The organism is Pseudomonas sp. NPDC090233, from assembly GCF_044772285.1.
Classification (GTDB): Bacteria; Pseudomonadota; Gammaproteobacteria; order Pseudomonadales; family Pseudomonadaceae; genus Aquipseudomonas.
Map to the genome: position 1 here is coordinate 56,261 of NZ_JBIVYQ010000002.1, position 114,572 is coordinate 170,832.

The 114,572-nt window shown below is 57.1% G+C and carries 103 protein-coding genes, 2 pseudogenes and 2 riboswitches (2 of these 107 running past the window's edge); of the genes and pseudogenes, 62 read left to right on the forward strand and 43 right to left on the reverse strand.

What is annotated here, in order from left to right:
* The 4 genes from ACIQUF_RS04735 to benA form a co-directional block, all read right to left on the reverse strand.
* On the reverse strand, positions 1-304 hold the beginning of the coding sequence (locus ACIQUF_RS04735; RefSeq protein WP_403129001.1) for a 1,6-dihydroxycyclohexa-2,4-diene-1-carboxylate dehydrogenase. 458 nt of this gene lie to the left of the window's left edge; the window shows 304 of its 762 coding nt (coding positions 1-304); the start codon lies at positions 302-304; its stop codon lies beyond the left edge, outside the window.
* Positions 305-331: 27 nt separating this feature from the next.
* The gene (benC, locus tag ACIQUF_RS04740) at positions 332-1,345 is read right to left on the reverse strand and encodes a benzoate 1,2-dioxygenase electron transfer component BenC (RefSeq protein WP_403129003.1); all 1,014 of its coding nucleotides are present in this window, start codon (positions 1,343-1,345) and stop codon (positions 332-334) included.
* A gap of 71 nt (positions 1,346-1,416) precedes the next feature.
* A complete protein-coding gene (benB, locus tag ACIQUF_RS04745; protein ID WP_403129005.1) occupies positions 1,417-1,902 on the reverse strand; it encodes a benzoate 1,2-dioxygenase small subunit in 486 nt (161 codons plus the stop codon).
* On the reverse strand, positions 1,899-3,257 hold the full coding sequence (benA, locus tag ACIQUF_RS04750) for a benzoate 1,2-dioxygenase large subunit (RefSeq protein WP_403129006.1): 1,359 nt from the start codon (positions 3,255-3,257) through the stop codon (positions 1,899-1,901). Before benA ends, benB begins: the two co-directional genes overlap by 4 nt.
* Positions 3,258-3,892: 635 nt before the next feature.
* On the opposite strand from benA, the gene ACIQUF_RS04755 reads away from it, so the two are divergent.
* The 9 genes and pseudogenes from ACIQUF_RS04755 (at position 3,893) to ACIQUF_RS04795 (ending at position 13,611) form a co-directional block, all read left to right on the forward strand.
* Positions 3,893-4,954: a 3-deoxy-7-phosphoheptulonate synthase gene (locus tag ACIQUF_RS04755; protein WP_403129008.1), complete on the forward strand. Its 1,062-nt coding sequence runs from the start codon at positions 3,893-3,895 to the stop codon at positions 4,952-4,954.
* Between the two features lie 78 nt (positions 4,955-5,032).
* Positions 5,033-5,314, forward strand: a complete 282-nt coding sequence (locus ACIQUF_RS04760; RefSeq protein ID WP_400804070.1) for a peptidylprolyl isomerase — start codon at positions 5,033-5,035, stop codon at positions 5,312-5,314.
* Between the two features lie 13 nt (positions 5,315-5,327).
* Positions 5,328-7,253: an extracellular solute-binding protein gene (locus tag ACIQUF_RS04765; protein WP_403129010.1), complete on the forward strand. Its 1,926-nt coding sequence runs from the start codon at positions 5,328-5,330 to the stop codon at positions 7,251-7,253.
* Positions 7,250-8,308, forward strand: a complete 1,059-nt coding sequence (locus tag ACIQUF_RS04770; protein ID WP_403129012.1) for a microcin C ABC transporter permease YejB — start codon at positions 7,250-7,252, stop codon at positions 8,306-8,308. Before ACIQUF_RS04765 ends, ACIQUF_RS04770 begins: the two co-directional genes overlap by 4 nt.
* Positions 8,308-9,324: an ABC transporter permease gene (locus ACIQUF_RS04775; protein WP_403129014.1), complete on the forward strand. Its 1,017-nt coding sequence runs from the start codon at positions 8,308-8,310 to the stop codon at positions 9,322-9,324. The genes ACIQUF_RS04770 and ACIQUF_RS04775 overlap by 1 nt, the downstream gene beginning before the upstream one ends.
* Positions 9,325-9,507: 183 nt before the next feature.
* Positions 9,508-10,278, forward strand: a complete 771-nt coding sequence (gene hbdH / locus ACIQUF_RS04780; protein ID WP_403129016.1) for a 3-hydroxybutyrate dehydrogenase — start codon at positions 9,508-9,510, stop codon at positions 10,276-10,278.
* A gap of 55 nt (positions 10,279-10,333) precedes the next feature.
* Positions 10,334-10,813 (forward strand): serine protease inhibitor ecotin, encoded by a 480-nt coding sequence (gene eco, locus ACIQUF_RS04785; protein ID WP_403129017.1) that lies wholly within the window; start codon positions 10,334-10,336, stop codon positions 10,811-10,813.
* 73 nt (positions 10,814-10,886) lie between these two features.
* Positions 10,887-11,162 (forward strand): peptidylprolyl isomerase, encoded by a 276-nt coding sequence (locus ACIQUF_RS04790; RefSeq protein WP_008095636.1) that lies wholly within the window; start codon positions 10,887-10,889, stop codon positions 11,160-11,162.
* A 135-nt stretch (positions 11,163-11,297) separates the two neighbouring features.
* A pseudogene (locus ACIQUF_RS04795) lies at positions 11,298-13,611 on the forward strand (autotransporter outer membrane beta-barrel domain-containing protein).
* Here ACIQUF_RS04795 and ACIQUF_RS04800 read toward each other — a convergent pair.
* Positions 13,608-14,231 carry a LysE family translocator gene (locus ACIQUF_RS04800; protein WP_403129021.1) on the reverse strand — a complete coding sequence of 208 codons (624 nt, stop codon included), beginning with the start codon at positions 14,229-14,231 and terminating at the stop codon, positions 13,608-13,610. The pseudogene ACIQUF_RS04795 and the gene ACIQUF_RS04800 overlap by 4 nt on opposite strands.
* Before the next feature lie 131 nt (positions 14,232-14,362).
* On the opposite strand from ACIQUF_RS04800, the gene ACIQUF_RS04805 reads away from it, so the two are divergent.
* Positions 14,363-15,172 (forward strand): helix-turn-helix domain-containing protein, encoded by an 810-nt coding sequence (locus tag ACIQUF_RS04805; protein WP_403129023.1) that lies wholly within the window; start codon positions 14,363-14,365, stop codon positions 15,170-15,172.
* Between the two features lie 84 nt (positions 15,173-15,256).
* The gene (locus tag ACIQUF_RS04810; protein ID WP_403129026.1) at positions 15,257-15,871 is read left to right on the forward strand and encodes a LysE family translocator; all 615 of its coding nucleotides are present in this window, start codon (positions 15,257-15,259) and stop codon (positions 15,869-15,871) included.
* On the opposite strand, the gene ACIQUF_RS04815 is transcribed toward ACIQUF_RS04810, so the two are convergent.
* Positions 15,819-16,544, reverse strand: coding sequence for a metallophosphoesterase (locus ACIQUF_RS04815; RefSeq protein WP_403129028.1), 726 nt, complete (start codon positions 16,542-16,544; stop codon positions 15,819-15,821). The genes ACIQUF_RS04810 and ACIQUF_RS04815 overlap by 53 nt on opposite strands.
* Before the next feature lie 74 nt (positions 16,545-16,618).
* Here ACIQUF_RS04815 and ACIQUF_RS04820 point away from each other — a divergent pair, with 74 nt between their 5' ends.
* The 3 genes from ACIQUF_RS04820 to ACIQUF_RS04830 all read left to right on the forward strand — a co-directional run bounded on the left by ACIQUF_RS04820 (position 16,619) and on the right by ACIQUF_RS04830 (position 18,197).
* The gene (locus tag ACIQUF_RS04820) at positions 16,619-17,134 is read left to right on the forward strand and encodes a DUF3016 domain-containing protein (protein ID WP_403129030.1); all 516 of its coding nucleotides are present in this window, start codon (positions 16,619-16,621) and stop codon (positions 17,132-17,134) included.
* Between the two features lie 80 nt (positions 17,135-17,214).
* Positions 17,215-17,958 (forward strand): carbon-nitrogen hydrolase family protein, encoded by a 744-nt coding sequence (locus tag ACIQUF_RS04825; RefSeq protein ID WP_403129031.1) that lies wholly within the window; start codon positions 17,215-17,217, stop codon positions 17,956-17,958.
* Complete coding sequence (locus ACIQUF_RS04830) at positions 17,955-18,197, forward strand: hypothetical protein (RefSeq protein ID WP_403129033.1); 243 nt, start codon at positions 17,955-17,957, stop codon at positions 18,195-18,197. Before ACIQUF_RS04825 ends, ACIQUF_RS04830 begins: the two co-directional genes overlap by 4 nt.
* Before the next feature lie 2 nt (positions 18,198-18,199).
* On the opposite strand, the gene ACIQUF_RS04835 is transcribed toward ACIQUF_RS04830, so the two are convergent.
* Positions 18,200-18,700, reverse strand: a complete 501-nt coding sequence (locus ACIQUF_RS04835) for a methylated-DNA--[protein]-cysteine S-methyltransferase (RefSeq protein WP_403129034.1) — start codon at positions 18,698-18,700, stop codon at positions 18,200-18,202.
* An 84-nt stretch (positions 18,701-18,784) separates the two neighbouring features.
* Entirely contained in the window at positions 18,785-19,573 is a 789-nt protein-coding gene (locus ACIQUF_RS04840) for a lipopolysaccharide biosynthesis protein (protein WP_403129036.1), read from the reverse strand.
* Positions 19,574-19,772: 199 nt separating this feature from the next.
* Here ACIQUF_RS04840 and ACIQUF_RS04845 point away from each other — a divergent pair, with 199 nt between their 5' ends.
* On the forward strand, positions 19,773-19,979 hold the full coding sequence (locus ACIQUF_RS04845) for a hypothetical protein (RefSeq protein WP_403129038.1): 207 nt from the start codon (positions 19,773-19,775) through the stop codon (positions 19,977-19,979).
* On the opposite strand, the gene ACIQUF_RS04850 is transcribed toward ACIQUF_RS04845, so the two are convergent.
* Positions 19,980-20,402 carry a MerR family transcriptional regulator gene (locus ACIQUF_RS04850; protein ID WP_403129040.1) on the reverse strand — a complete coding sequence of 141 codons (423 nt, stop codon included), beginning with the start codon at positions 20,400-20,402 and terminating at the stop codon, positions 19,980-19,982.
* Between the two features lie 110 nt (positions 20,403-20,512).
* Between ACIQUF_RS04850 and ACIQUF_RS04855 the strand changes: the two genes are divergently transcribed.
* A complete protein-coding gene (locus tag ACIQUF_RS04855; RefSeq protein ID WP_403129041.1) occupies positions 20,513-21,748 on the forward strand; it encodes an NADH:flavin oxidoreductase/NADH oxidase family protein in 1,236 nt (411 codons plus the stop codon).
* 15 nt (positions 21,749-21,763) lie between these two features.
* Here ACIQUF_RS04855 and ACIQUF_RS04860 read toward each other — a convergent pair whose 3' ends face one another.
* Together ACIQUF_RS04860 and ACIQUF_RS04865 are read right to left on the reverse strand one after the other, a co-directional pair.
* Entirely contained in the window at positions 21,764-22,123 is a 360-nt protein-coding gene (locus tag ACIQUF_RS04860) for a hypothetical protein (protein ID WP_403129043.1), read from the reverse strand.
* Between the two features lie 165 nt (positions 22,124-22,288).
* Positions 22,289-22,657 carry a hypothetical protein gene (locus ACIQUF_RS04865; RefSeq protein WP_403129045.1) on the reverse strand — a complete coding sequence of 123 codons (369 nt, stop codon included), beginning with the start codon at positions 22,655-22,657 and terminating at the stop codon, positions 22,289-22,291.
* Positions 22,658-23,119: 462 nt separating this feature from the next.
* Here ACIQUF_RS04865 and ACIQUF_RS04870 point away from each other — a divergent pair, with 462 nt between their 5' ends.
* Positions 23,120-23,404, forward strand: coding sequence for a hypothetical protein (locus ACIQUF_RS04870; RefSeq protein ID WP_403129047.1), 285 nt, complete (start codon positions 23,120-23,122; stop codon positions 23,402-23,404).
* 15 nt (positions 23,405-23,419) lie between these two features.
* Here ACIQUF_RS04870 and ACIQUF_RS04875 read toward each other — a convergent pair whose 3' ends face one another.
* Entirely contained in the window at positions 23,420-23,716 is a 297-nt protein-coding gene (locus ACIQUF_RS04875) for a hypothetical protein (protein WP_403129049.1), read from the reverse strand.
* A gap of 127 nt (positions 23,717-23,843) precedes the next feature.
* On the opposite strand from ACIQUF_RS04875, the gene ACIQUF_RS04880 reads away from it, so the two are divergent.
* The 5 genes and pseudogenes from ACIQUF_RS04880 (at position 23,844) to ACIQUF_RS04900 (ending at position 27,811) form a co-directional block, all read left to right on the forward strand.
* On the forward strand, positions 23,844-24,164 hold the full coding sequence (locus tag ACIQUF_RS04880) for a hypothetical protein (protein WP_403129051.1): 321 nt from the start codon (positions 23,844-23,846) through the stop codon (positions 24,162-24,164).
* A gap of 177 nt (positions 24,165-24,341) precedes the next feature.
* A complete protein-coding gene (locus ACIQUF_RS04885; protein WP_403129053.1) occupies positions 24,342-24,581 on the forward strand; it encodes a hypothetical protein in 240 nt (79 codons plus the stop codon).
* Between the two features lie 77 nt (positions 24,582-24,658).
* Positions 24,659-24,883 (forward strand): annotated as a pseudogene (locus ACIQUF_RS04890) (site-specific integrase); the annotation flags it as partial.
* 20 nt (positions 24,884-24,903) lie between these two features.
* A complete protein-coding gene (locus ACIQUF_RS04895; protein WP_400803278.1) occupies positions 24,904-26,490 on the forward strand; it encodes an ABC-F family ATPase in 1,587 nt (528 codons plus the stop codon).
* Positions 26,491-26,620: 130 nt separating this feature from the next.
* Positions 26,621-27,811, forward strand: coding sequence for an MFS transporter (locus ACIQUF_RS04900; RefSeq protein ID WP_403129055.1), 1,191 nt, complete (start codon positions 26,621-26,623; stop codon positions 27,809-27,811).
* Here the strand turns inward: ACIQUF_RS04900 and ACIQUF_RS04905 are convergent.
* From ACIQUF_RS04905 to ACIQUF_RS04950, 10 genes are all read right to left on the reverse strand, one after another.
* Positions 27,773-28,819: an alpha/beta hydrolase family protein gene (locus ACIQUF_RS04905; protein ID WP_403129057.1), complete on the reverse strand. Its 1,047-nt coding sequence runs from the start codon at positions 28,817-28,819 to the stop codon at positions 27,773-27,775. The two genes, ACIQUF_RS04900 and ACIQUF_RS04905, sit on opposite strands and share 39 nt — an antisense overlap.
* Positions 28,820-28,949: 130 nt before the next feature.
* Entirely contained in the window at positions 28,950-29,561 is a 612-nt protein-coding gene (locus ACIQUF_RS04910; RefSeq protein ID WP_403129059.1) for an FMN-dependent NADH-azoreductase, read from the reverse strand.
* A gap of 184 nt (positions 29,562-29,745) precedes the next feature.
* On the reverse strand, positions 29,746-30,123 hold the full coding sequence (locus tag ACIQUF_RS04915) for a DDE-type integrase/transposase/recombinase (RefSeq protein WP_403129061.1): 378 nt from the start codon (positions 30,121-30,123) through the stop codon (positions 29,746-29,748).
* Positions 30,124-30,132: 9 nt separating this feature from the next.
* Positions 30,133-30,423: an IS3 family transposase gene (locus ACIQUF_RS04920; RefSeq protein ID WP_403130278.1), complete on the reverse strand. Its 291-nt coding sequence runs from the start codon at positions 30,421-30,423 to the stop codon at positions 30,133-30,135.
* 98 nt (positions 30,424-30,521) lie between these two features.
* The gene (locus ACIQUF_RS04925; protein ID WP_403129062.1) at positions 30,522-30,776 is read right to left on the reverse strand and encodes a transposase; all 255 of its coding nucleotides are present in this window, start codon (positions 30,774-30,776) and stop codon (positions 30,522-30,524) included.
* 1,038 nt (positions 30,777-31,814) lie between these two features.
* Positions 31,815-33,188: a tyrosine-type recombinase/integrase gene (locus tag ACIQUF_RS04930; RefSeq protein ID WP_403129064.1), complete on the reverse strand. Its 1,374-nt coding sequence runs from the start codon at positions 33,186-33,188 to the stop codon at positions 31,815-31,817.
* Between the two features lie 34 nt (positions 33,189-33,222).
* On the reverse strand, positions 33,223-33,726 hold the full coding sequence (locus tag ACIQUF_RS04935; RefSeq protein WP_403129066.1) for a hypothetical protein: 504 nt from the start codon (positions 33,724-33,726) through the stop codon (positions 33,223-33,225).
* A complete protein-coding gene (locus ACIQUF_RS04940; RefSeq protein WP_403129067.1) occupies positions 33,723-36,011 on the reverse strand; it encodes a hypothetical protein in 2,289 nt (762 codons plus the stop codon). The genes ACIQUF_RS04935 and ACIQUF_RS04940 overlap by 4 nt, the downstream gene beginning before the upstream one ends.
* Positions 36,004-37,530, reverse strand: a complete 1,527-nt coding sequence (locus tag ACIQUF_RS04945) for a hypothetical protein (RefSeq protein WP_403129069.1) — start codon at positions 37,528-37,530, stop codon at positions 36,004-36,006. The genes ACIQUF_RS04940 and ACIQUF_RS04945 overlap by 8 nt, the downstream gene beginning before the upstream one ends.
* 48 nt (positions 37,531-37,578) lie before the next feature.
* The gene (locus tag ACIQUF_RS04950; protein ID WP_403129071.1) at positions 37,579-38,274 is read right to left on the reverse strand and encodes a hypothetical protein; all 696 of its coding nucleotides are present in this window, start codon (positions 38,272-38,274) and stop codon (positions 37,579-37,581) included.
* Positions 38,275-39,110: 836 nt separating this feature from the next.
* Here ACIQUF_RS04950 and ACIQUF_RS04955 point away from each other — a divergent pair.
* The gene (locus ACIQUF_RS04955) at positions 39,111-39,794 is read left to right on the forward strand and encodes a hypothetical protein (RefSeq protein WP_403129073.1); all 684 of its coding nucleotides are present in this window, start codon (positions 39,111-39,113) and stop codon (positions 39,792-39,794) included.
* 177 nt (positions 39,795-39,971) lie between these two features.
* Here the strand turns inward: ACIQUF_RS04955 and ACIQUF_RS04960 are convergent, their stop codons facing one another.
* Both ACIQUF_RS04960 and ACIQUF_RS04965 read right to left on the reverse strand, forming a co-directional pair.
* A complete protein-coding gene (locus ACIQUF_RS04960) occupies positions 39,972-40,334 on the reverse strand; it encodes a histone-like nucleoid-structuring protein, MvaT/MvaU family (protein ID WP_403129074.1) in 363 nt (120 codons plus the stop codon).
* Between the two features lie 209 nt (positions 40,335-40,543).
* Positions 40,544-40,717, reverse strand: a complete 174-nt coding sequence (locus tag ACIQUF_RS04965) for a hypothetical protein (RefSeq protein WP_403129076.1) — start codon at positions 40,715-40,717, stop codon at positions 40,544-40,546.
* A gap of 585 nt (positions 40,718-41,302) precedes the next feature.
* On the opposite strand from ACIQUF_RS04965, the gene ACIQUF_RS04970 reads away from it, so the two are divergent.
* The 6 genes from ACIQUF_RS04970 to ACIQUF_RS04995 all read left to right on the forward strand — a co-directional run bounded on the left by ACIQUF_RS04970 (position 41,303) and on the right by ACIQUF_RS04995 (position 49,436).
* Entirely contained in the window at positions 41,303-43,609 is a 2,307-nt protein-coding gene (locus tag ACIQUF_RS04970) for an AAA family ATPase (protein WP_403129077.1), read from the forward strand.
* A complete protein-coding gene (locus ACIQUF_RS04975) occupies positions 43,606-45,477 on the forward strand; it encodes a UvrD-helicase domain-containing protein (RefSeq protein ID WP_403129079.1) in 1,872 nt (623 codons plus the stop codon). Before ACIQUF_RS04970 ends, ACIQUF_RS04975 begins: the two co-directional genes overlap by 4 nt.
* Before the next feature lie 84 nt (positions 45,478-45,561).
* Positions 45,562-46,431, forward strand: a complete 870-nt coding sequence (locus ACIQUF_RS04980; RefSeq protein WP_403129081.1) for a hypothetical protein — start codon at positions 45,562-45,564, stop codon at positions 46,429-46,431.
* Positions 46,432-46,648: 217 nt separating this feature from the next.
* Positions 46,649-47,020, forward strand: coding sequence for a hypothetical protein (locus ACIQUF_RS04985; RefSeq protein WP_403129083.1), 372 nt, complete (start codon positions 46,649-46,651; stop codon positions 47,018-47,020).
* A 242-nt stretch (positions 47,021-47,262) separates the two neighbouring features.
* Positions 47,263-48,189, forward strand: coding sequence for a hypothetical protein (locus ACIQUF_RS04990; RefSeq protein ID WP_403129085.1), 927 nt, complete (start codon positions 47,263-47,265; stop codon positions 48,187-48,189).
* Between the two features lie 434 nt (positions 48,190-48,623).
* Positions 48,624-49,436 (forward strand): DUF6216 family protein, encoded by an 813-nt coding sequence (locus tag ACIQUF_RS04995; protein WP_403129087.1) that lies wholly within the window; start codon positions 48,624-48,626, stop codon positions 49,434-49,436.
* Between the two features lie 190 nt (positions 49,437-49,626).
* Here the strand turns inward: ACIQUF_RS04995 and ACIQUF_RS05000 are convergent, their stop codons facing one another.
* On the reverse strand, positions 49,627-50,385 hold the full coding sequence (locus tag ACIQUF_RS05000) for a hypothetical protein (protein ID WP_403129088.1): 759 nt from the start codon (positions 50,383-50,385) through the stop codon (positions 49,627-49,629).
* Between the two features lie 141 nt (positions 50,386-50,526).
* On the opposite strand from ACIQUF_RS05000, the gene ACIQUF_RS05005 reads away from it, so the two are divergent.
* The 3 genes from ACIQUF_RS05005 to ACIQUF_RS05015 all read left to right on the forward strand — a co-directional run bounded on the left by ACIQUF_RS05005 (position 50,527) and on the right by ACIQUF_RS05015 (position 55,211).
* The gene (locus ACIQUF_RS05005) at positions 50,527-51,495 is read left to right on the forward strand and encodes a toll/interleukin-1 receptor domain-containing protein (RefSeq protein ID WP_403130281.1); all 969 of its coding nucleotides are present in this window, start codon (positions 50,527-50,529) and stop codon (positions 51,493-51,495) included.
* Between the two features lie 483 nt (positions 51,496-51,978).
* Positions 51,979-53,061 (forward strand): hypothetical protein, encoded by a 1,083-nt coding sequence (locus tag ACIQUF_RS05010; protein ID WP_403129089.1) that lies wholly within the window; start codon positions 51,979-51,981, stop codon positions 53,059-53,061.
* Between the two features lie 68 nt (positions 53,062-53,129).
* Positions 53,130-55,211: a hypothetical protein gene (locus ACIQUF_RS05015; RefSeq protein WP_403129091.1), complete on the forward strand. Its 2,082-nt coding sequence runs from the start codon at positions 53,130-53,132 to the stop codon at positions 55,209-55,211.
* 103 nt (positions 55,212-55,314) lie between these two features.
* Here the strand turns inward: ACIQUF_RS05015 and ACIQUF_RS05020 are convergent, their stop codons facing one another.
* Positions 55,315-55,674 carry a hypothetical protein gene (locus ACIQUF_RS05020; RefSeq protein WP_403129094.1) on the reverse strand — a complete coding sequence of 120 codons (360 nt, stop codon included), beginning with the start codon at positions 55,672-55,674 and terminating at the stop codon, positions 55,315-55,317.
* Positions 55,675-56,193: 519 nt separating this feature from the next.
* On the opposite strand from ACIQUF_RS05020, the gene ACIQUF_RS05025 reads away from it, so the two are divergent.
* The 3 genes from ACIQUF_RS05025 to ACIQUF_RS05035 are packed head-to-tail and all read left to right on the forward strand — an operon-like array spanning position 56,194 to position 62,142.
* The gene (locus tag ACIQUF_RS05025; RefSeq protein WP_403129096.1) at positions 56,194-58,614 is read left to right on the forward strand and encodes a TerB N-terminal domain-containing protein; all 2,421 of its coding nucleotides are present in this window, start codon (positions 56,194-56,196) and stop codon (positions 58,612-58,614) included.
* The gene (locus tag ACIQUF_RS05030) at positions 58,611-59,906 is read left to right on the forward strand and encodes an ATP-binding protein (RefSeq protein ID WP_403129098.1); all 1,296 of its coding nucleotides are present in this window, start codon (positions 58,611-58,613) and stop codon (positions 59,904-59,906) included. The genes ACIQUF_RS05025 and ACIQUF_RS05030 overlap by 4 nt, the downstream gene beginning before the upstream one ends.
* A gap of 43 nt (positions 59,907-59,949) precedes the next feature.
* Positions 59,950-62,142, forward strand: a complete 2,193-nt coding sequence (locus ACIQUF_RS05035) for a DEAD/DEAH box helicase (RefSeq protein WP_403130284.1) — start codon at positions 59,950-59,952, stop codon at positions 62,140-62,142.
* A 99-nt stretch (positions 62,143-62,241) separates the two neighbouring features.
* Here ACIQUF_RS05035 and ACIQUF_RS05040 read toward each other — a convergent pair whose 3' ends face one another.
* Together ACIQUF_RS05040 and ACIQUF_RS05045 are read right to left on the reverse strand one after the other, a co-directional pair.
* The gene (locus ACIQUF_RS05040; protein WP_403129099.1) at positions 62,242-66,315 is read right to left on the reverse strand and encodes a P-loop NTPase fold protein; all 4,074 of its coding nucleotides are present in this window, start codon (positions 66,313-66,315) and stop codon (positions 62,242-62,244) included.
* Positions 66,316-66,671: 356 nt separating this feature from the next.
* Entirely contained in the window at positions 66,672-67,838 is a 1,167-nt protein-coding gene (locus ACIQUF_RS05045) for an aminotransferase class III-fold pyridoxal phosphate-dependent enzyme (RefSeq protein WP_403130287.1), read from the reverse strand.
* 274 nt (positions 67,839-68,112) lie between these two features.
* Between ACIQUF_RS05045 and ACIQUF_RS05050 the strand changes: the two genes are divergently transcribed.
* Positions 68,113-68,589, forward strand: a complete 477-nt coding sequence (locus tag ACIQUF_RS05050) for a helix-turn-helix domain-containing protein (RefSeq protein WP_403129101.1) — start codon at positions 68,113-68,115, stop codon at positions 68,587-68,589.
* A gap of 31 nt (positions 68,590-68,620) precedes the next feature.
* Here the strand turns inward: ACIQUF_RS05050 and ACIQUF_RS05055 are convergent, their stop codons facing one another.
* A complete protein-coding gene (locus ACIQUF_RS05055) occupies positions 68,621-69,349 on the reverse strand; it encodes a metallophosphoesterase (RefSeq protein ID WP_403129102.1) in 729 nt (242 codons plus the stop codon).
* 606 nt (positions 69,350-69,955) lie between these two features.
* Here ACIQUF_RS05055 and ACIQUF_RS05060 point away from each other — a divergent pair.
* Complete coding sequence (locus tag ACIQUF_RS05060; protein ID WP_403129104.1) at positions 69,956-70,408, forward strand: helix-turn-helix domain-containing protein; 453 nt, start codon at positions 69,956-69,958, stop codon at positions 70,406-70,408.
* A gap of 360 nt (positions 70,409-70,768) precedes the next feature.
* On the opposite strand, the gene ACIQUF_RS05065 is transcribed toward ACIQUF_RS05060, so the two are convergent.
* On the reverse strand, positions 70,769-72,028 hold the full coding sequence (locus ACIQUF_RS05065; protein ID WP_403129106.1) for a hypothetical protein: 1,260 nt from the start codon (positions 72,026-72,028) through the stop codon (positions 70,769-70,771).
* A gap of 108 nt (positions 72,029-72,136) precedes the next feature.
* Between ACIQUF_RS05065 and ACIQUF_RS05070 the strand changes: the two genes are divergently transcribed.
* Together ACIQUF_RS05070 and ACIQUF_RS05075 are read left to right on the forward strand one after the other, a co-directional pair.
* Positions 72,137-73,549, forward strand: coding sequence for an ImmA/IrrE family metallo-endopeptidase (locus tag ACIQUF_RS05070; RefSeq protein ID WP_403129108.1), 1,413 nt, complete (start codon positions 72,137-72,139; stop codon positions 73,547-73,549).
* A gap of 145 nt (positions 73,550-73,694) precedes the next feature.
* Positions 73,695-74,321 (forward strand): hypothetical protein, encoded by a 627-nt coding sequence (locus ACIQUF_RS05075; RefSeq protein ID WP_403129110.1) that lies wholly within the window; start codon positions 73,695-73,697, stop codon positions 74,319-74,321.
* A 138-nt stretch (positions 74,322-74,459) separates the two neighbouring features.
* Here the strand turns inward: ACIQUF_RS05075 and ACIQUF_RS05080 are convergent, their stop codons facing one another.
* Positions 74,460-75,035: a DUF6037 family protein gene (locus tag ACIQUF_RS05080; RefSeq protein ID WP_346640041.1), complete on the reverse strand. Its 576-nt coding sequence runs from the start codon at positions 75,033-75,035 to the stop codon at positions 74,460-74,462.
* Positions 75,036-75,396: 361 nt separating this feature from the next.
* On the opposite strand from ACIQUF_RS05080, the gene ACIQUF_RS05085 reads away from it, so the two are divergent.
* From ACIQUF_RS05085 to ACIQUF_RS05095, 3 genes are all read left to right on the forward strand, one after another.
* Positions 75,397-77,154, forward strand: coding sequence for an SIR2 family protein (locus ACIQUF_RS05085; RefSeq protein WP_403129112.1), 1,758 nt, complete (start codon positions 75,397-75,399; stop codon positions 77,152-77,154).
* Between the two features lie 628 nt (positions 77,155-77,782).
* Positions 77,783-79,489: a pentapeptide repeat-containing protein gene (locus ACIQUF_RS05090; RefSeq protein WP_403129114.1), complete on the forward strand. Its 1,707-nt coding sequence runs from the start codon at positions 77,783-77,785 to the stop codon at positions 79,487-79,489.
* 68 nt (positions 79,490-79,557) lie between these two features.
* Positions 79,558-80,424, forward strand: a complete 867-nt coding sequence (locus ACIQUF_RS05095) for a hypothetical protein (RefSeq protein ID WP_403129116.1) — start codon at positions 79,558-79,560, stop codon at positions 80,422-80,424.
* A gap of 178 nt (positions 80,425-80,602) precedes the next feature.
* Here ACIQUF_RS05095 and ACIQUF_RS05100 read toward each other — a convergent pair whose 3' ends face one another.
* The 5 genes from ACIQUF_RS05100 to ACIQUF_RS05120 all read right to left on the reverse strand — a co-directional run bounded on the left by ACIQUF_RS05100 (position 80,603) and on the right by ACIQUF_RS05120 (position 85,200).
* Positions 80,603-81,316, reverse strand: coding sequence for a hypothetical protein (locus ACIQUF_RS05100; RefSeq protein ID WP_403129118.1), 714 nt, complete (start codon positions 81,314-81,316; stop codon positions 80,603-80,605).
* A 122-nt stretch (positions 81,317-81,438) separates the two neighbouring features.
* Positions 81,439-81,642, reverse strand: a complete 204-nt coding sequence (locus ACIQUF_RS05105) for an MbcA/ParS/Xre antitoxin family protein (RefSeq protein WP_403129120.1) — start codon at positions 81,640-81,642, stop codon at positions 81,439-81,441.
* A 62-nt stretch (positions 81,643-81,704) separates the two neighbouring features.
* Positions 81,705-82,103 (reverse strand): DUF6957 family protein, encoded by a 399-nt coding sequence (locus ACIQUF_RS05110; RefSeq protein WP_403129121.1) that lies wholly within the window; start codon positions 82,101-82,103, stop codon positions 81,705-81,707.
* A gap of 1,384 nt (positions 82,104-83,487) precedes the next feature.
* Positions 83,488-84,642 carry a DUF4238 domain-containing protein gene (locus ACIQUF_RS05115; RefSeq protein WP_403129123.1) on the reverse strand — a complete coding sequence of 385 codons (1,155 nt, stop codon included), beginning with the start codon at positions 84,640-84,642 and terminating at the stop codon, positions 83,488-83,490.
* 180 nt (positions 84,643-84,822) lie between these two features.
* A complete protein-coding gene (locus ACIQUF_RS05120) occupies positions 84,823-85,200 on the reverse strand; it encodes a hypothetical protein (protein ID WP_403129125.1) in 378 nt (125 codons plus the stop codon).
* A 580-nt stretch (positions 85,201-85,780) separates the two neighbouring features.
* Between ACIQUF_RS05120 and ACIQUF_RS05125 the strand changes: the two genes are divergently transcribed.
* From ACIQUF_RS05125 to ACIQUF_RS05150, 6 genes are all read left to right on the forward strand, one after another.
* Positions 85,781-86,347, forward strand: coding sequence for an SLATT domain-containing protein (locus tag ACIQUF_RS05125; RefSeq protein ID WP_403129127.1), 567 nt, complete (start codon positions 85,781-85,783; stop codon positions 86,345-86,347).
* Positions 86,344-87,708, forward strand: a complete 1,365-nt coding sequence (locus ACIQUF_RS05130; protein ID WP_403129129.1) for a reverse transcriptase domain-containing protein — start codon at positions 86,344-86,346, stop codon at positions 87,706-87,708. The genes ACIQUF_RS05125 and ACIQUF_RS05130 overlap by 4 nt, the downstream gene beginning before the upstream one ends.
* Before the next feature lie 172 nt (positions 87,709-87,880).
* On the forward strand, positions 87,881-89,377 hold the full coding sequence (locus ACIQUF_RS05135; protein WP_403129131.1) for an FRG domain-containing protein: 1,497 nt from the start codon (positions 87,881-87,883) through the stop codon (positions 89,375-89,377).
* 135 nt (positions 89,378-89,512) lie between these two features.
* Entirely contained in the window at positions 89,513-90,436 is a 924-nt protein-coding gene (locus ACIQUF_RS05140; protein ID WP_403129133.1) for a LysR substrate-binding domain-containing protein, read from the forward strand.
* A 136-nt stretch (positions 90,437-90,572) separates the two neighbouring features.
* Complete coding sequence (locus ACIQUF_RS05145; protein WP_403129137.1) at positions 90,573-91,490, forward strand: LysR substrate-binding domain-containing protein; 918 nt, start codon at positions 90,573-90,575, stop codon at positions 91,488-91,490.
* Positions 91,491-91,497: 7 nt separating this feature from the next.
* Entirely contained in the window at positions 91,498-91,842 is a 345-nt protein-coding gene (locus ACIQUF_RS05150) for an MmcQ/YjbR family DNA-binding protein (protein WP_403130290.1), read from the forward strand.
* A 4-nt stretch (positions 91,843-91,846) separates the two neighbouring features.
* Here the strand turns inward: ACIQUF_RS05150 and ACIQUF_RS05155 are convergent, their stop codons facing one another.
* Positions 91,847-92,257, reverse strand: coding sequence for a DUF1294 domain-containing protein (locus tag ACIQUF_RS05155; protein ID WP_403129139.1), 411 nt, complete (start codon positions 92,255-92,257; stop codon positions 91,847-91,849).
* A gap of 1 nt (position 92,258) precedes the next feature.
* Positions 92,259-93,089, reverse strand: coding sequence for an undecaprenyl-diphosphate phosphatase (locus ACIQUF_RS05160; RefSeq protein ID WP_403129141.1), 831 nt, complete (start codon positions 93,087-93,089; stop codon positions 92,259-92,261).
* 299 nt (positions 93,090-93,388) lie between these two features.
* Here ACIQUF_RS05160 and ACIQUF_RS05165 point away from each other — a divergent pair, with 299 nt between their 5' ends.
* The 10 genes from ACIQUF_RS05165 to ACIQUF_RS05210 all read left to right on the forward strand — a co-directional run bounded on the left by ACIQUF_RS05165 (position 93,389) and on the right by ACIQUF_RS05210 (position 104,293).
* Positions 93,389-95,023: a methyl-accepting chemotaxis protein gene (locus ACIQUF_RS05165; protein ID WP_403129143.1), complete on the forward strand. Its 1,635-nt coding sequence runs from the start codon at positions 93,389-93,391 to the stop codon at positions 95,021-95,023.
* An 88-nt stretch (positions 95,024-95,111) separates the two neighbouring features.
* Complete coding sequence (pnuC, locus tag ACIQUF_RS05170) at positions 95,112-95,690, forward strand: nicotinamide riboside transporter PnuC (protein ID WP_403129145.1); 579 nt, start codon at positions 95,112-95,114, stop codon at positions 95,688-95,690.
* Positions 95,687-96,238 (forward strand): AAA family ATPase, encoded by a 552-nt coding sequence (locus tag ACIQUF_RS05175; RefSeq protein ID WP_403129147.1) that lies wholly within the window; start codon positions 95,687-95,689, stop codon positions 96,236-96,238. The genes pnuC and ACIQUF_RS05175 overlap by 4 nt, the downstream gene beginning before the upstream one ends.
* Positions 96,239-96,535: 297 nt before the next feature.
* Positions 96,536-96,973 (forward strand): hypothetical protein, encoded by a 438-nt coding sequence (locus ACIQUF_RS05180; protein ID WP_403129148.1) that lies wholly within the window; start codon positions 96,536-96,538, stop codon positions 96,971-96,973.
* Position 96,974: 1 nt separating this feature from the next.
* Positions 96,975-97,553: an adhesin gene (locus tag ACIQUF_RS05185; protein WP_403129150.1), complete on the forward strand. Its 579-nt coding sequence runs from the start codon at positions 96,975-96,977 to the stop codon at positions 97,551-97,553.
* A gap of 50 nt (positions 97,554-97,603) precedes the next feature.
* Positions 97,604-99,100: a heme utilization protein gene (locus ACIQUF_RS05190; protein ID WP_403129151.1), complete on the forward strand. Its 1,497-nt coding sequence runs from the start codon at positions 97,604-97,606 to the stop codon at positions 99,098-99,100.
* A 68-nt stretch (positions 99,101-99,168) separates the two neighbouring features.
* Positions 99,169-99,849, forward strand: coding sequence for a C39 family peptidase (locus ACIQUF_RS05195; protein ID WP_403129153.1), 681 nt, complete (start codon positions 99,169-99,171; stop codon positions 99,847-99,849).
* 36 nt (positions 99,850-99,885) lie between these two features.
* Positions 99,886-100,629, forward strand: coding sequence for a hypothetical protein (locus tag ACIQUF_RS05200; protein ID WP_403129155.1), 744 nt, complete (start codon positions 99,886-99,888; stop codon positions 100,627-100,629).
* A gap of 48 nt (positions 100,630-100,677) precedes the next feature.
* The gene (locus ACIQUF_RS05205) at positions 100,678-101,958 is read left to right on the forward strand and encodes a hypothetical protein (protein ID WP_403129157.1); all 1,281 of its coding nucleotides are present in this window, start codon (positions 100,678-100,680) and stop codon (positions 101,956-101,958) included.
* Between the two features lie 133 nt (positions 101,959-102,091).
* The gene (locus ACIQUF_RS05210) at positions 102,092-104,293 is read left to right on the forward strand and encodes an LTA synthase family protein (RefSeq protein ID WP_403129159.1); all 2,202 of its coding nucleotides are present in this window, start codon (positions 102,092-102,094) and stop codon (positions 104,291-104,293) included.
* A 35-nt stretch (positions 104,294-104,328) separates the two neighbouring features.
* Here the strand turns inward: ACIQUF_RS05210 and ACIQUF_RS05215 are convergent, their stop codons facing one another.
* The gene (locus ACIQUF_RS05215; protein ID WP_403129161.1) at positions 104,329-105,654 is read right to left on the reverse strand and encodes a sigma 54-interacting transcriptional regulator; all 1,326 of its coding nucleotides are present in this window, start codon (positions 105,652-105,654) and stop codon (positions 104,329-104,331) included.
* A gap of 343 nt (positions 105,655-105,997) precedes the next feature.
* Here ACIQUF_RS05215 and ACIQUF_RS05220 point away from each other — a divergent pair, with 343 nt between their 5' ends.
* Positions 105,998-106,264: a hypothetical protein gene (locus tag ACIQUF_RS05220; protein WP_400803234.1), complete on the forward strand. Its 267-nt coding sequence runs from the start codon at positions 105,998-106,000 to the stop codon at positions 106,262-106,264.
* Positions 106,265-106,377: 113 nt separating this feature from the next.
* On the opposite strand, the gene ACIQUF_RS05225 is transcribed toward ACIQUF_RS05220, so the two are convergent.
* The 4 genes from ACIQUF_RS05225 to cobW are packed head-to-tail and all read right to left on the reverse strand — an operon-like array spanning position 106,378 to position 112,878.
* Positions 106,378-107,010, reverse strand: coding sequence for a VWA domain-containing protein (locus ACIQUF_RS05225; RefSeq protein WP_403129164.1), 633 nt, complete (start codon positions 107,008-107,010; stop codon positions 106,378-106,380).
* Between the two features lie 32 nt (positions 107,011-107,042).
* Positions 107,043-108,044, reverse strand: coding sequence for an ATP-binding protein (locus ACIQUF_RS05230; RefSeq protein WP_403129166.1), 1,002 nt, complete (start codon positions 108,042-108,044; stop codon positions 107,043-107,045).
* A 1-nt stretch (position 108,045) separates the two neighbouring features.
* The gene (gene cobN / locus ACIQUF_RS05235) at positions 108,046-111,807 is read right to left on the reverse strand and encodes a cobaltochelatase subunit CobN (RefSeq protein WP_403129168.1); all 3,762 of its coding nucleotides are present in this window, start codon (positions 111,805-111,807) and stop codon (positions 108,046-108,048) included.
* 3 nt (positions 111,808-111,810) lie between these two features.
* The gene (gene cobW / locus ACIQUF_RS05240) at positions 111,811-112,878 is read right to left on the reverse strand and encodes a cobalamin biosynthesis protein CobW (RefSeq protein ID WP_403129170.1); all 1,068 of its coding nucleotides are present in this window, start codon (positions 112,876-112,878) and stop codon (positions 111,811-111,813) included.
* A 98-nt stretch (positions 112,879-112,976) separates the two neighbouring features.
* A riboswitch (cobalamin riboswitch) is annotated at positions 112,977-113,186 on the reverse strand.
* A 142-nt stretch (positions 113,187-113,328) separates the two neighbouring features.
* Positions 113,329-113,552, forward strand: a riboswitch (cobalamin riboswitch).
* A gap of 105 nt (positions 113,553-113,657) precedes the next feature.
* Here cobW and ACIQUF_RS05245 point away from each other — a divergent pair.
* The 3 genes in view from ACIQUF_RS05245 to ACIQUF_RS05255 are tightly spaced (at most 9 nt apart) and all read left to right on the forward strand, a layout consistent with a single transcriptional unit that may run on beyond the window.
* A complete protein-coding gene (locus ACIQUF_RS05245) occupies positions 113,658-113,843 on the forward strand; it encodes a CbtB-domain containing protein (RefSeq protein ID WP_403129172.1) in 186 nt (61 codons plus the stop codon).
* A gap of 9 nt (positions 113,844-113,852) precedes the next feature.
* Positions 113,853-114,563 (forward strand): CbtA family protein, encoded by a 711-nt coding sequence (locus ACIQUF_RS05250; RefSeq protein ID WP_403129174.1) that lies wholly within the window; start codon positions 113,853-113,855, stop codon positions 114,561-114,563.
* On the forward strand, positions 114,563-114,572 hold the 5' end (the start) of the coding sequence (locus ACIQUF_RS05255; RefSeq protein ID WP_403129176.1) for a cobalamin biosynthesis protein. 401 nt of this gene lie beyond the right edge of the window; only the first 10 of its 411 coding nucleotides appear in the window; it begins with the start codon at positions 114,563-114,565; its stop codon lies beyond the right edge, outside the window. Before ACIQUF_RS05250 ends, ACIQUF_RS05255 begins: the two co-directional genes overlap by 1 nt.

A 114,572-nucleotide genomic window follows, 5' to 3' on the forward strand; every position in this document is an offset into this window, starting at 1 on the left:
TCTGCTCGACTTCGTAGTGCTCGAACGGCTTGGCCCAGATGGTGCCGCCGACGTTGTTGACCAAGATGTCGATGCGGCCGAACGTTTCCACCGCCGTGGCCATGACCCGGGCGCAGTCGCTGTGTTGTTCGAGGTCGGCGATAAGGGTCAGCATGCCCTCCCCGGCCAGTTCGTGGACCAGCTCGGAGCGGTCCACCGCCACCACCTGCGCGCCTTCGGCCTTGAGCCGCCAGCACACGCCCCGGCCGATGCCTTGGGCGGCACCGGTGACCAGGGCAACTTTGCCTTGAAATCTTGTATTCATCGTTATTTCTCCATGCTTGGGCAGCACTTAGGCGGCGGCTGCCGCAAACTTCTCGAAATAGAAATTCGCCGGGGTGATGCCCTGCTCGCGGATGTACTGGCTGACTGCCTCGACCATCGGTGGCGGCCCGCACAGGTACACGTCGACATCGCCGTCATTGAGGTGGCGCGGCTCGATGTGCTGGGTCACGTAGCCCTTCTGCGGATGCTGGCTGTCGGGGTTGGCCACGCAGGCGCTGAAGGTGAAGTTGGCGATGCGCGCAGCCAGGGCCTGCAGGCGGTCCAGCTCGACCAGGTCGAAGTCGTTGGTCACCCCGTAGATCAGATGCAGCGGGTGCTCGCTGCCCTGTTCGGCGATCTTTTCCAGCATGGCGGTGAACGGTGCCAGCCCGGTGCCGCCCGCCAGCAGCAGCAAGGGGCGCTGGATCGGCCGCAGGTAGAAGCTGCCCAGCGGGCCGGCCAGGCTCATGCTGTCGCCGGCCTTGGCGAGGCTTGTGAGGAAGCTGCTCATCAGCCCGCCCGGCACGTTGCGGATCAGGAAGCTGACCTCGCCATCCTTTTGCAGCGAGCTGAAGGAGTAGGCGCGGCTCTGGTCGCTGCCCGGCACGCTGAGGTTGACGTACTGCCCCGGCAGGAAAGCCAGGCGGCTCAGCGCTTCGCCCTTGATCGACAAGGCAATCGTGCTGGCCGACAGCTGACGCACGTCGCTGATTTCGGCCTGGAAACTGGCCTGCTCGGTCTTGCACACCTGGGATGACGCCGGGATGCGTACCACGCAATCACTTTCGGCGCGCATCTGGCAGGTCAGCACGTAGCCTTCGGCGATCTCATCGATGCTCAGGGCGTCTTCGATGAAGTTGTCGCCCAGGTCGTAACGCCCGGACTCGGCCTTGCACTTACAGGCGCCGCAGGCGCCGTCGCGGCAGTCCAACGGGATGTTGATGCCTTGGCGGTAGGCGGCGTCGGCCACGGTTTCATGGCCGCTGGCCTCGATGAAGCGGGTAACCCCGTCTTCGAAATTAAGCGCGATCTGGAAGCTCATGTTGCACCTCGCGGGCGAAGCTGGCCGCGGCGCGCTCTTGGGGCACACCGGGCAGTTCGCTTTGCCTCGAATCAGATGTGGTAGACGTCGATGACCTGACGCACGTAGTCGTTCTTCAGCACCACCTTCTTGACCTTGATCAACGGCTGTTCGCCGCGCAGGTCGAGGGTGTAGAAGCTCGTGCCGAAGTAACTGTCGGTGGTCTTGTAGCGAAAGCTCAGGGTGTGCCAGTTGAAGCGCACATCGCAGCTGCCCTCGCCGTGGTCGACGATCTCGATATTGCTGATGTTGTGCGAGGTGCGGGTGTCCGGCACGGTCGCGCTGGAACGCTCGGTCTTGATGCGGAACACCCGATCCTCTAGGCCGCCACGGTTGCCGTACCAGATCAGCGAGATCTCGCTTTGCGGATCTTCGGTCAGGGTGTCGTCATCGTCCCAGCTCGGCATCCAGAAGGTGGCATCGCTGGCATAGAGTTCAAGCCATTGGTCCCACTGGGCATCGTCCAGGTAGCGCGCCTCGCGGTAGAGGAAATCGCGTACGGTTTCGTAAAGGCTCATTGCACGGCCTCCACGGAGATCAGGCGCTGTTCACCTTCGAGCGCCTTGAGCATGGTGTCCTGCCAGTACTTGTGCTGCAGCACGAACAGGCCTTCGTCCTCAGTACGCACGCCCGACAGCAGCGGCTTGAGCTCGATTTCGCGGGCAGCCTCGTCGGCGCCTTCGACCCAGTGCGCCGCACCGCGTGACATGTCGTTCCAGCCGGTGCCGCCGCCGTAGCCGGTCTGGCACGAGCGGAACTCTTCCAGATCATCCGGGGTGGCCATGCCGCTGACGTTGAAGAAGTCTTCGTACTGGCGGATACGGCTGGCACGGGCCTCGGCGCTCTCACCTTTGGGCGCGATGCAATAGATGGTGATTTCGGTCTTGTTCACCGAAATCGGCCGGGCGATGCGGATCTGCGAGCTGAACTGGTCCATCAGGTACACGTTGGGGTACAGGCACAGGTTGCGCGAGTTCTCGATCATCCAGTCGGCGCGGGCCTGGCCATGGTCGGCGATAAGTTCAGCTCTTCGCTCAAATGCCGGGCGATCCTCGGGGTTGGCCCAGCGCGTCCACAGCAGCAAATGGCCGTGGTCGAAGGAGTAGAAGCCGCCGCCCTGCTTGGCCCAGGCACCGGCGCTCATGGTCTTGATCTCGTCACCCGCTTCGCGCTGCTTGCGCTGGTTCTGGGTGGCGGCGTAGTTCCAGTGCACAGAGCTTACGTGGTAGCCGTCAGCGCCGTTTTCGGCAGTGAGCTTCCAGTTGCCTTCGTAGATGTACGAGCTGGCGCCGCGCAACACTTCCAGGCCCTCGGGGGACTGGTCGACGATCATGTCGATGATCTTCGCCGACTCGCCCAGGTGCTCGACCAGCGGCTTGACGTCGGCATTGAGGCTGCCGAACAGGAAGCCGCGGTATGACTCGAAACGGGCGACCTTGGTCAGGTCGTGGGAGCCGTCGCAGTTGAAGCTGTCGGGGTAGCCGGCATTGCTCGGGTCTTTGACCTTGAGCAGCTTGCCGCTGTTGTTGAAAGTCCAGCCGTGGAACGGGCAGGTGTAGCTGGAGCGATTGCCGCGTTTGTGGCGGCAGAGCATGGCGCCGCGGTGGCTGCAGGCATTGAGGAAGGCATTGAGCTCACCGTCCTTGTTGCGCGCGATGAAGATCGGCTGGCGCCCCATGGTCAGGGTGAGGAAGTCGTTTTTCTCGGGGATCTGGCTTTCGTGGGCCAGGTAGATCCAGTTGCCCTCGAAGATGTGCTTCATCTCCAGGTCGAACAGCCGTGGGTCGGTGAACATCTCGCGCTTGCAGCGGTAGATGCCCTGTTCACGGTCGTCCTCGAGCATGGCATTGAGGTAATCGAATCCCAGGGACATGGCCGGGGTCTCCATTGTTATTGTTCAGACCGGCTCAGGTTAAGGGGCGCATCTGGGGGGCAATATCCTTCTGCTGCACAGCGCTATCCAGTTCGTGCAATTATCGATGCGATAGCATTTATCCATTGAACGCGGTGTATCACCTGAAGTAAGCTCGGGCTCATTCACTGGAGAGCAACATGCCGAAAGTCACCCGCAACCACGCCAACCACACCGGTCGCACCCTGCGCCCTGTGCTGGCCGTTGCCGGCTGCAAGGCACTTACCTGCTCGTATTTTGGGTATTGGTTTAGCCACTAGGCGCCGATACCCACACGGCGCCCACCTTCGAGGGGCCGCCGAACATGAGAATACTCAAACCCCCGGTCGGCTCCCCGACCGGGGGTTTTGCTTTTCAGGCTTCTGAACATTACCGAATCACACTGAGGACGCTTTCATGAACTACGCCACTTACTACTACGCAAGCACCTACGCCTGGCGATTTAGCCATTCCCGCTCGGGCCAGCCTGCCGCCTCCGATCGGACCGTCCACGGTGGCAACGCTGCAGCCAATTTGAATTCAACGATCAGTCGAACACCTCGATAGCGGCCGACCGCGCGGGCCAGAACCCGCCGTCCGCCCAGGGAACCTACGCCATGCAAGCCTCCAACCTCGCTCTGCCCCTGACCCAGCCGCACGCGGCCAACACCACCGTCAGCCGCCGCCTGCCCAGCCCGCACCTGCTCAAGCAGCAGATGCCGCTCTTCATTGAACATGCTCAGCAAGTCCAAGCCCAGCGCCAGGCCATCCGCGCCGTCCTCGAAGGCCGCGACCCGCGCCTGCTGGTCGTCGTCGGGCCATGCTCGATCCACGACCCCCGCTCAGCCCTGGAATACGCCGACCGCCTGGCGGCGCTCAGCCGCGAAGTGGATGACAAGCTGCTGTTGGTGATGCGCGCCTACGTGGAAAAACCCCGCACCACGGTGGGCTGGAAAGGCCTGGCCTACGACCCGCACCTCGATGGCAGCGACGACATGCATGCCGGCATCGCCCTGTCCCGTGGCTTGATGCTGAACATGATCGAGCGTGGCCTGCCGATCGCCACCGAGCTGCTGCAGCCGATGGCCGCTGGCTACTTCGACGACTTGCTGGGCTGGGCGGCGATTGGCGCGCGCACCACTGAGTCGCAGGTGCACCGTGAGATGGTCAGCGGCCTGGAGCTGCCGGTCGGCTTCAAGAACGGCACCGACGGCGGTGTCGCCATCGCCTGCGACGCCATGCGCAGCGCCGCCGCCCCGCACCGCCACTTCGGCATGGATGCGCAAGGCTACCCGGCGATCATCGAAACCCTGGGCAACCCGGACACCCATCTGGTATTGCGCGGCGGCCACAAAGGCCCGAACTACGACGCCACCAGCATTGCCCAGGCCCGCCAAGGGCTGGCCAAGGCCGGGCTGCAGGCGCGGATCATGGTCGATTGCAGCCATGCCAACAGCGGCAAGGACCCGGCGCGCCAGCCGGTGGTGTTCGAGGAAGTGTTGGCCCAGCGCCTGGCCGGCGATACCTCGATTGTCGGGGTGATGCTCGAAGGTCACCTGTTCGATGGCTGCCAGGCATTGGGCAAGGGCGCGCTGAAGTACGGTGTGTCGATCACCGACGGCTGCCTGGGCTGGGAGGCGACTGAAACCCTGCTGCGCGATGCCGCAGCACGTCTGTAGTGAAGGTGCGGCAAGCCTTGCGAGACATTTGCCATGCAACGCGCTAGGCTTGCCCTTTTCACCCAAGGAGTAGTACCCATGGCACGCGCCACCGCCCGTCATATCCTCGTCAGCAGCGAAGACAAATGCAACGAGCTGAAAGCTCAGATCGAAGCCGGTGCCGACTTCGCTGAAATCGCCAAAGCCAACTCCACCTGCCCGTCCAGCCGCCAGGGCGGTGACCTGGGTTCGTTCGGCCCAGGCCAGATGGTCAAGGAATTCGACACCGTGGTGTTCAGCGCCCCACTCAACACCGTGCAAGGCCCGGTCAAGACCCAGTTCGGCTACCACCTGCTGGAAGTGACCAGCCGTCAGGACTAACTCCTCACTGGCGATGAGTATCCTTGTAGGAGCGGATTTATCCGCGATGAGGCCCGGCCAGGCGAAGACGTTGCCTGCACGGGCCTCATCGCGGATAAATCCGCTCCTACAGGTTCTCCTGGGGCTTGTACTGGCGGGCTTGAGCTTTGCGATCCAAGCCGCGCCCAGCCACGCCCTCACCGTCTACGGCGAAGCGCCCCGCTACGCTGAAAGCTTCCGCCACTTCGACTACGTCAACCCAGACGCCCCCAAAGGCGGCACATTGCGCCGCTCGGCCATCGAGATTGGCCAGTTCGACCATATTCTGCCGTACATCGACAAAGGCACTGGCGTGAGCGAAGTCGATGGCTGGCTGTACGCGCCTCTGGCTGTACGCTCATTCGATGAACCCTACACCGTCTACGGCCTGATCGCCCAGCGTATGGAACGCGGCCCGCAAGACGCCTGGCTGCGCTTCGAGATTGACCCCAGGGCCACTTTTGCCGATGGCAAACCCGTGCGCGCTGAAGATGTGCGCTTCAGCTTCGAAAAACTGATGAGCCAAGGCAGCCTCAAGTATCGAACGCTTTTTGCCGACGTCGGCGGCGTCACAGTGGAAGGCCCGCACCGCGTGCGTTTCGACTTCAAGCAACCCCACGGCCGCACCCTTGCCTTGGACCTCGCCAGCCTGCCGGTCTTGCCCGAGCACGATTGGCAGAACCGCGACTTCGCCAACGGCGCCGGTTTCGAAACCCCTGTCGGCAGCGGCCCGTACCGCATCGGGCGGATCGACAACGGGCGCAGCATCACCTTCGAGCGAAACCCCAACTGGTGGGCCAAAGACCTGCCAGTCAGCCGCGGTCGCTTCAACTTCGAACGTATCCGCATCGAGTATTTCGGCGATACCGAAGTGGCGCGCCAGGTGCTCAAGGGCGGTGGTTACGATTACAACCGCGAGTTCTCCGCCACGGCCTTCACCCTCGGCTACAACGGCGCACAGCTGGACGATGGCCGCTTGCAGCGCGCCCACCTGGGCCCGTCCAAGCCACAGACCGCCCAGGGCTTCGTATTCAACCTCGACCGGCCGCAATTCAAGGACCGCCGTGTGCGCCAGGCGCTGGCGATGCTCTGGGACTTCGAATGGAGCAACCGGCAGATGATGCGCAACATGTACATCCGCCAGCAGAGTGCGTTCTCCAACACCCCGCTGGCCGCGCGTGAACTGCCGGATGCCAGCGAGCTGCAACTGCTCGAACCCCTGCGCGGCAAGGTGCCGGACGAAGTCTTCAGCCGGGTGTTCACGGCGCCGGTAACCGACGGCTCGGGAATTATCCGCCAGCAACAGCTGCAGGCCCTGGCCTTGCTCGAACAAGCCGGCTGGCATCCCGAGAATGATCAGCTGGTGAACGCTGCGGGCGAACCGTTGACCTTCACCTTCCTCAACGGCCAGTCGGGTGTCGAGCGCCTGCTGCTGCCGTGGAAGCGCAACCTGGCGCAGATCGGCATCACCCTGAATATCCGCAACGTCGATTCGGCCCAGTACATCAACCGGGTGATGGCCCGCGATTACGACATGATCGTCACCGGCTACACCACCACCCTTTCGCCCGGCGCCGAGCTGTATAACTACTTCGGCTCCGCAGCGGCCAATGATCCGGGTTCGAACAACCTGATGGTGCTCAAGGACCCGGCAGTGGACAGCCTTATCGACGGGCTGGTGCGAGCCGACACCCAGGCCGACATGCTGCGCCACGCCCATGCGCTGGACCGGGTGCTGCAGTGGAACTACTACTGGATCCCCAACTATTACCCCCCGGGCAGCTCGACTGTGTGGTGGAACCGCTTCGGCCTGCCCAAGGTGCAGCCTGCCTATGACGAAGGCCTGGACGGCTGGTGGGAAATCAGCCCCGAAGCGCTGACCAACTCACAAATGGCCGAGCGCCAGAAGGCCGAGCCATGACAGCCTATATCCTGCGGCGCCTGCTGCTGATCATCCCCACCCTGCTGGCCATCCTGCTGGTCAACTTCGCCATCGTCCAGGCCGCCCCCGGTGGCCCGGTGGAACAGGCGGTGGCCAGGCTGCAGGGCATCGGCGGCGGCGCACCGGGCGCACGGGCCGAGGTTGTGCACGGCGAGTCCCGCGCCACCCGTGGCCTGGACCCGAAGTTGATCGAAGAGATCAAGCGCCAGTACGGCTTCGACAAATCGGCCCCTGAACGCCTGTGGCTGATGCTCGGCCAATACGCGCGGCTTGACTTCGGCCAGAGCTTCTTCCGGGGCGCCAAGGTCACCGACCTGATCCTCGACAAGCTGCCGGTGACCTTGTCGCTGGGGTTCTGGGCCACATTGATCACCTACCTGGTGTCGATCCCATTGGGCATCCGCAAGGCGGTGCGTCATGGCAGCCGCTTCGACGCCTGGAGCAGCGCGCTGATCGTGATCGGCTATGCCCTGCCCTCGTTCCTGTTCGCCCTGCTGCTGATCGTGCTGTTCGCCGGCGGCACCTCGCTGAACTGGTTCCCGGTGCGCGGCCTGGTGTCGGAAAACTTCGACCAGCTCAGCCTGCTGGGCAAGGTAGCCGACTACTTCTGGCACTTGGTATTGCCGGTCGGTGCGCTGGTGATCGGCGGCTTTGCCACGCTGACGCTGCTGACCAAGAATGCCTTCCTCGATGAAATCTCCCGCCAGTACGTGATCACGGCCAGGGCCAAGGGGCTGAGCGAACGGCGTGTGCTATACGGGCATGTGCTGCGCAACGCCATGCTGTTGGTACTGGCGGGGTTGCCCCAGGCGTTGATCACAGTGTTTTTCGCAGGCTCGCTGCTGATCGAGGTGATTTTCTCCCTCGATGGGCTTGGGCGCTTGAGTTACGAGGCGGCGGTGTCGCGTGACTACCCGGTGGTGTTCGGCACGTTATTCATCTTCACCCTGGCGGGTTTACTGATCCGCCTGATCGGCGACCTGTCGTACACCCTGCTCGACCCGCGCATCGACTTCGACGCGAGGGCGCACTGATGCTCTCGCCCGTCTCACGTCGCCGCCTGCAACGTTTTCGCCGCAACCGCCGCGGCTGGGTGTCGCTGTGGCTGTTCGCCGGCTTGTTGCTGCTCAGCCTCGGCGCGGAACTGGTGGCCAATGACAAGCCCCTGCTGCTGGGCTACAAGGGCGAGTTGTACGTGCCCGCGCTCAAGCGCTACAGCGAACAGCAGTTCGGCGGCCAGCTGCCGTTTCAGCCGGACTATCGCAGCGCCTATGTGCGCCAGCTGATCGAGGGCCAGGGTGGCTGGATGCTCTTCGCGCCGATCCCCTTCAGCGCCGACACACCCAACTATGACCTGCAGGTGCCCACACCCAGCCCGCCGAGCAGCAGCAACTGGCTCGGCACCGACGACCAGGGGCGCGATGTGCTCGCGCGGGTACTGTACGGCACGCGGATATCGCTGCTGTTCGCCTTCGCCCTGACCGTGGTCAGCGTGCTGGTCGGCGTGGTTGCCGGGGCCTTGCAGGGCTACCACGGCGGTTGGGTCGACCTGCTCGGGCAACGCGTTCTGGAGGTGTGGTCGGGGTTACCGGTGCTGTACCTGCTGATCATCCTCAGCGGCTTCGTCGAGCCGGACTTCTGGTGGCTGCTGGGGATCATGGCGCTGTTTTCGTGGTTGACCCTGGTCGATGTGGTGCGCGCCGAATTCCTCCGTGGGCGCAACCTGGAATACGTGAAAGCCGCCCGCGCCCTGGGCCTGCCGGACAGCCAGGTGATGTTCCGGCACATCCTGCCCAATGCGATGAACGCCACGCTGACCTATGTGCCATTCATGCTGACCGGGGCGATCACTACGCTGACTGCATTGGACTTCCTGGGCTTTGGCATGCCGGCCGGAACTGCTTCGCTGGGTGAACTGGTGACCCAGGGCAAGCAGCACCTGGAAGCTCCTTGGCTGGGCTTTACTGCATTCTTTGCGCTGGCAGTGATTTTGTCGCTGCTGGTGTTTATCGGCGATGCCCTGCGCGAGGCGTTTGATCCGAGGCGGTAGAAAACTACTAACTGATTGATTTGGCAGTACCCTGTGGGAGCGGCTTCAGCCGCGAACACCGGCGAAGCCGGTGCCACACACCGCGTCGCTTGCTTCGCGGCTAAAGCCGCTCCCACTGGGTATGCGGCGCACTCGCAGGCTTTGATCTCTGCGCGGCAGCGCAGCCCAATAAGGAGCATTTGCATGACCCTCAAAGGCAAGACTGCACTCGTCACCGGATCCACCAGCGGCATCGGCCTGGGCATTGCCCAGGTGCTGGCCCGCGCCGGCGCCAACATCCTGCTCAACGGCTTCGGCGACCCTGCACCGGCGCTGGCCGAGATCGCGCAGCTTGGCGTCAAGGCGGCGCACCATCCGGCCGACCTCTGCGAGGTGACGCAGATCGAAGCGCTATTCGCCTGCGCCGAGCGCGAGTTCGGTGGCGTCGACATCCTGGTCAACAACGCTGGCATTCAGCACGTGGCGCCGGTCGAACAGTTCCCCGTGGAAAGCTGGGACAAGATCATCGCCCTGAACCTGTCGGCGGTGTTCCATGGCACACGCCTGGCCCTGCCCGGCATGCGTGCGCGCAACTGGGGGCGGATCGTCAACATCGCCTCGGTGCACGGGCTGGTCGGCTCGACCGGCAAGGCGGCTTACGTTGCGGCCAAGCATGGCGTGATCGGCCTGACCAAGGTGGTGGGGCTGGAAACCGCCACCAGCAACGTCACCTGCAACGCCATCTGTCCGGGCTGGGTGTTGACTGCGTTGGTGCAGAAACAGATCGACGAACGTGCCGCCAAGGGTGTCGACCCGCAGCAAGCGCAGGCAGACTTGCTGGCCGAGAAGCAACCTTCATTGGCCTTCGTCACGCCAGAGCATTTGGGCGAGCTGGTACTATTCCTCTGCAGCGAGGCCGCAAGCCAGGTCCGCGGCGCCGCCTGGAACGTCGACGGTGGCTGGCTGGCCCAGTGATGGGAAGCCTGGGCCTGGCGCTGGTCTTGCATCCGTTTTCTTGCAAGGAGGCCTTATGCGCCCAACCCTACTGCCCTCGATCCTGGCCCTGACCCTGGCGGCCGCCGCCCCGGTGATGGCCGCCAGCCTCAAGGATGTCGCCCCCTACCCCGACGCTGAAAAAGGTTTCACCCGGCAGGTGATCCACCTGCCGGCGCAAGCCGACGAACATGCCTTCAAGCTGGAAATCCTGGCCGGCAAGACCCTGCAGGTCGACTGCAACCGTCAGCGCCTGGCCGGCAGCCTGGAAGAACGCACCCTCGAAGGCTGGGGCTACAGCTACTACCGCCTGGACAAGGTCGGTGGCCCAGCCAGTACCCTGATGGCCTGCCCGGATGGCAAGACGACCGAAGCCTTTGTGCCAGTGGTGGGTGAAGGCTTCATGCTGCGTTACAACAGCAAGCTGCCGGTCGTGGTGTATGTGCCGGAAGGCGTCGAGGTGCGCTATCGCGTGTGGTCGGCGTCGAACGAAGTGAAGAAAGCTAACGTCGAGTAATCCGTACCAACGCCGGGGCGCTGTGTGTTCAGGCATAATGGCGCCCTTTTTACCCCGAAGCACAGGTGTCCCCATGAAAGCTCAAGCCCGCCATATTCTGGTCAAGACCGCTGACGAAGCCGAAAAGCTCAAGCAGCGCATCGCCAACGGCGAGGCCTTTGACGTGCTGGCCAAGAAGTTTTCCACCTGCCCTTCGGGCAAGCGCGGTGGGGATCTGGGCGAAGTACGCCCGGGGCAATTGGTGGGTGCGATCGACCAGGTGATCTTCAAGAAGCCGCTGCGCGTAGTGCATGGCCCGATCAAGAGCAAGTTCGGTTATCACCTGGTGCAGACGTTCTATCGCGACTGATAGCGCGTGGCCACCTAGCATTTTTGCCAGTTGTCCCCCGACTGGCATTTATTTACAACGCAGGCAGAGCCGGAGTAGCGCCAACAAAGCGCGATCCCGCCAGTGATTCATTCCGATGGACACGGAGACCTGCCGATGCGTTTACCCCGCCTGCTTGCGCCCGCTGTTTTTCCCCTGCTCACCTTGCCGCTGCATGGCCACACCGCGAACCTGTTGGTTTCACCAGGTGACAACCTGGGTGATATCTTGCAGACCCAGCAGGTCGACAGCTTCATCATGACCGGAGGTACGGCCCGCTCGCTCAGCCAGGACGAAGGCTATGACCGCTTCAACACGTCTGACGGGCACATCATCGGCGCTTTCGAAGACGGTGATTACGCGATCTTCAGCGGTGGGCGCATTGGCCGGGTTGACCTCAAGCTCGCCGACAACTATTTCGAGATGTCCCAGGATACGGCGGTAGAAACGCGTATCGACGGCAGCCTGGTGAGCGGCTTCGGCAATGACACGATCATTGTTCGCGGCGGCACCATCGGCGGCAGCATCAGTACCAGCGGCGGCGTGGACAAAATCACCATTAGCGGTGGCAGACTGGCGGGCAACTTGCTGACGAGCGTTGGCAATGACGCGTTCAACTGGTCTGGCGGAAACATCGGTGGACGGGTTGACATGGGCCTGGGAAACGATGAGGCGACCATCAGCAACCTGACTGCGCAAACCTTGACCATCACCATCAACGGTGGTGAAGGCATTGATCGTCTGCTGTTCGTCAACAGCGAGATCGTTGGCGGGGGCCGGTATATCAACTGGGAAACGATTGGTTTGAGCGAGAGCAGTCGCCTTGTGCTGGACGACACACTGACCTTGGGTGACGTCGGCAGCGGCAGCGGTTCATTGGCAATCGACACGAGCAGTACGCTGTTCTCGCGCCAGGGAACGGTGTCAGCATTTACCCAAGGTCAGCCTGCAACGCTGCGTAATGCTGGTACGCTCGACCTTGCCGGTGGCAACGACGCACAGGGCCGCTTGACCATCAATGGCAATTATCTGGGCGAAAACGGTACTTTGCGGCTCAACAGCGTGCTGGCCGGCGATGACGCCGCCTCGGACCGCCTGGTGGTGAGCCAGGGCGCTATCAGTGGCACCACGTTGCTGCAAGTGAATAACTTGGGTGGCACAGGTGCTGCCACCCGGCAGAACGGCATTCAGGTGGTCGAAGCCCGTGACGGCGCCACCAGTACCACCACGGCCTTCGTGCAGACCCAGGTGCTGTCCGTGGGTGCCTACGACTACCGCCTGTTCAAGGGTGGCGTGACGGCGGGTTCTGAAAACAGCTGGTATCTGCGCTCGACCCTGGTGGCTGCCCCTGCTGCAGCCGTGGTTGAAGAACCCGGCATTGCGCCCGTGCAGCCTGCTGTTACGCCCCCCATCGCCGCCCCTGCGCCTGGGCAACCCAACCTGCCCGCCCCGGTCGCGGGCCAGAGCGTGCCACTGTATCGCCCGGAAGTTCCGGTCTACGCTGCCGCGCCCAGGGGTGCAGCCCTGCTTGCGCGCCAGGCCTTGGGCACATTCCATCAACGCCAGGGCGACCAGCAATTGCTGGCCGGTGAGGGGACGCTTCCGGCCAGTTGGGGCCAGGCCTATGGCGGCGCGCTGCGCCAGCAATGGAGCGGCACGGTCAGCCCGAGCCTGGACGGCGACCTGTATGGTTTCAAGGTTGGCCAGGACCTGTATGCCCACGTCGCTGAAAACGGCTATCGCCAGCAGGTCGGCGTGTACGTGAGCCACAGCCGCCTGGAGGCGGACGTAAAAGGTTTCGCCCTGGCCATGGAGGATCGTAGTGTCGGTGATATCAGGCTTGACGGTGACAGCGTGGGTATCTATTGGACGCTGGTCGGTCCGCATCGCGGGTACCTCGATGCCGTGCTGCAGTACACCGACCTGGATGGCCGCGGCCCGTTCCGAGCGTGGTGACAAGCTGGATATCGATGGCCACGCCTGGACGGCATCGCTTGAATCAGGCTACCCCATCCCACTGTCCGAGCGCTGGAGCCTGGAACCCCAGGCCCAGCTGATTGCCCAGAAAGTCTCGCTGGACAGCGCCAACGACAGCGTTTCGCACGTCAGCCACGACGCACAGGTTGAACTCACCGCCCGCCTCGGCGTGCGCCTGGAGGGCACGTTCACCGGCAGCAGCGGACGCCTCCTGCAACCCTACGCGCAGGTCAACCTGTGGCATGGCGACGGCGGCCGCGACACCCTGACCTTCGACGACGTGGACAAGATCAAGACCGACTACCGCTTCACCTCGCTGCAACTCGAAGCCGGGCTGGTCGCCCTGCTCAACGAGACACTGAGCCTGCACGGTGGCGTGCAGTACACCAGCAACCTGGACAGCCGCCAGCAGGAAAGCAGCGGCGTCAACCTGGGCGTGCGCTGGCAGTTCTAGCGACGCGCCGCCAGCAGACCCAGACCAGCGCAACCCAGCAAGGATGCGCTGATCCGGTTGAACATCCGACGCGGCCTCGGCTGGCTGAACCAGCGCTGCAGGTAGGCGCCCAGGCCCGCATAGATGGCGATCGCCGCCCATTCCAGCAGCAGGAACAGCACGCCCAACCAGAGGAACTGCTCGCTCACCGGTGTGGCGCTGCCCACCGACACGAATTGTGGCAGGAAGGCGGTAAAGATCAGAATTGCCTTCGGATTGCCCGCTGCCACCCAGAACTCCTGGCGTGCCAGGCGCCAGCTGCCGCTTGGCTGATCGCTCGCCATCTGGGCCTCGCCCACCGGCGCGCGCCACAGCTGCCAAGCGATGTAGAACAGGTAGGCGGCGCCCACCACCTTGATCACCAGAAACAGATATTCGCTGGTGTGCAGTACCACCGCCAGGCCCATGGCTGCCAGCGCGATCATGCCGCTAAATGCGACGATACGCCCGCCCCCCGCCACGCAGGCAGTCCGCAGGCCATAGCGGCTGGCATTGTGCAACGACAGCAGGTTGTTAGGCCCAGGTGCCATGTTCAGGGCGAAGCAGGCGGGGATGAATAGCAGCAGGCTCGACAGATCCATTGTGTTCTCCATGAAATCTGTCGCTACTGTCCATGCCTGAGCGCCGCCGGGTCAAGGTACAGCCAACGGCAAAAACTGTATGGCTGTATGCAGCGCACTGCTAAGCTGCCGGGCTGAACGAGGACTCTCGCATGCTCCGTAGCCGCTCCCAGCTCTGGCGTGACCCGGCACTGCCCTGGGTGGAAAGCCGCAGAGCCTGCCACAGCCGCGCCTGCTACAAGGCCCACAGTCACCCCACCTTTTCCATCGGTGCCGTGGACGCAGGTTGCAGCTACTTCACTGGTGCAGGCGAAGGGCAGCAGCGCCTGACACCGGGCACGCTGGTGATGGTGCCAGCGCAGCGAGTGCATGCCTGCAACCCAGAGCTTGGCCGCGTGTGGAGCTATCAGATGCTGCACGTCCAGGCCCAATGGCTGGAACAACTGCGTCTGGAATCGGGGCTGGCAGCGGCCGAGCCAGGGGCGCCAGCACGTATCAGCCGGCTGCCCGCGCTATACCACCAGTTCTGCACGTTGAATGAATTGTTGTTCTCTGCCGCGAATACGGTCGAGAAAGAAGCCGCATTGATCGCGTTCATGGGCGACCATGATTTTTCCGATCACCCGCCGCTGACGGCGGCGCCTGCGCCCACATTGGCGATGCCAGCGCTGCGCGGCCTGATCGAGCGCATCGAGGCCGATGACCCAACCCCGTTGAGCCTGGAGACATTGGCCCGGCAAGCCGGCCTTGGCCGGTACCAGCTGATTCGCGCCTTCCGTGCAGCCACCGGCTTGACCCCGCATGCCTACCTGCTCAATGCGCGGGTTAATCGTGGGCGGCAACTGTTACGTGACGGCCTGGCGCTGGCGGAAGTGGCCTATCGCTTGGGCTTTGCCGACCAGAGCCATTTCCAGCGCGTGTTCAAGGCGCATGTCGGGGTAACGCCTGGGCAGTACCGGTAAGCCTCAGCCAGCCTGCAATATTCTTCAATACCACTCGCCCAGCTGCCGCCACACTGCGGCTTTCCTTCTGAGAAAGCCCGCCCCATGGAGCAGTTCCTGATCGTCGCCCTCGCTCATTTCCTTGCCTTGCTCTCGCCTGGGCCTGACTTTTTCCTGGTCGCCAGAACATCGATCAGTGCCGGTTGGCGAGTCGCCAGCGGTGCCTGCCTGGGCATTGCCTTGGCCAATGGTGTATTCATCGGGGTGGCCTTCACCGGCCTGGCGGTACTGCGTGAAGGCAGCGCGCTGTTCATCGCCCTGCAACTGGCCGGGGCGGGTTATCTGATGTATGTCGGCGTGCTGTTTCTGCGTCATGCCGGGCAGTCAGCACTGACAGCAATCGGCGTGCGTGGGGCGATTCACGGATGGTGGCGTGTGCTGGGCATGGGCTTTGCGTCCGGCATCCTCAACCCAAAGAACGCGCTGTTCTATGCCAGTCTTGCCAGCATGGTCGCCAGCAGTAGCGCAGGCTGGAAGTACGCCTATGGTGCATGGATGTTCAGCGTTGTGTTGCTCTGGGACCTGCTGGTGGCCGTGGCCATTGGCAATCGACGCCTCCTGCGGCGCTTCTCGCACGCCCTGCCCTGGCTGGAACGGGCCTCGGGCGTCATGCTGATGGTGCTGGCCGCAGCGTTGCTGGTTCACCTGGTTCAGGGGTAAGCAACTGCAGGGTGGCAACGTCCATCAAGCTGAAATAGCCCGCGGCCCAACCGCCAGTATCCAGGTGCCAGACGTTACCCAACTTTTTGGCCTGCAGTACTGGCGTGTGCCCGACCAGCAAGGCGCGTAGCCCCTCGACGACTTGAGTATCACCCTCTTTCAAGCGCTGGCGGGACCATTGACAGATTTCCCGGACTTTCGCGTCATCATCGAACAACAAGCTGTCGCGCAAGGCGGCCCAATCCATGAAGGGACTATCGGCGTGCAGCAAGCCAATCAAGCCCTCATCCGTCTGCAACTCCAACGCAATCGGCAACCGCAGGAACTGCTCGACGAAGTGGGCCTGCTCGTCCCTCGGCAGGTCGATGAACCAACCGCCACCGGCAGCGCGGTACATGTCCAGATCGAGCTGCCCGCCATTGAAGTGGGTAATGGCCAGCGACTCATGGTTACCCTGCACGGCGTGAAACCACGGCTTTTGCAGCCACGCCAGCACCTCGACGCTGTGCGGGCCGCGGTCCACCAGGTCGCCAACGCTGAACAGCCGATCGACCTCGGGGTCGAAACCCACCGCGTCTAGACACTGCTCCAGGCGCCGAAAATGCCCGTGAATATCGCCAACGGCCAAGTCACGCCCGTGGCTGTTGGCGGCTACCCGCCGAAACCGGCTCATTACAATGTTCCTCTGCTGCCAAACCCTGGCAAGCGTAAAATGGACGAACACGCTACACACCCCGGAGGTGTATCATGCGTACCGCTCTCGTCTGTGCCGTGCTCATGGCACTTTCTACCAACAGCATGGCACAAGGCACCGCACCTGCGCAGGTCGAGGTGCGTTACGACCATCCCGAAAAATTCCGCGACGCCAGCCTGGACAGCGCAGGCTATGAACGCGGTGCCGACGACTACGTCATGAAAACCCTGACCCAGTACCTGCAGAAGCTTGGCCAGCGCTATTTGCAGCCGGGCCAGCAATTGGTCATCGACATCCGTGACATCGACCTGGCCGGGCGGTTCGAACCTTGGCATAGCCGTGCCTACGATGTGCGCTTCATGCGCGAGATCACCTGGCCAACCATCGACCTCAGTTACACCTTGAGCCAGCCTGGACAACCCAGCCAACAAGCCGAGGAGCGGGTCAGTGACAAGATGTACCTCAGCCGACCAGGCCGCGCGGCCAGTAGCAGTGACAGACTCTATGCGGAAAAGGCCATGCTCGATGACTGGTTCCGTCAACGGTTCGCCGCGCACCCAGCATCGTGAAAAACCTCTTCACTGGAACAGGCAGTCGTGCCGGTAGTATGCTCGGCCCTTCGACCTGGACCAGGGAAGGGGCTCAATCCATGAAACTCTGTGCCGTACAGCTGACTTCACGCAAAGGCGATCTGCAGGGCAACCTCGCACGGCACGTGCGCTGCATCGAGCAAGCGGCGGCACTGGGCGCCGAACTGGTGGTGTTTCCCGAATTGTCGCTGAGCGGCTATGAGCCGGCCTTGGCCCGGCAGTTGGCATTACCTCTGAACGCTGACCGACTTGAGCCACTGCAAGCGCTCTGCGACCGGCTGAACATCTGCGCCGCCGTAGGTTTGCCGCTGCTCACAGCAGATGGAATTCAGATCGGCATGCCGATCCTGCGCCCTGGTAAGGCCCCTCTGGCGTACGCCAAACAACGCCTGCATGATGACGAGTTGGCGTTTTTCGTCGCAGGTGAGCAGCCTGTTGTTTTCACGGCCGGGCAACTGCAGGTGGGACCTGCCATCTGTTATGAGTCGATGTTCATCGAGCACGCCGCGCAGGCACACGTACTGGGCGCGCAACTGTATCTAGTGAGCGTTGCCAAGACTGCTCAGGGCATTCGCGAAGGCAACGAGCATTACCCTGAAGTCGCGCGAACGCTGGGTATCCCACTACTGATAGCCAACTGCGTAGGCCCCGCCGATAACTTCATCGGTGCAGGAGGCTCAGCGGCTTGGGACAGCCAGGGCACGTTGCTGGCGGCATTGGACGACCGTCATGAAGGCATGATCGTGCTGGATACCGATAACTCCAGCGCCATGGGCGTGGCGTTGGATTCAGCTGTCGGATGAAGTATCTGTTGCTGACATTGGCCAGTTTTGCCAGCACCTATTACCTGGTGGGGCTGTTGATTCAGGGCCAGCTAGCCGATATCGCCGATGGCCTGCGCCACCGCCCGGATGCACCTACACCTGGGCAGTATCTGCGGGAGGTGCGGCCGCATGCACGGCGGGCACACCGGCAGTACACACTGATGGCGGGGACTGCGCTGGCGGTGGTGGCCTGTCTGATAGCGTTCTGGTTCAGCTGAGTCTATAAATCCAGCGTCAGGCTCTGGCGCCCTTCCAGTGCCAAGAGGTACTGCTTGGCCGGCAACCCGCCAGCAAAACCGGTCAGGCTACCGGACGCACCAATCACTCGATGACACGGGGCGATGATCGAGATCGGATTGCGCCCATTGGCCGCGCCCACCGCGCGGACAGCACTAGGGTTACCGATCTGCCGGGCAATGTCGCTGTAGCTACGGGTCTCGCCAAAGGGAATGGTCAGCAGCGCCGCCCACACTTGCCGCTGAAACTCTGTACCGGCAAAGTCCAGTGCCAGCTCGAAACGCTGACGCTGGCCAGCGAAATACTCACCTAACTGGCGCGCAGCCTCGCGCAGGATGGGGTGCTGGTCATCCCGATGCAGATCACCCAGACGCACACGGTTTTCTCTCTCCTCTTCCCAGAGCACGGCCGCCAGGCACTCGCCACGTGCCACCAAGGTCAAAATGCCGACCGGGGATTGCATGAGGGTGAATGTACTGGACATGAAGAGTGCTCACTGCGAAACAAGGTTCGCGCACTGTAACGCCGCCCCCAAGCCCGTGCATCCGCTTTCTTGCGCAAGTAAATCTCAAACAGCCATGCGCCGTGCCTCGGGCAAACCGATTTTGGGGATTATCTCCGGGGGAATACGTGAAACGGCAGACAGGTTGTAAACCCGGAAATGCTCGTTGACCACCTGCTCGGCCATTAAAGTTAGGGATGGCAGTATCCGGGTGTCCCAGTGTTGGTCGAGCCCACAGGGTGAATGTTCGCCCTCATCATCCTCGTAAAATCGGCCAAGCGACTGATCGAGGTCCACGCCGACCATCAACACCTGCTCGAAACCCAGGTGGTAGGCCAGTTGCAGCGCGACGTAAGCCACCGTACGAGCATCGTAATAGCCGCTCGCAAGGTCTTTGCTGAAGGCGATCGAACGGGCCCGTTTGCTCCACAACGCACGGCTGCAGACATGGTTGGAGCCATGCCCACGCAAGCCATCGATCAGGCCTGGAGTGTCGGCCTTGTGCAACGGATAGCACTCAGTGTCGGCTGGAATGTCGGCGCCGACGAACTGCTCGGGCCATAACGCCAGGCGCTGGCTGTCACGCAACGCGGTGGCAAACAGCTCGGGCTGCTGATCGCGAAAGCTCTTGTCGGTGCACACGTAGAAAAACGGCTTAACAGCGCAGGCTGCGGTGAGCGCGACCGAGCCATTCATGGCGATAACGGGAAGATGCGCGAAGTCACGCAAGGGGAACTGCCTGGCTGAGGCACCTGAGGCAAGAATCACCACGGGGCCCTTTTGGCTGTTGCGACACGCCTCAAAACTGGAGAACGCCCCGCGTTCAGCATTTCGCTGCGACGGAAGTGTGTTCATCTTGACTTTCTTCGGTTCGGACTATGTACAAAGCATACCCACAGTCGTCCAGCCTGCAGTCACTTTTACATAACACTTACACAATCCGACCAACGGGTCTCGTTCGTCCACGCCGTGTAAGCCATTAAGTCATGTGTCTCCTTGCTGGTTATCCCCGGTGGTACTAATACTTAAGTCTCTGCCTGGGGAGGCATGCACCATGCAACCACGATTCGTGATCGTTCCTGCAGTTCCCATCGAAAAGGAGTCCTTTCGCCTGGGTGGCAGGTGTTATGCCGCTACCGAGTGCGGCGGCTTTGACATCTATGACAACCAGGCGAAGGAACGGCTCAAGCCCAGCTATCCGAGCAGGGTCGACGCAGAGGTACAGTGCCGTCAGATGAACCTGAAAGTGGGGCTGCGCTAGTCAAGCCTTGGAAGCACCCTCGCCGTGCTGCCAGTCAGCGATCAAACGCTGTGCATTCTCTTCACAGCCCACCCCCTGGGGCTTGGCTTCTATGCCCGCAATCACCGCCAACAGCTGCGCGCGGTTGTGTGCCAGGCGCTGCTGCAGTGCTTCGATCTCGGCGACTTTGCCCTTGAGGCTGGTCAGCAAGCGCTCATGACGGCCTTCTCCATCCACCGATGCGCGGGTGAGCTTGCGCATTTCCTCCAGGCTGAATCCCGTTTGTTGGCCGCAGGTAATGATTTCCAGCGCCCTGACCGCCTGCTCGGGGTAGTCGCGATAACCATTGCCCAAGCGTCGCGCTTCGATCAGGCCACTGGCTTCATAGAAACGGATGCGTGATGCGCTGAGGCCTGTACGTCGTGCCAGTTCGCCAATTTTCATAATGGGTAATTTCCTGTTGACCTTAAGGTTTACTTTAACCTTAGCCTTTGCGGAAACCCACTACCGCCTGGCACATGAAAATGCATGGGCGCGGATTTTCGGAGATCAGCATGACACCCTTTCAGCCCCTGCTCTTGCCCAATGGCAGCATCATTCCCAACCGCATCGCCAAAGCGGCCATGGAAGAAAATCTCGCCAATCCTGACCAAACGCCGTCAGACCAGTTGCTGCGCCTTTACCAGGCCTGGGCTAAAGGCGGTGCCGGGCTGTTGCTGACCGGAAACGTGATGATCGACCCCAGCGCCATGACCGGTCCTGGTGGCGTAATGCTGGATGAAAGCCAGCAGCTAGAGCGTTTTCGCCGATGGGCCCATATCGGCCGCTCCCACGGCGCCCAGTTCTGGATGCAAATCAACCACCCAGGCCGGCAGATGCAGGCCAATCTCGGTCAAACCACCGTGGCACCTTCGGCGATTGCGCTGGAGATGGGTGGTTTGTCCAAGCTGTTCCCACTGCCCAAGGCGCTGGATGAGGCGCAAATAGCTGCGCTGATTCAACGCTTCGCCCGCACCGCTGCGCTTGCCGAAGAGGCTGGTTTCAGCGGCGTGCAGGTCCATGCTGCGCATGGCTACCTGCTGAGCCAGTTCCTGTCGCCGCTGAGCAACCAGCGCCAGGACCGCTGGGGTGGCAGCCTGGAAAACCGTGCGCGGCTGTTGCTGGAGGTGGTCAAGGCCGTGCGGGCCGCCGTCTCGCCGGGTTTCAGCGTGGCGGTGAAACTCAACTCGGCGGACTTCCAGCGCGGAGGCTTCGAGCCGGCAGATGCCCGCCAGGTCGTGTTGTGGCTCAACGAACTGCAGGTAGACCTGGTGGAGTTGTCAGGCGGCAGCTACGAGGCGCCGGCCATGCAAGGCGACGCCCGTGACGGGCGCACCTTGGCGCGCGAGGCCTATTTCCTGGAATTTGCCGAAGAAATCGCCTCCATTGCCAACATGCCGGTGATGGTCACTGGCGGGATTCGCCGCCTGCAAGTGGTCGAGCAGGTACTGGACAAAGGCGTGGCCATGGCCGGGATCGCCACCGCCCTGGCAGTTGAACCCGCCCTGCCCGCGCGCTGGAAAAACGGCGAGGCCACAGCGACCGCGGCGCTGCAACCCATTCGCTGGAAGCGCAAGGCGTTTGCGGCCCTGGCCTATATGGCGTTGGTAAAACTGCAGATGCGCCGGCTGGCAGCGGGCAATAAGCCTGACGCCCATGCCTCGCCTTTAAGAGCCCTGTTATTGGAACAGTGGTGCACGCTGCGCCGGGTTAAACAGTACAAGCGCATGATGAACAGTCGGCTGCAATGAGCGGTTAATCAGCGCTCAATCCAGGCACTCCCTGGCCGCCTGACGTAGTTTGTCACCGGCGAGGAAACTGCCTTTGTAGAAGGTCGCCCGGCTACCGTCACGGTTTTCCACGACTTCCAGTACTTCATCAGAAGTGACGGCGCTGGGTGCGGTCAGCCGATAGCCGTGGCTGATGGACTTTTGCGTGGTAAGCGGCGCCACTGCTTGCCACTTCGGTAATACACAAGCGGCATAGGCCTCGGGAGACTTCTTGGTCAGCTTACTGGCCGTGGGCTTGCCAGGGTTGGCGCAACCGACCAGGCTGACGGCCACTACGGCACAGGAAAGAATACGAAAGGTAGGCATTTGCAATTGACCCAAGTGAACAGGGTGCATTCTAACGATGGTTTTGCTAAAGCACTAATCCACCATGGTAGGACGCAAGACTTCCGTCGCATTTCAAATGAGAATGATTACTTTACAATGCATCGCGCTGAAGGATCAGCACCCATCACAAAAAGCCCGCGCTCTTGGGTGCGGGCTTTTTGTTCCTGAGGATTTTCAAGCTTTTGAGCACATGAGCGCTGCATCGAGCAGCCGGCCATGGTCATACCAGGCATCGCGTTGGTAGGCCGTGAACTGGTGATGGCTGCCGGTGTCGCGCATCTCCACCAGGCCATTGGCTTTGTTGGGGTCGGTGCTGTCGACGTAGAGCTTGACGGAGTCTCCCGTGCCCTCCTCATAAGTCGTTGCACGGCCGTGCAACTCCTCTTTAACACAGCTCAGATAATCCGGCGGGCTTTTCTCGGTAATGCCGGATGTATAGTCGTGGCCCTCGCGAACATCAGGGTTTTGTGCACATCCCGAGAGCAAAACTGTAGCCAAAGTTGTTACCAATACTGTACTTGGGAAGAAGATAGAACCTTTCACGCGACACGCTCCTGCTGCCCCGACAAGAACATTGCAAGACCGAGAAGAGCCCATGTTTTAGTTTTATGACGTGCTCATAGTACGCTGCATTAATTACGGGCCAATATTCTTGTTTGCTATAAAGAAAATTCGTTGAAGGATACCACCCTACAAGGGATTCAGATGATTCCCACAATTTTGCGCTGGTGAGTTCAAGTCTGAAGAAATACCCTACGCGGTCTGTCGACGCTCATCTGATTGTCCCGGGAACCCCTGCCCTCTAGGCTCTCCAGGTCGCTGACGGTTCAGCGATCGGGTGTGGAAACCTGGCAGTCCCTGAGAATGAAGCTGTCTTCATGGCAGTTGTGCGCGGGAGGTCGCAAGGCCTACCGGGATTCTCATGGGCTCGGTTTTCCACCCCGTGCACAACTGCCACCCTTACGTGTGGAAACGGACGGGTGCGGTCAATCCCATGAGATAGCCATGAAAAAAATAGTCCCTGATCCACCCCACACTTTCGAGCTGCCAGCCGGGAAAACGCTCTCCCGCGCCATTGGCGAGCGTGTCGTCCCCATCGAACACGTGCTGTTGAATGTCTCCCACTACCTGATGTTCGCCTACAGCGACAGCCGACGCGCGCTTGAACGCATCGAGGATGAAGAAACCCGACAGTTGCTGTTGCACGGCCTTCGGGCGATGCAGATCGCCTGGGGTCAATCGGATGCATTGGCACTGGCGATGGAGCGCACGCCCGAACTGCACGGGTGAAAACTCACAAATAAATCAGTCTTGCTCCGTGAGCTCGCACACGCCATTCGCACCACCCTTGCCGGTGTAAGACACACCCAGCGTCTCATCAGGGTTGATCGTAATCGATACGGTTACACCACTGCCCTTGGCTTCAAAGTACGTTTCACTGAATTTCTTCAGTTTTGCTTCCTTGCCATTGATGTACACCGGCCCGCCCTCGTCTGCGTGCACCTCGACCCCACCTGGGCAGGCCGCGTTAACCAATGGCATCTCGGCGTAAGCCGTGGCGGCTAGTGACCACACCAGCGCACTCAACAGAAAGCGTTTCATTCGACACCTCGTGTTTCATTGGCTGCAGCTTCAGCAATAGCCCAAGGCAAACCATCTCGCCACTCCAGCGAGAACCACCAAGCTCAGCTAGAGTTTGAATGAGTTAAAACACCGCGAGATAACGATCATGCTAAAACAAGAAGCCGATGACGTAATTGAGCGTATCAGGGACGATCTGAAACGGCATGGGGTGCTGATCGGCTACGATCCAGAGCTTACCCCTGCGGATTTCGGATGTGACCTCGACTATCACGTTGCGCAAGTCAGGGAGGACCCGAACAACCGTGTGTTGCGTATCTCGATACATGACGAAGGCTTGTGGACGCAACTTCGGCAGGGCGCCGTGCATCGCTGTAGCGTCAGTGAGTGTCGAGGCAAACTATTCGGCATTCCTATTTCGATAGAACCAAGAACAGACGCTTCCTATACCATTGAGTACAAGCTCTAGCGTGTCAGCAGGTGGCCTCCTTCGAGACTACCTGCCTGCAGATCGATGGCCGAACGATCGCAGCTAATGGACCCGCGCCTTCTCAGATAGCAATGCCGGGAAAACGGAACGCCTGCGAGCACGCACCAGTCGTATCTCCATCAGAGGCGCAATTGAGACGCCCAATCGGAGAGAGTGATGAGCCTTCAGTCCACCAGTCATGACCTTTACGTGCATTCTTACCTGGGTTACCAGGCATCGATTTACGTTTTCTGGGAGTCGAGCGTTGAATTTCCCAGTGGGATGTTGGTTGAGATTGGGAAACCAGGCGCAACGGCGCGGACGCTGCGGGTAAGTCGACCATTTTCTTCTTCGACTGAAGCCATTCTCGAAGGGAAGGTTATGGCTGAACAGTACGTGCAGAGCCAGAATAGCTGAGATTGTCTTGCTCCGTAGCTCCCACACAGTCAGCATTTCGCTTGTTGGTCCCAGGTAGGGTGCCGGTGCCCAATGAATTGGCCATCAGGCGTCGGCCCCCATACAACTGCCGTCACACCTATGCGACAATGCGCTCAATGTCCGGCCTCAACCCCCGCATTTATCGCCCAACAGCTGGGTCACAGCGCGCAAATGCTGCTGTCGATGTCTGCCCGTTGGCTCTACCCAAGCTCCGATTGGAGCGAGCTGGAAAACTCAAGATTGGTATCAAATCGGTATCAGCTGAAAATCCAGCGTCGTAAGTTACTGATAGGTAAGCCCTTTGATCTCCACCGCTAACATCACCATGCAGTTCGGCTCCAAGCCGCTGTTCGAAAACGTCTCGGTCAAATTCAACAACGGCAACCGCTACGGCCTGATCGGCGCCAACGGTTGCGGCAAGTCGACCTTCATGAAGATCCTCGGTGGCGACCTGGAGCCGTCCGGTGGCCAGGTCATGCTGGAGCCGAACACCCGCCTCGGCAAGCTGCGCCAGGACCAGTTCGCCTACGAAGAATTCACCGTTATCGACACGGTGATCATGGGCCACGGCCAGCTGTGGAAGGTCAAAGCCGAGCGTGACCGTATCTACTCACTGCCGGAAATGACCGAGGAAGACGGCATGGCCGTCGCCGAGCTGGAAACCGAATTCGCCGAAATGGACGGCTACACCGCCGAATCGCGCGCCGGTGAACTGCTGCTGGGCCTGGGCATTCCGCTGGAACAGCACTTCGGCCCGATGAGCGAAGTGGCACCTGGCTGGAAGCTGCGTGTGCTGCTGGCCCAGGCGCTGTTCTCGGACCCGGACGTGCTGCTGCTCGACGAACCGACCAACCACCTGGACATCAACACCATTCGTTGGCTGGAAACGATTCTGACGGCGCGTAACAGCACCATGATCATCATTTCCCACGACCGTCACTTCCTCAACAGCGTGTGCACGCACATGGCTGACCTGGACTACGGCGAGCTGCGTCTGTTCCCGGGCAACTACGACGAGTACATGACCGCAGCCACCCAGTCGCGTGAACAGCTGCTGTCGGACAACGCCAAGAAGAAAGCCCAGATCGCCGAGCTGCAGACCTTCGTCAGCCGCTTCTCGGCCAACGCCTCCAAGGCCAAGCAGGCCACCTCGCGCGCCAAGCAGATCGACAAGATTCAGCTGGCCGAGGTCAAGCCTTCGAGCCGGGTCAGCCCGTTCATTCGCTTCGAGCAGACCAAGAAGCTGCACCGCCAGGCCGTCGTCGTCGAGAAAATGGCCAAGGCCTTCGACGACAAGGTGCTGTTCAAGAACTTCGACATCACCGTCGAAGCCGGCGAACGTGTGGCGATCATCGGCCCCAACGGTATCGGCAAGACCACCTTGCTGCGCACCCTGGTGGGCGAGATGAAGCCGGATGCGGGTTCGGTCAAATGGACCGACAGCGCCGAGGTGGGTTACTACGCCCAGGACCACGCGCACGACTTCGAGGACGACCTGACCCTGTTCGACTGGATGGGCCAATGGACCTCCGGCGAGCAGATCATCCGTGGCACCCTGGGGCGCATGCTGTTCTCCAACGACGAAATTCTGAAGTCGGTGAAGGTGATTTCCGGTGGTGAACAGGGCCGCATGCTGTTCGGCAAGCTGATCCTGCAAAAGCCAAACGTGCTTGTGATGGACGAACCGACCAACCACCTGGACATGGAATCGATCGAAGCGCTGAACCTGGCGCTGGAGAACTACCCGGGCACACTGCTGTTCGTCAGCCATGACCGTGAGTTCGTGTCGTCGCTGGCGACACGCATCATCGAACTGTCGCCGGACGGTGTGGTGGACTTCAGCGGCACTTATGACGACTACCTGCGCAGCCAGGGTGTGTTGGTCTGAGTTAGCTGACCTCGCCTGGCCATCTTCGGATGGCCGGGCCCACGGCGAATAATTCGTTAGCCTGCTTTCATTTCCCTCACACAACGCCCATGATGAGCCCACGCCCAACCGCCCGCCCGCGAACGAGCCCATGACCGCGCAACAGCCCGCCCCCAGCAGCACCTTCAGCATCACCCTGCAGATCCTGTCGATCGTCTTCTACACCTTCATCGCCTTCCTCTGCATCGGCCTGCCGATCGCGGTGCTGCCCGGCTATGTCCACGATCAGCTAGGCTTCGGCGCGGTGATTGCCGGGGTGACCATCGGCCTGCAGTATCTTGCCACCCTGCTCAGCCGGCCATTCGCTGGGCGCGTGGCCGATACGTTGGGCGGCAAGCAGGCGATCCGTTACGGCTTGCTGGGTATCGCTGCCTGCGGGGTGCTGACATTCGCGTCGACCTGGACTGTGAGCGCGCCGTTGCTGAGCCTGGCGCTGTTGCTGGGTGGCCGCTTGCTGCTGGGGCTTGCCCAGGGCCTGATCGGCGTTGCCACCCTGAGTTGGGGCATCAGCCAGGTAGGGCCTGAACATACCGCCAGGGTGATTTCCTGGAACGGCATCGCTTCGTACGGCGCCATCGCCATCGGTGCCCCCGTTGGCGTACTGGCAGTCGATTTCCTGAATTTCGGGGTGCTCGGCCCCGCGCTGCTGGTGCTGGCTCTGCTGGCCTTGCTGGTGCTGCGCAAACGCCCGGATGTAGTGGTGGTGCGCGGCGAGCGGCTGCCGTTCTGGTCGGCGTTCGGCCGGGTGGCGCCTTGCGGGCTGGGCCTGACACTGGCGTCTATCGGCTACGGCACCCTGACCACCTTTGTCACCCTGTATTACCTGGAGCGCGGATGGGTTGGCGCGGCCTGGTGCTTGAGCGCATTCGGGCTGTGTTTCATCATTTCGCGACTGTTGTTCGTCAATGCAGTGAACCGTTTTGGTGGCTACAACGTGGCGGTCGCCTGCATGGCCACGGAAGTGCTCGGTTTGAGCCTGCTGTGGTTGGCGCCCTCGCCCGTGTGGGCGTTGGTCGGTGCCGGCCTCACCGGTTTCGGCCTGTCGCTGGTGTATCCGGCGCTGGGCGTCGAGGCGATCAAGCAAGTTCCCAGCAGCAGCCGCGGTGCAGGGCTGGGTGCCTACGCGGTGTTCTTCGACATGGCATTGGCAGTCGCCGGCCCACTGATGGGGGCCGTGGCGGTGCATTTGGGGTATGCCTCGATCTTCTGCGTCGCGGCCCTGCTGGCCTTGGCCGGGGTTGGCCTAACGCTGCTGCTGGCGCGGCGCAGCCGTCGCGGCTGAACGTTCCGCGTGCTCCGGCGCGCCAAGGGCCTGGCTGAAGAAAGCGGCGGTGTCGCGTTGCAACGAGTGATGGATATGCCGACGATCGACGCCTGCTGCGTCCTGGCACAGCACGGCCATGCGCGCCCATTGTTCGTCGTCGCAACGGGCCATGAACACAAAATGCCCTGCGCCTGCCAGCAGGCGGTAGTCCGGCGTTACCGGCAGCTTGCGTGCCAGCGCCTCGGCATTGTGGTCCACGGCCAGCAACTGGTCGTTGTCGCCACTGTAGATCAGCGCTGGCACCTTTACGCTGGCCAAGGCGTGCCGGCCGAACATCAAGCTAAGCGGGGCCATCAGCATCACAGCGCCTACCCTGGAATCTGCCTTGGGCGCCAGCTCGCTGCGGTCGGCGATCAGCACGCCGTGGGTTTTGCAGGCATCGGCGTCGTTCGGGCGCTCCAGGCAGTACTGACGCAAGCGGTCAAGGTCGGGCTGGGCGCCGGAGAGGATCAACGCCGTTTCGCCACCGGCCGAATAACCGATCACGCCGACCTTGCCGTCATTCAGATAAGGCCCGAGCAACGTGTCGTCGCGAGCGGCCGTGATGGCGGCACTGACCTGTAACGGCCGCCCATACAGGTTGCTCAGAGTGCCCAACCGGCTGTGATCACGCGCGTTATCACCTGGGTGCACCACCGCCACGACCACGAACCCTTCCCGGGCCAGGGAGGTAGCCAGGTAGTGCAGCGCCAGGGGACTGCCGGTGTTGCCGTGCGACAGCACCAGCAAGGGAAACTGCCCGAGCGCGACCGGAGCCTCATCGGCGACGTCGACGGGGTACCCATCGATACGAATGCTGTGGGGCGTGCCTTGGGCCGGATAGAACGCCAACGCCTGCATCGGGCGGGCGTCGACTGGGTCGGCCAAGGTCATATGGTGCAGACCGGCGACCCAGGGTGCAGCCTCGGCATGTGCCACCAGGCCACCGAGCAACAGCATTGCCAGCAGGCAACGGGGGATGTTCATCGACCGGCCTTTCCACGCGAAACGAGGGGATAACGTCAGGATAGAACCGGCACGGGTGATGGCAGATGAAAAGTGGATGAAAAAAACCGGCTGGCGCATAAGCGACAGCCGGTTTTTTTACGCCTGCCGATCAGGCCGCGGCGAACAGCTCGTTGGCAATCTGCGCCTGGGCGGCATCGATGGCCTTGCTGCGGTGGTCCGGGCCGTAGGCCAGGCCGTGGGCACGGACGATTTCCAGGTCGGTGATGCCGATGAAGCCGAGGAACACCTTGAGGAAGTCTTCGTGACCGGCGCCGCTCGGCTGGCCAGCGTGCAGGCCCCCAGCCGTCGAAACCAGCACCACTTTTTTGTTACCGCACAGGCCTTCCGGGCCAGCTTCGGTGTAGCGGAAAGTCTTGCCGGCCACAGCAACACGGTCGATCCAGGCTTTGAGCTGGGTCGGTACGGTGAAGTTGTACATCGGCGCGCCAATCACCACCGCATCAGCGGCAAGGAATTCTTCCAGGGTTTCAGCACTCAGCTTGGCTTCGAACGCCTGGGCTGCATCGCGTACGTCTTCCGGGGTGCCGGCGGCGACCAGGGTGGCGGCCGAGAAATGGGCGATGGCATCAGCGGCCAGGTCACGGTAAACCACTTCGAGGCCTGGCTCGGCGGCTCTCCAGGCTTCGACCACTTCGCGGCTCAGCTGGCGGGAGGCGGAATTGTCGCCCAGGATGCTCGAATCGATGTGCAACAGTTTCATGGGACTCTCCTGTGAATGAAGACCGCGGCGTTGGGCGATCACGATGGAGAGAATCCTACCGGGGCGGCGAATAGCTGATAAGTCGGCAAAAATGCGTTAGTTTGTCCCACAGATAGAACAGTGAGACAGCGCCATGCAAGACCTCAACGTTTTCCTAGGATGACCAGTTAACTCATCAAAATGATCAGCAACCATCCCTAGTGCCCACAAAAAAGAGACCAGGTGCTGTGTAACGGGGAGTGCTCCTGAGCCATTCCCTATGTGAATTTCCCTTCCGGCACATGCTCTGCGTGAAGCCTTTCTTGGCCAGAGCGAAGCGAAATTTGCTGCTTGCATACTGACGCCCCTGATCGGAGTGGAAAACAACACCGTAGAGGCCAAGGCACGCGTTCCAAGCGTTGATGAAGGCTCGCTCAACCAAGTCGTCCGGCATCCGATCCGCCAAGCTGTAACCCAGCACTTGGCGCGTCTGAATGCTCAATACCACTGCCAGATACAACCATCCCTCTTTGGTGGCGATGTAGGTGATATCGCTGACCCAGGTGGGCGTGGCGCTGCCCACGGAAAACTGTCAGGCCAGCACATTATCCGCTACGGGCAGGTAGTGGTGGCTATCAGTCGTACAGGGTTTGAAACCGCCTTTGCATTTGCCTTGAATATGTTCCTCGTGCATCAGCCGACTTATCCGCTTATGACCCACTGCATGTGCCTGCCGGCGCAAAGCTTCGACCAGCCGTGGTCGGCCATATGTATTCCGGCTGGCCGCGTAGGCCTTGTGCAAATCAACGCGAATCTGAGCGTCTCGATCGAGACGGCCCTGGCGATGCTGATAGTCGTAAAATCCCGAAGCTGAGACACCCATCACCCGGCACGACAATCGCACCGGGAATTGAGCCCGTTCACTAGCGACGAAGGCGTATCTCACATGGACTCTTTGGCAAAGAATACCGCCGCCTTTTTTTAGATTTCGCGCTCCAGCTTGAGTTCAGCATTCTCGGCCCTGAGCTGCGCCAGTTCGCTATCGTCTTTACTGACAGGGCGTCGGTCGGGGGAGCTTAACGAGTGTCCTTTGCGAGACGCATCAACCCAGTTATCCAGCGTCTCTACGGGAATCTCGAGTTGCCGGGCGGCTTCGGTTCTTCCTACCGTTTGCGCCAAGGCAACGGCTTGGATTTTGAACTCATCGGTGTAGTTACGGTAGGTTCGATTGGACATGACAACCTCCAAGAGAACGATTCAAGTATCGCCTCTTGGCGTCCGTTGTCACGGGACAGGCCCACATAGCGCAAGAGAGTTCCTGGTTGAGCTTTGCCAGATGGCAGGTACCCCTATGGTTGAATCAGCGGTAACCCTCACAGGTTGGCGGAACTGCCAATCTGATCAGATCTCAAGGAGCTCGAATCTCTCCTCAAGCATATCCAGCAACGCTCGGACAACCGGCAACAACGCCTTCCGGGACGTAACACTGCGTTAACGAGACCGCTTTGCGGACGATATTGAGGTGACAGTTCAACCAAGCGCCCAGCAGCTAAGTCATCTCTCACTATAACCTCTGGAAGCTGCACAACGCCTACACCGATGAGCGCTGCATGATGCAGAGCACTCAGGTCAGACGTAACCAACTAAGGGATATGCTGCACTCTGTGAGGGCTCTGTAGATCATCAAACAATAAATACCGACTAGTGCAATGGTTTGTGCCAGAGTGACATAGTAGTAAGCCTGGCTAGGGCGTGCACATGGTCGCAACGATCGTAATCCTTCTCCAGGTGAGGGTGCGCGACCAAGCGTTGACAGCTGTCGCCCAGACGCTTTACGACCAGACCGTCATCCACGAGGGAGGAATAGAACGCGAATTGCAATATCGACGCCAACCTCGAGATTGGTGATTTCCTGATGGGCGAACACCTTTGGCCCTTAGCCCCCGGCGGGCAAGTGGCCTTGATGATGCCCTGCGGCTCTATTTTGGCCGACTGCACCGCTCCCTCGGCGGCCTCAGCTTGCTCAACCATAGCCCGACAATGGCGGCAGTAATACATCCCTATTTCAGTGACAAAGAAACGCTGGGACGATATACAAATTAGCTGTACACCCAACCGCCCTTCGAGCGCGAGGACTCTCCGTCTCAGCTTGGATTTGGAGCGTCGATTTTTCTTGATGCTGCAGCAAAGCCCCCATGCTCCGCTACCTTGACAAATAAGCACAGATCAGTAAGGTCAATCACAGACAGCCTATGGACAGATGTGTGGACAGCACTAACCGCCCCGTACAGGAGATTCAGCATCCATGCCAACGAAGAACTCTCCCAAAAGCCTGGTTGCCTTGCTTTCGAATTCTTCCTGACTGATCTGCCCAGCGTCCCGATCTTCTTCAAGGTCTTTGAAGATCGTTCTTGCGGCTTTGTATTCAGCAGTAGCATTTACCCGCTCTACTACAGCTGGCATACCAGCTAACTCAGAGAAAGCCAAATGGATATAGCGATCCAGGCTTTCGACCATCTTGTGCCCTGTCCATTCCTTGAGCTTCGTCTTGATCAGCTCGGAGTTAGCTATAGCTTTACGCATCACATCCGTATTTTGTAGATCATACTCCACGATCAACTCCTTAAACTTATTTGTAATAAAGCGATGCCTAAACATATGCGGATGAGCTCGCTTAGCAATGCCTGATGCAAATTTTAGGTCGCTGATATCATTAGTAATTGTATTGATACCCAATGGCTGCCCATTGCGCAAATTAATAAATAGATAATCATGATCGAGGATTCCCCCATCTGGGTTTTTCTTCCGTAACTCAGCCAGACGCGGGTTCCGAAACTCGACAATGTAGTCACTCCATGTCGATATTATCGAGTGGCTTACAGGTACTAGCCTTGACCCTACGCGCCCCTTAACCATAGGAATTCTCAAGAGTGGAGAGCTTAGGCTTGAATGATAGGCTGTCATGATATCAGAGGCCCTTATCCGGGCTGCCTCGGCTCTCCTGCAACCCAAGGATTCCAATACAGATATTAGAATCTTTAACCGCGCAGCAACAGGTCTCGCTCGTTTACGAGAAGCCATCTTTAAAGCGACCAGTGATTCAGCAAGTATAGCACTTCCTTCACCACCAGAACTAGAAAGAGGAAAAGAATGATGATGCCATACCACACGCCGATACTCGGATGGATATTTTCGCTTATTCGACGACTCTATCTTGCAGCCTTTCACAATTCCACCTGGAGAAACAAAGTTTGCATATCCGTACATCTCCGTTGCGAACGCGAGAAACTCCAAGCATTTCGAACCTATTGCGCGCACTGTCTCAGCAGATCTTTTACCCTCCCCACTCGCATCCTTTTCCGCCATTAACCCATTTACAAACAACACAAAATAGGAGTCAGTAACCGTCAAAACATTTAATGCATTGCTCTCCAAAAACCGCACAAACTCGCTTAGCTGCATTACCCATTGGCGAAGCGTCCCCCCCCTGTTGGTTGTAGAGTAATTAGAATACTTCCATGCACTCAGAATAAATGCATTAACCTCAAAGCAGAAGTCACCGTTAGGGTAGTAAAAACAGGGTAAATTTGAAGCATCCTGCTGGGTTGGAGCTTGAACACCTAGCCCAGTGGGCAACATAGCTTCCATGTCAAGAGGTCGATGTAACTGAAAGCCAGACACCTCAACGCCCTCGCGTGATGAGCATCAAATTGATGCGAGAGATTTCTTTTTTGTAATAGCCACTCCTGTCCGGCAAATCTAGCTCAGCCAGACGCTGAGCAAGATCCTTCAATTCTTTCACAATCATTACGAGACGCATCAAATCAATATCCTGTGCAGCACGCTGTTTCCTCAGAAGAGCTATAGTCTCACTTTGGGAGCGCCGCGAACTAGGTTGTCTCCTGCACGCTTTATTTTTCTGGATGGCCTTTAACGCTGCTTTTCTGATTGAGTCAATGCCTTGAAAAGTCTCACCCAGTCCAATTGCATGCTTCTTAAAAGTATTCAGACTAAATGCTGTGATTCCCCGCTCGTCATCTGCATAACAGGCCAATGCAACTTGGCTTCCAAGCGCAGACACCAACGCCATATTTTCTCTGTACAACGCGGGATTGTTAATAACATCATGCATTAGCGCCAACAGTTTTACCATAGAAGTCCTTCCCGCCTCGATCTTATTGCTCATGGGTAGCGTACTCTAACGGAAAGCTTCATCTCAAAAGTACTGCCGTCTTCTGTGGTCAGCATGGCGAAATCTGGATTTAAATCAATACGATGGCTTTGGACAAGCTTTGCCACATCGGCGTAAATTTGACCGTAGCTGAAATCAGTAAAGTCGAAATCAGCAACGATGTCGCCATTGTCAGCGGCCTCCTTAAGTCCATGACAAATTTCTGAATATGATTTAGCCCCAATATCGCGACAACGTAAACGCTCGCACAGCATATATTTAACTTTATCTAAATGCTCTATTGTGGATTCATTTTTCAGAATGGCGTCGGTAATACATTCAACCTTAACACCTTCGAGCATCGAGCCAGGTGTGATTTCGAGAATATAATTATAGAGATGTTCAAGGTCGCTATGCCCTAAAAAGGCGCGCAATGCGTCCAAACCTTTGAATCCAGCTGATGCGAAAAATGCCATTGCAAAAAACCTGCGCATTTGATGCTGCCGGACGTAGAAGCGAGCCTGCGTCCCATTCTCCAGTGTCACCACCGGCGTTTGAGTATAGTCGCAGACAGCACTTAAGCAGTTGTTGAAAATCCGGGCATCCATAGGCCTAAATGACAGATTATCAGGACGAATATAAATAAAAAGAGGAGTATCGAAGGAAATCAGCCCCGCCTTGTAACAGTTTGCGTGAAATCTCTTCAAGTCCCATATCAATTTCGCCACCATTGTCGGCACCGTAACGCGCATCAGCTCTTTACCATGCCTATTCCCAGTCTTACCCCCATCAAATAATAACTCATATTGAATACTTTTATTTTCACTCAAATAGGGATCTTTATTTGGCAGCAGACAGGTATTAGCACGCAAATTCAATAGTTCGATTTGACGCCTAGCCGTTAGCAAGCCTATGATTGATATATAAGCCCCCATCAGAACAGTATAAGAATCATAGAGACAATAATCAGACCTAAACAACTCAAAATAATCAGGCTGACGCCGAGTATATGGAATCATCCAAGCGGAAAATATGCTAGGTTGAGTCATAATATTACTGTTCATATTTTCGAATGGGGAACCTATTATATTGAATGCCCTTTTGGCCTTGCTGCCCTGATTTGCGACGGAATTGAAAGTTGCCGAAGACATAACTCTGAAAGCATTGTTCCTTATATATTCATAAGACGCACGAACCAAATTAAACACCACCTCCCCTGGTAGTGACCGAAACCTACCCTTAGGTTTTTCACTTACTTTGGAAAGTATGGTCTTGACCGTAATTTTGGCGAGCGCCTGACTATCAAAGCGTGCGGCCTTGAAGTAATTATTCAGAATGGGAAGCTTTTTAAGCGCTCGCAAAATACGCCCCAATGTTTTACTAGATACCGTCGGAGTTACTTCATTTCGAATAGGGACAGATGGGTACTCCGTCTTCCAAACCACCCCCCCATTCAACTCATCAAAAGTTTTAACAGCAAGCCTCACACCTCCTAGCGTATTCCGATAAAGCGACCGAATGAAGTGCGCCGAATTATACCTCAATACGCCAAACTGCTTAATGTAGTAGCCGTTTCGGTACATCCAGACCCTCGCCCTGATTAGGTCATCTTTGCTCATATCCAATGTCTGATCGGCAATATCAATGAGGTCGAAACACTCGTGCCATTTTTCTTGTGTGTCAATCGCGTCCTCTATTGTGATCTTTGATGACAATCGCTTCAACTCGATAGCCAGCCTTGTAGGGTAAACGTAAAGATGAGTTGATATGGGGTTGCTCGTATTAAGAAGGAGGTATTCAACAAGGTCGCTTTCGGTAATGAGAGAAAGCCCGCACTGCGTTATATTGAAGCGTTCTCCCCCCATTAATAGCCAATCGACGAAGTGAAGACCATGCCTGAATATCTGCGCCTCTGCGTCCGCCCCTCTTCTTGAGCCACCGTTGTAGCGTGGATGGATCTGAAGCACCAAGAACACCTTGATAATCTTTAAAAGTGTTGTGTTGACGCTATCAGTTAGCATGCTCCCGTCATAGAGTTGGATGCAGAAATCAACCACAATCTTGATTCCTTTTTTTTCGGTACCAAACCAACACACCCAAAGTGGTGATTCAATGTTGCCCCCCTCAATAAGCCAATCTGGCGTATCTATATCTGCCTCTCCGCCAGCACCAATGCTAACCAGCTCTCGAAGCCTCATCCTTTGCTCGTAATACCTCATATTCTTTAGCTTTGAAAGTTCTTCGGCAAGGATAGGACTCTCAACCTTTGCTTCAATGTTCTTCGCGCGTCGATTAGGCATATGAGAGCCCCTCTTCATCATCTTCGATCATGAGCCGAAGTTTCGCAGCCAAAGGAATGGAGTAGCCGGACTTCCGAAAAATCGAAGCGACTTCCTCAGAGACAACCTCAATCTCGCCCCGCTCATACAGCGCTACAGCATGCGTTAAATATTCGCCGTTCAAAGCCCAATTCAAGTACTTCTCACTGATTGTATGCCCCTTGGACTGCCACTCTCTAAAGATTGGTGCCATAGTGATCAAAAGTGTGCAGAGCATTGGGCAGACAGGAATGATTCCCTTAACCACAGTGCCTCCATCATTTCGCTCATTGGCTGGTAACCAGTTTTTTAGATTCAACTGCGGCGGAAGAGGGGAAAGCCTGTGATGCTTAATGAATGTTTCGAGTTCTCCAAGGGTGTCGATGTTCATGACATCCAGCAGATATTCAGACTCCTTAAAACACTCAAAAATAATTCCGAGCTGGAAAGTACGAATCCATCGACTCAGATAAAACTGCCGAATCGGTTTCGGCAGGTATTTATCGAGCAGCTTAGGAATGTAGGTTTTCTGCCCAAGAGCCTCAGCCATCGCATGGACGCTCGATGTCTTGAAATAAACTATAACCGCTGACGAGGTGCGCATGGTTTTGGGGGTAAGGTTTTCCAAGACCTGGCTCGCATCTTCGCCAAAAACAGCCTCTATCTTTTTTGCCATCAAGGAGTCTTTGTTCTGCTGTACACTCATACCCGACCACTTTGTTTTCTTTGAAGGCAAAGAGGTTCCGGTGGCACTGGTCAACAGCAAATACTTAGCATCAATCTTATTATTCTTCTGGAGGTAGGCTCGTGCCTCAGCTGTCAGCTCTTTAATTTCATCAATTAACTCCTGCGCCTTGGGCGTAAGGTGTACACCTTGAAGTGCCGAAGCGGGCCCTCGACGTCGCTTTAAGCTCTTGGTGCGATTGCTTTCCTCGTAATCATCAGTATCTTGGTTGTGCTTGTCCTTGACTTGGTAGTTTAATAACCATGACTTGGTAATTGCCGGCACTTCATTGATTAATAAATACAAGAACGGCAGAAGTGTTGTGCTATCCATCAACCCAAGACAAGACGAAAGCTCTCGCTTCAGGCACCCAAACACCCGCTCAAATTCTTTATCGTCTATATCTGGATATGGGTTACTTTCCCAAAGCTTGGATCTTGACATATATAGCCGTTGACTCGAAGTAGCCTGTCTATACACTTCCGCATCTTCGGCAAGATGTGCAGCCTTCTTGCGCCTTCTGTAGGCACTGATGATGTCTTGCCTTGCCTCTTCACAGGCTTTTACAACCCTGCTGATATCCCCATTGATCTGTTCGTAGAGCTTACTTGCAGCATCCTGGTTTGAAATAGTATCGGGAATTGGCGTTATTAATTTAATCAGCTTTTTACGCCCACGGTGGGTGTTGACACCACGAGTGGCCGGGCCTGTGTACCGTTCAATCGCAAACGGATACTCAGGCTCGGGTAGTATCCCCTGCCTAACATAGAAACTCATCACAAAATGGATTAGCGCAGCCCATTCCCTATAAAAAGCCTCCAAGTCCTAGCCGTTTTTAAGTCTCTCTGCAAGCTCGCTACTATATGCAGCCTCCATGAACAAACTAAGCTCATGAGAATTTTGCAACAACTGCAACTCTTCAACATTTAAGAAGGTTTCACTGACAATCCTAGCAAAACTGTCAGAATGACGAATCTTATATTTCAGCGTCTCTGTTGTGTGCTTTTGAAGATACGTCTTAAGCTTGCTAAACACGTAGGATGTATAGCTTTCACCGTACTTAACATAAAACGGTATTAGATTGACAAACTGCTCTCTGTCGCTTCGCCATCGCGCCCACCACCCCTCATAAAAACTCAGACGCGCTGCATCTTTATATCCATTAGCATATAAAGCCCTGCATTGATGCTCATAGCGCTTCCCACAACTTGACTTGAATCCAGATACATTTAACCCTATTTCATCCGCCGACTTTCTTACGCACGTCAAGATACGCCATGCAAATATATAAGTGGCGTTAGTCTCAGAAAGTAGAAAACCCCAGAACCGGGCAATAATCTCAGGACAACTCAGATCATGTTGTCTTAGGTGACAAACTCCCATAAACACGTCAAATACACATAGCGCTTGCCTGACCGTGTTTTTATCAATGATGCGTTTATACATACCCATGCATCGAGCGATCATATCCTCGCTGACATAAACTCTTGGATAGTATGAAAGCACGAGTGTTCTGAGCATGGTAAAAACTCCAATGAGAGTAATTTAATTGCTAGCACACTCCAATAATTAATGCAACCTATAACTCTGGATTATTCACACTTAAATCAATCAACCTTATATAACTTCAATAACGCTTATTTTCGGAAAAATGACTGCTTATTCAACCCCAATTTGGGGCTCTGACCTCAGCCTAGCTTTCCACCCCTTCCCCCCCTTCAGAAGGCTACCCCAAATTGGGGTAGCTGCCATTCGCCAAACACCCAATCGGGTACGGCCAAGGCCCTCCGGGTAGGAACTTACGATTAAGCCATATATTGATAGTTAAAATACCTTTCGTCCGAAGAAGCCATCTAGTCCATACGCTACGATTGACTAATATGAATTCAACACTAAGCTCACCGTGCTGACCCAATGACTTACCTGCAACACTCGATGAGAATATCGTGCCAACTTGTACTGAGAGACGCAAAATTGCCTTGGCGTTCGCTACTAAACTCATGCTCGCGAGTAAACCAGGTCGCAGCCAATGAATCCTTCTACGAAATAGCCTTAGTATGAGCTTTTTCACCAAGGGCAGATCCTTGCTTGATCCCTTTCTCCACGCGTTGTGGTCACTTCAGAAGACAAGATCTGGACTTGAAGGACTTGGAATAGGAGTGGCGATCTTGTGGCATAGGCGTCCGCTTAAAAAAGGCTAAAGATGATATCCACTTAATGTGGACACCGTGTCCTCAAGCGACGGTGTCAGGAAGGTGCGTTGACCGAACGGTTACGTACCAGAGTACTGCGGAGCCAGTGCATCATGACATTCCACTTCAGGCATGCCTTTCACAGCGGCAAGATGGGACATCTCGATGAGCAACCACTATGTAAGTGACGCTTTTTCTTTGCTCAGTGAACTGGGAGTATTCAGAACGTCCACGGGCACTTGGGCATTCACCGATATGGAGACAGCAAGTTCATGCTACATCCACCACTCTTGCACCCCGGTTGCCATGACTGCCTATGCAGCTATAGACCCCCATTTTGCGGCGGGCCGCATCCCTAATTACGCACTTGTGGACTTAGTCGATAAAACGCCCTGTATGGATGGGGTCGAATCCACTGCCCTGGCCATTATCTGTGGTGCTGAGCCTCCTGTTTATCCTTCGACAGCGCTGCGAGGCGAAGTTTTTGGGAACACTGCGTGGAAGATCGTCGATGACTATCAGTTGGAGAGCTGCTTCATCCAGGTCAAGCCCTATGGCTCTCAGGGCCGTCACTTCACTATGCGGCCACAGGGCTACGACTATCAACAATCTGAGCCTATCCCGGCCAGGTTGAAGGCCATGCGCAAGGCCTACAGATCCATGGAGCCCGTTCAACAGATTATGGTTCTGACCCTGATGCACCTTTATCATTCGGGGCCGGACAAGTGTTTCCTGACTGGTGGGTGCCCGACCAAAATTCCTGCAGCGACGGCGCTTCAAGTCCTTCGCAGAGACGGTCAGGCATTGACAATCTGGGCACACCTTTTGAGTCATTACGCGGGCTGGTGATCCCTCCACACACAGCCCATGAACTGGAGAAGAAGCATGGAGCTGCGCTGAATGGGTACGACAACGTCGCCACCCGCGTCGGTACGCCCATCATGACGCTCGTCGAACAGGGCGCAGAATTAGTCGCCCCCCTTACTAAAAACGGCCCACCGGGCCGTTTTTAGTAGCAAGCAATACTCAAGACACCCAGGATTCTACTTCGTCTGACCCGTACTGAGCCTTCCACTCTTTCAGCAATTTGTGGTTGCCGCCTTTAGTCTCAATGATCTCACCATTGTGAGGGTTCTTGTACTGCTTAACTTGGCGTGCACGACGCGGCGATTTCTCCGGGGCAGCCGGGGCGCTACGACGACCCGCTTGAGGATCCAAAAGGTTGATGATGTCACGTAGGCTGAAGCCATACTTGTTCAGCAAATCACGAAGCTTTTCTTCAAATTCGATTTCTTTCTTCAGCTCGGTGCTGCCCTTCATCGCCTCAAGCTCAGCGAGCTGCGCGGCCAGGGTCTGCTCAAGCTTTCTGAATTCTGCCAAACGAGACATATGTAATCCTCAGGTGTTTGAAAAGTGCCTATAGGTTAACCCAAATGTGGAACCGGGCATAATGAATTTGATGCTGCGACGCGCAGTTCGTTCACCACAACAGCACTAGTTGGCTTAGTAGCAACATTAGGAAACCATATCCTTCTTACTAGCTAGGCTCGTATCGCTTCATGCACCTACCCGAGCGAAGCGCTGCGCGTCCAAGGATGTTACCGTCGAGAATCCAGCACCTTTTTAAAGCTCATATTGTGAACAAATTTTTTCATCGCATCTGAAGGGTCGATGGCTTCGAGGTTAAGACCTTCGACAGTAGCACGGGAGAATGCAACATTGAGGATGGCAGCACGGTGACGTGATTCAAAAGCGATCCAACCGGTGCCCATCGCTCTTCAACAGCTACGCCAGCCGCAACCAACAGCCGATCGAGCCAATACCCCACCGGCCATTCACCGCTTCAAGCACGCCCATTAGCCTCTCACTGGCGACTAGCTGTGAAACCGCAAACAGATCACCTGTGATCTTGTTACGCTGGCGGAGGTCGATCAGAAGGACTTGGGCTCTTAACGGCCCTATAAAAATCCCTATTGTTTTGGGCCCAATCCCTTCGATACCAAGAAGCCATCGATCAAAATCACGCCGACCTCGGGAAGCTTCTGAAACTGTCCTTCAAGCCCCCTACTCGACCAACCTTCCATTGTCCGCAGTCGTCACGTCAGTGATTCGCTAAAGATAGCGAAATTCAGGAACCTCGTCCGCCTGGCGCCTATTATTCAAAGGCATGCTCACGGAGGGCGCGTCACGCGCTGGGCTTATAGCTTCCGCCCAGAAACAAATCAATTCAAGACACAAGCCCTGGCTATGATGGCCAATTTCAATCACCGATCTTGGAGTCAAGCCGGCGCTCGGCTAGAGTCCCAACACCTATCAGCTAGGCAGCCCGCCCACTGAGCCGTCGCAGGGAAGAGACCATGCAGATCCAGTACTTGGAGATAGCGAACTTTCGCAAGCTCCTGTCCGTCCGAATCGACCTGGCAAGCACCACCACCCTTCTGGTCGGCGCCAACAACAGCGGCAAGTCCTCCGCGATGCTAGCGCTGCGCAAGTTTCTGCTTTCGAAAGCGAGCGCGTTCCGCCTACAGGATCTGACGCTTTGCCACCTCTCTACGATCGACGCTATTGGCGCCGAATGGGAAGCGGCGGATGAGGGGTTTGAAGTCCCCGGTGCGAATGATTGGGCGCGCTGGTTGCCCACCCTGGATCTCTGGGTGGAGGCCTCCCAAGGCGAGTTGCACCATATCAGAGATCTCATTCCCAATTTTGCCTGGAAAGGCGGCCATGTCGGGATGCGCTTTCGGCTCGAACCTAAGGACATGGGCAAGATATTTACCGATTACCGGAAAGAGCGGGCTCGCGTAAAACTGCTACAACAGGAGATCCTGAAAAAGTCGGCCGAAGGCAAGGAGCCACCCGCACTTCCGTTATGGCCCCAAAGCTTGCACGACTACTTGAATCGGCGACTCGGAACGATGTTCACCATTTGCTGGTACCGCCTCGATCCCAATCAGCTCCACGCACCTGATCCCAAGACGCGCCACGCCGATCTACAAGCGCTCACTGACAAGGCCAGGCCGCTTGAGAGCAACCCGTTGACCGACCTTATCCGCGTGCACGAAATCAACGCCCAGCGAGGCTTTGGGGACAGCGCCGAAGAATCAGTCACCGAAGGCAGAGGTGGTTCAGGGAAAAAGCTGACAGAACAATTGCGGGCTTACTACAAGCGACACCTGGATCCGGGTGACAGCCCGGACATTTCTGATTTAGAGGCTCTCACTGCCATCCAGGCCGCTCAGTCTGCATTCGACTCCCGACTCACTTCCAGCTTCGCGCCTGCGCTTGAGGAGGTCGCAGGTTTGGGATACCCCAACAACTCTGACCCTGCTATCAGAGTTGAGACACGTCTGTCTCCTACTGACGGCATGAACCATGAAGCAGCAGTGCTGTTCGAACTGGATTCTGCTGCTGGCGCTCCCGGCGCCCCTCCCATGCGCTTGCCCGAGACCTCGAACGGCCTGGGCTACCAAAACCTGATCTCGATGATCTTCCAGCTGATGGCATTCCGGGACGAATGGCTGGGGAAATACAAGAATACTGAGCAGTCCGACGCGGGCGTCGAGCCGATTCACCTGGTGCTAATCGAAGAGCCTGAAGCCCACCTTCATGTTCAAGTGCAGCAAGCCTTCATCAAGCATGCATATCACGTCCTTTGCAACGACCCGTTGCTTAAGAGATATCCGAAGCTCAAAACTCAACTGGTGGTCAGCTCCCATTCGAGCCACATTGCCCATGAAACCGAGTATGCAAACCTCCGCTACTTCCGCAGGTTACCCGCGGGGATGGCCGGCATACCTATCCCTGTGTCGACCGTTTCCAACCTGAGCACTGTGTTCGGCCAGAAGAACCCACATAAGCAAACGAAGGAGTTCGTGACCCGGTATCTTAGGGCCCAGCATGCCGATCTGTTCTTCGCTGACGCGGTCATCCTGGTAGAAGGCGCGGCAGAGCGGATGATGCTCCCGCACTTCTTGCGCAACCACTTCCCTTTCCTCGACCGATGCTACATCACCACCCTGGATATCGGAGGCAGTCACGCGCACCGTCTCCGCCCGCTGGTAGATGCGCTCGGTATAGTCACATTGGTGATCACGGATCTGGATGCCGGCTACAAGAAGTCAGCCGTGCCTGTTAGGCGAAACGCGGAGCAGGTTACCAATAACCCGACACTTCGCAATTGGGTAACAGCCCGACAGATCGGACACGATGTCGACACCTTGCTGGATCTAGGTGAGGAGCAGAAAACCCAGGAAATTGACGAGCTGTTCGCTATCCGAATCTCGTATCAGACCCCTGTCATCGTTCGACTTACCAGCATGGCAGGTGACACCGAAGCGCTGCCCAACACCTTCGAGGACAGCTTGGTGCTGACTAACGTAAACCATTTTGCGACTAAGCAAGGACGCGGTTTGACCAAGCGTTTTGCCAACGCACTGCGCGACTCCAGCACTGCGGACGATCTGGGCCAAGCGTTGTTCGATGCACTCCGGGATGGGGACAAAGCTGAGTTTGCCTTGCAGGTATTGGGTGATCCTGACTTCGCCAAAGTGAAGCTTCCGGAGTACATCCGTGAGGGGCTTGTTTGGCTGGAGGGCAAGCTCAGGAAGAAGAGCAAGGAGCTCCTCATTATTCCAACGGCCAGCATCGAGGTGAGCGAAAAATGAGTGCCGAGACGGATATTGCCGATGATGCGAAGCCAACTGCCGATGACGTCATCCAGGAGTGTTTGAATCTGGAGAAGCCTCGCAGCTTCTTTCTGTATGCCGGCGCAGGCTCAGGCAAAACTCACTCCCTCGTCGAAGCAGTAAAATCGCTGAAAAATCGTGAGCGCCAGCGCCTGACGTTTGAAAGCCGTCAGATCGCGATCATTACCTACACCAACGCAGCATGTGAGGAAATCGCGCGTCGCCTTGGGCATGATCCTTTGGTCGAAGTTTCAACGATCCATGCATTCTCGTGGAGGATGATCAAGGGCTTTAACGACGACATTCGCGAATGGTTGCGCATCAAGCTCAATGCTGACATCGCTGAACTGGATGACAAACTCCGGCGGGCGCAGGGAGAGAACAAGACGTCTCGTGCAAACCAGGCGAGCCGAAACAGCAAGACGCGTCGGCTGGCGAGCCTGAACGACATCCCCGACTTTACCTACAGTCCGACAGGAGACAACCGCAGCAGGCAATCGCTGAACCACAGCGAGGTCATCCAGATGGCCGCAGCGTTCATACCGCAGCCGCCGTTGCTCAACGTGATGGCCGATCGGCATCCGGTGCTCCTGATTGATGAAAGCCAGGACACCTACGGCCCGCTCATGGATGCCTTTCTACAAGCTCAAGCAGCAATCCCAGAACGGTTTTGCGTTGGGCTTCTCGGTGACACCATGCAGCGCATCTACAACGACGGGAAGGTTGGATTGGATGCTGCAATCCCAGCTGACTGGGCTAAACCCGTGAAGCGCATCAACCGTCGATGCCCTACGCGGGTCGTTAATCTGATTAACGTGATCCGTGCAAGCGTTGATGGCCATCAGCAAACACCCAAGCCTGGCGCTATACAGGGCACAGTGCGAATGTTCTGCACGCAGCAAGAGCCGGGTCAAGATTTTAACTTTGAGGAGCGTGTGGCCAGGCAAATGGCCGAAATCACAGGTGATGCGCAGTGGGCAGCCGGTTCGAAAGGCCGAAAAACGCTAATCCTGGAACATAAGATGGCCGGTCGCCGCATGGGGTTTGAGGGCGTGTTCACACCACTGTATGAGGTCGAGCATTTAAATACGGGCCTGCTGGACGGAAATCTACCCCTTCTCAAGCTCTTCTTCGAGCGGGTCGCCCCCATTGTCGAAGCTTCACGGGTTGATGATTTCACGCTCATGGAGGCAGTTCGACTGCGATCACCCTTGCTCGATCCACGCTATCTCGAATCAGTTGCCAACCAATTGGGAGTACTAGAATCCGTGGGCGAAGCAACCCAGTCGCTCTGCGAGCTGCTCACGGACAACGATCCAACTATCGAGGAGGTCGCTCATCTTCTTCGGCGGACTGGCCTTCTCGACTTGCCAGAGCGCTTCGCAGAAGCTTTGGTTCAAGGCGCCACTACAGAACCAGCACCAGAAACGTCCGATCGAGAAGCTCTAGAGATCCATGCTTACCGGGTTGTACTAGGACGACCCTATTCGGAGATGGCTGCGTTCGCCGGTTACGCAAATGGGCTGTCACCGTTTGACACGCACCAGGGTGTTAAGGGATTGGAGTTTCCGCGTGTCATGGTAGTCCTGAACGACGAAGAAGCCGGTGGCTTCCTATTCAGCTACGAAAAACTACTGGGGGTTAAGCCCGCATCACCAACCGATGTGAAAAATCAGCGCGCCGGCAAGGACGATTCCCTCTCGCGCACACGCCGGCTTCTATACGTAACCTGCAGCCGCGCCGAAGAGAGCCTGGCCGTTGTGGTCTACACCGTCCAGCCTGAAGTAGCCAAAGCGAGGGTAATCGAAGCGGGCTGGTTAGAGGCTGAAGAGATCATCGTGCTTTGAGATTTGCCGTCGGTTCGACATCGGTTGCGAACCTTCCTCCAATCGAAGCCAAGCCAGCAATCTTAAGCAAGGATAAAAGTAACCATGGCAGACATGATGCGGTACCTCACGAAGCAGAAGCTGGAGTGGCTCATCGCCGATGCAGGCTTGTATGTGAGTGCCGCCGAGCATCAAACGGATGAAAATGAAGGCGTCTCCGATCAAACCTACCTGTCCACATACCTGGCTCAAAACGTAAAGGATTTAGATCCTCAACTCCTTGCTGATCTGGACAAGCTCATGCTCGATATGCAGGACGTAGGACGCAAGAAGAACTTTCTGAGCTGCTGGTATCTCGGTACAGAAGAAAATCAGGAAATGTGGGATGAATACGGGACTGAGGGCGTGATCCTCTTCACCGAGGAATGGAGGCTGATGGATGCATTTGCCGAACCGTTGGAACACGCGTTGGAAGGCTATCGTGTCACGTATGATGATGCACTCAAAGCAGGCGCTCTTCATGATCCACTGCGGGTGAAGCATGAAAAGTTTCACAAAGAAAAGGAGTTTCGGGTCGTCTTCAGCCTCTCCAGGTATTCGATACTCACTGGCTTCGAAAGCATGGGAGGACGCGATGGCGATCACTTGACTCATGAAAGTCCGTTAATCACCGTCTGCATGTCCCCCGAAGGGCGCACCCAGGCTCGCAAGGTGATCCGAAGGAAGAACCTAGGCCTTGTGCTGAATTTCAATTTTGGGCGCGCCATCCGCGAAGTCAGAGTGCACCCGTTAGCCACCGACGAAGAGCTACGCGATATTGAAAAACGCCTTTTGAGCATAGGCTTCAGCTGCCCAGTGAATCACTCGCAACTTCGTCGGGACGATTATTCAGAGGCTGCAACACTCCCAAACAACGGGCTCGGAGCACCCGATAGCATTCCCGCTCAAGCGCAAGACAAGCGTCCAACAGCATGAAAACGTTGCCCGCCGATGACCAGCTCGAGTATACCGGCTACTCAATCGCGATGTTGAGAACAGCCGTTGATAACTCACGCGCGGCCTGCTCGGCTTTGCGCAGCAAAGGTCATCAGGGATGAGCTGGCGGTCTTTCGCCAAAGCTTGGCTCGCTGGGCATTCACTTACAGCATCGCCAACACTAGGTATAAGCGCCGTTACAACCAGAGGAGTAACCATGGAAATCGTTCTGCTCGCCCACATCCGCCTCAATCGAATCGGCTCTGCGGGCACTGGATGGTATGCGAAAACGCGGCAACAAATGTTTTCTGCTGAAGTCTCCAATAGCGATCAGTCGACCCTGCGTAACCTCGTGATCGAGATTGCTGAAACTAATGGTGAAGTCATCGGAGCCCTGGAGAACCTGCGATTCGAGCCAGGCTATTCAGACTCGATGATATTCGACATTCAAAGCCCCAGCATCTCATACAGCACTCCTTATGCTGAATGTAAGGTCATCGCCGCACTGAAGGCTAAAGGGTATTTCCAGCTTGAAGCGGTTGATCAGCAAGGGGTCAAACCCTTTATCTCTACGCGTCAAGCGACCTGATAGGTGAGTGCAATGAAACTCACGATGCTGCAGAGGGCCAATCAGGAAAATGTGTAGGTTAATCAGATCGTGGCCCCAGCCCTCTCCAGCGCCTCAGGAGAAGGAAATTTAGTCTCAGGCCACTAGCCCCCCATCTCGCCTAGGCTAGTTCCTTTCCCGCACGGTGCGTGCTCATCCCGCATAGCCGGCACCCACCTAAGACGATCCATGCGATTATCACGCTCTGCTAAGGAGCAAATTGAATGACGAAAACTGAGTTTTTGATAGATCCGGACACCCAGGCGTTCATGATCTGGTTTCAGTCGGCCGTGGTGGGCACCCGTCCTACCGATTTTCCGCACGCCGGTGGAGTTGATCGGCTGCTCAGCGCCTCGTTCGAACGTTATCGGTGGCCGATCAGAAGAATTGACCTGGTGACACCTACGGGTAAAGAAAGCATTTTTGCTCGCTCAAGCTTCCACGACAATGCGATTTTGCTCGGGAAACTCTCAATGGGTATCCAGGCTTGCCTGAATGAAAAGTCCATCAATCATGACGAACTGGCGAGTTGGGCCAGAGCCATCATGGAATGGGGCGGTGTTTTCAAGCGTCCCGGCAATGGCACCTGGTTGGATAATATGGGCAATAACCTGCATGGCTATTTTGAGCGTGCGCTTCCCGCGCTCATCTCGGACGATGAACAAGCTCTGAAGGGAGTGCACGATCTACGCTCAAATGCCGGCACCACCAAGATCCACTCAATGGTTCTACCGAACTTCGTGATCTATGACAGCCGCGTAGCTGCCGCACTTGCATGGCTCGTTCAGTCTTGGGCAACATCGCATAACCGTGCGGTACCCCAGCATTTGCGTTTCGGTTGCATGCCCGCCAACACGCAGAAGAAGCCACGTACCCCCAGGACGCCTGACGCAGTTGTGTTCAAATATTTCTCTCCTGCAAAACACGTCAGCACTCACCGAAAGCACGCCACGTGGAATCGCAGAGCAAACTGGATCATAGAACAGATGGCTAAGGCCCCGACTGTTAATGCAACAGGGGCCAGATTACCTAGGACATGGTCGGGTCGGGAAATCGAAGCGGCGCTTTTTATGATGGGTGAAGACCTCACTTCCGCCCTTTCACTCCACAGTCAAAAGACGCGCTCCTCTACTAAGTCGATCCCATGCTAGACTTCAGATCGCCGTCAATTCGGCTATTCATGGCCCGATACCTCGCCATTGAATAATTGAAGTCAGGGAGGCTGCTCAGCACGATGAACTTACTCGACCTAGCGGCCTAATGGCCCATATGACAATAAAGTCATCATTGGCCGTTGTGCATAGTGCCATCCGGAGTGAGCGCAGAATCACGCGGCGTCGGTTCCCCGACACCACGAGTCGGACTTATCTTTCGAAACGTGAGGACGGGCGAGGCAGTATTACCTTGTACAAGCCCAACCAAACGAGCGAACATCCGGAACTACGCCCAGCGAAATACTCGCATCGACATGGAGCGGCGACTGAGAAAAAACCTCCGACCAGATCAATAAAGAAGCTTAACGACAAGTTCCATCAGGCCGTTTAAAAACTTACAAACCCACCTACAAAACACCGACACAATAGTTATGGAAAACAATTACCTAACATCAATCTCCGCCCTTTTCGAAAAAATACCTGTAGCACTAACAACAATTGCGATCATTTATTTTTTCTGGATGATGATAAAAACAGAATCCTCGTTCATTTTAAAGCATCGAGTATTGGAACTATTTGGGGGCAAGCGTGAATTTTCAGACCCAAAGATCAATGCTATCGTTAACCGACATGTAGAGCTCCATCACTTCAACTGGCATTTAAGCCTAAACATTAAATCCACACGCCAGATGTACCGACTTGTAGCCTGGGCCAAGCGGCACAACCTGGATTTGGAACTGCTAACAAAAGCACGACCATACTTCGATGTTAACACGTTGAAAGTCAAAATTTGGAGGCGACGGACTCGGAATATTCTCACCAATCTATTTTGCTGTTACTTCATTCTAAGCCTGTGCGCTGCGCTCTGTCTATTTATCTACCCTGGAGTACCTTTGAAAGTAAATAAGACTGGAACATGGTTTATTGCGCGCCAAGATAAAGCGTTCAGCCCCACCTTCGAGTGGGAGCTTGATAGAGGACGTTGTCTTCTCGATCTAACACCAGCGCCTTTAAAATCCGCATGGGACAAGGAAGTTATATGCAAGCTGATTTTAAACGACTCCTCAGATTTTCTTTCAAAAGCTCAGAAAAACTCACACAAATTAACCATCATAATAGCCATAACATCAACTATTTTAGCGCTTTTAACGATTTTCATTGTTGGAAAAGCCGCGCACGCAGAAAGCATCCAAACAGCAATCACCCGAAGATTAGAAAAACGCAATAGAGGGCGACTCCCATAATATCTTTAGTATGCTACCCCGCCCATATGGCCACCATAACCTGAAAGATTTTTTCACGGTGCGCGTCCTCTGCCTAGAGGCGCCCCACCTGACGCGTGAAGGACTGTGGAAGATGGATGGACGTATTAAGTTTCCGTCTTTTCAAGGCAACTATTCTAAGACTCAGTAACTTCAAGGCTGCTGTGATGAGCTAACCTGATTGCATCTCCAACCATCTGGCGTAAGCCATGATCATCTCCCAACCGAAATCCCGTACATGGCTGAATTCTTCGGCAGTCGGTACCCTGAGAAGGCCCTTTGATTGCCCACGGTGTCGACTGACACTTGATGGGTCATTGCACACAGCGTGAAATTTTCCGACCTTGGCTCTCTCAACTGCCAGTGCGTCTGTCCATTTCGGAGGCTTCCCGAATTTGGCTTGGAGGGCCTCCAGGATTTCATAGAGGTGGGTGAATTCATCTCCTGGATGACGTATGGATGCACTATGGCTTGCTAGCAAGCGGCAGAGCAAATCGTCCTCTGCATGCTTCGAAAGCAGATCCGACTCAGACTGAAGCCGTTTTTGCCGCTCCTGCTCAGTGTCTTCGATCAAGATGCCATTGCGGAAAATCTGAATCTCAACGCTTTCAGTGATCGAGATGGCGGCATAGCAATCAAGTTGAATTTCACGAGGCCTGCCATCCGCATGAGTGATCGTGATCATCGGCGAGGTATCGATGTGCAACGGCTGAGAGCTCTGGCGCTCGTAAGGAGCGAGTCGGGCTTTGATGACTCTAAGCAGCGCATGCGCAACTGAACTGTCAGCCCGGTAGACCTCCTCGGTCATATCAGCACGAGCTACACCATGGTGAATGACCACCGTTGCTCCACCGACCTCAACAGCCTGGGCATCTCCAAGAAGGTTCGCTGGAGTGTAATGCCATTCCAAGGTTGCAGTGCTTGCCGTCATTTTTGAGTCCGAAGAAGAGATGATCCCATCATACCTGCTGGCGTAGGTTAACAGGGCGAGTTGAACCTGGATGAGCCCTGTACTTAGAGGACGAGCGAGCCGTAAGATCTGAACGACACCTACTAAATGGGGACTGCCATTTTGCCAAACGTGTTTTTCTCTTACTGCCACGCGGACGAAGCGCTTCGCGACCAATTGGAAAAGCAACTCACGATGCTCAAACGCCAAGGCGTTATTGAGACATGGCACGATCGTAGAATAGGTGCAGGCCAGGAGATTGATGCCGCCATCGACGATCACATCAACAGTGATGACATTATCCTGTTACTGGTGAGTCCCGACTTCATCGCTTCCGACTACTGCTACAACATCGAGATGGCGCGTGCAATGGAGCGTCATGCTGCGGGGGAAGCGATCGTCATTCCTGTGATTCTCCGCCCATGCGACTGGCATCACGCACCGTTCGGCAAGCTGCTCGGCACGCCTCAGGACGGTAAGCCAGTGACGCTGTGGCCGGATCGGGACGAAGCATTTTTGCAAGTAGCCAAGGAAGTGCGAAAGGCAGCCGAGCGGTGCGGTCGCAGCCAGCCGACTACAACAGCGCGATTTGAGCGCAACGATTTCAATGGAATATCAGCCACCTCCCCTAGAGCGTCGGCTGGCCCTAGATCTAGCAACCTTCGGATGTCCAAGAGCTTCACTCAGCTCGACAAAGACCGTTTCCTATTCGACAGCTTCGAGTACATCGGCCGTTATTTCGAGAACTCATTGCTGGAGCTTCAATCGCGCAACCCAGGGTACGAGGGGGTGTTTCGTCGTGTAGATGCGAATCGCTTTACTGCGAGCATCTACAAGGACGGCCACGACCTTGCAAAAGCGACCGTGTTCACCGGCGGCCAGCTCGGTGCCGGGATCTATTACAGCCATGGAGACTCATTCGGCGGCAGCTCGTACAATGAGGCACTCACGGTAGATGCGGACGACCAATCCCTTTACCTGAAGACCTTTGGCATGTCTTTCAACACCCGATCAGACCAAAAACTTTCCCAAGAAGGTGGTGCCGAAACCCTTTGGAGCATCCTCATTGCACCGCTGCAACGCCGCCGCTGAATCATTGATAGCAAATAGTCAGGCAGGGCACTGGGGCCACCTGCGCCAACCCAAGCTCAGGTGACCGACCCTCCTTGAGGGTTGAAAATGCAGGCGACTCATCGACTCACAATAAGGCTCTCACCATGGAAGCAGCCCTGCTCGCTCACTTCACATTTAAACGCATAGACTCTTCCAATGGTGGCGGAGGGCTTTTTTAGCCGTACCAAGTCAATTTTTCCGCTGATGCGTTAGCACCAATTGCGCCTAGGAGTTACTGAGACGTATTACCATCCGAACAGTCCGCACATCAAATGACGCACGCCTACCTACATAAAGGACTATATCAAGTCGACGACCTCCACACTTGGCGTAGGAATTATCGGGCATGCTTACAACTTAGTTAGCAGCGCACAATCAAACAAAAACCATGTAAGACATTAACTTTTACTGGTGCGCATGCTACACTGTCCCGTGATATTTCGGTGAAGAGGTTTATCCGTCATGAATGAGATCGCAATCCCTTCCGGATGTTCTATAAGTCATTTAATCCAGAACATCAGACACGATCAGAAGTCCAGCTTCAAATTTGACAAGGACTCTAGCTTCTCCATAGGAGCCGAAGGCTTCTTCATCTCCTGCATCATAGGCCTTGGCCGATCTGGAAACTTAGAAAAAGTAAAAATTCACTTATCCAGAAGCGAGCTTGAAGAGTATGGAATTCGAGAAGACTCTTACCTGGTCTCAGCTTGCTTCATCAACATCTGCATGCAAGATCTAGTAATCCTAGACAGGTATGACAGAGATATAACACAGCTGCTTCTGGAGATGGTCAGCGCTGCTGTAGACATGGACTATGGTGCGTTCCAGGGGAGCCAATCATACTCGCTCTATGCATTGGATCCTTACTATGTACACCCTCCCGTATTAAACTTAAGTTCGGCCGAGCCTTCCGAGGAAGACTTCCGAACGCTCCTAGGCCCCAAAATTGAACAGTGCATGATTGGGACTACAGCTGAAGCTCAAGGAGCACTTGATAAGATTGTCAACTCCATGAGTTTGTATGTTTTCCTGAAAGAGATCTGGGAAAATACAATCCACCATGCTCGCCAACCCACTACGTCGTTACGATACATGAAAGTATCGAGAGTCATTTACAACAGCCTCACTGAAATCAAGAACGCAGGACTGCCAGTAGCCTTAGACGCATACCTAAAAGCAAGATCCCAACAAGATGGCGCAAAAAAATATCTAATCATTGACATCGTCGACTCTGGGCATGGCATTTACGAATCCCTAAAGGATACACTTCCTACGCTCAATAAAGCGGAAGTTATAGAACGAGCATTCTACCAGCACAGCACTTCCAAAATTCAGCGGAAACCTATAAGACGTGGCCTTGGCTTGTTTGCGGCAATGGAGTGCGCTCAAAAGCTGAAGGGCTTGGTTGTTATCACGACTTCCGGGGCTTTGTGCGCCAATTATGACCATACCAGCGATACATTCCTGGACAACATCAGGGTCTTATATTCCGAAACACAAACTGATACACTTTCGACATCAATCTCGCTAATCATGCCGGTTTGACTATGAGCCCAATAATTGTAAACTGCATTGACATAGTCGGCCCCGCGGACATTGAGCCACTACTGGTAATGGCAACCAGTTCATCCGATGAAGCATACGACAAGTGTTATATTCTGGCTAAGAATCTGGACTTGGTTACGGAGATAGACAAAGAAGACAATGCCCCCATTCGAAGCAAGTTAATAAATCGCCTGAACCTTCCCTTTGTGGGGATAGTTAGCTACAGCACTCAATTCAAACGCTATCAAGTTTACCAAGTAACGAATGAAGGTGCGCCACTCGTTGACGATGAGTTTGACACCAAGGAGCTTTCCTCCATCGATCTAGATAGGCTTCTTAACAAATATTCTAATGAAAGCTTCCTACGCGGAGGAGAGCAATACCACTTCACTACTCCTTCTCACAATCATACTGATGCCTTTTTCCGACTTGGAGACTCGATCAAAAACAAAGATGACTTAGACAGGGTCGCATTTTGGCTATTACAAGCTATCGATCATTCTGATTATATTTTTATCGACTCTTGGTCGATTGCAGCGCTTCCACTGCGCGCAATGCAGATTCTTGGTAAAACAACTGTCTTTGATGCCCTTCCAGCCCACCCGGCCAGGAAGCATGGTGATTGCAGGTCTGTCATCTGCGCCACAACGCCGGCCTTAAAATCTTCGAACAATCCACTACTGATCGTGAGTGTAGATAGTAGTGGTAGCCTGATCAGAACATTCCGTGATATTTTCAGCGCTGCCTATCCTCTGAAAAAACTCACCGTAGTGGCCGTGTATTCGTTCAATGGCGGTGACGAGACGATCTGCAAGATCAACGCCGATGTCAGGCGTTTTAATTTTGATGAATGTGAACTCTGCAAAAAAAACAGCAAGCCTATTGAAATCCACGCAAGTGCTTACTACGTAAAGAGCCTTACCGACTCCGGAATTACTCTATGCAAAGATATCGCCAGCGTAGGAAAGCCTTTTTTTGAAAAGTATCACAGCAGCTTGAATGACATGATCCGCTTCCATAAAGGCGATCATTTTAAAGGCAATAAACATTACGCTTATTACATCGACTATAGCATACTCTCCAGCACCGACAACTTCTCTCGTGCCTTAACTGAAAAGCTAACCTCCATCCTGACGCCTACCACGCTTGTTTTGACATTTTGCGACGACGAGAAACTGCGGGATGAAATTGGCTCACTAGGGGCCACATGCATATATTTACCCGAGGTAGAAAGCGTTCTCGATGCCGATACCGTTAGTGCCTTTTCCGCCTCTGATAAGGTTTTGATTTACGATCCAGTCGTTATCAACGGAAAGCCATTCGAGCGGCTAAATAATTTGATAAGAGAGACGCCAGAGCTCGACCAAAACCTTCGTGACATTACTTTCCTATCAGGGCTGTACCGCCCTGCTTCAGCAAACTCTGAGAAAAAACTCAGGAATTGCGTCGCGTACAAAGACCGAGAAGGCGTAAAGCGAAGCCTTCAGCATATTGAAATCCTAGTACTACCTGACTACAATCAATTCGATTGCCCTTGGTGCCTTGAATTCAACTCCATAAACGGCTCCGTGAAAAAAGGGATTAAGAACTCCGGTATCTTTTATCATAGGCTTACCAAACTCTCCAATGTCCAGGAAGGACTTTCGGGCAAAGATGCACTATTCCACATAGATCCACGTACCGAATCAATCACGCTAGGCGGTGGTTCTTATCTCGCCCCAGAGAAGACCGGAATTGCTGGCGTGGTGCTTGCTGTAGCATCTTCCCTCCAGCAAATGAGAAGCCACGAGGATGAGACCAAACGTCTCTCTCCTGGGTTTCCGTACACTCAGGTATTAGGAGCCAGAAACTTCATAAACTACTCTGAAGGGCTTATCAGGTCTGCCATCATTAGGAACGCGTCGGCTATCGAGTATGGAGTTATTCAGAAAGAAGAAACTTTGGAGGTTCTCCTTCCGGCGCTGGATGATCCTCAACAGGGAAGCCTTCTGTCCGAATACCTGATCGCCGTCATCTGTGGAAAGCTACCGCCGTTTACGACTCTAAGCGAAAATGTAAACGCTCAGCTTGCAGAGCTTAGAGCACAGAGCCCAAAACTCATGGCACTGACCTCGGCTAGGAGTATTACGCAAGTCAACAATAGCGTTTAACTCTTAAGGGGCTACACCAAATGGTAGCCCCTTTTATCCAGAAGCCCCCAAGATACACTTTATAATGAAATAACAGCCAGAATCAGACCAATGACTGAGAGACTTAGGGTCTGGCCTTTGTTGTCTTCCAGTTATTAACCTCAAACAGAACCGCAGCATCGCCATCGTCGTTCCAAATCGGGGTCTTGAGCCCGAAATAGAAGTGATGCCACTTGACGCCACCACTTACAGTTGTCTGATATGTGCCCGGCTTGGTATGAAGCGAAATTCGCTCACCTTTTTTTACCGCAACAGACTGGAACCAATGCACATGTCGATGTTTATTAGAAATCCGTCCATCAGCGGTGAAACTGGTATCTGCAACCATGTAGTTTTTCATGTCGCAGTCGTCCACCACACTCAGTAACACTCGCTCTTCAGACGCATCACCATGTCCATGAACGTGATCAATCTTGACCTTCATGCCGCTTTCCTTGCCAGAGTATCAATCGAGCGACAGACTCTAATTGAATCGAGCCTGAAGTGCCACTCCCGGTATCGCTCAGCATATAAACGACAGGTAGCGTCACTAAGACGACTCACTGCTACCGATCAGAGTCCCCTCTCGTTGCGCGATCCACCGCAAACTGTGTTTCCTAAGGCGGAAGCGGGCCCTGACTCTTCAACCCGATCTTGCAAAACAAAGCCCCACTCGGATACAAACACAGCTGGCAGCGAAACTCGGCTAAGGATTCCGCGACCAGATACTGACGGACACGCTCACGCTGCCACAAGGAGCGTTCAAAAGCCACGGGTGCAGCATGCTCCCCAGGGGCTGCTGTGGAATCGCTTCGATAAGTCAAATCCCCCAGTACGCTTGAACTCACAGGCATTCCCTGCTCATTTATTCTCCCAGGTACTCCCTTCGTCTATTCAGCTTGGCCGGGCCAGAAAAATCCGTAAAAATGTCATTTAGCCATTACCTACAGTACGGAACACTCATATGCCACGGAAGCGCAAAGGGAGCGGCGGCGGGCCGATCGCTCTGTACGCCTTGTTGTTCGTCGTTGCCCTCTTGGCACAGATTCCAAAACAGGTGTGGATTACCCTAGGCGTTATCCTAGGCATAGGCGTATTGGTATGGGTCATCAGACGCGCTACCCAGGCAAAGCCTTACGTTCCTGAAGATGATATTGCCACCGAGATCGCTGCGTCCTCTCAACAAGCAGCCTCCCCCACTGTATCCGTCCAGCTCAGCACCAATATCCGCGAGCGAGACTTCCATACCGTCCAGGTCGGTTCGTCCAGCGATGGTCAGGGCTACGCCATCCCAAAGCCCAGTGCTAAGCCCACCGGGGTTCGTTGGCTTGCTGAAGGTGAGTCCTTCAACGTAGCTGGGCTGGCCATCCCAGGCGGAATGCTTTACATCACCGAGCGAGCGACACAATTCGGCCAATCTGAACCGTCCCTAATCGATGCCACGCTTCGAGTCGCGCGCTCACCGATGAACCTCACAGCGCGGCAGATGCCCTACTGGCCAAGCTACCGGAGCATCACACCTGAGGCACGGCGAGCCTATCTGCAATGGCTAGCAGGAGGCCGTCGACAGCCAGCTGATGCGGGTTACGTGTTCCTGTTTTTCTACGGGCTTGAACGCCGCGCGCTGGTCGATGCATCGACTGACCCTCAGGCCAAGGCAGAGATCCCAGCAATCAAGGCTGAGGTCGAGCGCTTGCTTGGTCTCTACGGCGACAACAACTCCTTCCGCAGCTACGCTACCCGCTTCCTCGCCCATATCGACGCCGGCGCTGTTCAGCCTCAGAGCTACCTAAGCGAGCCCGCTGCCAGCGCTGCAGATGGGTATGAGCTGCCCATGTCCCTGCGTGTCGCGCTGGGACAGATGGCCGTGGACAAGTATCCGCTCAACCCGAGCTGGGCATTGGCCTGGGCGCTTGCAGAACCGAACATTTCCAGGCGTACACCTGTTACTCGGTGCCCGGAGCAATTCGCAGCGCTCTTCAAAAACGAGTGCGCGAAACGCTATCCCAACGGCATTGCGCTCCCCCAGAACAAGACCAAGCTCAAGATTGCCTATCGCCCTGCTTCTGCCGGATTGAGCATTCCTGCAGTGGGCGTAGGTGACCTTCCCGATGTCGCGGCGACCTCAGGAACGCGTAACAAGCTCCAGGTCATTGTCGAGGAATGCGCTACTGTGCTTGACCCCTACAGCCGGTATCTGGGGCGCAATCCGGACGCAGGGGACAGCCTGGAAGCCATCCTGCAGTTGCCAACAGAACTCTGGCCTGCTGAAGCAAAAGCAGAACTCGAACAGTTGGAGCAACGCGTCGGGGGCGAAACCATCTGCATGAGCTTCGGTGAGCTGGCAGGCCGATTCAAATCCGCCGGCGCACTCTCCCGCGACAAAGTCGTCGCACTCGCCCGGGCCTTGGAAAGCAAGCGAATTGGATTGGAGCCCGATGTCCTTTCTGGCAGCCGTACGCCCAAGGCAGAAGACACCATCGCGCTGTTCGCCGCGGACTCTGCCGAAGGCACCCTTCGCTCTACCGATGCTTACAGCGCTGCAGCAGTGACCTTAGATCTCGCCAGTGCAGTCGCTGCGGCAGACGGTGACACCTCGCTTGAGGAGGTGAATCTGCTGTCAGGCCACATCGACTCATGGGATCACCTCTGTGTCGCGCATCGCAAACGCTTGAAGGCGCACCTCCAGATTCAATTGAAGCAGCCCCCCACGCTGGCCAGCCTCAAGAAGAAACTCGAGCCCCTTACGATCGATGCCAAGCGAAAAATTGCCAGTTTCCTGGCCCACCTCGCGCAAGCGGATGGTGAGGTGACGCCGCAGGAAGTGAAGCTACTCGAGCGCGTTTATAAATCGCTCACCCTCGATCCGCAGTTCGTCTACAGCGACCTCCATAGTGCAGCTGTTCGCACCTCCCATGCAGTGGAGGCAATGACTACGACCGCTGCACCGAGCACGGCGGTTCAGGCATCAGAAAGCGCTGGCTCAGGATTTGCGCTGGACATGACCAAGGTTGCCCGACTGCAACAAGAAACGGCAGAAGTGTCGGCGCTACTGGCCAGCGTGTTCAGTGAGGAAGCGCCCACTGAAACACCTAGCGTCTCGGAATCAGAAGCGACCCAAGAACAGGAAGGCAGTACCGCCGAACAGCTTGCTACCGTACATGGTTTGGACGTCGAGCATTCCGCGTTCCTCCGTCTGTTGGTTTCTCGGACTGAATGGAGCCGCGCTGAGCTGGAAGACGCAGCCAGTGATATGGAACTGATGTTGGATGGCGCCCTGGAACGGATCAACGACACAGCGTTTGAGCTGTTCGACATGCCCGTGACCGAAGGCGACGATCCCATCGAAATCAACCCCGACATTCTGGATGAATTAGCCCTATGAGTAAGATTCGAGCCAAGGATCGCGACGCCGTCATTCAATCACTGCGTGCGGGCGTCGTGCCCCGTGTAGGGCAGCACCTGATCCAGGTTGGTCGGGCAGGTGAACTCGACTCGCTGCTCAAGGATGTGGATCGTCTTGCAGATGGCGGTTCCGCATTTCGCGTCGTCGTTGGCGAGTATGGCGCGGGTAAAACCTTCTTCCTCAACCTAGTTCGCGGCATCGCAATGGAGCGCAAGCTCGTCACGATGCACGCCGATTTGAATCCTGACCGTCGTCTTCATGCTTCGGGTGGTCAGGCGCGCTCCCTTTACTCCGAACTGGCCAAGAACATGGCCACACGCACCAAGCCCGATGGTGGTGCGCTTCAAGGTATCGTCGAGAAATTCATCTCCCAGGCTAAAACGGAAGCCAAGGCCAGAGGTGTCGAGAGCGAGGTGGTCATCCGTGAGTACCTGGCGGAGCTCACCGAGATGGTCAACGGCTATGACTTTGCCGACGTCATTGCCGCCTACTGTCGCGGTTTCGAGGAAGGCAACGAGCAGCTCAAGGCTGACGCCATCCGTTGGCTGCGTGGTGAATTTTCCACCAAGACCGATGCTCGGGCGGCGCTCGGTGTGCGTACGATCGTCGACGATGCTTCCGTCTACGACCAGTTGAAATTGCTGTCTAGGTTTGTGCGCCTGGCCGGTTTCGGCGGTTTGATGGTCTGCCTGGATGAATTGGTCAACCTGTACAAACTGGCAAACACCCAAGCTCGCAACGCCAACTACGAACAGATTCTGCGGATCCTCAATGATTCGCTGCAGGGTTCGGCTGAAGGCCTGGGCTTTGTCCTGGGCGGCACACCAGAGTTTCTGATGGACACGCGTCGGGGACTCTACAGCTACCCTGCCCTGCAATCGCGTCTCGCGGAAAACAGCTTTGCGAAGTCTGGCCTGGTTGACCTTTCTGGGCCTGTCATCCGGCTCAGCAGCCTGACACCCGAAGATTTCTATGTGCTGCTGCAGAAGCTGCGCAACGTCTACGCCTTCGGCGAACCTGATAAATTCTTGCTGCCGGACGAAGCTATCCCCGCGTTCATGGCGCACTGTAATCAGCGCTTGGGCGAGGCGTACTTCCGCACGCCGCGCACGACCATTACCGCATTCATCAACCTGCTCGCGGTGATCGAGCAAAACCCTACAGCAGATTGGCGAACTTTGCTGGGCGCCGTGGAGCTGTCCAGGGATGAGGGTGGGCAGCAAGATCTTGAAGCCGAGGCCGACGATGAGCTCGCCAGCTTCAAGCTCTGACTCTTCTTCGTTCGAGCGTCTACACCCCGAGGTTCAGCAATGGATCTGGTCACAGGGGTGGACGTCGCTACGTGATGCTCAAGAGTGGGCGGTACCGGCCCTGGTGGGTGCTGATCGCGACGTGATCATTGCAGCGTCCACCGCGGCAGGTAAAACCGAGGCTGCATTCCTCCCCATCCTAACCAACCTGCTCAACGACAGCGAGCCCGCCGGCGCGGTGCTGTATATCAGCCCGCTCAAAGCACTGATCAACGACCAGTGGGACAGACTCAGCCGGCTGTGCGAGCGGCTCGAGCTGCCCGTCGTTGCTTGGCATGGTGATGTGGCAGCAAGCAAGAAACAACGGTTTCTGAAATCGCCTGAGGGCATCTTGCTGATCACTCCGGAGTCGCTCGAGGCACTGTTCGTAAACAGGGGCTCTAGCCTGACGGGAGTCTTTCAAAACCTTCGCTATATCGTCGTGGATGAGCTTCACGCATTCATCGGCAGCGAACGCGGTAAACAGCTGCAGTCACTCATGCAGCGGGTAGAAATCGTGACAGGCAAAGCGCTTCCGCGAGTGGGCCTGTCAGCGACATTGGGTGAAATGTCCCTGGCGCGCATGTTCCTCAGGCCATCTCACCCCAATGACATCACCGTCATTGAATCCAAATCTTCAGGCCAAGAACTCCAGGTACAAGTGCGTGGTTACATTGAACGCCCAATGCAGGAGGTTGTATCGACGTACACCGGTCAGCCGAGTTCGAGTGACGATCACACAGCCTCGGCTAAAGACGAGACGCAAGAAGATCTATCCGGCTCCAAGGCGGCGATTGCAGGCCATCTGTACAAAGTGCTCAGAGGGCACAACAACCTGATTTTTCCCAACAGGCGGCAGGAGGTTGAGTGGTTCGCCGATCGGCTCCGCTCGTTGTGTGAACATGATGGTGTGCCTAACGAATTTTGGCCCCACCATGGCAGCCTATCCAAAGAGCTTCGAGAGGACGCAGAACGCGCCCTGAAAGCAGGCGATCCACCCGCCTCCGCCGTGTGCACGACCACCCTTGAGCTCGGCATAGACATTGGCAATATCAGGACAGTCGCTCAGATAGGCAGTCCGCCTTCAGTGGCAAGTCTAAGGCAGCGTCTCGGTCGTTCAGGCCGGCGCCCTGGTGAACCTGCAACGCTGAGAGCGTATTGCCGCGAGCGCCCTTTAACAGATCAATCTGACCTCTCTGACCAGCTGCGAGAAGGCCTGGTGCAGACGATTGCCATGATTCGTTTGCTGGTGTCCGGTTGGTTTGAGCCTCCCAGGTCGCAAGGCATGCACGCTTCGACGCTGGTACAGCAATGCCTGTCTTCTATTGCTCAACTCGGCGGGGCTTCAGCTGCTCAGCTATGGAACATCCTGATTGCTAGTGGCAGTTTTGCGAGCGTTTCGAAGTCAGATCTGATGTCACTACTCAAAGGCATGGGTGAGAAAGAGCTGATTGTCCAGGACAGCTCGGGCCTTTTGCTTCCAGGGGAGCTTGGCGAGCGCCTGATCAACCATTACGAATTCTACACCGCGTTCACAAGCGATGAGGAATTTCGCTTGCTCAGGGATGGCAAGCCACTGGGGTCGTTGCCCATCAGTCGCCCACTTTCCAAAGGCCAGCGCATCATATTCGGCGGTCGTCGCTGGCAAGTTCAGGACATCGACCTAGAAGCCAAGGTGATTGTGGTGACCCCGGCGCGTGGTGGCGAACCTCCGCAATTCGATGGGTTGAGCGCACAGGTGCACGACCGTGTTCGCCTCGAAATGCGAAATGTACTCATGGAAACGCCGCCCTGCCCCTTCTTGGACAAGCAGGCTCAAGCCCTCCTTCTGGAAGCCCGACAAACCTTCCACGCACTGGGTCTGAGCACCAAGTCGATTACAGGCTCATCCAGTGTTAGCCACCTGCTGACCTGGCAGGGAGACTACACCAATGACGCCTTGGCCCTTTTGCTTCGGCATGTGGGCATTCAGTGCGAAAACTCCGGACTCTCCCTGGAAATTGCCTTCGGAGAGCAAGATTGTTTGAAGGCGCTGCACATTGTCGGACAATTGGATGTGGCAGACCCCGGGCCCATTCTCGAAGATGTCGAGAACATGATCAGGGAAAAATGGGATTGGGCCCTACCCCGCCCTCTGCTGATGAAATCCTATGCTTCCAGCCATCTCAACCTGCAGCGAGCAGTTGAGGTTGCACGTGAGCTGAGTGATCGTCGCTAGAGTTCGCACGATTAGCGATGTGTTCAGGAACTTACGTACAAAAAAGGCCCTATCCATCGCTGGCGGGCCTTGAGGTGATGTGCCACCAAGCTAGTGGAGTCAGGCGTTCAGCTTCTCAACGCGCTTACGCAACGTGGTCAGCTCTCGACTCTTGCCAAACTTCTCCGTGATCGCCAAGAAATCATCATCTGCTAATGAGGCAGGATCGACGGTCTTCAGAACCGCCGAAGTTCCGAGCTGATGTGCCACAGTCGCGAGCTGGCCTTTGGTGGACATGGAGGGGCATCGTGGAAGATGTTTGAGCAGTATCTCGGCGATGTTGTGACGCTCGCTCTGGCTGCTAAAGCGCCCAGGCAGAGCCTTGAGCTCCTCTAGCACGGCGCTTGCTGTTTGCGGCGAATCCGGGATTTCCAGTAGTGGCAATGCGACCTTGAGCAACTCCATGCCGTCGGGCTTAATGCCTGGAGAGATGATTTGCCGCCACAACCGGCGGCGCCCATCATCTGTAGCGGCATCCACGATCGCTCGCTTGAGCGTCGGGTAGGCCTTGGTGCCGAGACACGTCGACCATAGCGTGAGGCACTGATCTGTGGCCTCCGCATCCCCAGCCTGAGCTTTGTTCAATATCGAGGACGTCGCTGCGAGCTGCTCTTCGGCACTCAGCCTGGCCGCAAGATTGCGCCACACCGCTGCCAAGCGAGCCACTTCCTGGTCATTGCCCCACTGAATGGCATTAGGCAGCGCGGCCACCTGGACGCCAGTAAATGTGGCTTTGCTGTTTGCCAGGAACCACTCAGCTTCAACAGGATGGGTTTGCCAAGCAGTGCATGACAGTGCTGTCAAGGCGTTCTGTTGAGCGGGATCGACGAGCCCATCATCGATCAGCGATTGCAGCGATCGCAGCACGCCCGCCTTAGCTTGTGCTGGGTATGAGGTCATCGTAGAGATGGCATCAGTGAAGATTGTCTGAGGCACATATCCAGGCGCATTTTCCGCAGTCGGCCAAGTCAAAGCGAAGAATTGGTGGAGAAGATTGAGCATTGCAGGGTAGCTGTTGCCTGTACGGAAGGTTTCCCGCAGACAGATACCAACGGTACTTGGCTCTGCGTAGTGGTAGACCTGGGTGAGGCCCGGTAAAAGTGCTTTGAGGTCTGCCTCGTCTCTGGAAAGCATAGAAGGCAAGCGGCTCATGACCGCATTCAAATGCGCCTGCAGTTCCGGCTCCTTCCAGCAGCGCCCAGGAATTTTCGATGCAGCTATTGGGTAAACCTGACTGAAGCGCTCGGACAGCGGAGAAGCTGACGAGCCGCTTTCAAGTTGGTTGGCTATCGAAGCTTTAACTGCCGCAGGCAGTCGATCATACGACCTGAACATCGCTGCGCAGCACAGCAAAGGAAGATCCTTGCTCAGCGACTGAGCCCAGGACTCAGCCACACTTGCCAGCAAAATGTTATCCCGCTGAATGATCCCCTCGTACACCGAGACAGCGTCGGCCTCATAGTCGTCAACTGGCAAGTCTTTAGCTAGAGCTACCAAGGACTCCCGGGCTTCGTCGTCCAACTCCTCAAAGCGACTGCTAGCGCTCTGCATTACCCACTTCAAACCACGGTCGAAGTCAGTTTCAGAGTCTGGCTGCTCGATCAGCAGCTTAGCTACCGTTTCAAGGCACGATGACAATGCCTCACTGCTCATCAACTTCTGGTGCTGCTCAATCACAGCGAATGCACGGCTTTTCAGGGTACCGTCCGGAAGCATCAGATAGCTCTCGACCAGCTCCCACAAGTCTTTCCTGCTCTCCTCTCCAGCCTGAGCCAACGTTTCAAACAGCTCGGCTACGCGAGGCCCCACGCGCTCCATGTCGATCTCCTGGCTACGCCCGGACTCGACTTCGTTACCCAAGAGGTTGAGGTATTCCGTACCCAGGGCTTTCATGAGCATGGTTTCGTGATCGCTGATCCAGGACTCCAGCGTACTGAACGGGAACGAATAGGCTTTGCCGCCCACGGTGATGCTGCGCTCTTCAAGCCACTTAACGAACTTGCGATCTTGTCCCGGAGCAAGTCCGTGCTCTTCTCGTACAGCCAAGACAACCTCCGTGGCCTTCTCTGCCATTGACTTGGCATCATCCAGGCTTGGGGTCTGCATATTCGCGAGGGTCAACCCGAACGGTTGACCGGTGGTGCAGAGATCATCGACCAGAGCCCCTGCGACCTGACGCTGATCCTCCCGACTGGCGCTCACCAGCACTGCGGCAACCTTCGAGATGCCTACCATGGATCTAAGGGTGCTCGAACCAGCCAACTCGGTGCACAGCGGGCCAAGAACCAGGCGCTTGGTTCGTTCAGGCAGATCATTGATCAAGCTCGCAATGACCCGCAAAGCATTGTGACGACGACCCACAGTTTCCAGGTGAAGATCGCTGATCATCTGGTGCAGAAGGTGCGCCTGGTCATCGTTGAGTACGACCTTGTCGGCACGCGGCGAAAGGTGTTCGATTACCCCTCTCACATCACCCGACATCAACAGACCATAAATAACGTTGGTACCGGCGCCGAACTTGCGACTGATAGGGTCTTCCGACAGCAGCAGCAGGCTCTGTAAAGAATCCGGCCACCGGATGCCGACCAGGCTCGACAGAAACTGTCGAAGCTCCCTGCAGTTTTCGCGAATTTTGGTGGTACCGCCCCCTTGGCCGTCATCGTCAAAGATCACGTATCGTTTGACCAGCAGTGGTCGCAGGTCTGCCGGGAACTCGAGGACGGACATCTCATGTACCAGTATCGACGTCAGTCGCCCTAGCAACTGCGGATCATCCTGAAGATCCCGATAGAAGTCAGGGAAGCTGACCTTCGCGGCGCTCAGGGCTGCTAGGGAAACGGGATGGCCTGTAACTGCTTCATGGTGTAGCCCACCAGGACGCTCGCTGATATCGCCCTCACGCTCGCGTCGTCTTGCCAACCACCAGGACTGAGCGAATGCGTTGACGATCTGCAGTGCATTACGTGGGTCAACCACGTTCACGTGGATCATGCGATCAATCAGTTGCTCCGGGCTCGTACCGCGGCCCTTCAAGTCAGTGACGATCTCTTCAAAACTCGAGAGGTGACTCAATGCGAATTGACGCATATCGCTGCGCGGTGGTGGGGGGATCTCCAATCGGAACTGGAAGATGCGATCTAGGTATCGCCGTGCGTCTTTGTGAGTGAAAACCGTACCTGGCTGCTCAGGGTTGTTACTTCGCCCCCTGGCGAGTGCATCCGCGACCTTGGCTTCATCACAGGAAATCACGAACACCAGACCGAGCCCTTCTGGCAGCTTTTCAGCCGGTATTTCCATGAAGGCCCTGACGGCATCGAGCCCCAGTACCATTTCCTCAGCAGATAGCCGATCAAGATCATCCACGAAGATTACAAGCCGTTCGCAAGTGTTTGGCTTGCTCAGGATGCCTTTGGTTGTGCCTTTGAAGACCTTGAGCTGAGCCAGAAGCATTTCTTCGTACTGCTCTGCGCTGGCACTTGGCAACGAGACCTTGGTGATGGATCTGAAACTGTCGATTTTTGAAGGTTTGAGTTGCTTGAGTAGGTAGCTGTATGCCCCGCCGATGACAAACGATAAGGCGCTCTGCGCGAAAGTACCGTCCGCGGGTAAAATTCTCAGACCCGCCCAGATGAAAAATAGAAGCCCTGCCATAGCGACGAAGAATGCAGGAAGCGGCATAGACCACGCACGCCACAGCTGGATAGTGTATTCACGCCAGCCTTTCCACTGCTGCTCGACCTGGGTCACATTGCGAAAGAGCCTGTCGTGCAGCGCATTCTCGTCTCCGTCAAGCTCCAAAAATACGTGGCGCAGCAGTGCCCGCTTGATGTCCTGGTCTTTGCCACCAAAACGCCAAGCATTGAACGTGATACTTTTGTAGCGATCTTTGCGGCTGACACGCCGCTCATTGAGGGTGGCATCGTCCTCCAACCCCCTCGTGTACAGCTCCTTGATCGAGCTCTTACCGGTACCCCATCCGCCGAGCAAGCCAATGCTGAATGGAGGTTTGTGATGCTCCGACTCAACCAAACTCCGCAAAGCCTGGGCGAAATGTCGATGCCCGAAAGCATCCTTCTCTTCACTGCCTATCTGCCGGTCTAGCACTGCCGGCATCGAACCAAGGGGGTCATGCATACGTCGTGTTCCTTCATCAACGGGCGCGGCCTATGGCCAGCATCAGGCGAGGTTACTGGAACGGGAATGCGAACTCTAGCCGTCGCAGCAGACACCAGCGTGGTGGACTGAGTGGCGTAACTGAGGGTTCCCCGTGGGTCTTGCCCGGGATGTGGCGAATGCACTGCAGCCGTATTAGCGTCCAGACATCATTCCGTGAGGCAAAAAAAGAGGGCGTTCTAGAAGAAGGCCCTCAAAAACAGCGCCTAACGCTGTCTGGTGAGATCAGCAGGGTTAAACCCAATTAGCACCAGTCACTTTCTGGATGGAGAAAGTGAGAATTTCGATCAGAGTGTCGACGTCAGCTTTGGTGTAGTTCAGCGACGGTGCGAACCCAAGGATGTCGTCAGCAAACGCGCGGAACACCAGCCCCTCCGAAAACGCATGAGCCAGGATTTTTGGCCCAACTTCAGGTTGGCGTCCGGTTTGGCCCTGGTCTGCTTGTCCGCAACGAGTTCCAAGCCCGCCAGCATGCCCTGCCCCCGAACCTGACCAACAATATCCAGGTTTTCCAGGGTGCGCAGTCTGGACTGGAAATATTCCCCGACGTCCGTGCCGTTCTTTAGAAGACCGTTTTCGTACAGATCCAGCGTTGCGTTGGCGATCGCGGCGCTGACAGGGTGACCTGCGTAGGTTTGCCCATGACCGAATGGCGTACCGTCGGAGCCAGCCTCTGCGATCGCCGCATACATCTGCTCGGAGATGAGAGTCGCCCCCATCGGTGCATAACCTGAAGTTAGCCCTTTAGCCAGCGTCATCAAGTCAGGGCTTACACCTTCGTGCTCGCACGCAAACATCGGCCCGGTGCGACCGAAGCCCGTGATGACTTCATCTACGATAAGCAGGATGCCCAGCCTGTCACATGCCGCACGCATCGCCTTTAAATATCCGGCGGGTGGAACAATCACCCCACCAGATCCAATGATCGGCTCGCAAATGAATGCAGCGACTTTTTCAGGCCCGATTTCCAGCACCTTGCTCTCAAGCGCCGCAACCGTCGCCTGCAAGATGGCGGCCTCAGCCGGGCCCGCGCTATGACGGTAAGGATAAGGAGCCTCGATGTGATGCTGAGTCGGCGCCGGCACATCGAAATAACGGTGGAAGACCGGAAGTGCAGTCAAACCGCTACCGATGGCTGACGAACCATGGTAGCCGCGCTGCACAGCGATGAAGTGCTTCTTCTCTGGTCGACCAATGGCGTTGAAGTAATAGCGGACTGTCCGGATGGCCGTGTCGACCGCGTCAGATCCACCTTGGCCGAAAATGACATGATTCAATCCTGGCGGGGCCAGCCTTGCCAGACGATCAGCAAGCTCAATCGCAGGCTCACTACCAAATCCGAAGTAACCAGTCGCATAGGGCAGATCTTCAAGCTGCTTTCTTGCCGCTTCGACGATGCTCTGCTGTCCGTACCCAGCGTTTACACACCACAGACCTGAAAACGCATCTTGGACGCGATGTCCGTTGACATCGATCAGGTGAATAGCTCCTGATTTTCAGAGCCGACATGATGCCCACTGCACCAGGCTCACCCCTCCATACGTCCACGCGCCAAAACGCAGCGTGCTTACTCATTCGTCCATTCGGACTGCGATGTGCGCCGGTGGCACCCCCCCGCCGCGGTATTTTCCTTGGCCATGCGTGTGAGGCTGGCCTTACCAATTGAGATGTCAGAATGATATCTCACAATCAGCACTATATTGCATAGAGCGGGAGCCATCAACGTGGCTTCATCCTCGTTTTTAGCGAGGATGCTCAATGTCACTCATGCCGGCACTAGCCGCCTTGGTGCGCGTGATTAGACATGCCAAGGGGCTGACGCAAGAGCAGATGTCCGGCTCAGTCGAAGCGCGTCATTTGCACAATATTGAAAATGCCCGCTCCAGCATCACGATTGATCGCCTTGAAGCAGTGGCTGCCAAGCTGGAGGTCGATCCCGCCACGCTCATTCTCCTAGCATCTGCGCTTAGTAAAGGGATGAGCGATGAGCAACTGCTGGAAGTTATCCAACAGGAATGCCAAGGCCTCAACAACCTCGGGGCACTCGAGCGCATTGCTGATCACTACCAAGAGGGCAAGGTCACCCGGGTGCGACCAGGGAAGCAGATTGATCCCCAGAAGCTGGCAGCCATTCGACTTGCCAAGGCCGCGGGAGAATCACAAGCCTCAGTCAGCGCACGCCTTGGAGTACCTAAGTCAACGGTAGGCCGACTCTGGCATTACCCTGAAGACTAAACCGTCTCAGCCCTTCATCCTCGAGATGAGCCTAGACTTCGATGGTGAGGTCAGCTGAGAAGCCTGTACGTTCTCCTGGATAACCACGCGGGTTCGACACTAGTCGGCACCCCGTCACGACTGTGTCTACCGCGTAATGGGTGTGACCATAAATCCATACGTCAGCTTGGGCCACGAGGTCATGCCACTGGTTGAAGTATGCCGCGCCCAGATGACCTTCATGCCCCTCACCGGCAACGTCCTGGATTGGACAGTGATGAGTTATCACTATCGTCTTACCCACGAATGGTTTGGCGAGCTCACTGACGAGAAACTCACGAGCGGCAATGTTCCGCCCTATGAGGTCAACGGGTCGAAGCTTCCTGTAGCCCTCCCCTACCCTGATCCTCCTGAAGTCGCTCATCCACTCGGCACAGTCCCTCATGGCCGCCTTGTAATCGCCCGTAGACGTGTAATCTGTCCATGCCGTCGTAACCAAAAACCGTGTGCTACCTATGAAGAGAATCTGGTTGTCCATGACGTGCACATGCTCTGCTGCGGCTTCGCACATTTTGGCGAACGTATGATCGATGTGCCCCTTATAGAACTCGTGATTTCCGCACACGTAGATCAGTGGGCAGTCGAAGGTTTCGTTAGCCCAGGTTACCCCTCTACCACGCACCGAGATGTCGCCAGCAAGGACAACCAAATCCGCATCAACCTGTGGCGGTTCAAAGCTCATGAACTCGATATGCAAATCTGAGTAGATCAAAATTTTCATCAGCTCACGTGTTCTCCGAGCGGCATTTTAGAGATCGCTCGTTCACAGCTTTAGGGGAGCCGTGAGGTTTGAGCAATAAGCCCTGCCGTGCTCCGACACGCTGCATTGGCGAGCGCAGCGGCGGCAGGTTGATATATGAAGCTGCGCCCAGCCGGGCCGTCCATCACAACCCAAAACTGCCGGCCTCTCAGACATACGACTGTTGCTCGTAGCCGGTCACCAGGTCGTTGCCTGGCGAGATCGCATCATGGCTATCGAACACTTCGAAGTGACCTTAGAGGAAGGTATGAAGGCTTCCTTCTCCTTCCATCTCTTCGCGCTAAGGATCTGGCAGCAACACGTCGGGCAACAGTTACAGCCGGACAATCCAAACCGTTTGGAAGGTCTCTGGCGTGGTCACCGAACAACCAGCGTGCGCGCACCTCGAAATTGACGATTTAGCTATAAATTGAACGGACTGATCGGGCGCTGGCGTTGCTGGCTGCTGCGGAGTTCCAGATGTGCCTAGCATCGATCAAGACCATTAAATCCCAAAAAGATGAATATATACATTTGAGCGAGAGCACGCAAACGCGGCATACCCTCCCTTTTATCAGGGCGGACAAAATGAACCTGCGTGAAGCCTATGCAGCAGTGCTGCAGCTGCTGAGAGATCAGCAACAGCTGTCGCAATACGATGTCGCCAGTGGGGTGACCCAATCGCATATCAGCCGAATCGAAGGCTGTCAGTCCAACCCGACGCTGGAAACAAGTCGAGAGCTGGCGAAAGCCTTGAGCTTGCATCCAGTGGCACTGCTGGCCCTGGTACATGCTGCAGATGAACGAAAGACGCCAAGGGAGATACTCGACCAGGTGCACGCAGAGCTCCAACGCTTGGAAATGCTTGATGCCCCTCTTCCTCAGTCGCCTACCAAGAAGGCGCATCCTCGAACCCGCAGCGCAGAGGAAAATTTGCTGAAGGTGCGTGCACTCAAGGCTGAAGGTAAGACCCAGGCTGAAGTGATCACACTACTGGGTATTCCTCGATCCACTGTGAGCCGCTACTGGCGCAAGGAGTGATGCCTCCCAGAGCATCTCCTCAAGCGTGCTGCCTTTCGAGCTCCGTGTAGAGTATCAGCTCATTGCTTGACGGCTCGGCACCGATTAATCATCAGTAGAGCACGGCCCAAACCTCACGATTAGATTGAGTGGCCCCATGCTTGATCCTTGGATAATCTCAGGACGCTTGCAGCCAGCGCCGGTCGCTTTTCTAATGAGATCAGAACGCTCATAACTCAAAAAAAGTGACGCGAGGCTGGGCAGCAGCCGGTCGACGCACGAGGTAGGTCGGCGATCATGGCGCTTGTTGAGAGCACTGTTTGGGTGTGATCTTGCCATTGAGCAGCATATCGATAGGCAATGGCAGCATTGCTTTGAATCTCATGCCATTGAGGCAGGTGCAGCGGTGACCGCTGCGGCAATCTCAGCCAGCCATTCACCGTCATCTCCTCTTTTTTCCTGCTGAAGATAGCTACGCCCCAAGTCCGTCACCGCGGTGTGCGTCATTCGAAACTCGAGCACGTCGGCGCCCGCCAACAAGTCGAAGATCTCTTCGTCTTGCGCACGGCTAATAACCACTTGGGCCGCTGGATGCGAATAGATCTCATCGGCAGCAGCTCTGGCCTGCTCAAAACTTTCAAAGAACTCAAAAATACGCACCTCGCCAAACTCATGCTCGGCACGGATCAGTTCCGGTACGCCTGGCTCCCCCACATAGAATATCTCCCGGCTCTTGAAGCCAAGCACGTGTGGGTGTTGTGGGCCGCGCCGAATCAGCCAAACACCTTTTGGGCCCCGCGAACTGCTGTGTGGAACCAGCATCAGCTGGCGCGTCTTCACGTTATCAAAATGGCGTAGTGTGAGAGCTGGAGTGCCAATATGGATGAGCGTGCTACCACATCGCAGAGTCGCCCGCTCACCAATTGCCTCACTCCAGATCCTATGGGGCTCGGTCTTTGTCGCCACACGCCAGATGGCTGGAACGAGCGCCCGACTTTTCGCTGTCATGTCTTTCGCGAACTCCACGAGCCATGCGTCTGAGTCGGGCAGCCCGGTTTCTGGAATCGGACTGCTCATTTCTTCGTCGAGGGCATAGAACTTCCACTCAAGCGTACGCTGCTGGTAGCCCAGCACAGTTTGCTCCAGCGCGTCGTTGTGAATGCGCAGTTGCTCAGGGCGTAGCGGAATACAGTCTGAATCGCGCGAGGCCCGACCTGCCTCAGGATCCGGCCTTATCTCATCAATCCTCGACAACCACAGCTGCTCTTCTCCGTCGGCCTCAGACCAAATGAGCACTGCATCATCGAAGCCAACACCAGAGCTGTTTTCCTGGGGATCTCCGTCAAAAAAGCTCACACCTCTAGGACTACCGAAAAATGCCCGCGGGTAGACATGAGGTTTCGGCTTGGCCCCTGAGACCTTGGTGTATCTGACCACTACATCCAGGTCGCCACACATCAAAGCTCCGCGTGCATAAGAGCCGACTACCCATAGCTCATTCACAGTCAGTCGACAGGCAGCCGGCTTGTCGTAAATCTTGTACTCGATATCGCGCGTCGAGACGTTGTCGAGCGACTCGCAAATTCGGATCAACTGCTTAGTCAGGCGCTCCCTCGGGTACCGCGTTTCCTGTGTGTTCACCGAACCAACCTCTCAACAAAGGTGATCAGGGTGCCGGGGGTTGTGCCCGGTGGCAAGGGCGCCGTAAGGTCCTTCACTGACCAATACAGGCCAACACTTGGATGTGACATGGCTTTTAGCTATCGTGGCCAATCTCACGGTAGAGAAAGCCTGAAAAGCGGAATGACGTCACCAACAATGGAAGCATCAAAGCTCAGCACCTTCGCCAAGGGCGAGCTTTTTGAGCAGAAGGTGTTTGATCACCTGTCCCGTGAGCTCGAGGCCGGCAACCTCCTGTTCTCTCCGCAATTCAGCACAATCCATCGTAAGAAGAAGTACTTCTCCCGGGATCGCGACGATTTTATCGTGTTCGATATTGCCATCGAAGCCAGGCACCCTGGCTTCGAACAGCCCTCGATGATCATGTTGATCGAGTGCAAGCACTACGACGGCTCCATTCCAATCAACGACGTCGAGGAATTCAGCGCCAAGATCAGTCAGGTCACTGGTCACAACGCCAAGGGGATGTTCGTCTCAGCAAGTGCGTTCCAATCCGGCGCAATGAATTTTGCCAAGAACAAGGGCATGGCCGTGGTTCGGTGGCTGGATGAGGACAGGTTCAAATGGGAACTCGCGCGCCCATTGCTGATAGGAGTGGTGAATGCCTCTTCACGAAGAAGTCACGCGATCAGGCACGCCCTGATCGAGCCGTTGTACCAACCGACAGTATTCAGCACCTATGCTGCCACCCCTGATGGGTATACGAATACCTGGGAAGGGGTATTCCAGGGTTTGTTCTTCGATGACAGTAGTCAAAGCTCCGCTGATTTGAGGACGCTGCTTCGGAATACACCCAGAGAGAGGCAACGAGTCGCTTTCCTGTCGATGCTTCAAATCGAAGAGCGCGTGCAAGAGATACTCTGCCGTATCCACTACAGCGATGGGATCGTTGATCTGCGCAAGCTCGCTGATCATGAGCTCTGCAGCAGCGGTCTGGAGGTGGTATTCAGCGGTGCCTCGAAATCTGCCCTGGGAGGCATATCGTTCAGCCCGCCAAGGATCCAGATCTTCGCTGATCACCAGGATGCTCCTATGGCCAGATTTACGTTGGCTCACGAGCTGGGTCATTACTACCTAGGTCACGGCAAATACATGAAGCGAGAAGAGGTTCAGGCAGGCGACCTCGAGTCTCATCACAGTGTCAGAATGCCGAGAGGAGATGTCGAGCGGCTGGAGTGGCAGGCGAATGCCTTCGCCTCATTTCTGCTCATGCCGACAAGAGCCTTTCTCCAACGCCTGGCGCTATTGGCGGTGATCTATGACATTCGCAACCGAGGGCACGGGCTCCTCTACCTGGATAACCAGGGCGTCAACTACCGAAACTATCGGTTGGTGACAGACAATTTGAGCCACCATTTCAACGTATCCAAGACCGCAGTCCGCCTGCGTTTGCTCAGCTTGGGACTACTGGTTGACGCCAGCAGCTTTAGCAAACGCGCACGCTCGTTTGCCGAGATTGTCAGCCAGCGTCCAGGGTGCTAGTCTGCGCGCTCAGGTACTCGGTAGGTGCCTGCAGTCCACACCAGCGAAGCTTTAGCACTATCGTGACAGTTGATACATCCAGACCTGAGATCCATTCAGGTTGCCTTGTAGTGGACGCCAGGCCAGCCCTCGCGAGAGCTGAAAATTGCAAGTCACCTATACCCACATCAAGCAAGTCAAACGCGCCGCCAAGGCACTGAAAGACTCCTATCCGACTTTGAAACTCGGTCAGCGACAAGATTTGGCTGCCGTGCAAGTGCTGGGCGTCAGAAACTATCATGAAGCTGTGCGACGCTATGATTCGTGGCTAATGCTCCACGTGGATGTGTCACAGGATCGTTACGGCACAAGCAAGTGCACCCTCTGCGACTTCAGCTTCGCCGCCGACCTCAAAGAAGATCGCGAAGCACACCAGGTGGTACATGAGCGTTTTCATGAGGCCGTAGAAGCACTGGGCTATTGCCCCGCCATCCACCTGCAGCGAGAACGGTTGAAAGATGAGGGAAGCAAAAAGGCGTTCTCAACTGAAGGCTTGGAGACGCAGATCAATGGCGCCCTCATGGTGTTTCGCGGCTGGTTCGATCGCTCTCTTTGCAACGCGATCTACGATGAATACTGGCGTAAGCACCCGACATTCGACCTGTATGTATCCATGATCTTGGACAGTCTGGGGGATATGTACAAGGAGCTGAAACCTTTACTCAAGATGAGGTACGGGTATCGTCCAGGCGAGATCAAGCCGGGGCAGACGAATTGGTATCCGGGGCGCTAGTTGTAAAATGGGCCCTACCCCGGTAGGGCCCTCTCCATGCTCTTTCCCAGCGCAAGGCTTTATTGATCATCTCGGAAGATTCACGACACTTGTAATCCATACAACACGGCAATGGATCCCTTCTGAACATTTTCCGGTTCAAGCCCTGTCTTGCCAACGACGTCCCGTATCGGTTGCGCTCCATCGAGACGACGCGTTCACCTGGATGCTGAACTCCAGCGCCTCCCGCCCAAGGAGTAACAACGTCTTATGCCTGTTTTCTTCGCTCGGTCGACGGGGGCCATCTGGATCCCAGCGTGTCCAGGTATCGAAATAAGGTTTATCTCTCTCTTCAATGATGTCAGGCCTAAGCCGTACGATCTCAGAGGGGGCTGGCCGGGCCGGCGTGGCCTGGGTCGGAATGGCACCGTTGAGTTGTTCAAGGAAAACACTGGGGATCAAGCGTTGCCCCGTTGCGCCATCTACACGCAGCACTTCCAGCAAGCTGCCATACATGTCGCCCAGATAGTCTCGGATTAGGTAACCTTTTCGCACATCAAACCGAAAAAATCTTGGCGCACCACCTCTGGAGGTCATCGCAAGAACGAAAGGATCATCGCGTGTCGAAAACAGGCAATCAAAGCTAGCGGCCCCCACGTTGATCCGAAACTGCTGCATGTCCGACCGGATCGCGATCATGCTTTGATGAAGAGCCCTCAACGACGTCATGTGCATAGACTGCATTCCCTTCTTACTGGCGTGACTTGTCGCACAGCTCCAGCTGCGCGATCTTGAAGGCACAATCATGGCTAGGCTGAGCCTATGAGACAAGCGAACTCTTGATGGCCCGTCTTTACATCGCACCTACTCAACCCGCATTGGCCGAAAGTCCTCAATGGCCACACTGACCCTTTCAATCGTCAGCACAGTCTCTCCTGAGCAGGATCTACGTAGTGAGTGACGAGCGCGTTCTTGCTCTCAGGCTGACTATCTCTGCTTCACCCCTGCGGCTTAGCCTCAAGCCTTAAAGGAGTACAAATGTACTCCACTTTCACAACCTGGAAACGTTCTGTCCTTCATTCTCTGGAGAACCGTCATGACCATGATTTCAGGCGACCCAACGACGCAACTGGCCTTTTCCATGTCCGAGAACCAGGGGGTGTATGCAGTGCTCCTTGGATCCGGGGTATCACGTGCCGCCGGCATACCCACCGGCTGGGAAATCACGATGGAGCTGGTCAGACGCTTAGGCAGAGCCTCGGGGGCGAAAGAGCAGACTGATTGGCTGGCGTGGTACGTCCAGCAGACCGGCCACCACCCCAGTTACTCGGCGCTGCTTGAAGCGCTGGCTACAACCCAAACTGAGCGACGATCCATTATCCAGGGGTTTCTGGAGCCAAGCGAGCAAGACTTGGAAAATGGCCTGAAAATACCAACAGCAGCCCACCGGGCCGTAGCTGACATGGTGAAGGCAGGTCATATACGAGTGATCGTTACCACTAACTTTGATCGGCTGATGGAAAGCGCGTTACGAGACCTCGGCATTGAACCCACCGTCGTCAGCAACCTGGACAGCCTCCTAGGTGCCGAGCCTCTGACTCACTCGCCCTGCTACCTCCTCAAAATCCATGGGGACTACAAGGACGCGCGGATACTCAACACCGACCTGGAACTAGGTGATTACCCACCGCAGTTCAACGCCCTCCTCGACCGCATCATCGATGAGTTTGGACTGGTCATTGCGGGCTGGTCAGGTGAATGGGATCACGCACTTCGGGCTGCTTTCGTACGAGCACCGAGCCGACGCTATCCAACCGTTTGGTTGTCACACGGGCACATGTCGACATGCGCTCAAGAGCTCGTAAGTCACCGCCGGGCAATGGTCGCCAACGGCGATGCAGACACCTTCTTCACCCAGCTGCAGATAAAGCTGGATACCATCCACCAGAGCAAAAAATCAAACCCAGTCGGCATTGAGCTTACGCTTGCGATGGCCAAACGCTTCATGGCCAAAACGGAGTATCGGATTCAGCTCGATGACCTAGTCAGCACTGAAACCCGTCGAGTGCTGGATCATCTCACCGCGGTCTTTGCTGCCGGGGAGCCAAACCCGCCACTGGCTTTCACAGAACTCGCCCAAGCACGTGAAGCTGCAACTGAACCGCTTGCTCGACTGGGAACCATCTTGGGGCGCTGGGGCAGCGGTGACGAGATCGACTCCATACTTGAAGCCATCAAGTCGCTGTACTTCTTAGCCCAACACTATCGGGGCGGTTCGTTCTACTGGCAGGGCGTCATGAGCTACCCTGCCGCGCTTGTGTTTTACGGTTATGGCCTGGGCTTGACCCGCGCCGGTCGATGGGACGGATTGTATAAACTCCTCAACACCCCGCTGGTGCATGACGGCTACGCAGAGCGCATCGGGGCAATTCTCGCGCCCTTCTTCATCGAGTCAGACTGCAGCAAAGGATGGGAAGAGCTTCCAGGTCAAAGTGAATGCAACACCCCACTCTGCAGCCGCGTGCTTGAGGTCTTGATGCCTCAGTGGGCAGCCGATTTCGCGGGCGTTCGAGAGTCGCAGGCGATCTACGATTATTTCGAGATAGCCTGCCTGCTCACCCACATAAGCGTGGCGGAGGTTAGCCGAGCAGAAATGAAGGAGCGCCTGAAGACAGGAAATTTCCACTACCTCGTCTCTGGCCGCATAAAGTGGAATGAGCAATCCAGAAAGCGGATAGCCACAGGGCTATCACTCGAGGAATACGGAGCCCCGCTGCTCCGAGCAGGATTCGCTCAGGGTGACAAGGAGTATCTGGATACGTTCATAGAAGGTCTCCAGCACCACATGGGATGATCCACTGCTTGGCTCATTGGACAGCCAAAGCACCTAGCGTGCACACCTTGTCGCAACCAGTCTCGAAACGCTTCGTTACCACGCCAGGCGACTGTGGACGCGAGAAGACGAGCGCGCTAGTGCAGCCCTGCGTTATCAGGCAGACAACATCGCAATTGTGGCTGGCGTACCGAACATCGAAGCACTCTACGAGCACTGCCTCCCTTGATGCCTGCTCAGTCAAATATTCACATCGTAAAACCGACAACAACGACAAGGCGCCTGCGACTGCTCTAGCTTCGTAGCGCAGCATAGAATGTGAGCTACCCGCTGAGCGGGTATCGGGGAACGTCTCCGCCACAAGATCAATCACCGACTCACTCACGGCCAATGCCAAGTAAAAATCAACATCAGCATCGCGGCTAACCTAAACAAGGCTTCCTGGATTTGGGTTGATCATGAGCGGCACAGGGGCACGCCAGCCTGGCGGGTGGGCCTCGCGGCATTAGATCGCGCACCGGAGTGTTTCCCCGCGGCTCCGAAGCCCGAAGCGTTGCTGGCTTCCCCGTGGCAACCACCGACCGGTTCGCCGCCCGAACGCTCGGCTACCCTAGCCGATTTTCAGCGCCCGACCTTTAATGAGATGACCGTGACCAACCGTAAGCAGCCCGTCCGCGCCGTTTTTCCGCGCAAAGCGGCTCGCAAGGAAGAACCGACAGCTCCAGACCTTTCTTCCTGCTTGTCCTACGCCCTGCTCATCCTGTACATCCTGGCCAGTGCGTCAGCGACGAAGGACTCCATGCTGCTCGTGCCGAGCAAAGGTATCCAGCTTCCGCTCGTGACCGTGACGGTCTCGGTGGTTGGGTTCTATGCACTGAGCCCCCTCCTTGTCCTGATCGGGCACCTGATAACCCTGCGCAGACTGCCCAAGGTGTACGCCGGCCTCAAGACCGCTAACACCAGTACGCCGCACGGCGCTCTTGATCTGGGCACAGACAAGCTGATGCTGGGCTGCCTCTTGATCGCTGGGCCCGCAACCCTGCTGTACATACTCGGTAAATTCACCGCCTACCAGAGCGCTCCCCTATTTATCATCCAGGTGGCGTGCCTGTATGGGGCCTGGCGTGCATCCCGGGTGAGGTACCAGGAGCTGCTAGCTAATCACGTCAACCGGTATGCTCAGCGCGTATTGCGTTGGACGCGCCGCCTTGGAACGTCTGTCTTGGCGGTATGGCTCCTCATCTGCATCGATGTCATCTTCATCCCTGCAAAATACTCCGTTGTCCTCTACCTGAAATCGCAGACGACACTTCTGAACAGCCAAGACGGCACAGTCGCCTGGGTGCCACACATTCAAATCGACCGAAGCGAGAAGCTGTGGGCTGGCCCGGCCACCACAAGCGACGCACTAGCCTCGTACTCAGGTGTTCCGGATAGCGAGAACTACTTCATGGCCCGCGAAGTGGGCATGGATTTGCGCTCCCGCCACCTTCGTTTCCTGGACATCAGCATGCAAGTAATACCCCGAATCTGGGCTCACGATGCTGACCTTTCGGGCGCGAATCTAACCCTTGCCCGCCTCTACGGCTCGGTGTTCGTAAACACATCCTTGGACGGAGCGAATTTCAGAGATGCTGAGCTGGATGGCTCGACGTTCCAGTTCATTGATCTGGACACCACAAGCTTCGTCAAGACCAGCATGAAGGGGTCTCTGTGGGACACCATCAAGATGACCGATGTATCGTTCGTTTTCGCAGACCTAGCGCTTGCGTCGTTCTATGGGGTTACCTTTGAAAACGTCGATTTCAAAATGACCTCGCTCCAGGCCACCTCATATTTCAGAACCAATGGAAAAAGGGTGAGTGTCATGCCGATGGAGCCATACCAGATACTGGATGCCTCGGAGTCAGTGGGATGGCCCAAGCAGCGCGAATCTCTTTTGAAAATCGACCCCAAGGCGGCACTTCAGGGCGTACGTCACCGGCTCTGCAAACCGAAGCTGGAACCCAGTTGGGGATTTGCTTGGAATATGTTCATCCAGACCCGAGTACTTTTTACTCGCATCGAACGAGAGTTGAACTCGGTGGTGCTGGATTTCTTGACGGTCGGAGATTGCAAAAACCTGCCTGACCAAGGGCTCAGGGAGTACACCGACGCCTTTAACGCTGAAATGAAAAAGCAAGCAAACCAGGTCGAATCACTAGCTCCGCCCGCTGGATCGGCCAGCGTCTTACCTATTCCACCTGGATTGATGAACCCTGACGCGAACAAGAGGGGTGGAGCCACGAAAAAACCTGCGGAGGGCTTAGTCCCTTCCGTTGGCCCTACTGGGCGGGAGCCATCCGGCGCCGAATAAAACCCTAGACCTCCCAGAGGCCAGTGCGCCACCATTGGCCTCAAGAGTGTTCCTTCGCAAGGATTCGCATGCAAAATTCCATTTCCTCTGTGCTTCAGATGTGGCTACTGGGCCCCCCTAAAGCTGAAATATTCACCAACTTGTACCTGTCAAGTCTTGGCTACGAACGACTTCAGAACGTTGCGCCACTGGGTGGCCCGGACGGTGGACGAGACCTTGAAAGCCTCGATGGTACGGTTGTTGTTGCATGCTATTTTCCTGTCAAAAAGCTCGAGTCATTCAAAAAAATCAAAAGCAAGTTCATGAGCGATATGAAAAAAGCTCATGCATGTGGCGCAGAGAAATTCATATTTGTTACGGGACAGATCCTGCAGCAAGCGGATAAGCGCAAACTAATTAAGCTTAGCACGATTCATTCAACAGAAATTCACGACTGTACTGACATATCAAATAGAGTCGCCGCACCTGAGTCCGGCTACCTAAGAGCTGAACTGGGCTTCCCAGATAACAAGGAATCACCCGAGAAAGATTTTTTCCGCAGACTATATAAAATTGTCGACTTCCCCCAGCTCATTGAGCTTTTCCACATTTCCCTACCCCCGAGAAAATTCCCAAGCGGTTTCATTTCCTTCTTTGATTCGGTTGAAAAATTCAACTACTCTGCCGAACCTGGTCTACTTGGCAAGCAGCTGAAAACCGCGTTCTGCAACTGGAGTAAGGCAGTTGAGAGATTTGATCAGCAAATCAATGACCCAGATCGTTTCGATAGCGTTGATGCACAACGAAGCTATGTGCTTATTAAATTGCCCTATGTTGCGTCTCAACGCATTGGCGCTGAAATCAAAGCCGCGTTTACAACTCTGCACCAGGAAACCAACGCACTCACTCGCCTTGTATCCGAAAAACACCGCATATCAATTCACCAGGGCCGCTGAGGGCATTGCCAAAAGGCCGATGTTCTCCGAGCAAGGAAGTACAGTACCTCAGATACTATAACCACGGATATGCGACTGGGCTTGAGTTAGAGCCTGACCAAGGGAAATGCTAAGACGTCACAACCACCCAGGAACACTGGATACTATGGCGGTAGCGGTAGGAATGGCAGACATGATGTTAGGTTGGACGGTATCGACCCGCGCCCTTTTCCAACCCGCTCGCCAGCTCATCGAGCGCATGACGCAAACATCGATCCTCCTTTACGTCGCCAGAACTGGGCTGCAACTGACGAGAGTGCCTGATGAGCGCTTGGAGATGCTTCACACTGAGCTCCAGCTCAATCAGCACGCGATCTTCAAATGAAAACCCCTCAACTCGATTGAAGAAAACAGGGACAACCCGGGTCTCAGTGAATCCCCCCTCTCTCGGTGAGCCTAATAAATATCCATAGCAAATATTGTCTTTAACTAGCACAACCATCAGCAGCCTATTAAGCTCGCGACGCCTACCCACAATCCAATCTTCGAGGAACCGTGGATAGCCGGTCACGCTAACAATATAGCTATCTAACTCTGCCATTGACGTAGGCCATACGACTTCCGACCAATCAGTACCAGCGGCAACGAGTACTAGCAAGCAATGCCCTTCCCTTAAGCTCGCAATGGTCTCATCGTTGTGGAAGGTAAAGGGTAACGGGTCGATTTCGTAATAAGGCACGAAAAATAGCGTGCCCTTCATTAGCTTACCGCCAGAAAAATTGGCTGCAATTCGAAATTCCGCTGCCCCATCAAACTGGGGAAGATCAACCCGACCAGAAGCAAATTCTGAGGTTTCTGCCACCTGTCGATACCTCAGACAGAAACGGCCCCACTCAGTATGTGCATCATTCATGTCGCCCTCCGGGATTGATGAGCGCATTGAATTCAATGGCATAGCGTTTAATGATGAAAATTTCGTTCCGGGGTTTACATAGGCTTAGGGCCATGAGCTAACCGCCCCCAGGGAAGATTCGTCTAACAGGCATATCCATGTTCAATGCGCTCGAGCACACCTTTTACTCTTCGATACCCAGTCTCATCGTATGCGCACTCCAATGCGGTGGCGCCACTGAAAAAAGTCCTAGGCTCCGATAACCAAATGTTGGCCTTGGCTTCGCTGCCAAACACCCGCTCAGCCTGACGTCGAATTAACTCCTCAAAACTCATTTCTGTTTTCATGAGGAATGATTTCCTAGCGGCTTGAGCGTTCGTTTCCTGGGCGAATGGCGCACTGATTGGATTCAGGCATTTTCCAAGGCCAGGAGTGCAGGAAGGCTCACATGTTTTCTTGTCCCTGGCCCAGCCAAGATGTAACTCGTATGCATGCTTTCAAAAGTGCAATCATCTAGTACACGCTGGAAGCTAGAGCGGATTGCACCTGCTCGGGAGCCTTCAACGCTGCTGTCGTACACCACGGTGCTGGCAAAGAGCACCGTTGGCTGTAGCCCTTTGGCGTTGAGATCATCTTCAACATCGCTTGGCACCATGATGTCTAGTAGGAGCCAGTCCCGTACGACATAAAACGGTCGGCCCTGATTATTTGCCCGTGCAGTCTCCACGATAAGCTCATCTGATTGGCCATCACCGTCCAAGGGGAGGCCGTGCTCGGATAAAAGGTCTGCTACCAACGCTGATTCCACTGTACCTACCTGATTCGTCTTAGCGCGCTACATCTTGCATCGCTTCGTTGCGGGATATTCCGGCCCTAGTGAAGGACGCCTTCGAACTGAGGGCTTCCACCTTCCAGCGCCCAGTCGCAGACGACGTAGACGCTTCCATTTCTCGTCTGAAACAGATGGTACGCACCATGCTCGATACGCCGCCTCAACACAGATGTACGGATTGTGGAACCATCTCGGAATCGACAGCGGCTCTCGCGATAGACAATGCCCACCAGACAATTGATTGACTGGTCGTACACAGCGCAGCAAAGGAAGCCCGTTATAGCGATGCCGAAATTTGTGGCCATCGCCCGCTCCACATTGGCAGGCACTGGCCCGGGCGGCGTCTCGATCGGCGACTGCTGGCTAACCAACAGCTCAAAATTGCTGGACATCACAGTGTACCCTTGAGAGTTAGCCGTATATTGAATAGGTAATCGGACACCAGCCTCAGCACTCTGTGAAAGACAAGCGCCAAGCAGGTGGCTGACAAGCCAGCCAATTCCCACAATGATGAATATATACATTTTAGTGAGATCACGCAAACGCGGCATACCGTCCGCTTTTATCAGGGCGGATGAAATGAGCCTGCGTGAAGCCTATGCAGCGGTTCTGCAACTGCTGAGAGACTAGCAGCAGCTATCTCAATACGATGTCGCCGGCGGGGTGACCCAATCGCAGGTCAGCCGCCTGGAAGGCCGTCAATCCAACCCCACACTTGAAACGAATCGAGCGCTCGCCAAGTCCTTGAGTGTGCATCCGCTGACCTTCTTGGCGCTCGTACATGCGTCAGATGAGCAGAAGACGCCTAGGGACATCCTCAATCTGGTACTAGAAGAACTCAAGGTTATGGAGCTTCTTGACGCACCTCTTCCCCTGGCGCCGGCAAAAAAAAGCGCATCCCCGTACTCGCAGCACCGAGGAGAACCTAAAGAAGGTTCGCGCGCTGAAAACCGAAGGTAAGACCCAGGTTGAGGTGATACAGCTGTTGGGCATCCCTCGTTCTACTGTCAGCCGTTACTGGCGCAAAGAATGATGTCTTTATTCAGTGTGTGGTGGGCATTGATGTCAGCTTCAAAATCAATGCTTCGGCGCTAGGTCGACCAGAGATAACTACTGATTGGCCATGCGGCCCTTTCTCAAAAAATTGAAAAGTAGTCGTCTGCTCGGTTCGCTCTATCGGGTGGATGAATGAGCCACCCGATTGACCGCTTGCGTGTTCGCATAGACAAACACTGTATGTCAAATCAACGACCGCTCTCCAAACGAAAGAGAGGGGTCGTTTGTCTGAAGGTTAGGTTTAGCGCCAAAAGCTTTTCACGGCGCTGAGGCTGCGGTGCTGGCAAATTTATCCAAGTCGCGCTTATTTCTCTCTTTCTACGTCGGAATGACGATCGATCTTGTCGTTATACCTTGGAATTTCTACTCCTTCAGGGAGATACCGGCGCCAATAGGCTTTTCGAAAAGGAAGGTTGGAACTTGAAAGGTCGCTGGTTACGAAGCTAAGCGAAGGGTAAAACTTAGGCTCTGATTCGACAATTGCGAATGTTTGACGGCCAGTGACATAACCATCCATAGAGAGTTCAGGTACGCCTTCAACGTTTCTTGTCTTCTGCTCAAACCTACTGCTTTCTTCGCGCCAAAGCATTTTTACATATTCGGAGTCCTCAGCGCGACTGAAGTATATCGAGTTGACAGCTTCATGAAGTTGAAGCTTATTGATCTGCGTAACATCATCATCGTTCGTGACGTCCAGTACAATACTCTTCGCGTCGCCAATTCGATAAACGGAAGCATCAAAAAATAACGCCAGAAAATCGGGGTTTAGAGGATAAAAAATCTGCAGCCCAACGTTAGCGTTGCCCAGTTTGCTGCACTTAAAATCACTAAGCGCGGGGTTAGTGTAGGCGATCGGGGAATCGCTGAAAATGAAAGGATGCGAAGTACAATTTTTGAGGATAATTAGCTGAAGATCTGCGACATCACTCTTATCGATCATCATCAGTTTGACAAACTGGGAGTCTCTGGGGTCGCTAAATGACTTGAAAAACATCCTCATCGCGTCATTGACGGCTTGGGTGGCCTCGGGTGAATGACCTGAGTCGTAGTTGTCCAGATCCTCAACCTGAGGTGCAAAAAAACCTTCATGAAATTCGTGAACTCCGTGTTCGGCCTTACGGTGACTCAGAGTCCGCTCCCGTTGAAACTGAGTGTTCTCCAGAAGAATTTCAATCTCTGCGGATGGAAGGTCGGCGACACCATCAGCTAGTGCTTTCAAAATACGCTTTCGATTCTCGAAGTACTTGGTGTCAAACTCTGTTATTTCATCTTCTCTTTCCGCATCGCCATAGAACCAAGCTGCGGATGATTGGCCGCTAAAAGAAACATGCGGTATGGAATTTCCGCTCTTTTTAAATAGGCCGCAAACGCTGGATCCATCTCTAGAGAATTCTTCAAAATAGCTCTCAGGCACATAGTGTTGATTTTTATTTCTATTAGGGTCTTTTCCGTTTTCCATCCAAAGCTGCTCCTTGAGTGATTGACCTGCGCCAGCAAAGAAGTGCGAGCACGGTGAATCTTGTCATGTCTTTAAAGACTTGGTGTAGGCCTGTAATTAGGCTTTGACAATATGTGTTTAACTTTGATTCTAATAATGATTCGGCGATTCGGCATGTCCGCTTATGCCCAACTTTCAAATTTATGAGTTGTACGCTTTGAACAACCGATCTGAGGCCAAATACACAGCGCCTCGTGCCCTGGAAAAAGCTACGTAGAGTTTGTTCCGAGCTTTAGCCACAGACTCCTGGAGCTTGCCCTCCTGATACTGCTTCCATGCCTTCGCGCCCAGCACGACGCAGACATCGTTGTAATGATCCTGCCTTTTGCTCGCTCCCCAATTCTGCGAGTGCCCCCCGTACTTGTAGTGCTGCTCGTAGAAGAGCTTCACCACGGTGGAGTCTCCATGCAGCCGATCCGCCATCTCTTGGCTCTCGACATTGACGATCTCGCTTAGCCTGTCTTCATGGGCATCCGTGTGATCTGAGTGAATCAATCTCTTCGTCCGAAAAAAGCTCATGCCATCTCCATGGAATCTGCCCCCTCCTGAGCAGGAAGAGGCACCACCCGCCTCGGCATGCGCCCAGACGACAATTGCGCATCAATTGCAGCCTGCAGGGCCGATGGCCACTTCCGCGTAGGGCTGGATGTGATGCTGTGGCCGGAGCATATCCGGAAAGGATGGCCAAGAGCCAGCAAACCACCCTGCGTGGCGCATTGGTCGGATTAGCAGTACATGAGCATCCCGTAGAAGCGACGCCGGGCTGCATTTTTGTTTGACACCCTTTCTAGGCGTCAGGCCTTACACAGATGAGTACATTTCTACTCAGGCTTGTTTTCAGCGGGTGAATCTGAGTCCGAGCCATTCATCCAGCATTTCACAAAATGCTTAGCTCGGTAGGTGGAACCATTTCCACCCGTGATACTGGCACGGTAGAATCACTCGCGGAGGGGGTGGGCTCTTCCTCTCGCGCAAGCGAGGGCGGTTCTGATAATAAACAGCTTCGGCTGTTGGGCTTCGGCCCGCTGATCCCATTAGGGATGTTCAACGGTACTCAAATCCTCCCACCCCTTCTCCCCTTTTCTATGGAGAGATGTGCGTGAAAAAGAACAACGTCTGGTTCACTTACAAGGCGCGAATTCAGGCCCATAAACGCCTAGAGTGGCTGGACTTTCACTCACAACTCTTACTGGTGTGGTATGCGATTCTTAGCACGGCCCTAGGGGTGCTAACCATACGGCACAGCACTGTACTGGGCCCCGACACTGATGTCATGGCGACCATTCTATCCGTCGCGCTGCTGGGCATCTCACTCGCGGTAGCAAATCGAGATTTCCGAGGTCGTGCGATGCTGATGCGTACGAACTATCTGGAGCTGCAGAAGCTTTATCGTGATTTGCCCAACGACTCATCTGAACCTGACGCCCCGAAGCCCACACCTGCGCAGGTAAACCGCTATGACGAGTTGCTCGCTGAGTCCGAAAATCATCGAGAGATCGACGATCGCATAGCGCGGGTGTTCGCAACTGGGCTTACCAGTCGTATGCCAACAGGTTTCGAGTACTTCAACGCAGTGTTCTGGCTGACGATGCGCTTTTTGATCACGACGATGCTTTATGCACTGCCTGTGGTAGTCGGGCTTTACTCGTTTTGGAACAAGCCATGAGCGCGGCCCTGAGTTTCAAAAAGCGCTTCAGCCGTGAGCACCTTTTGGAAATCTACACCGAGAAAATCAAGCAATCTGGTGCAATCGGGCTCGACCGTATGCGCCCGGCTAACCTCAACAAAATTCTGAGTGCGGAAATCGACCACATTCACGAAAAGGTTCACCAGGGTGAGTACCGCTTCACCGCCTACAAGGAGAAACTGATACTCAAAGGGGCCTCATCTCTTCCCAGGCAGATATCCATCCCCACGGCCCGAGACCGAATCGTTCTGCGCGCGCTCTGCAATTGCCTTACTGACGTTTTCCCCCTTGCGAAACTCACACTGCCTCAGACCGTCATCGACTCGCTGAAAAAAGCGCTCGACTCAGGCGCTTACGCTGAATACGCCAAAATCGATCTGAAAACGTTCTATCCATCCATTCCCCATGACCTTGTAGCCTCGGCAACAGAGAAAAAGATCAGAAAACCAGAGCTTCGCAAGCTGATCAGCAGCGCCCTCACCACGCCCACTGTGCCTGAATCCAGGGGAGGTAAAGATGCTGATCGCCCTACTATTGGCGTACCGCAGGGCCTGGCAATCTCCAACGTACTTGCAGAGATTGCCTTGCAAAGCATTGATGCCACCTTTGGATCAAGGCCGGGTATTTGGTACAAGCGCTACGTGGATGACATTCTGATCCTCGCGCCCGCAGGCTTGGCGCGCTCAACGGCAAACGAGCTGATTACCCAGCTAAAGGGGTTAAAGCTCAACCCTCATGACTTTGGGCCTGACTCGAAATCCAAAGTCGCGCCACTGACGGATCCCTTCAGCTTCTTGGGTTATCAGATTGAGAGCGGCAACGTACTGATACGTCACGAGAGCATCCTAAGATTCGAGGCATCGGTGGCCAAGATTTTCACCGCTTATCGTCACAAGTTGCTGACCGCCCGTAGCGTGGCAGATAAAGATCGTGCACTTGCCTATTGTCAATGGAAGCTCAACCTCAGGATCACCGGTTGTATTTTCAAGGGCAAGCGGCTCGGCTGGGCAGCCTACTTTTCGCAGATCACCTCGACTTTACAACTACGCTCCGTGAATCACACCATCAGGAAGCTGACCGATCGATTCTGTCCTGGCGGCGAGATTCGCCCAAAGTCGCTGATCAAGACCTATTACGAGCTTCAACGAGGCATGAAGGCAGGCGATGGGTACATTCCAAACCTTGACGCTCTCACGGTGCCCCAGAAACGCGAGAAACTCGCTATGTGGCTTGGCGCAGAAGCGGCAAAATTGAGCGATTCAGAGGTCGAACGCCGCTTTGAGATCAAAGCCAGTAAAGCGGTGCGGGAGCTGGAGGAAGATATTGCACAAACCTCCTGAAGCTGGAGTTTGGGCCCAGATCAATTCCTACTCTGAATTTGCTGGGGCTAGCAGTCACCCGCACAGTGGCTTGATGCTCCACGGCAAATAATTCAGGTTACGGGCTTAGTGAACAAACTGGTGCAAAGCGGTCAAACCATCGACTGCATAATTTGATATATGGATATCATCGATGACAGTATTTAAAGCAGCGAACGTAGAAGAAGCAGTTGCGCTTGCTGAGAGTTTCAAAGCCGAAGGACGCTACGATTGGTTTCGAGGACAGCTCCGCGAGTGGACGCCAAGTTCGTCGCTGGCGCGCAAAGTACTTCACGACCCGGTCGCTAAATTTCAGCTTGATGAGAAGCTGATCAGGTTCACGAACTGGGTGATCGAACAGCCAGCTCTCGCTTATCTTGCGGAGGAAGAGCACGTCGATTCTCTATTCGCTGTGCTTCAGCATTATGGATTCCCTACGAACTATATTGATTTTAGCACCGAACCTACAATTGCAGGCTTCTTTGCATCTGACACTCAATCTCCACCCGAGGAGCCTGGCAATTGCGTTATCTACTGCCTAAATACTTCAGACCTTAAAGATTTTTATAGTCATCTGCCCCCTTCAGCTGAAGGAATAGCATTTGTTGCAGAGCCAGTGACGGTTAACGTCCCTAATCTGTGGAGACTGGAATCCCAGCACGGTCATTTCTTGTTCGCGAATCATCCATGGTATCAAATTTACGATATGGATAGAATCGTATTCCCTTGGAGTGGTGCTCCAGCCTTCCCATCGCGCGAACAGATATACCCTTCACACAAGAGCGCTTTGGAGCAATCACTCGACACGTATTTCTTCAATGATCGACGCATAGAGAACCATGCCATGCTCCGTGCCATGGCAGAAGAGCAAGGAAAGCAAAGCCTGTTCCGCAATATCTATGTCGAGACGCCCGAAACCTATGACTCAGACTCATTCATCGCTCCGCTGAGCCCCACCGCGCAATGGAGCGACGAGGCACTCGAACCATGGCGAGTCAATCCGAACGAACAATTTTATTCGACCGTAGGCCGCCATCTGCTTTTGCCCCTTCGTAGCGAGGCCACCGCTCCCAGTCTTGCGGATCAGGTGAAACATTCGATAAAAGGGGCACTCAACACACAGCGAGGGCTTCGAGCCCAAGCAGTAGAGTGGATCTTTACCGGACTTCCCGAGGAAGTCGACGAGGCGTTGCTAAGGTCTACGACTCGTCAAGCCTGGAACGGCATGCGAAATCTCCCCTACACGAATGAAGACATCGCCTGTGCCATTTCTGCTTTAATTAACCTTTGCTCAACTCCAGATCATTATTCGCCCGAAGGCTATAAAGTTGACAAGGCATTCCAAGGATGGATTTCGGACGCCATCTATATCGAATTTGGTTACCACGGCGACTCTTACTCCAGAGCTTACTGCTCAGCTAATCAGTTGTTTAACGCATTAGATCCGGCATGGATTTCAAGCCTTAAAGATCCCGAATCAGTGATCTCGATGACACATGCATTCCAGAAAACTCATGAACCTCGCCTAATGTTCGACTTCAGTCAGCTATCGAGCATTTTCGCTCGCGAGATCATTCCATCGCAGTTAGCCATGAAGCGGTCTTTGGTGCTGTACAACCCTGCTAACCTAGTAGTCCTTAACTTTTCATAGCGCACTGATGTCCAATGAGCTCGCATAGCCGAGCAAATCAACGTGCAGCATATTGGTGGGCACAAGCCTGCTGAGTTCAGGCATAATGGACGCTAGTCCAAACCTTGCCCCCTTAACTCATAAGGTCATTCGAAAGTGCCCATTGGTGATCCCCGAAATTTGAGCGATCTCTTTTATTTCGCGAAGGTCGTCGAGGCTGGTGGTTTCGCTGCCGCAGGTCGCCTACTTGGTATTCCGAAATCCAGGCTATCCCGGCGTATTGCAGAATTGGAGCAGCGGCTAAACGCTCGTCTCCTCCAACGAACAACACGCAAATTGCAGCTCACTGCGCTAGGTGAGCGGTACCTTCGCCACTGTCAGGCAATGCTTTTGGAAGCAGAGCAAGCTGATGAGGTGATTGCTAGCGCAACCAGTGAACCGAGAGGCCCTCTCAGGGTGAGCAGCCCAGTCGGGCTAGCAAATCAATTTCTCAATCCCTTGGTTTGTGATTTCCTAGCACAATACCCTCATGTCCAGCTCGATCTGCTTTTGGTGAATCGGCGTGTCGACTTGATCAATGAAGGTATCGATGTAGCGCTTCGCGTTCGCGAAGTAGAGGATGAGGAACCAAACCTTGTCACCAAGCGCTTACGCGAGGCCCGTACTGAGGTTGTTGCCTCCGCAGACTTTCTCGCCACTCACCCTGTCTTACATCCTAAAGAGCTGATGGGGCTCCCATTCCTAGGGGCAGTAGATTCTGATCGGTTGGCCAGAATGCGCCTGTTTAATGATGTTGGCGAACGTTTCGAAATCGCCATGCCGACTCGTTTGGGCGTGGAAGATTTCATAATGCGTAAAGAGGCAGCGTTGGCTGGCCTGGGGTTCACGATTTTGCCATTAATGCATTGTGAAAGCGAGCTGGCCAGCGGCAAGCTTGTTCGCATGCTCCCAGATTGGCGTTGTGCTCCTGCTTGGCTCCAGGCGGTATATCCGCACAGGCGTGGAGTGTTGCCGGCTGTCAGGGCTTGGCTAGATCATTTAGCACACGCGTTCGATCGTTGCGGTGACCGGCCACTGTAGGTGGCTCCGCCAGCACCTTCTCGCCAACTATCCTGATTTCATTCAATGAGACTGGCCTTGATCAAAGGTGTAATTTTGATCATTCGTCAATAGCAGAAGCATGCTAGCCCATTGACCAATAAAGGAAACATCAGCTTTGATCAATGGTCTCTCTAGGAAAACTGGCCACCTCTTCTACTTTGCCCAGGTGGTCGAAGCCGGCGGTTTCGCCGCCGCCGGGCGCCATTTGGGCATCCCAAAATCACGCTTGTCGCGGCGCATTGCCGAGCTGGAAGAACGCCTGGGCACCCGGCTGCTGCAGCGCACCACCCGACAACTCAAGCTGACCGCAGTGGGCGAGCGCTACCTGCACCACTGCCAGGCCATGCTGCTGGAAGCCGAGGCCGCCGATGAGGCCGTGGCGAGCATGAGCAGCGAGCCACGCGGACGCTTGCGGGTATCGTGCCCGGTGGCGCTGGCCCACGCGTTCCTGCCGGATGTGATCAGCCGCTTTCTGGAGCAGTACCCGCAGGTGCAACTGGACATGGTGCTGCTCAACCGCCGTGTCGACCTGATTTCCGAGGGCATCGACGTTGCCCTGCGCGTGCGCGACCTGGGCGACGAAGACCCGGCGCTGGTCACTCGCCGGCTACGCCAGGCGCAGATGCAACTGGTGGCCGCGCCGGGGTTTGCCGACCATGTCCGCGAACCCTCTGAGCTGGCCACGTTGCCCGTGCTGGGCGCCGCCGAAGCCGATCGGCTAGTGCATTTTCGTCTGCTCGGGCCGGATGGCCGGCAGCAGGAAATCGCCCTGGAGCCGCGCCTGGCCATCGATGATTTCGTCGTGCGCAATGCGGCCGTAAAGGCAGGGCTGGGGTTTACGGCACTGCCGAGCATGTTCTGCGAGGAAGAGTTGGAACGGGGCGAACTGGTACGGCTACTGCCGGACTGGTCGCTGCCAGGCGGCTACCTGCAGGCGGTTTACCCTCATCGACGGGGATTGTTGCCGGCCGTGCGGGTGTGGATCGACCATCTGGCAGCGTCGTTCGAGGCGTGTGGAGAACGTTATGTCTAAGCAGAATATGACCGAGGAGCAGGTCGCGGCGTTCTGCCTGGGCCTGCCAGGGGCGCGGGAAGACTACAAATGGGGTGGCATCCGGGTGTTCTCGGTGGCCGGTAACAAGATGTTCGCGGTGCTCGACCTGGCCGGGGCGGGGTTGTCGTTCAAGGTGGCCGATGAGCTGTTTCTGGGCTACTGCGACCGCCCTGGCGTGCGCCCGGCGCCTTACCTGGCGCGAGCGCGGTGGATCAGCATGGAGCCCCCCTACCCTATGGCTCGGGAAGAGCTGTGCGATCTACTGCAGCGCTCGCACCAACTGGTGGTGCGGCGCCTGGCGAAGCGATTGCAGGTGGGGTTGCTGATTTGAGCCGTCAGCTCAGCGGCAGAAAGCGCCCGCCCAACATCAGCTGATCCACCCAAAACATTTGGTGCAACAGCACGATGACCCAGAACACCAGCTGATAGGAGACCTTGCGGGTCTTGTGCCGAAACAGCTGCTGGGCCAACAGTGCGCCAGGCCAGCCACCGAGCAGCTCAGCGGCATGCAACACCTTCTCGGGTGTGCGCCAGGCGCCACTGCGGGCCTGGTGCTTGTCTTGCCAGTACAGCAACAGGGTGATCAGGCTCATCGCCGGATAGGCACCCAGAGGCAGCCAGGATTGCCCGCTCCAGGCCATTTGCGCGGCACCTGACAGCGGCAACAGGCACAGCACCCCCAGCGCCAGCAGCTTCAGGCGCACATTGCGTACGCCCTCTTCCCTTGCCGTTTGCACCCGGGCCATATCAGCCGTGCGCCGTCGACCAGTCGACCCAGCCGAACTGCCAGGTCGCCAGGATCAGCAGGCCAAAGACGATGCGGTACCAGGCGAATGCGGCGTAGCTGTGGTTGGCGATGAACTTGAGCAGCGCGCGCACTGCGATCATGGCGAAGATGAATGACGTCACGAAGCCGATGGCGAACACCGGCAAGTCGCTCGGTTCGAACAGGTGGCGGTACTTGTAGCCCGAGTACACTGCCGCGCCGACCATGGTCGGCATCGCCAGGAAGAACGAGAACTCAGTGGCCGCCTTGCGCGACAGGCCGAACAGCAGTCCGCCGATGATGGTCGAACCGGAGCGCGAGGTGCCCGGAATCATTGCCAGGCACTGAATGAAGCCGATCTTCAGGGCATGCGACCAGCGCATGTCGTCGACGTGGTCGACATCCACACGGTGCGTGCGACGTTCGGCCCACAGCATGATCACACCACCGACTACCAAAGCCGCCGCCACCGTGATCGGGTTGAACAGGTATTCATGGATCAGGTCGGCGAACAGCACGCCCAGCACCACCGCAGGCATGAACGCCAGCAGCAGGTTGCCGGTGAAACGCCGCGCCGTTGGCTGGCTGCGCAGGCCGAACACCACGTCGAGGATCTTGCGTCGGAATTCCCACACCACCGCGAGAATCGCGGCCAGCTGGATAATGATGTTGAAGGCTATTGCCCGTTCACCACCAAAGCCGATCAGGTCAGCCACGATGATCTGGTGGCCAGTACTGGAGATTGGCAAGAACTCTGTCAGTCCCTCGACCACGCCTAAGATGATTGCCTGGAAGGCAGTCCAAAAATCCATCATTCCCCCGGATGGAGCCCTGCTGCTTGCAGGCCCCTTGTTCTTGATTTGCTTGTGATTGCCGCACGCGGCGCGGCATTTTTACAGCGACTGGTGGGACCAATGCCAGTACAAAAGTTCCCCTGGCCTAAAGGTTTCATCTTGCGCGGCCGAAATCCTAACAGAGCGGCTGTGCGATGGCTTGCACGGCATGGTGCAGACCCGGCAATAACTGGCACTTAGCTATTAGTCGGGTTGGGCCCAGTATCAAAGCATGCTTCGATGCACCTTAATAAAAAGAACAAAGCGGAGTAGCGTTCATGAAGACCTTGAGGTCGATGTCGATCAGCCGCCGTTTGTGGCTGATTTTGCTAGTGGCCGTAGCGATGCTGGTGATTCTGGGCCTGCTGATGCTGCGCCAGATCCATGGCGACCTGTACCAGGCCAAGGCGGAGAAAACCCGTCATGTGGTGCAGACCGCTGCCGGAGTGCTGGCCTATTACCAAGGCCTGGAAGCCGCTGGCTCGCTCAGCCGCGAGGCCGCCCAGCAACAGGCTCTGCAAGTGGTGCGGGCACTGCGTTACGACCAGAACGACTACTTCTGGATCAACGACCTCGGGCCGAAGATGATCATGCACCCGGCCAACCCCAAGCTCGACGGCCAGGACCTCTCGGCCATTCGCGACCCCGACGGTTTTGCCGTGTTCAACGAAATGGCCGCCCTCGCCCGCAGCCAGGGCGCCGGGCCGGTCAACTATCGCTGGCCCAAGCCCGGCGCCAACGACCCGGTGGCCAAGACTTCTTACATTCAATTGTTCAAACCCTGGGGCTGGATCATCGGCTCTGGTGTGTACATCGATGACGTTCAGGCCGAGTTCGCCCGGCAGTTGCGCGATGCCTCGCTGGTCGGCCTGGGGATCGCCCTGCTGATGGCCCTGGTGGTCATGCTCATCGCCCGCAGTATCGCCCAGCCATTGCAGGAGGCGGTGCAGGCCATGGGTAACATCGCCAGCGGCGAAAGCGACCTGACCCGGCGCCTGGATACCCATGGCCGCGACGAAATCACCTACCTGGGCGAGCACTTCAACCGCTTCAACGGCAAATTGCAGAATGTGGTCGGCCAACTGCAAGGCGCGGCGCATTCGTTGGCACAGTCCGCTGGCCGGGTCGGTGACAACGCAGGTGCCGCGCAACAGCACAGCGCCCAGCAGTCGATGCAGATGGACCAGGTGGCGACGGCAGTCAATGAAGTGACCTATGCGGTGCAGGACGTGGCCAAGACGGCTGAACAGGCCGCTGGCGAGATGCGTGCGGCGCAGCAGCAGGTAGAACATGGCCAGCAGGCCATTCATGGCAGCCTGCAACAGATCGACCGGCTTTCAGCGACCATCGACCAAGCCGTCCAGGTGATTCGCGACCTGGCCGGGCACAGTACGAAGATCGGCGGGGTGTTGGACGTCATCCGCTCCATCGCCGAGCAGACCAACCTGCTCGCGCTCAACGCCGCCATCGAAGCCGCCCGCGCGGGCGAACAGGGTCGCGGCTTCGCGGTGGTGGCCGACGAAGTACGCCTGCTGGCCCAGCGCAGTGCGCAGTCCACCGCCGAGATCCACACCATGATCGAGCACCTGCAGGGGCAGTCGGATGCGGCGGTAAAAGCCATCGACACCAGCAGTGAAGCCTCGCGCCAGACCGTGCAACAGGCCCGCGAGGCTGGCTCCAGCCTCGACGCCATCAGCCAGGCGCTGCACAACCTCACCGCACTCAATGCCACCATTGCCAGCGCCACCCTGCAGCAGTCGCACGTGGTCGAGGAGATCAACCGCAGTGTGCTGGATACTGCCGGGTTGTCGCAGCAGACCGCAGAGGCGGCGCGCCAATCCAGCGACGCGGGGGTGGCGCTGGGGCAGTTGAGCGAAGAGCTGGAGCAACTGTTGCGGCAATTCCGCGTCTGAATACGCGTCGGCACGGAATGTGACGTAGCTGTTACCCAGGTTGCTCACACGCTACAATCGCGGCCCTTCCCCTTTGCAAGGATCGCCGATGTCCGGCCTCGAACTCATCGCTGCCGTGCTCGGCGTCACTGCCGTGTGGCTGACCGTCAAGCAGAACGCCTGGTGCTGGCCAATCGGGCTGGTGATGGTGCTTATTTATGGCTGGCTTTTCTACGAGGTGAAGCTGTATTCGGGGATGTTGCTTCAAGTGGCCTACGCCGTGTTGCAGCTTTACGGCTGGTGGCAGTGGAAGCGCCCGGACCGCACCGAGGACGCTCGCGTGGTGTCGCGTCTGCCGACCCAGGCTGTGTTCAGCGGGTTGGCTGCAGGGCTGGTGCTCAGCGTCGCACTCGGCGCAGCAATGGCCCAATGGACCGATGCCGCCCTACCCTGGCTGGACGCCACGCTAACCGGCTTCAGCCTGGTCGCGCAGTTGTGGATGGCACAGAAACGCGTTCAATGCTGGCCGCTGTGGGTGGTAGTGGATGTGGCTTACGTCGGCCAGTACTTGCACCAGCAGCTTTACTTCACGGCGGGTTTCTTCGTCGTGCTTACCCTGATCGCCGTGCGTGGTTGGCTGGAGTGGCATCGTGACCCGGCCCTGAAAGCCACAAAGGTGCAAGCATGAAGGTGTTGGTACTGTGCGGCCCCGAGTCCAGCGGTAAAAGCTGGCTCAGTGGCGAAATCCAGGCGCATTTCGGCGGCGTGGTGGTGAGCGAGTATGTGCGCCACTTCATTGACCAGGTGGGCCGCGATACCTGCTACGCCGATATCACTCCCATCGCCCGTGGCCAGCTGGCCTGGGAGGACCAGGCCCGGGCACAGGCCCCGGCATTGTTGATCCTCGACACCCACTTGCTCAGCAACATGCTCTGGAGCCGCGCATTGTTTCAGGATTGCCCAGCATGGCTCGAGCAGGCCTTGCTATCCCGTCAATACGACCTGCACCTGTTGCTCAGCCCGCACGGGGTAAACTGGGTAGCCGACCCTCAGCGCTGCCAGCCGGTTCTGGCAGACCGTCAAAAGTTTTTCGATGACAGCCTGCAATGGCTGCAACATCACCAGCAAAATCTGCAGATCATTGACGGCGATTGGCCGCAACGCAGCGCGGCCGCCTTGCAGGCCGTACAGCGTCTACTGCACGGCAAAACACCGGATTGCCCCACCGAGTGTTAAGCCCGTGACACACCTCGCCAAGCCTTGACCCCCGTATTTGCGCGCTCCTCCACCGAATCCGGGGCGAGTGTCACACCAGTGATACAGCGCTGAAAAAAGCACCTCGGGCAGCGTCTATACCGGGCAAAACGGCGATTCGCGCAAGATCTGTCTCAGTGCTGATACAACAACTTCAAGCCGCATCCAGCCAGATTCTGCAAGCTATTGAATGCAAAGCATTATCCAAAAGCGGCACGCCTCCTGCTCTCCTCCTCGCAACGCTGCACCCAGCCAGCGCTCGAAGAAGGAATTGCCATCATGAGGAAAACGGACAAAGGCATCACTCGCCTCCTGCTGGTCAGTTGCGCATTGAGCACTGGCTTGACCCTGTCCGCGCAAGCCGCCGATGGCATCATCGTGATCACCCGCGATGTGCAACCGCGCATGGCCATTCGCGCGCCGCTGGCACCTGACCCCAACCCCACCACCGCCAACGCCAACCCGTCCGCTTACGTGATCAAGCAAACCAACGAGCTGAGTGATGGCGACTTCGCCAACATCACCAGCGGCACCGGCATTTCTTCGCTGATCACCCAGCAGACCGACAACCTCGGCGGCAACATCAGCAACCAGAACCAGTTGCCGAACATGGCAGCAGGACGGGGCACGGGCTCCGGCAACGGCATTTCCAACATGGTCAACTCCAGCGTCCAGCGCGGCCTTGCCCCTCTGCAGATACTGACCGGAGGCAAATGACATGAGGCAGACGCTGTTTATCCTCGCCACGCTGTGCAGTGCATCGGCCCTCGCCCAATCTCCCGTTCCCGTGATCAACAACGCCAGCATCGACAGCTCCGGCGCGCAATATCAAGGCAACTTCAGCGTCAACCAGGCGGCCGGCGACCAGCAACAGCAGGCTAACGCCCGCGCCATCGCCACTGGCCACGAGGCGGCCGCCAGCACGCAGATCCGCCAACGCCAGCTGTCCATCGTCGACCCCAACATGGGGGCCAGCGCCAGTATCCAGGGCAATGCCTTCAGCCATGGCAGCGGCGCACTGGGGGTCAACCAGAGCGCGGGCGCCGGTACCCAGCAGGCAAATGCCCTGCGCATCAGTCTCAGTACACAGCCACAAAGCATCGATGACAGCGTCCTGTTGCAACAGAACGTGGCGCTGATCAACAGCTCGGATCCAACTGATACCTCTCCCGGCTATCGCCAGGTCACCACCGGTGACCAGGCATTCACCGGTAGCCGCGGGGTCATCCAGTTGAATCAGAGCGCCGGGGTGGGCAACCAGACGGCAAACACCCTGAGCGTGCGGGTCGCCAATTGACCCGATAAAGGTAAGAACAACACTTAACCTAAAGAAGACGGAGAAACACCATGAAACCTTCGATGGCAATCAAGCCTCTGGTTTTCGCAATTGCTGCGGTCATGGCTGTTGCTGCACAGGCGGATCAGAACGATAGACGGGGTGGCCACGGCCACGGTAACAACAACAACCACCAGCAGATGGATCGGGCGGTTTACACCACCGCCGAAGCCACTGCCACTGACTCCCAACGGAGCACTGGCAACTCCATCCGCAACGAAGGCACCATCAACGAAGCCGAAATGAGCAGCTCCGGGGCAGGCGCCAGTGGCAACGTCGGCGTCAACGTGGCAGCCGGTAACGGCAACCAGCAGGACAACGCCGCGGCAATCGCCAACACCTCGTCCGACAATGCCGATATCGACAACAGCTTTGTCTTCGGCACCGCCACTGCCAGCGCCGATGTCGTCCAGCGCAGCAACAACAACGTCGTCAACAACTGGTCGACTCAAAGCTCCGCAGTCATGAGTGGCTCGGCTGATGGTGCCAGTGGCAACATTGGTATCAACATCGCTGGTGGCGACCTGAACCAGCAGAAAAATACCATGGCCATTGCCAACAATGCCGCGGCTATTGGTAACTCTAGCGCCACTGCTTCGGCCGACCAGAATGGACCTGGCCTGGAAGTGAACAACCGCGCTGACCGCACCTACACCATCGACACGCTGACCTTCACCACTTCGAAAAGTGGCTCGGCCTCGCGTAGCGGTGCGTACGATGCCAGCGTCGACAAGAGCTCCAGCTCGAGCTTCAGCGTAGCGGGCTCGCAAAGCAGCAACGCCAGCGGGTCGAAGAGCAGCAGCTCCAGCGGTTCGAGCAGCATGACCGCCAGCGGCTCCAACAGCAGCAGCGCCAGTGGCACCAACAGCATGACCGCCAGTGGTTCCAACAGCTGGGATGCCAGTGGTTCGGCTAGCCGCGACCACAGCTCTTCGTCCAACACTACGCTGAGCGCTTCGCTCGATGCCAGTGCCAACGGCAGTGCATCGTCGTCGCAAACCTTCGGCAACTTCACTCGCTCTCGCAGCAACGAGTTCGACGCATCGCTCAATGCAGACCTGAATGCATCGATCGACCGTTCGCACGAGTCGGCCAGCAACTCGTCGTTCGACAAGTCCTTCGACTCGTCCTTCGACAAGGCGTATGACTCTTCGTATGACCGTACCCGCGACTCGTCCTATGACAAGGCGCGCGATACTTCCTACGAGAAGGCGCATGACTCGGCGTGGGAAAAAGCCAGCGCTTCGGACTACGCGAAATCCGGCGAGAAAGCGTCCGAATCTTCGGACTCGATCTCGAAGAGCTTCAGCGAGTCTAGCGACTATGCAATGAGCAACACTGTGTCGTTCCAAGTGCTGACCCCAACCGGCTGGGCCAACCCTGTAACCAACACCGCCACCCTGAGTGGTTCGGTGAACGGCGGCAGCGGCAACCTGGGCGTCAACGTGGCAGCGGGTGTGGGCAACCAGCAAAGCAACTCGCTGGCCATCTCCAACACCTCGATGTAACAAGTGCGGCCTGGAGGCCCCCTTCGGGGGGCCTCTTACTAACAAGAAGAAGCAGGGGGGCGTCGAACATGCGCATTATCGCCTTGGCGTTTTTGCTGTGCATGGCCAGTGTCAGCGAAGCAGCCCAGATGCCGTTGTCCGTTCTGCCGGGTGGTGCGGTGATCTACAAGCCCATCCAGAGCATTCGCGAGCGCAAGTTCGCCGACCTGGTCCAGCAGAAAACCGACTTCAGTTGTGGCGCGGCGTCGCTGGCGACCATTCTGCGCCAGGCCTACTGGCTGGATGTGGACGAACATCAGGTGATCGAAGGCATGCTCGAGCACGCCAACCAGGACCTGGTTCGCACTCAAGGCTTCTCGATGCTCGACATGAAGCGCTACGTCGAAAGCCTCGGCATGCGCGCACGCGGCTACAAGGTTGCACCAGACACCCTGCACAGCATCCGCATCCCCGTGGTCGTGCTGATGGACATTCGCGGCTACAAGCATTTCGTGGTCATGCAGAAAGTCGACAAAGGCTGGGTGTACATCGGTGATCCGGTGCTCGGCCACAAACGCTTCAAACTCGACGATTTCATCAAAGGCTGGAACGGCATCATCTTCGCCGTGATCGGCCAAGGGTACGACAAGGCCAACGCCCTGCTCGACCCGCCGCTGCCGCTGAGCGCCAAGAACCGCATCAGCAACTTCACCCCGGTGCAGGACGCCGAGTTGATGGACTTCGGTTTCATTCAAAGCGACTTCTTCTAAATCACGACAGTGGGCAAGACGCTCCGGGAGCACCCCATGAAGACTTCAATATGGCTGGCCGCCCTTTGCCTGGCCGCCAGCCTGCCGACCCATGCACAGATGTTCAAACCCATAGAACTGAAGGACCAGGAGCTGGATAACTTGCGCGGGCGCTACGTACTCCCCGGGCGGATCGTCAGCTTCGGCATCGTCATGACCAGCACTTGGCAAAATGCCAATGGCGAGGTGATCGGCGCGACGTCTGCGATGCAAATCCAGCAAAACACCATCAAGCCGCAGTTCTATGTGTCGATGATCAATGAAAAAGGTATCGGCGCAGGGCAGCAAAACCAGGGCACCGGTACGGTGACCGGCGGCAGCGGCCTCAATACCACCGAAGGCGTCACCCAGGTGGTGCGCGCCGCCGGTGACTACAACAGCGCTTACAACGATGTCGGCATCAATGTCACCAAGGGCAATGAAGCGCCCGCCACACAGCCGCAAGGCCAGGCCCTGGCAGCAGGCACGACGCTGGTCGGCGCCAATGGCGCAGGTTCGCTGAGCGTTACCGCCAGCGGTACCGGCGTACAACTGGGCATCGTCGCCAACAACAACCAGGGCAGCACCCTGCAGCGCCTGGGTCAGGGCGGCCTGATGCAGAACACTACCCTGCTCGGCGCCAGCAATCAGGTGCGCAACCTGACCCAGCTCAATGTGGTGCTGCGCGATGCCCCCGCTGCGGCTGGCTCGATGAATGCCAACCTCGATCAACTCAAAGGCCTTCGCAATTCGGGATACTGATCTACGCTCAGTCTCATCGCACAAGTAGTCAGAAGGGACGGCTAATCCATGCACCGTTTGTTGACGTTCAGAGCTATCGTTTGTTTGACAACCCTGGCCCCGGCCACTCTGCTACAGGCGGCAACCGACCCTCAGGTCGAAGCACTCAAACAGGAGCTGATTGCGCTCAAAGAGCGCTACGAAGCGCAGCAAAACGCATTGATGGTGCTGGAGCAACGGCTGCGGCAAGTGGAGGAAGCCCCGCCTGCACCCGCACCCAAGCGTCTGACCAAGTCGCCCGCCGAGGGCGTGAAAGGTGGTCAGACCGTTGCCGCCGGGGCTCCTGGCACCACGGGTAGCTCCTATGGGCAGTCGCTGCAGGACGATTCGGAGCCTGCACAAAGCGTGTCGAACCTGTACGACGAGGCCAGCGGCTTCTTTGGCGGCGGCAAGTTCAGTGTCGAAACCGGCCTGACCTACACCCACTACGACACCCGCGCCCTGACCCTCAACGGCTTCCTGGCCCTCGACTCGATTTTCCTCGGCAACATCAACATCGACCGCATCAAGGCCGACAACTGGACGCTGGACCTCACGGCTCGCTACAACGTCGACCAACGTTGGCAGTTCGACATCAACGTGCCAATCGTCTATCGCGAATCGACCTACTCTTCGGGTGGCGCGGGCGGTGCGGCCGGGGTGAGTTCGGACGGTACGGTGACGCGCGACCCCACCATCGGCGACGTCAACTTCGGGGTGGCCTACAAGTTCATCGACGAATCGGAGAACTGGCCTGATGCCGTTGCTACGCTGCGGGTGAAGGCACCGACCGGCAAAGATCCCTATGGGATCAAGCTCATCCAGGTGGCCGGCAATGACAACCTGGCCATCCCCGAAGACCTCCCGACCGGCAACGGCGTGTGGGCAATCACGCCCGGGATCTCGCTGGTCAAGACCTTCGACCCTGCCGTGCTGTTCGGCAGCCTGTCCTACACGTACAACATGGAGGACTCGTTCAGCGACATCAGCCCGCAGGTCAACACCAAGGTGCCGGGTGACGTGAAACTGGGCGACTCCTGGCAGATCGGCGGTGGTATTGCCTTCGCCCTGAACGAAAAAATGAGTATGTCGTTCTCGGTCACCGACCAGTTCTCACGCAAGAGCAAGATCAAACCCGATGGCGGTGACTGGCAGTCGATCACCAACAGCGACTACAACGCCGCCAACTTCAACATCGGCATGACCTTCGCCGCCTCCAACAACCTGACAATCGTGCCCAACCTGTCCATCGGACTGACCGACGATGCACCGGACTTTTCCTTCAGCCTGAAATTCCCCTACTACTTCTAACCCCCCGGAAACCGGGCCCACAGCGGGCCCGGCTTTTGGTAACAGACCTTGTAGCCAACCGCTTTCCTGGACCCAGCCTGTTATCATCGCGCACAGATATGTGACGGTTTAACGGCAATTAAGGAAAGTTTTCGTGAAAAACCTGCTTGGCCACCCGCATGCCCGGCTTGTCGCCCTGGTGACCCTGGTGCTGGTGATTCCCCTGGCTGCGCGCGCTCTGCTGGGTTGGTCCAACCCGTTGGGCTACGTCTCCGACCTCGCCGTGGGCGGGCTGCTGGTTCTTCTGCTGCACCGTCGCCCGTGGTGGCTGGCCTTGCCCGTGCTGCTGGCATGGGCCGCGTTGTGGGTGGCGTCGGCCGAGCTGGTCAGCGCTGTCGGCCGGCTGCCGAACAGTGCCGACCTGGGTTACCTGTTCGATCCGCAATTCATGGAAAACTCCACCGGTGGCGGCCTTGCCCATGCCTGGCTGCCCTGGGTCATGGGTGCTGGATTGCTGGCCTGGGCGATGGCGTCCTGGCGCAATCGAGCCCAGCGCGGGGCTCCACTGGGGTTCACAAGCGTGGCCTGTACGCTTGCACTGTTCGGCGTGCATTGGGGCAGTCAATACCTGGCGCCGTCCGATGCCGACCAATGGCGGCAGTACAACCTCCCCCACCAGCTCCTGTCCGCGGGTGTCACCGACCTGCAGCAGGGGGCCTTGGACTGGGCCGGTAAAACGCATCCGGTCACACCGCTACCCAGCGCCGGGCTGACCCAGGCCGACCTGCATGGCCAGAAACTGCTCAGCGCCCCCGGTAGCGCCCGCAATCTATTGGTGATTACCGTCGAAGGCATTCCCGGTGCTTATGTGCGCCCCAACCGCCAGGCGTTGCACAGCCGTTTTGACGAAGACCTGATGCCCAACCTCAGCCGCTGGGCCGAACGCGGCATGAACACCCCCGACTACGTGCTGCATACCCACCAGACCATCCGTGGCCTGTACGCCATGCTGTGTGGCGACTACGACAAACTGGCCAATGGCACGCCCAAAGGCATGGAGCTGCTTACCCAGCAGCAGCGCAACCAGGCCTGCTTGCCAGCGCAACTGCACAAGGCGGGCTTTACCACGCATTATCTCCAGGGTGCGGGCCTGCGCTTCATGGCGAAAGACCGGATCATGCCGCACATCGGCTTCGATTCGGTGCATGGTCAGGAGTGGTTCAGCAACGAAAACTACCTGGAGTTCCCTTGGGGCAAGGATGATCGGGCATTTTTCGAAGGTGCGCTGGAATACGTGGGCCAGCTACGGCAGCAGGAGCGTCCATGGATGCTCACCCTGCTGACCGTAGGCACTCACCAGCCCTATTCTGCGCCCGCCGAGTACCTGGAGCGCTACGACACGGCCAAGCAGGCAGCGGTGGCCTACCTGGATGATGCGATCGGCGCGTTTCTCGACAACCTTGAGCGCCAGGGCGTGCTGAAGGACACACTGGTGGTGGTGACTTCAGATGAATCTCACGGCATCGACGGCGTGCGGCTGGCGTCCTCCTGGGGCTTCAACCTGACCCTGGCACCGGAGCAATCGCAACTGCCGCACATCAAGCAAGGCACCTATGGCCACGTCGACCTGGCCAACTCCTTGCTCGATTACTTTGCCTTGCCAATACCGGTTGCGCTGGCCGGGCGCTCGATGTTCCGCGATTACGACACTGGCCGGGAGATGATTTCCTACACCAACGGCATGCTCCGCTATCACGACGGCCAGGGCGTGTTCACCGAATGCGACTTCCAGCAACGCTGCCGCCGCTATGCCAGCGAAGGCTTCATCGCCGATCAGGCCAGGTACCTCGGCCCCGGCGACCGCAGCCTCGGCCCACAGCTCACGGCCCTCGCCAGTGTGCTTGATCAATCGCTCCTGCAAACGCCGCTGAACCTGCGTTACCAGTTCGGCGGCCCTTCTGCCATCCAGCTGCAAACACAGATACGTGATGACTGGGCCGATAACCTGATTGGCGCGCAGTACATGGAGATGCCCGAAGGCACACGCACGCGGGTGCGGGTCAAGGTACGCGCACTCGACCCGCGACACGCTGCCTATATCCAGCTCAAAGCCAAGGAACGCGAACAGGACGTGCCGCTGGGGTTGCCCGAGGAGATCAGAGTGACCACCGAGGAGCCGCTGGAAATGGAGTTCGGCTTCGATAACCCGACGGTACGCAAGGCGTTTTCCTTCCACTTGCTGGGGTATGGCGGCGGTGAGGTCGAGGTCAGTGATTTCAGCGTGATCACGGCGTTGCCGGATGAGGAAGAATCCGTTGAAGCATTATCGGACGGGCACATTGCCCATTCGAGCTGACCGGTAGGCGATGCCCGCCTCTGCTCCGGGCGGCTTCAGCGTATCTGGTGCTTGTGCAACAGCCGGTAAAAGGTAGGCCGCGATACCCCAAGTACCTTCGCGGCAATGCTCATGTTGTTGCTGTGGCGGTCGAGCACATCACATAACGCTTGGCGCTCGGCACGGTGCTTGTAGTCTTCCAGAGTGCCCAAGGGCTGTTCTTCCTGCTCCAGCACATGCAGGCCCAGGTCCTGAGCCTCGATCTGCCTGCCCTCGGCCAATACCAACCCGCGGCGCACCCGGTTGGCCAGCTCACGCACATTGCCTGGCCAGTTGTGGCGGCCCATGGCAGCCAGGGCATGGTCACTGAATGTACGTGGCCGGCGGCCTGTTTCCAGACTGTAGAAATGCGAGAAATGGTTGGCCAGCATCGACAGGTCGCCGTGCCGGTCGCGCAGCGGCGCCGTCACCACCTGCAGCACGTTGAGCCGGTAATACAGATCCTCGCGAAAGCGCCCTTGTTCGATGGCGCGCTCAAGGTCCACGTGCGTCGCTGCAAGGACCCGTACATCGACCGGGATCGGCTGGCTGCCGCCGACCCGCTCTATATGCTTTTCTTGGAGAAAACGCAGCAAGTTTGCTTGCAACTCCAGTGGCAGGTCGCCTATTTCGTCCAGGAACAGCGTACCGCCATGGGCCGCTTCGATACGCCCGACCTTGCGCTGATGCGCACCGGTAAACGCACCCTTTTCATGCCCGAATAGCTCGGACTGTATCAAATGCTCAGGGATCGCCCCGCAATTGATGGCGATGAACGGCATTTCCTTGCGCTGCGACTGCCGATGCAGTGTACGTGCGACCAACTCCTTGCCAGTGCCGCTTTCACCGCGTATCAACACCGGCGATTCAGTGGGCGCCAACTTGCCCAGCAGCTTGCGCAACTCAAGAATCGGCCGACTGTCACCCAGCAACTCGTCTTCCAGGCCATCGATCGGCACCGCCCCTTTGCCCCGCAGGCGCGCCATACCAAATGCCCGACCGAGCGTGACCATCACACGGGAAACGTCGAACGGCAGCGTATGAAAATCAAAGAACCACTCACAGACGAAGTCACCGACATTCTGCATCCGCAGCTGCTCGCCATTGAGCACCGCGATCCATTCGGTATTGCTGCGCTTGATCATGTCCTTGACCGCGTCCGGGTGACGCAGGTGCGACTCCTGCAGCCGTAGCAAGCCGATATCGCAGCGATGCTCCAACGCCAGGTCCAGGCTACAGCTGTGAACATTCCAGCCGGCACTTTCAAGGCCAGGCAACAGACGGTGGCAATCGTCGCAGGGATCGACGATGAGCAAGCGGCGAAGGGAGGCGGTTTCGTGCATGACCGTTCCTTGGCGCCAAATTGTGGTTTTTTACGTGAAAACAGTAAGTTGCGGCGCCTGTTTAACAGTAGCAACGAACATGGCGGCGCCCACTACCGTTTGTCTGCCCAATTCTGTCGCATCAGGGCGGGTCGGGAATTTTTCAAATTTATCAGCGTCACAGGCGGCGCGGTGCAATAAAAAATTAAGTCGCTGCAAAAAATTTACAAAAACTGTGTGACTCCGCCCCCAACTTGGAGCATCAGTACGAATAACCCCGCGCTGCAGATCGCGATACCCTGAAGCGACGTTGCAGTAATGCGGACTTGAATTTCGATGTTTGGGACCATAGAGAGACCGAACCATGAATGCCCCGCTCCGTGTCAACGAAGCCCTGCTGATCGCCGACCACGCCTTCGAACCCTTCCAGTGCGTCGCCTGGGATGCGCCCAACGGTACTGGTGAGCTGAGCCTGGCCGTGATCGACCGGACCAGCACCCGCATCGGCAGCAAGCAGGTATCCTCGCATATCTATTCCGACCCAGCGCAATGGGCCAGTTTGATCGAGGAAGTACGTGCCGAACTGTGCCAGAAAGGCTATGACCTGCAACCTTGGTCGATGCCCAAGTAATATCAAGGTTTACCTGCAAGTGCGTGCGAGCACGCACTTGTGCAACTTCTCCAATGCCCATGAGGCAACTTTTCTATTGCGACATAGTGTCGCGGCATCCCTCGCGAAGTGACTTAGTCCTTTATCCTGAATTGCTCAAGATGCTGGTAATCGGCTTGTAACTCCATGGCCAATTGCCGCGCCCGGCCCAGCCGAACTGGCGCCAATTCCATGTCCACCAAGACTGTCGCGCAGGGCATGGGTTGCACTGCACTCCAACGCTGCAATCGGCCGTCGGTAAACACCAGGCAACGCTGCAATTCGTGTGGCTGGGCCTTTTGCCGCGCCTGCAACCAACGCCGGGCTTGCCCCAGGGCAGCAAGCAACGGCGTGCCGCCACCGGCACCCAAGGCGTTTAGCCAGGGCTGCAGCGAGGCAGAGGCTTTCAGGCCATGGCGCTGCCACTGCGGCGCCCCGCCACTGGCGGTCAGCAACGCCAGCCGAGCGCGCTGCCGATAGGCCTGATCGAACAACTCGGCCAACATCCCTTTGCTCTGTGCCAGCGCCTGGTGGCGACGGGTGGACGCCGACGCATCGACAATGACCAGCCACAATTCGCCGGCTTGAGCCCGGCGCTGCTGCCAGCAGAGGTCCTGACGCTGGCGCGGGCGCCCTTTGAGCAGGGTCGCAAGCCAGGCCACCCGCCCCTTTTGCGCCGCGCGCGCACGGCCACGGCTGGCGCCTGGCACGTTGCCGACTCGGGGCATGGCATCCGCCACCTTGCCGGGTGGGCGGATGCTCAGGGCTTTTTTGCCCAGTTCGGCACCTCGCGCCGGGCGCCGCTGGCTACCGGCTGTGCCGGCAGCGCGCCCCAATCGCCCTGCCCGCATTGATTCAACGCTTCCTGTCCGCCTGCTTGAGGTGGCATCGAGGGTGGCTCGATTGCAGGCGACTCCCGGCGACGATGGCGCAGGGCGAACTCCGCCACCGCATCGACATCACTCTCCTCGATGGACTCACCACCTCGCCAGGCGCAATGGGCACGGGCGGCACGCAACCAGACCAGGTCGGCGCGCAGGCCATCGACCCCGGCTGCGAAGCAACGCTCGGTAATCCAGGCCAGGGCCTGGTCGTCCAAGGCAATTGCCGACAGGGCCTGTCGCGCTGCCTGGCAGCGCTCACGCAACTGCGCCTGAGCCTGAGCCCATTGCGAGCAGAAGGCCTGAGGATCGGTATCGAAAGCCAGGCGACGACGGATGATCTGCTGACGCGCAGCGGGTGCTGGCAATCCTTCGAGCACCACGTTCAAGCCGAAGCGGTCGAGCAATTGCGGGCGCAATTCGCCTTCTTCGGGGTTCATCGTGCCGATCAAAACAAAGCGCGCACTGTGCCGATGGGAAATACCGTCCCGCTCGATGCGGTTGGTGCCGCTGGCAGCCACGTCCAGCAACAGGTCGACCAGGGTGTCGGGCAGCAGGTTGACTTCATCGACATACAGCACGCCACCATCGGCCTGGGCCAGCACGCCCGGTGAAAACTGCGCCTTGCCTTGCCCCAGTGCGGCATCGAGGTCGAGCGTGCCGACCAGCCGCTCTTCGCTGGCACCCAGCGGCAAGGTCACGAACGGGCCTTCGTCGAGCAGGTCGGCCAGGCCGCGGGCCAAGGTACTTTTGGCCATGCCACGCGGCCCCTCGATCAGGACGCCGCCAATCTTCGGGTCGATGGCGGTCAGGCACAAGGCCAGCTTGAGGTCTTCGGCACCGACCACGGCCGCCAGGGGAAACTGCACGGGTTCACTCATTTCAAGCCTGTTCCTCGCCGTCGAGCAATTGCTCTTCCAAGGCTTCGCGGTAGTCACCGGGGGCTTCCCAGAGGCCCCGTTGCTGGGCCTCCAGCAGACGCTCGGTGAGGTCACGCAAGGCCTCGGGGTTGTGCTCGCGCATGAAATTGCGGGTCGCCGGGTCGAGCACGTAGGCATCGGCCAGCGACTGGTAATGATGGTCGTCGATCAGGTGCGTGGTCGCGTCGAAGGCGAACAGGTTGTCGACCGTCGCCGCCAGTTCGAACGCTCCTTTATAGCCATGGCGCTTGGCGCCGTCGATCCACTTGGGGTTCAAGGCGCGGGCGCGGATCACGCGGTTCAGCTCTTCCTTGAGGGTACGGATGCGCGGCCGGTCCACCTGGCTGTGGTCGCCGTGGTAACTGGCCACTGCGCTGCCCGACAAGGTCTCGGAGGCGGCCAGCATGCCCCCCTGGAACTGGTAATAGTCGTTGGAATCGAGCAGGTCGTGTTCGTGATTGTCTTGATTCTGCAGGACCGCCTGCACTTGACCCAGGCGCCGAGCGAACTGAGCCCGCGCGGGTGTGCCTTCGTCGCTGGCGCCATAGGCATAGCCACCATGGTTGAGGTACACCTCGGCCAGGTCATCACGGCTGTGCCACAGGCGGCCGTCGATGGCATTCTGCACCCCGGCACCATAGGCGCCCGGCTTGGCGCCGAAGACACGCCAACCGGCCTGGCGTGCAGCTTGTTCAGCCTGCATACCTTGCGCCTGCAAGGTTTCACGCTCGCTGCGCACCCGCGCGGCCAGGGGGTTGGCGTCATCCGGTTCGTCCAGCGCCGCCACCGCCTGCACTGCCGCATCGAACAGACGAATCAGGTTGCCGAAGGCATCGCGGAAGAAGCCTGAAACACGCAAGGTCACATCCACCCGCGGACGGTCGAGCAGGCTCAACGGCAGGATCTCGAAGTCATCGACACGCTGGCTGCCGGTAGCCCATACCGGCCGCACGCCCATCAGTGCCATGGCTTGGGCGATGTCGTCGCCGCCGGTACGCATGGTCGCGGTGCCCCATACCGAGAGACCGAGTTGGCGCAAGTGATCGCCGTGGTCCTGGAGATGGCGTTCGAGGATCAGGTTGGCCGAGGCGAAACCCAGGCGCCAGGCCGTGGTGGTGGGCAGGTTGCGTACATCCACGGTATAGAAGTTGCGGCCGGTGGGCAGTACATCCAGGCGCCCACGGCTGGGTGCACCGCTGGGGCCGGCCGGCACGAAGCGCCCGGCCAGGGCTGCAAGCAATCCGTTGATTTCAGCGGCCCCGCAAGCGTCCAGGTTGGGCGCTACCTGCTCCAGCAAGGCTTGCACCACCTCGTACACTGGCTGCCAGTGAGCCTCGGCGGGCAATTGAAGGGTACCGTTCAGCGCTTGCTCGATAACTTGCAGCGCCAACAGCTCAAGGCGCTCGCGGGTGTCACCGCAAGTGCGCCATGCTGATTCGCTGATGGCTTGCAGCAGCGCTGGGCGCGGGCCAGCCCAGTTTTGCCCGAGGTCGCAATCCAACGGGTCGAAGCCCAGCGCCAGGGCCTTGGCGAGCGTGCGCAACACGCTGGCATTGCCGCCCCGGCCATCGCCGCGCTCTACCCGCAGCAGCGCCAGCAAAGTGTCGATCCGCAGGCGTGCCTGCGGGGACTCGCCAAATACATGCAAGCCGTCGCGAATCTGCGATTCCTTGAGGTCGCACAGGTAGGTATCCAGGCGCGGCAGCCACACAGCGGCATCTTCCAACTGGCCTTCCAGCTTCAGTTCGCGGTCGATGTGGTTGGCCTTCACCAGGTCAAGAATGTCGCCCTGCAGTTCCCGGGCGCGCCGTGGGTCGAGCATCTGCGCTTCGTAAAACTCATCGGCCAGTTGCTCCAGATGGCGCAGTGGCCCGTAGGTTTCGGCGCGCGTCAGCGGCGGCATCAGGTGGTCGATGATCACCGCTTGGGTGCGGCGCTTGGCCTGGGCACCCTCGCCCGGGTCGTTGACAATGAAGGGGTAGATGTTCGGCAGCGGGCCCAGCAGCGCATCGGGCCAGCACTGGGCAGACAAGCCGACGCCCTTGCCGGGCAGCCATTCGAGGTTGCCGTGCTTGCCGACATGGATGACCGCATCGGCGGCGAATGCATGGCGCAGCCAGAAATGGAATGCCAGATAGCCATGCGGCGGCACCAGGTCCGGATCGTGGTACACGGCACTGGGGTCCACCTGATAGCCACGCGCCGGCTGGATACCGACGAAGGTCAGGCCAAATCGCAGGCCAGCGACCATCAGGCGGCCGTTGCGGTACATCGGGTCCTGCTCGGGCGGGCCCCAACGCTCCAGCACGGCCTGGCGGTTAGCTTCGGGCAGACGGTCGAAGGCAGCCTGGTAATCCGCCAGGCTCAGGCTCTGTGCGCAAGGGCGCTGGTCGAGGTGTTCGAGATCGTTGGTGACACCGCCAAGCAGCTGATGAATCAGCTGTGTGCCGCTGCTGGGCAGTTCGGCCAGCGGGTAGCCTTCAGCTTGCAGGGCTTTGAGGATGTTCAGGGCCGCTGCGGGCGTATCCAGCCCGACGCCATTGCCGATGCGCCCATCACGGGTCGGGTAGTTGGCCAGCACCAACGCCACGCGCTTCTGCCCATTGGGCAGGCGCGCCAGCTCGACCCAGTGCCGTGCCAGTTCGGCGACGAAGTCCATGCGCTCGGGGTGGGCGCGGTAGCAGACCACGTCGGACTGGCTGCGCTCACTGCGCCAGGCCATGTCCTTGAAGCTCACCGGGCGGGTGATGATGCGCCCATCCAGTTCTGGCAAGGCAATGTGCATGGCCAGGTCGCGAGCGCCCAGGCCCTGCTCGCTGGCCTCCCAGCCGGGTTGGTTGTCCTGCGCGCAGATCGCCTGCAGCACCGGGATGTCGCGCCGGAACGGTCGCAGGTTGGGGCGTTCCGGACTGGACAGGGCAAAGCCCGTGGTGTTGATCAGCACCTCGGCGCCCACTTCATCCAGCCAGTGTTCAACCTGCTCCAGGCAGGCGCTTTCCTTGAGGCTGGCGACGGCGATCGGCAGCGGGTTGAGCCCGGCGGCCAGCAGCCGTTCGCAGAAAACGTCGATGAACGCGGTGTTGGCCGCCTGCAAGTGCGAGCGATAGAACAGCAGCGGCGCCACCGGATGTTCCGGATGCCATTGGGCGTACCAGTCCTCCAAGGCGGCTGCGGGGATGTGCGGGTGGTAGATCGAGGTGCGTGGCAATGGCTGCGGCGCGTCCCAGCTGTAATCGCGGCCCAGCCACTGGTTGGCCAGGCACTTGAACAGGTTGACTGCGTTGGCCTTGCCGCCTTGTCGCAAGTAATGCCAAAGGCGCTCGGCCGGCTCGCCAGTGACCGTGCCAAGCCCGGTCAGCTCAGGGTCGGGACGGTCGTCACCGGGCACCAGGATCAACTGTACGCCGCGCGAGGCCAGTTCGACCAATTGCTCGACTCCATAGCGCCAGTAGCCGACGCCGCCGTGCAACGACACCAGAATCACCTTGGCATGGCGCAGCACCTCGTCGACGTACAGGTCGACCGAGGCGTGGTTCTGCACTTGCATGGGGTTGGCCAGGCGCAGGCTGGGGTAGTCATCCGGCAGTTGCTCGGCGGTTTCGGCGAGCAATGCCAGGTGCGAATCGCCGCTGCAGAGGATCACCAGTTCGGCGGGCGTCTGGCCGAGGTCGGCGATGCTGTCGTCCGGCACGAAGCCGCCGGGCTGGGTCCGCAGCAGGTGCATGAGTCAGGCGCCCAGGGCTTGGCGCAGGCGCGCTTCCAGTTGCACGGCATCGAGGGCCTGGCCGATCAGCACCAGGCGGGTGATGCGCGGTTCGTCGGCACGCCAGGCGCGGTCGAAGTGCTTGTCGAAGCGGGTGCCCACACCCTGCACCAACAGGCGCATCGGCTTGCCGGGGATGGCCGCGAAGCCCTTGGCGCGCAGGATGCCGAACTCCACCACCAACTGGGTCAGCGCATCGAGCAACAGGGCTTCGTCAGCTTCAGGCAGGTCGATGGAGATGGAGTCGAAGGCGTCATGGTCGTGATCGTCATGATCGTCGCCGTCGTGATGCGAGTCATGGTGCGTACGGCGGCCATCGATGTGCGCCTCCGACTCGGCGCCCACGCCCAGCAGCACTTCCAGCGGCAAGCGCCCGCTGCTGGCTTCGATCACCTTGACCGCTGGCGGCAGTTCTTCGGCAACCTCAGCGCGTACTTTGGCCAGGCCCTCGGCGTCGATCAGGTCGGCTTTGTTCAGCACCACCAGGTCGGCGCTGGCCAGCTGATCGGCGAACAGCTCATGCAGGGGCGATTCATGGTCCAGGTTAGGGTCGAGCTTGCGCTGGGCATCGACCTGGTCCGGGTAGGCGGCGAAGGTGCCGGCGGCTACGGCTGGGCTGTCGACGACGGTAATGACGGCGTCAACAGTGCAGGCATTGCGGATTTCCGGCCACTGGAAGGCTTGCACCAGCGGCTTGGGCAGGGCCAGGCCGCTGGTTTCGATGAGGATGTGATCGAGGTCGCCGCGGCGCGCCACCAGTTCGCGCATCACCGGGAAGAACTCTTCCTGCACGGTGCAGCACAGGCAGCCGTTGGCCAACTCATAGACGCGGCCGCTGGCCTCTTCCTCGGTGCAGCCGATGCTGCACTGCTTGAGGATTTCGCCGTCGATACCGAGCTCGCCGAATTCGTTGACGATGACTGCGATGCGGCGGCCCTGGGCGTTGTCGAGCATGTGCCGGAGCAAGGTGGTCTTGCCCGAGCCGAGGAAGCCGGTGACGATGGTGACGGGGAGCTTGGCCAGTGTTTTCATGTCGCGTTGCCCTTGGCAGGATGGCGCGGGCATGCGGGACGAAAGCCGCAGGCCAGATGGCCGGGCTCGTTCGCCACCGGATCACCCCGCCCGGTTGAAAGTCGAAAACGTCGCGAGGCAGGTCTCCTGGCTTGCACCGTTCCGGCCCCTCTTTGAACAGGGCTGGCGGGATGACGCCTTCCCGCGCCTGGGCGCAGTGGCTGTGTCGATCCGTCTTGGTGCTTACAGTTGCGGGGGCAGCCGCGGCTTGTACCGCGTTCCCGTCTTAGCTTCGGCGTGGCCGAAGAACCTCGAAGCGGCAAGGCTACGCGGGGGGGTCGGGATGGTCAACTCATGGCTTGAGATTTGTATTGCTCTTGAGATCGAGCGCCGCCCACGCGGCGCATCGCGGATGAATCCGCTCCTACGGTTTACCTACGGCCAATTGACGCAAACCCTCCCCCGTGCTCTCCTTACACCTCGCGTTCAGGTGCCCCCACGGGGGTGAAACGGGAAACCGGTGCGTCGCAGGCCCTCACCAGGGTGCGACAAATCCGGTGCTGCCCCCGCAACGGTAAGCGAGTGAAGCGTCTGGACCACTGTGCCACGCAGTACGGCATGGGAAGGTGACGCTTTACCAGGAGCCCTGCTCCTCCTCGCAAGCCCGGAGACCGGCCTGGCGTTCATGAACACCCCGCGGTGGGCGGGCGCTGTCGCATTCCCCTGGGCCTTGAGGTCCGGGGTTGTCGCGCTCGCCTGTGCCCCGTTGCCCATACAAAAGCAAAGCAGAGGAAAGCGTCATGCCCATCACCAGCACCAAGCACGCCATCGCCACGCCCGTCACCCTCAGCCAGCGCGTGGTCATCGCCGCCGGCGCCAGCCTGCTGGGCCTGTGCCTGGTCTACTTCGCCGGTTTTTCGCACCTCGAAGCCGTGCACAATGCCGCGCACGATACCCGCCACAGCGCCGCCTTCCCCTGCCACTGAGACCGCCCCATGATCAAGCGCATTGCCCGCACCGCCGGGTTCAGCGGCCTGCTTGCAGCCTTGCTGCTTACCCTGCTGCAAAGTTTCTGGGTGGCTCCGTTGATTCTGCAGGCGGAAACCTACGAATCGGCGGCGCCTGCCGTCGAGCAGCACAGCCATGACGGTGAAGCAGCCGTTGCCCATGAACATGCGGGTGGGCATGAACACAGCGAAGAGGCCTGGTCGCCCGAAGATGGCTGGCAGCGCATCCTCTCCACCACCGGTGGCAACCTGGTCGTCGCCGTCGGCTTCGCACTGATACTCGCTGCCCTTTACAGCCTGCGTGAACCCAACCGCGTCAGCACTGGCGCACTGTGGGGCCTGGCCGGCTTCGCCGTGTTCTGCCTGGCGCCCACCCTGGGCCTGCCGCCTGAGCTTCCGGGTACTGCCGCCGCCGACCTCGGCCTGCGTCAGAGCTGGTGGATCGGTACTGCTGCCAGCACCGCCGTCGGCCTGGCGTTGCTGGTATTTGCCCGGCACTGGCTGCTCAAGGCGCTCGGCGTGGTATTGCTGGTGATGCCCCATGTCATCGGTGCACCGCAGCCCGAAGTCCATGCAAGCCTGGCCCCTGAAGCACTGGAAACCCAGTTCAAGATCGCTTCGTGGCTGACCAACGCCGCCTTCTGGCTGGCCCTGGGACTGCTCAGTGCCTGGTTGTATCGCCGCTCAAGCCAAGCGTGATGGCCTGCC

Coding starts and splice junctions, on each gene's coding strand:
- ACIQUF_RS04975 (WP_403129079.1), top strand. CDS start 43,606: ATGAGTGCCGAGACGGATATTGCCGATGATGCGAAGCCAACTGCCGAT.
- ACIQUF_RS05055 (WP_403129102.1), bottom strand. CDS start 69,349: ATGAAAATTTTGATCTACTCAGATTTGCATATCGAGTTCATGAGCTTT.
- ACIQUF_RS05025 (WP_403129096.1), top strand. CDS start 56,194: ATGCCACGGAAGCGCAAAGGGAGCGGCGGCGGGCCGATCGCTCTGTAC.
- ACIQUF_RS05160 (WP_403129141.1), bottom strand. CDS start 93,089: ATGGATTTTTGGACTGCCTTCCAGGCAATCATCTTAGGCGTGGTCGAG.
- hbdH (WP_403129016.1), top strand. CDS start 9,508: ATGACCCTCAAAGGCAAGACTGCACTCGTCACCGGATCCACCAGCGGC.
- ACIQUF_RS05245 (WP_403129172.1), top strand. CDS start 113,658: ATGCCCATCACCAGCACCAAGCACGCCATCGCCACGCCCGTCACCCTC.
- ACIQUF_RS05205 (WP_403129157.1), top strand. CDS start 100,678: ATGCACCGTTTGTTGACGTTCAGAGCTATCGTTTGTTTGACAACCCTG.
- ACIQUF_RS04825 (WP_403129031.1), top strand. CDS start 17,215: ATGAAACTCTGTGCCGTACAGCTGACTTCACGCAAAGGCGATCTGCAG.
- ACIQUF_RS04935 (WP_403129066.1), bottom strand. CDS start 33,726: ATGAGCAATAAGATCGAGGCGGGAAGGACTTCTATGGTAAAACTGTTG.
- ACIQUF_RS04970 (WP_403129077.1), top strand. CDS start 41,303: ATGCAGATCCAGTACTTGGAGATAGCGAACTTTCGCAAGCTCCTGTCC.
- ACIQUF_RS05050 (WP_403129101.1), top strand. CDS start 68,113: ATGTCACTCATGCCGGCACTAGCCGCCTTGGTGCGCGTGATTAGACAT.
- ACIQUF_RS05080 (WP_346640041.1), bottom strand. CDS start 75,035: ATGCACATGACGTCGTTGAGGGCTCTTCATCAAAGCATGATCGCGATC.
- ACIQUF_RS05085 (WP_403129112.1), top strand. CDS start 75,397: ATGACCATGATTTCAGGCGACCCAACGACGCAACTGGCCTTTTCCATG.
- ACIQUF_RS04920 (WP_403130278.1), bottom strand. CDS start 30,423: ATGGGTGTCTCAGCTTCGGGATTTTACGACTATCAGCATCGCCAGGGC.
- ACIQUF_RS04940 (WP_403129067.1), bottom strand. CDS start 36,011: ATGCCTAATCGACGCGCGAAGAACATTGAAGCAAAGGTTGAGAGTCCT.
- ACIQUF_RS04845 (WP_403129038.1), top strand. CDS start 19,773: ATGCAACCACGATTCGTGATCGTTCCTGCAGTTCCCATCGAAAAGGAG.
- ACIQUF_RS05010 (WP_403129089.1), top strand. CDS start 51,979: ATGAATGAGATCGCAATCCCTTCCGGATGTTCTATAAGTCATTTAATC.
- ACIQUF_RS04960 (WP_403129074.1), bottom strand. CDS start 40,334: ATGTCTCGTTTGGCAGAATTCAGAAAGCTTGAGCAGACCCTGGCCGCG.
- ACIQUF_RS04800 (WP_403129021.1), bottom strand. CDS start 14,231: ATGGATCTGTCGAGCCTGCTGCTATTCATCCCCGCCTGCTTCGCCCTG.
- ACIQUF_RS04760 (WP_400804070.1), top strand. CDS start 5,033: ATGGCACGCGCCACCGCCCGTCATATCCTCGTCAGCAGCGAAGACAAA.
- ACIQUF_RS05150 (WP_403130290.1), top strand. CDS start 91,498: ATGACCGAGGAGCAGGTCGCGGCGTTCTGCCTGGGCCTGCCAGGGGCG.
- ACIQUF_RS04810 (WP_403129026.1), top strand. CDS start 15,257: ATGGAGCAGTTCCTGATCGTCGCCCTCGCTCATTTCCTTGCCTTGCTC.
- ACIQUF_RS05115 (WP_403129123.1), bottom strand. CDS start 84,642: ATGGAAAACGGAAAAGACCCTAATAGAAATAAAAATCAACACTATGTG.
- ACIQUF_RS05225 (WP_403129164.1), bottom strand. CDS start 107,010: ATGCCCCGAGTCGGCAACGTGCCAGGCGCCAGCCGTGGCCGTGCGCGC.
- ACIQUF_RS05200 (WP_403129155.1), top strand. CDS start 99,886: ATGAAGACTTCAATATGGCTGGCCGCCCTTTGCCTGGCCGCCAGCCTG.
- ACIQUF_RS04835 (WP_403129034.1), bottom strand. CDS start 18,700: ATGTCCAGTACATTCACCCTCATGCAATCCCCGGTCGGCATTTTGACC.
- cobW (WP_403129170.1), bottom strand. CDS start 112,878: ATGAAAACACTGGCCAAGCTCCCCGTCACCATCGTCACCGGCTTCCTC.
- ACIQUF_RS05015 (WP_403129091.1), top strand. CDS start 53,130: ATGGCAACCAGTTCATCCGATGAAGCATACGACAAGTGTTATATTCTG.
- ACIQUF_RS05060 (WP_403129104.1), top strand. CDS start 69,956: ATGAACCTGCGTGAAGCCTATGCAGCAGTGCTGCAGCTGCTGAGAGAT.
- ACIQUF_RS05105 (WP_403129120.1), bottom strand. CDS start 81,642: ATGAAAACAGAAATGAGTTTTGAGGAGTTAATTCGACGTCAGGCTGAG.
- ACIQUF_RS05250 (WP_403129174.1), top strand. CDS start 113,853: ATGATCAAGCGCATTGCCCGCACCGCCGGGTTCAGCGGCCTGCTTGCA.
- ACIQUF_RS05120 (WP_403129125.1), bottom strand. CDS start 85,200: ATGAGCTTTTTTCGGACGAAGAGATTGATTCACTCAGATCACACGGAT.
- ACIQUF_RS04775 (WP_403129014.1), top strand. CDS start 8,308: ATGCTCTCGCCCGTCTCACGTCGCCGCCTGCAACGTTTTCGCCGCAAC.
- ACIQUF_RS04755 (WP_403129008.1), top strand. CDS start 3,893: ATGCAAGCCTCCAACCTCGCTCTGCCCCTGACCCAGCCGCACGCGGCC.
- ACIQUF_RS05135 (WP_403129131.1), top strand. CDS start 87,881: ATGACAGTATTTAAAGCAGCGAACGTAGAAGAAGCAGTTGCGCTTGCT.
- ACIQUF_RS04840 (WP_403129036.1), bottom strand. CDS start 19,573: ATGAACACACTTCCGTCGCAGCGAAATGCTGAACGCGGGGCGTTCTCC.
- ACIQUF_RS04990 (WP_403129085.1), top strand. CDS start 47,263: ATGACGAAAACTGAGTTTTTGATAGATCCGGACACCCAGGCGTTCATG.
- ACIQUF_RS04855 (WP_403129041.1), top strand. CDS start 20,513: ATGACACCCTTTCAGCCCCTGCTCTTGCCCAATGGCAGCATCATTCCC.
- ACIQUF_RS04765 (WP_403129010.1), top strand. CDS start 5,328: ATGAGTATCCTTGTAGGAGCGGATTTATCCGCGATGAGGCCCGGCCAG.
- ACIQUF_RS04880 (WP_403129051.1), top strand. CDS start 23,844: ATGCTAAAACAAGAAGCCGATGACGTAATTGAGCGTATCAGGGACGAT.
- ACIQUF_RS04985 (WP_403129083.1), top strand. CDS start 46,649: ATGGAAATCGTTCTGCTCGCCCACATCCGCCTCAATCGAATCGGCTCT.
- ACIQUF_RS04905 (WP_403129057.1), bottom strand. CDS start 28,819: ATGAACATCCCCCGTTGCCTGCTGGCAATGCTGTTGCTCGGTGGCCTG.
- ACIQUF_RS05185 (WP_403129150.1), top strand. CDS start 96,975: ATGAGGCAGACGCTGTTTATCCTCGCCACGCTGTGCAGTGCATCGGCC.
- ACIQUF_RS04820 (WP_403129030.1), top strand. CDS start 16,619: ATGCGTACCGCTCTCGTCTGTGCCGTGCTCATGGCACTTTCTACCAAC.
- pnuC (WP_403129145.1), top strand. CDS start 95,112: ATGTCCGGCCTCGAACTCATCGCTGCCGTGCTCGGCGTCACTGCCGTG.
- ACIQUF_RS05020 (WP_403129094.1), bottom strand. CDS start 55,674: ATGAAGGTCAAGATTGATCACGTTCATGGACATGGTGATGCGTCTGAA.
- ACIQUF_RS04930 (WP_403129064.1), bottom strand. CDS start 33,188: ATGGAAGCTATGTTGCCCACTGGGCTAGGTGTTCAAGCTCCAACCCAG.
- ACIQUF_RS05215 (WP_403129161.1), bottom strand. CDS start 105,654: ATGCACGAAACCGCCTCCCTTCGCCGCTTGCTCATCGTCGATCCCTGC.
- ACIQUF_RS04980 (WP_403129081.1), top strand. CDS start 45,562: ATGGCAGACATGATGCGGTACCTCACGAAGCAGAAGCTGGAGTGGCTC.
- ACIQUF_RS05195 (WP_403129153.1), top strand. CDS start 99,169: ATGCGCATTATCGCCTTGGCGTTTTTGCTGTGCATGGCCAGTGTCAGC.
- ACIQUF_RS04925 (WP_403129062.1), bottom strand. CDS start 30,776: ATGTCCAATCGAACCTACCGTAACTACACCGATGAGTTCAAAATCCAA.
- ACIQUF_RS05220 (WP_400803234.1), top strand. CDS start 105,998: ATGAATGCCCCGCTCCGTGTCAACGAAGCCCTGCTGATCGCCGACCAC.
- benC (WP_403129003.1), bottom strand. CDS start 1,345: ATGAGCTTCCAGATCGCGCTTAATTTCGAAGACGGGGTTACCCGCTTC.
- ACIQUF_RS04830 (WP_403129033.1), top strand. CDS start 17,955: ATGAAGTATCTGTTGCTGACATTGGCCAGTTTTGCCAGCACCTATTAC.
- ACIQUF_RS05030 (WP_403129098.1), top strand. CDS start 58,611: ATGAGTAAGATTCGAGCCAAGGATCGCGACGCCGTCATTCAATCACTG.
- eco (WP_403129017.1), top strand. CDS start 10,334: ATGCGCCCAACCCTACTGCCCTCGATCCTGGCCCTGACCCTGGCGGCC.
- ACIQUF_RS05040 (WP_403129099.1), bottom strand. CDS start 66,315: ATGCATGACCCCCTTGGTTCGATGCCGGCAGTGCTAGACCGGCAGATA.
- ACIQUF_RS05190 (WP_403129151.1), top strand. CDS start 97,604: ATGAAACCTTCGATGGCAATCAAGCCTCTGGTTTTCGCAATTGCTGCG.
- ACIQUF_RS04955 (WP_403129073.1), top strand. CDS start 39,111: ATGAGCAACCACTATGTAAGTGACGCTTTTTCTTTGCTCAGTGAACTG.
- ACIQUF_RS04875 (WP_403129049.1), bottom strand. CDS start 23,716: ATGAAACGCTTTCTGTTGAGTGCGCTGGTGTGGTCACTAGCCGCCACG.
- ACIQUF_RS05180 (WP_403129148.1), top strand. CDS start 96,536: ATGAGGAAAACGGACAAAGGCATCACTCGCCTCCTGCTGGTCAGTTGC.
- ACIQUF_RS04805 (WP_403129023.1), top strand. CDS start 14,363: ATGCTCCGTAGCCGCTCCCAGCTCTGGCGTGACCCGGCACTGCCCTGG.
- ACIQUF_RS04965 (WP_403129076.1), bottom strand. CDS start 40,717: ATGGGCACCGGTTGGATCGCTTTTGAATCACGTCACCGTGCTGCCATC.
- ACIQUF_RS04815 (WP_403129028.1), bottom strand. CDS start 16,544: ATGAGCCGGTTTCGGCGGGTAGCCGCCAACAGCCACGGGCGTGACTTG.
- ACIQUF_RS04850 (WP_403129040.1), bottom strand. CDS start 20,402: ATGAAAATTGGCGAACTGGCACGACGTACAGGCCTCAGCGCATCACGC.
- ACIQUF_RS05155 (WP_403129139.1), bottom strand. CDS start 92,257: ATGGCCCGGGTGCAAACGGCAAGGGAAGAGGGCGTACGCAATGTGCGC.
- ACIQUF_RS05175 (WP_403129147.1), top strand. CDS start 95,687: ATGAAGGTGTTGGTACTGTGCGGCCCCGAGTCCAGCGGTAAAAGCTGG.
- ACIQUF_RS05165 (WP_403129143.1), top strand. CDS start 93,389: ATGAAGACCTTGAGGTCGATGTCGATCAGCCGCCGTTTGTGGCTGATT.
- ACIQUF_RS04910 (WP_403129059.1), bottom strand. CDS start 29,561: ATGAAACTGTTGCACATCGATTCGAGCATCCTGGGCGACAATTCCGCC.
- ACIQUF_RS04995 (WP_403129087.1), top strand. CDS start 48,624: ATGGAAAACAATTACCTAACATCAATCTCCGCCCTTTTCGAAAAAATA.
- ACIQUF_RS04950 (WP_403129071.1), bottom strand. CDS start 38,274: ATGCTCAGAACACTCGTGCTTTCATACTATCCAAGAGTTTATGTCAGC.
- ACIQUF_RS04870 (WP_403129047.1), top strand. CDS start 23,120: ATGAAAAAAATAGTCCCTGATCCACCCCACACTTTCGAGCTGCCAGCC.
- ACIQUF_RS05070 (WP_403129108.1), top strand. CDS start 72,137: ATGGCTTTTAGCTATCGTGGCCAATCTCACGGTAGAGAAAGCCTGAAA.
- ACIQUF_RS04945 (WP_403129069.1), bottom strand. CDS start 37,530: ATGAGTTTCTATGTTAGGCAGGGGATACTACCCGAGCCTGAGTATCCG.
- ACIQUF_RS04900 (WP_403129055.1), top strand. CDS start 26,621: ATGACCGCGCAACAGCCCGCCCCCAGCAGCACCTTCAGCATCACCCTG.
- ACIQUF_RS04770 (WP_403129012.1), top strand. CDS start 7,250: ATGACAGCCTATATCCTGCGGCGCCTGCTGCTGATCATCCCCACCCTG.
- ACIQUF_RS05000 (WP_403129088.1), bottom strand. CDS start 50,385: ATGACGGCAAGCACTGCAACCTTGGAATGGCATTACACTCCAGCGAAC.
- benB (WP_403129005.1), bottom strand. CDS start 1,902: ATGAGCCTTTACGAAACCGTACGCGATTTCCTCTACCGCGAGGCGCGC.
- ACIQUF_RS05130 (WP_403129129.1), top strand. CDS start 86,344: ATGAGCGCGGCCCTGAGTTTCAAAAAGCGCTTCAGCCGTGAGCACCTT.
- ACIQUF_RS05230 (WP_403129166.1), bottom strand. CDS start 108,044: ATGAGTGAACCCGTGCAGTTTCCCCTGGCGGCCGTGGTCGGTGCCGAA.
- benA (WP_403129006.1), bottom strand. CDS start 3,257: ATGTCCCTGGGATTCGATTACCTCAATGCCATGCTCGAGGACGACCGT.
- cobN (WP_403129168.1), bottom strand. CDS start 111,807: ATGCACCTGCTGCGGACCCAGCCCGGCGGCTTCGTGCCGGACGACAGC.
- ACIQUF_RS04885 (WP_403129053.1), top strand. CDS start 24,342: ATGAGCCTTCAGTCCACCAGTCATGACCTTTACGTGCATTCTTACCTG.
- ACIQUF_RS04790 (WP_008095636.1), top strand. CDS start 10,887: ATGAAAGCTCAAGCCCGCCATATTCTGGTCAAGACCGCTGACGAAGCC.
- ACIQUF_RS04860 (WP_403129043.1), bottom strand. CDS start 22,123: ATGCACCCTGTTCACTTGGGTCAATTGCAAATGCCTACCTTTCGTATT.
- ACIQUF_RS05095 (WP_403129116.1), top strand. CDS start 79,558: ATGCAAAATTCCATTTCCTCTGTGCTTCAGATGTGGCTACTGGGCCCC.
- ACIQUF_RS05100 (WP_403129118.1), bottom strand. CDS start 81,316: ATGAATGATGCACATACTGAGTGGGGCCGTTTCTGTCTGAGGTATCGA.